This is a genomic window from Hoeflea sp. IMCC20628 (genome assembly GCF_001011155.1).
Classification (GTDB): domain Bacteria; phylum Pseudomonadota; class Alphaproteobacteria; order Rhizobiales; family Rhizobiaceae; genus Hoeflea.
Window position 1 is genome coordinate 3,169,746 of sequence record NZ_CP011479.1, and the last position, 115,343, is coordinate 3,285,088.

The 115,343-nt window shown below is 58.3% G+C and carries 91 protein-coding genes, 1 tRNA gene and 4 pseudogenes (1 of these 96 only partly in view); 39 read left to right on the plus strand and 57 right to left on the minus strand.

Translation table 11 applies throughout. The features are described from left to right. The 4 genes from hisG to IMCC20628_RS15015 form a co-directional block, all read right to left on the minus strand. Window positions 1-627: the 5' portion of an ATP phosphoribosyltransferase gene (gene hisG / locus IMCC20628_RS15000; RefSeq protein ID WP_047030892.1), read on the minus strand. Its footprint begins 72 nt before the window's first position; 627 of the gene's 699 nt are visible here — the first part of the coding sequence; the start codon lies at window positions 625-627; its stop codon lies beyond the left edge, outside the window. Then, entirely contained in the window at window positions 624-1,745 is a 1,122-nt protein-coding gene (locus IMCC20628_RS15005; protein ID WP_047030893.1) for an ATP phosphoribosyltransferase regulatory subunit, read from the minus strand. The genes hisG and IMCC20628_RS15005 overlap by 4 nt, the downstream gene beginning before the upstream one ends. Before the next feature lie 5 nt (window positions 1,746-1,750). Continuing rightward, window positions 1,751-3,445: a histidine--tRNA ligase gene (gene hisS, locus IMCC20628_RS15010; RefSeq protein WP_047030894.1), complete on the minus strand. Its 1,695-nt coding sequence runs from the start codon at window positions 3,443-3,445 to the stop codon at window positions 1,751-1,753. Between the two features lie 125 nt (window positions 3,446-3,570). Next, complete coding sequence (locus tag IMCC20628_RS15015) at window positions 3,571-4,044, minus strand: BA14K family protein (RefSeq protein ID WP_047030895.1); 474 nt, start codon at window positions 4,042-4,044, stop codon at window positions 3,571-3,573. 269 nt (window positions 4,045-4,313) lie between these two features. Between IMCC20628_RS15015 and IMCC20628_RS15020 the strand changes: the two genes are divergently transcribed. Beyond that, entirely contained in the window at window positions 4,314-5,117 is an 804-nt protein-coding gene (locus IMCC20628_RS15020; RefSeq protein ID WP_245307787.1) for a DMT family transporter, read from the plus strand. A 2-nt stretch (window positions 5,118-5,119) separates the two neighbouring features. Here the strand turns inward: IMCC20628_RS15020 and IMCC20628_RS15025 are convergent, their stop codons facing one another. Continuing rightward, window positions 5,120-5,473, minus strand: a complete 354-nt coding sequence (locus tag IMCC20628_RS15025; protein WP_047030897.1) for a DUF1801 domain-containing protein — start codon at window positions 5,471-5,473, stop codon at window positions 5,120-5,122. Continuing rightward, window positions 5,470-6,105 carry a DNA-3-methyladenine glycosylase I gene (locus tag IMCC20628_RS15030; RefSeq protein WP_047030898.1) on the minus strand — a complete coding sequence of 212 codons (636 nt, stop codon included), beginning with the start codon at window positions 6,103-6,105 and terminating at the stop codon, window positions 5,470-5,472. The genes IMCC20628_RS15025 and IMCC20628_RS15030 overlap by 4 nt, the downstream gene beginning before the upstream one ends. Before the next feature lie 238 nt (window positions 6,106-6,343). On the opposite strand from IMCC20628_RS15030, the gene IMCC20628_RS15035 reads away from it, so the two are divergent. Together IMCC20628_RS15035 and IMCC20628_RS15040 are read left to right on the plus strand one after the other, a co-directional pair. Next, on the plus strand, window positions 6,344-7,111 hold the full coding sequence (locus IMCC20628_RS15035; RefSeq protein ID WP_047030899.1) for a L,D-transpeptidase: 768 nt from the start codon (window positions 6,344-6,346) through the stop codon (window positions 7,109-7,111). A 255-nt stretch (window positions 7,112-7,366) separates the two neighbouring features. Further along, a complete protein-coding gene (locus tag IMCC20628_RS15040; RefSeq protein ID WP_245307950.1) occupies window positions 7,367-7,984 on the plus strand; it encodes a L,D-transpeptidase in 618 nt (205 codons plus the stop codon). A gap of 103 nt (window positions 7,985-8,087) precedes the next feature. Here the strand turns inward: IMCC20628_RS15040 and glcF are convergent, their stop codons facing one another. From glcF to IMCC20628_RS15070, 6 genes are read right to left on the minus strand one after another with little or no spacing between them, the layout of a single operon-like run. After that, window positions 8,088-9,425, minus strand: a complete 1,338-nt coding sequence (gene glcF / locus IMCC20628_RS15045) for a glycolate oxidase subunit GlcF (protein ID WP_047030901.1) — start codon at window positions 9,423-9,425, stop codon at window positions 8,088-8,090. Then, window positions 9,425-9,853, minus strand: a complete 429-nt coding sequence (locus tag IMCC20628_RS24295; RefSeq protein ID WP_052766445.1) for a response regulator — start codon at window positions 9,851-9,853, stop codon at window positions 9,425-9,427. The genes glcF and IMCC20628_RS24295 overlap by 1 nt, the downstream gene beginning before the upstream one ends. 3 nt (window positions 9,854-9,856) lie before the next feature. Further along, the gene (locus IMCC20628_RS15055) at window positions 9,857-10,075 is read right to left on the minus strand and encodes a hypothetical protein (protein ID WP_047030902.1); all 219 of its coding nucleotides are present in this window, start codon (window positions 10,073-10,075) and stop codon (window positions 9,857-9,859) included. Window position 10,076: 1 nt separating this feature from the next. Beyond that, complete coding sequence (locus IMCC20628_RS15060; protein ID WP_047030903.1) at window positions 10,077-10,454, minus strand: membrane protein; 378 nt, start codon at window positions 10,452-10,454, stop codon at window positions 10,077-10,079. A 46-nt stretch (window positions 10,455-10,500) separates the two neighbouring features. Continuing rightward, window positions 10,501-11,709, minus strand: coding sequence for a glycolate oxidase subunit GlcE (gene glcE / locus IMCC20628_RS15065; RefSeq protein WP_156174685.1), 1,209 nt, complete (start codon window positions 11,707-11,709; stop codon window positions 10,501-10,503). 5 nt (window positions 11,710-11,714) lie between these two features. Next, on the minus strand, window positions 11,715-13,199 hold the full coding sequence (locus IMCC20628_RS15070) for an FAD-linked oxidase C-terminal domain-containing protein (RefSeq protein WP_047030905.1): 1,485 nt from the start codon (window positions 13,197-13,199) through the stop codon (window positions 11,715-11,717). Between the two features lie 352 nt (window positions 13,200-13,551). Between IMCC20628_RS15070 and IMCC20628_RS15075 the strand changes: the two genes are divergently transcribed. The 4 genes from IMCC20628_RS15075 to IMCC20628_RS15090 are packed head-to-tail and all read left to right on the plus strand — an operon-like array spanning window position 13,552 to window position 17,286. Next, a complete protein-coding gene (locus IMCC20628_RS15075; RefSeq protein ID WP_047030906.1) occupies window positions 13,552-14,379 on the plus strand; it encodes an FCD domain-containing protein in 828 nt (275 codons plus the stop codon). Beyond that, window positions 14,376-15,161, plus strand: coding sequence for a (Fe-S)-binding protein (locus tag IMCC20628_RS15080; protein WP_047030907.1), 786 nt, complete (start codon window positions 14,376-14,378; stop codon window positions 15,159-15,161). The genes IMCC20628_RS15075 and IMCC20628_RS15080 overlap by 4 nt, the downstream gene beginning before the upstream one ends. 20 nt (window positions 15,162-15,181) lie before the next feature. After that, window positions 15,182-16,618, plus strand: a complete 1,437-nt coding sequence (locus tag IMCC20628_RS15085) for a LutB/LldF family L-lactate oxidation iron-sulfur protein (protein WP_047030908.1) — start codon at window positions 15,182-15,184, stop codon at window positions 16,616-16,618. After that, complete coding sequence (locus IMCC20628_RS15090; protein ID WP_047030909.1) at window positions 16,615-17,286, plus strand: lactate utilization protein; 672 nt, start codon at window positions 16,615-16,617, stop codon at window positions 17,284-17,286. The genes IMCC20628_RS15085 and IMCC20628_RS15090 overlap by 4 nt, the downstream gene beginning before the upstream one ends. Here the strand turns inward: IMCC20628_RS15090 and IMCC20628_RS15095 are convergent. After that, the gene (locus IMCC20628_RS15095; RefSeq protein WP_047030910.1) at window positions 17,283-17,990 is read right to left on the minus strand and encodes an MOSC domain-containing protein; all 708 of its coding nucleotides are present in this window, start codon (window positions 17,988-17,990) and stop codon (window positions 17,283-17,285) included. The genes IMCC20628_RS15090 and IMCC20628_RS15095 overlap by 4 nt on opposite strands. Before the next feature lie 260 nt (window positions 17,991-18,250). Here IMCC20628_RS15095 and IMCC20628_RS15100 point away from each other — a divergent pair, with 260 nt between their 5' ends. From IMCC20628_RS15100 to IMCC20628_RS15120, 5 genes are all read left to right on the plus strand, one after another. After that, window positions 18,251-18,892 (plus strand): LysE family translocator, encoded by a 642-nt coding sequence (locus IMCC20628_RS15100; protein ID WP_047030911.1) that lies wholly within the window; start codon window positions 18,251-18,253, stop codon window positions 18,890-18,892. A gap of 1 nt (window position 18,893) precedes the next feature. Continuing rightward, entirely contained in the window at window positions 18,894-19,532 is a 639-nt protein-coding gene (locus IMCC20628_RS15105; RefSeq protein WP_047030912.1) for a hypothetical protein, read from the plus strand. Window positions 19,533-19,563: 31 nt separating this feature from the next. After that, window positions 19,564-20,298 carry a 16S rRNA (uracil(1498)-N(3))-methyltransferase gene (locus tag IMCC20628_RS15110; RefSeq protein WP_047032618.1) on the plus strand — a complete coding sequence of 245 codons (735 nt, stop codon included), beginning with the start codon at window positions 19,564-19,566 and terminating at the stop codon, window positions 20,296-20,298. A 143-nt stretch (window positions 20,299-20,441) separates the two neighbouring features. Next, entirely contained in the window at window positions 20,442-21,815 is a 1,374-nt protein-coding gene (locus IMCC20628_RS15115) for a glutamate--cysteine ligase (protein ID WP_047030913.1), read from the plus strand. A 128-nt stretch (window positions 21,816-21,943) separates the two neighbouring features. After that, window positions 21,944-22,804, plus strand: a complete 861-nt coding sequence (locus IMCC20628_RS15120) for a DUF937 domain-containing protein (protein ID WP_047030914.1) — start codon at window positions 21,944-21,946, stop codon at window positions 22,802-22,804. A gap of 121 nt (window positions 22,805-22,925) precedes the next feature. Here the strand turns inward: IMCC20628_RS15120 and IMCC20628_RS25665 are convergent, their stop codons facing one another. Next, window positions 22,926-23,207 (minus strand): DUF1127 domain-containing protein, encoded by a 282-nt coding sequence (locus IMCC20628_RS25665; RefSeq protein WP_047030915.1) that lies wholly within the window; start codon window positions 23,205-23,207, stop codon window positions 22,926-22,928. Between the two features lie 145 nt (window positions 23,208-23,352). Between IMCC20628_RS25665 and IMCC20628_RS15130 the strand changes: the two genes are divergently transcribed. Together IMCC20628_RS15130 and IMCC20628_RS15135 are read left to right on the plus strand one after the other, a co-directional pair. Next, complete coding sequence (locus IMCC20628_RS15130) at window positions 23,353-24,312, plus strand: LysR substrate-binding domain-containing protein (protein WP_047030916.1); 960 nt, start codon at window positions 23,353-23,355, stop codon at window positions 24,310-24,312. An 87-nt stretch (window positions 24,313-24,399) separates the two neighbouring features. Further along, the gene (locus IMCC20628_RS15135) at window positions 24,400-25,506 is read left to right on the plus strand and encodes an endonuclease/exonuclease/phosphatase family protein (RefSeq protein ID WP_047030917.1); all 1,107 of its coding nucleotides are present in this window, start codon (window positions 24,400-24,402) and stop codon (window positions 25,504-25,506) included. A 9-nt stretch (window positions 25,507-25,515) separates the two neighbouring features. Here the strand turns inward: IMCC20628_RS15135 and IMCC20628_RS15140 are convergent, their stop codons facing one another. The 3 genes from IMCC20628_RS15140 to guaB form a co-directional block, all read right to left on the minus strand. Beyond that, window positions 25,516-25,929, minus strand: coding sequence for an MAPEG family protein (locus tag IMCC20628_RS15140; RefSeq protein ID WP_047030918.1), 414 nt, complete (start codon window positions 25,927-25,929; stop codon window positions 25,516-25,518). Between the two features lie 290 nt (window positions 25,930-26,219). Continuing rightward, a complete protein-coding gene (locus IMCC20628_RS15145) occupies window positions 26,220-26,819 on the minus strand; it encodes a hypothetical protein (protein WP_047030919.1) in 600 nt (199 codons plus the stop codon). After that, window positions 26,819-28,318, minus strand: coding sequence for an IMP dehydrogenase (gene guaB / locus IMCC20628_RS15150; RefSeq protein WP_047030920.1), 1,500 nt, complete (start codon window positions 28,316-28,318; stop codon window positions 26,819-26,821). The genes IMCC20628_RS15145 and guaB overlap by 1 nt, the downstream gene beginning before the upstream one ends. 336 nt (window positions 28,319-28,654) lie before the next feature. Here guaB and IMCC20628_RS15155 point away from each other — a divergent pair, with 336 nt between their 5' ends. Beyond that, the gene (locus IMCC20628_RS15155) at window positions 28,655-30,070 is read left to right on the plus strand and encodes an MFS transporter (protein ID WP_047030921.1); all 1,416 of its coding nucleotides are present in this window, start codon (window positions 28,655-28,657) and stop codon (window positions 30,068-30,070) included. On the opposite strand, the gene IMCC20628_RS15160 is transcribed toward IMCC20628_RS15155, so the two are convergent. Continuing rightward, window positions 30,053-30,769, minus strand: coding sequence for an RlmE family RNA methyltransferase (locus IMCC20628_RS15160; RefSeq protein ID WP_047030922.1), 717 nt, complete (start codon window positions 30,767-30,769; stop codon window positions 30,053-30,055). The genes IMCC20628_RS15155 and IMCC20628_RS15160 overlap by 18 nt on opposite strands. Next, window positions 30,766-32,331 carry a Ppx/GppA phosphatase family protein gene (locus IMCC20628_RS15165; protein ID WP_047030923.1) on the minus strand — a complete coding sequence of 522 codons (1,566 nt, stop codon included), beginning with the start codon at window positions 32,329-32,331 and terminating at the stop codon, window positions 30,766-30,768. The genes IMCC20628_RS15160 and IMCC20628_RS15165 overlap by 4 nt, the downstream gene beginning before the upstream one ends. Window positions 32,332-32,579: 248 nt before the next feature. Here IMCC20628_RS15165 and IMCC20628_RS15170 point away from each other — a divergent pair. The 12 genes from IMCC20628_RS15170 (at window position 32,580) to IMCC20628_RS25670 (ending at window position 54,926) form a co-directional block, all read left to right on the plus strand. Then, window positions 32,580-32,653, plus strand: a tRNA-Gln gene (locus IMCC20628_RS15170). 185 nt (window positions 32,654-32,838) lie between these two features. Beyond that, complete coding sequence (locus tag IMCC20628_RS15175) at window positions 32,839-34,872, plus strand: site-specific integrase (protein ID WP_156174528.1); 2,034 nt, start codon at window positions 32,839-32,841, stop codon at window positions 34,870-34,872. Window positions 34,873-35,513: 641 nt separating this feature from the next. Further along, on the plus strand, window positions 35,514-37,559 hold the full coding sequence (gene zorA / locus IMCC20628_RS15180) for an anti-phage ZorAB system protein ZorA (RefSeq protein WP_197078308.1): 2,046 nt from the start codon (window positions 35,514-35,516) through the stop codon (window positions 37,557-37,559). Between the two features lie 7 nt (window positions 37,560-37,566). Further along, window positions 37,567-38,475, plus strand: a complete 909-nt coding sequence (locus IMCC20628_RS15185; RefSeq protein WP_047030926.1) for an OmpA family protein — start codon at window positions 37,567-37,569, stop codon at window positions 38,473-38,475. After that, window positions 38,472-39,893, plus strand: coding sequence for an EH signature domain-containing protein (locus IMCC20628_RS15190; protein ID WP_047030927.1), 1,422 nt, complete (start codon window positions 38,472-38,474; stop codon window positions 39,891-39,893). The genes IMCC20628_RS15185 and IMCC20628_RS15190 overlap by 4 nt, the downstream gene beginning before the upstream one ends. An 8-nt stretch (window positions 39,894-39,901) precedes the next feature. Then, complete coding sequence (locus tag IMCC20628_RS15195; protein WP_082128153.1) at window positions 39,902-42,871, plus strand: DEAD/DEAH box helicase; 2,970 nt, start codon at window positions 39,902-39,904, stop codon at window positions 42,869-42,871. A gap of 264 nt (window positions 42,872-43,135) precedes the next feature. Beyond that, window positions 43,136-45,682, plus strand: coding sequence for a PD-(D/E)XK nuclease family protein (locus tag IMCC20628_RS15200; protein WP_047030928.1), 2,547 nt, complete (start codon window positions 43,136-43,138; stop codon window positions 45,680-45,682). Then, window positions 45,679-48,879, plus strand: a complete 3,201-nt coding sequence (locus IMCC20628_RS15205; protein WP_047030929.1) for a UvrD-helicase domain-containing protein — start codon at window positions 45,679-45,681, stop codon at window positions 48,877-48,879. The genes IMCC20628_RS15200 and IMCC20628_RS15205 overlap by 4 nt, the downstream gene beginning before the upstream one ends. Further along, on the plus strand, window positions 48,879-50,084 hold the full coding sequence (locus IMCC20628_RS15210; RefSeq protein ID WP_047030930.1) for a hypothetical protein: 1,206 nt from the start codon (window positions 48,879-48,881) through the stop codon (window positions 50,082-50,084). Before IMCC20628_RS15205 ends, IMCC20628_RS15210 begins: the two co-directional genes overlap by 1 nt. After that, on the plus strand, window positions 50,081-51,883 hold the full coding sequence (locus IMCC20628_RS15215) for a hypothetical protein (RefSeq protein WP_047030931.1): 1,803 nt from the start codon (window positions 50,081-50,083) through the stop codon (window positions 51,881-51,883). Before IMCC20628_RS15210 ends, IMCC20628_RS15215 begins: the two co-directional genes overlap by 4 nt. 1 nt (window position 51,884) lies before the next feature. Further along, window positions 51,885-54,452 carry a DEAD/DEAH box helicase family protein gene (locus IMCC20628_RS15220; RefSeq protein ID WP_047030932.1) on the plus strand — a complete coding sequence of 856 codons (2,568 nt, stop codon included), beginning with the start codon at window positions 51,885-51,887 and terminating at the stop codon, window positions 54,450-54,452. A gap of 249 nt (window positions 54,453-54,701) precedes the next feature. After that, complete coding sequence (locus IMCC20628_RS25670; RefSeq protein WP_245307951.1) at window positions 54,702-54,926, plus strand: transposase; 225 nt, start codon at window positions 54,702-54,704, stop codon at window positions 54,924-54,926. Here the strand turns inward: IMCC20628_RS25670 and IMCC20628_RS25675 are convergent. The 4 genes and pseudogenes from IMCC20628_RS25675 to IMCC20628_RS15240 form a co-directional block, all read right to left on the minus strand. Further along, window positions 54,899-55,114: pseudogene (locus IMCC20628_RS25675) on the minus strand (phage integrase N-terminal SAM-like domain-containing protein); the annotation flags it as partial. The gene IMCC20628_RS25670 and the pseudogene IMCC20628_RS25675 overlap by 28 nt on opposite strands. 663 nt (window positions 55,115-55,777) lie before the next feature. Then, complete coding sequence (locus IMCC20628_RS15230; protein ID WP_047030934.1) at window positions 55,778-56,305, minus strand: hypothetical protein; 528 nt, start codon at window positions 56,303-56,305, stop codon at window positions 55,778-55,780. 232 nt (window positions 56,306-56,537) lie between these two features. After that, on the minus strand, window positions 56,538-57,419 hold the full coding sequence (locus IMCC20628_RS15235) for a hypothetical protein (RefSeq protein ID WP_156174529.1): 882 nt from the start codon (window positions 57,417-57,419) through the stop codon (window positions 56,538-56,540). After that, entirely contained in the window at window positions 57,409-57,705 is a 297-nt protein-coding gene (locus IMCC20628_RS15240) for a hypothetical protein (RefSeq protein WP_047030936.1), read from the minus strand. Before IMCC20628_RS15240 ends, IMCC20628_RS15235 begins: the two co-directional genes overlap by 11 nt. Window positions 57,706-58,050: 345 nt before the next feature. Between IMCC20628_RS15240 and IMCC20628_RS15245 the strand changes: the two genes are divergently transcribed. Further along, the gene (locus tag IMCC20628_RS15245) at window positions 58,051-58,683 is read left to right on the plus strand and encodes a tyrosine-type recombinase/integrase (RefSeq protein ID WP_047030937.1); all 633 of its coding nucleotides are present in this window, start codon (window positions 58,051-58,053) and stop codon (window positions 58,681-58,683) included. A 572-nt stretch (window positions 58,684-59,255) separates the two neighbouring features. Continuing rightward, window positions 59,256-64,418 (plus strand): ATP-binding protein, encoded by a 5,163-nt coding sequence (locus IMCC20628_RS15250; RefSeq protein ID WP_047030938.1) that lies wholly within the window; start codon window positions 59,256-59,258, stop codon window positions 64,416-64,418. Window positions 64,419-64,743: 325 nt separating this feature from the next. Here IMCC20628_RS15250 and IMCC20628_RS15255 read toward each other — a convergent pair whose 3' ends face one another. From IMCC20628_RS15255 to IMCC20628_RS24300, 7 genes are all read right to left on the minus strand, one after another. Then, complete coding sequence (locus IMCC20628_RS15255; RefSeq protein ID WP_047030939.1) at window positions 64,744-65,361, minus strand: hypothetical protein; 618 nt, start codon at window positions 65,359-65,361, stop codon at window positions 64,744-64,746. Window positions 65,362-65,840: 479 nt separating this feature from the next. Then, the gene (locus IMCC20628_RS15260) at window positions 65,841-66,182 is read right to left on the minus strand and encodes a hypothetical protein (RefSeq protein WP_047030940.1); all 342 of its coding nucleotides are present in this window, start codon (window positions 66,180-66,182) and stop codon (window positions 65,841-65,843) included. 181 nt (window positions 66,183-66,363) lie between these two features. After that, window positions 66,364-66,699, minus strand: coding sequence for a hypothetical protein (locus IMCC20628_RS15265; RefSeq protein WP_156174530.1), 336 nt, complete (start codon window positions 66,697-66,699; stop codon window positions 66,364-66,366). Next, window positions 66,668-67,432 (minus strand): hypothetical protein, encoded by a 765-nt coding sequence (locus tag IMCC20628_RS15270; protein ID WP_047030942.1) that lies wholly within the window; start codon window positions 67,430-67,432, stop codon window positions 66,668-66,670. The genes IMCC20628_RS15265 and IMCC20628_RS15270 overlap by 32 nt, the downstream gene beginning before the upstream one ends. Then, the gene (locus IMCC20628_RS15275) at window positions 67,425-69,401 is read right to left on the minus strand and encodes an ATP-binding protein (RefSeq protein WP_197078309.1); all 1,977 of its coding nucleotides are present in this window, start codon (window positions 69,399-69,401) and stop codon (window positions 67,425-67,427) included. Before IMCC20628_RS15275 ends, IMCC20628_RS15270 begins: the two co-directional genes overlap by 8 nt. 59 nt (window positions 69,402-69,460) lie before the next feature. Then, a complete protein-coding gene (locus tag IMCC20628_RS15280) occupies window positions 69,461-69,892 on the minus strand; it encodes a hypothetical protein (RefSeq protein WP_047030943.1) in 432 nt (143 codons plus the stop codon). Window positions 69,893-69,982: 90 nt separating this feature from the next. Further along, a complete protein-coding gene (locus IMCC20628_RS24300) occupies window positions 69,983-70,903 on the minus strand; it encodes a hypothetical protein (protein ID WP_052766448.1) in 921 nt (306 codons plus the stop codon). Between the two features lie 223 nt (window positions 70,904-71,126). On the opposite strand from IMCC20628_RS24300, the gene IMCC20628_RS15295 reads away from it, so the two are divergent. Further along, window positions 71,127-72,478, plus strand: a protein-coding gene (locus tag IMCC20628_RS15295; protein WP_156174385.1) for an IS3 family transposase whose coding sequence is annotated in 2 segments (ribosomal slippage) — window positions 71,127-71,463 and window positions 71,463-72,478 — 1,353 coding nt in all. Because the reading frame shifts where the segments join, the coding sequence is not laid out codon by codon here. Window positions 72,479-72,988: 510 nt separating this feature from the next. Here the strand turns inward: IMCC20628_RS15295 and IMCC20628_RS15300 are convergent. From IMCC20628_RS15300 to IMCC20628_RS15315, 4 genes are all read right to left on the minus strand, one after another. Then, complete coding sequence (locus IMCC20628_RS15300) at window positions 72,989-74,140, minus strand: hypothetical protein (RefSeq protein WP_156174531.1); 1,152 nt, start codon at window positions 74,138-74,140, stop codon at window positions 72,989-72,991. A 360-nt stretch (window positions 74,141-74,500) separates the two neighbouring features. After that, a complete protein-coding gene (locus IMCC20628_RS15305; RefSeq protein ID WP_047030945.1) occupies window positions 74,501-75,745 on the minus strand; it encodes a type II toxin-antitoxin system HipA family toxin in 1,245 nt (414 codons plus the stop codon). Between the two features lie 12 nt (window positions 75,746-75,757). Beyond that, on the minus strand, window positions 75,758-76,024 hold the full coding sequence (locus IMCC20628_RS15310; RefSeq protein WP_047030946.1) for a helix-turn-helix transcriptional regulator: 267 nt from the start codon (window positions 76,022-76,024) through the stop codon (window positions 75,758-75,760). A 1,112-nt stretch (window positions 76,025-77,136) separates the two neighbouring features. After that, on the minus strand, window positions 77,137-78,081 hold the full coding sequence (locus tag IMCC20628_RS15315; RefSeq protein ID WP_047030947.1) for a dihydrodipicolinate synthase family protein: 945 nt from the start codon (window positions 78,079-78,081) through the stop codon (window positions 77,137-77,139). Window positions 78,082-78,184: 103 nt separating this feature from the next. Between IMCC20628_RS15315 and IMCC20628_RS15320 the strand changes: the two genes are divergently transcribed. Together IMCC20628_RS15320 and IMCC20628_RS15325 are read left to right on the plus strand one after the other, a co-directional pair. After that, window positions 78,185-80,170, plus strand: coding sequence for a VCBS repeat-containing protein (locus tag IMCC20628_RS15320; RefSeq protein WP_197078310.1), 1,986 nt, complete (start codon window positions 78,185-78,187; stop codon window positions 80,168-80,170). After that, on the plus strand, window positions 80,163-80,978 hold the full coding sequence (locus tag IMCC20628_RS15325) for a shikimate dehydrogenase (RefSeq protein WP_245307788.1): 816 nt from the start codon (window positions 80,163-80,165) through the stop codon (window positions 80,976-80,978). The genes IMCC20628_RS15320 and IMCC20628_RS15325 overlap by 8 nt, the downstream gene beginning before the upstream one ends. Here IMCC20628_RS15325 and IMCC20628_RS15330 read toward each other — a convergent pair whose 3' ends face one another. From IMCC20628_RS15330 to IMCC20628_RS15365, 8 genes are all read right to left on the minus strand, one after another. Beyond that, window positions 80,979-81,755: an IclR family transcriptional regulator gene (locus tag IMCC20628_RS15330; RefSeq protein ID WP_047030949.1), complete on the minus strand. Its 777-nt coding sequence runs from the start codon at window positions 81,753-81,755 to the stop codon at window positions 80,979-80,981. An 84-nt stretch (window positions 81,756-81,839) separates the two neighbouring features. Beyond that, window positions 81,840-82,661 (minus strand): hypothetical protein, encoded by an 822-nt coding sequence (locus IMCC20628_RS15335; protein WP_047030950.1) that lies wholly within the window; start codon window positions 82,659-82,661, stop codon window positions 81,840-81,842. Beyond that, window positions 82,658-83,500, minus strand: a complete 843-nt coding sequence (locus IMCC20628_RS15340) for a sugar phosphate isomerase/epimerase family protein (protein ID WP_047030951.1) — start codon at window positions 83,498-83,500, stop codon at window positions 82,658-82,660. The genes IMCC20628_RS15335 and IMCC20628_RS15340 overlap by 4 nt, the downstream gene beginning before the upstream one ends. A 48-nt stretch (window positions 83,501-83,548) precedes the next feature. Next, a complete protein-coding gene (locus IMCC20628_RS15345; RefSeq protein WP_245307789.1) occupies window positions 83,549-84,412 on the minus strand; it encodes an ABC transporter ATP-binding protein in 864 nt (287 codons plus the stop codon). Next, entirely contained in the window at window positions 84,409-85,209 is an 801-nt protein-coding gene (locus IMCC20628_RS15350; protein ID WP_047032624.1) for an ABC transporter permease, read from the minus strand. Before IMCC20628_RS15350 ends, IMCC20628_RS15345 begins: the two co-directional genes overlap by 4 nt. Window positions 85,210-85,302: 93 nt before the next feature. Beyond that, window positions 85,303-86,298 (minus strand): ABC transporter substrate-binding protein, encoded by a 996-nt coding sequence (locus IMCC20628_RS15355; protein WP_047030952.1) that lies wholly within the window; start codon window positions 86,296-86,298, stop codon window positions 85,303-85,305. Between the two features lie 80 nt (window positions 86,299-86,378). Beyond that, window positions 86,379-87,137: an ABC transporter permease gene (locus IMCC20628_RS15360; protein ID WP_047030953.1), complete on the minus strand. Its 759-nt coding sequence runs from the start codon at window positions 87,135-87,137 to the stop codon at window positions 86,379-86,381. Window positions 87,138-87,176: 39 nt separating this feature from the next. Further along, complete coding sequence (locus tag IMCC20628_RS15365) at window positions 87,177-88,001, minus strand: IclR family transcriptional regulator (protein ID WP_047030954.1); 825 nt, start codon at window positions 87,999-88,001, stop codon at window positions 87,177-87,179. A 195-nt stretch (window positions 88,002-88,196) separates the two neighbouring features. Here IMCC20628_RS15365 and istA point away from each other — a divergent pair, with 195 nt between their 5' ends. Further along, window positions 88,197-89,684: an IS21 family transposase gene (gene istA / locus IMCC20628_RS15370; RefSeq protein ID WP_047030955.1), complete on the plus strand. Its 1,488-nt coding sequence runs from the start codon at window positions 88,197-88,199 to the stop codon at window positions 89,682-89,684. Next, complete coding sequence (gene istB / locus IMCC20628_RS15375) at window positions 89,681-90,547, plus strand: IS21-like element helper ATPase IstB (protein WP_082128158.1); 867 nt, start codon at window positions 89,681-89,683, stop codon at window positions 90,545-90,547. The genes istA and istB overlap by 4 nt, the downstream gene beginning before the upstream one ends. A 502-nt stretch (window positions 90,548-91,049) precedes the next feature. Here the strand turns inward: istB and IMCC20628_RS24305 are convergent. Together IMCC20628_RS24305 and IMCC20628_RS15385 are read right to left on the minus strand one after the other, a co-directional pair. Continuing rightward, window positions 91,050-93,332 (minus strand): VWA domain-containing protein, encoded by a 2,283-nt coding sequence (locus IMCC20628_RS24305; protein ID WP_052766450.1) that lies wholly within the window; start codon window positions 93,330-93,332, stop codon window positions 91,050-91,052. 100 nt (window positions 93,333-93,432) lie between these two features. Continuing rightward, window positions 93,433-94,416, minus strand: a complete 984-nt coding sequence (locus IMCC20628_RS15385; protein ID WP_047030956.1) for a hypothetical protein — start codon at window positions 94,414-94,416, stop codon at window positions 93,433-93,435. Window positions 94,417-95,025: 609 nt separating this feature from the next. Between IMCC20628_RS15385 and IMCC20628_RS15390 the strand changes: the two genes are divergently transcribed. Genes IMCC20628_RS15390 through IMCC20628_RS15400 form a run of 3 tightly spaced genes read left to right on the plus strand, consistent with a single transcriptional unit; the run spans window position 95,026 to window position 98,299 of the window. Next, window positions 95,026-95,481: a molybdopterin-dependent oxidoreductase gene (locus tag IMCC20628_RS15390; RefSeq protein WP_047030957.1), complete on the plus strand. Its 456-nt coding sequence runs from the start codon at window positions 95,026-95,028 to the stop codon at window positions 95,479-95,481. After that, entirely contained in the window at window positions 95,478-97,250 is a 1,773-nt protein-coding gene (locus tag IMCC20628_RS15395) for a PAS domain-containing sensor histidine kinase (protein WP_047030958.1), read from the plus strand. The genes IMCC20628_RS15390 and IMCC20628_RS15395 overlap by 4 nt, the downstream gene beginning before the upstream one ends. After that, window positions 97,247-98,299 (plus strand): response regulator, encoded by a 1,053-nt coding sequence (locus tag IMCC20628_RS15400; RefSeq protein WP_047030959.1) that lies wholly within the window; start codon window positions 97,247-97,249, stop codon window positions 98,297-98,299. The genes IMCC20628_RS15395 and IMCC20628_RS15400 overlap by 4 nt, the downstream gene beginning before the upstream one ends. Window positions 98,300-98,817: 518 nt before the next feature. Here IMCC20628_RS15400 and IMCC20628_RS15405 read toward each other — a convergent pair. Next, window positions 98,818-99,971 (minus strand): IS3 family transposase gene (locus IMCC20628_RS15405; RefSeq protein WP_245307790.1). Its coding sequence is split into 2 segments (ribosomal slippage): window positions 98,818-99,690 and window positions 99,693-99,971, totalling 1,152 coding nucleotides; the frame shifts between segments, so codons are not numbered across the junction. A 1,380-nt stretch (window positions 99,972-101,351) separates the two neighbouring features. Here IMCC20628_RS15405 and IMCC20628_RS15415 point away from each other — a divergent pair. Together IMCC20628_RS15415 and IMCC20628_RS15420 are read left to right on the plus strand one after the other, a co-directional pair. Continuing rightward, a complete protein-coding gene (locus tag IMCC20628_RS15415) occupies window positions 101,352-102,032 on the plus strand; it encodes a hypothetical protein (RefSeq protein ID WP_156174533.1) in 681 nt (226 codons plus the stop codon). Window positions 102,033-102,084: 52 nt separating this feature from the next. Then, a pseudogene (locus IMCC20628_RS15420) lies at window positions 102,085-102,494 on the plus strand (transposase); the annotation flags it as partial. A gap of 104 nt (window positions 102,495-102,598) precedes the next feature. On the opposite strand, the pseudogene IMCC20628_RS15425 reads toward IMCC20628_RS15420, so the two are convergent. The 12 genes and pseudogenes from IMCC20628_RS15425 to IMCC20628_RS15480 all read right to left on the minus strand — a co-directional run. Next, a pseudogene (locus tag IMCC20628_RS15425) lies at window positions 102,599-103,099 on the minus strand (nucleotidyltransferase family protein); the annotation flags it as partial. 84 nt (window positions 103,100-103,183) lie between these two features. Then, window positions 103,184-103,687 (minus strand): annotated as a pseudogene (locus tag IMCC20628_RS15430) (carbon monoxide dehydrogenase subunit G); the annotation flags it as partial. Window positions 103,688-103,702: 15 nt separating this feature from the next. Next, window positions 103,703-104,521: an XdhC/CoxI family protein gene (locus IMCC20628_RS15435; protein WP_047032629.1), complete on the minus strand. Its 819-nt coding sequence runs from the start codon at window positions 104,519-104,521 to the stop codon at window positions 103,703-103,705. A gap of 2 nt (window positions 104,522-104,523) precedes the next feature. Further along, window positions 104,524-105,711 carry a VWA domain-containing protein gene (locus tag IMCC20628_RS15440; protein WP_047030963.1) on the minus strand — a complete coding sequence of 396 codons (1,188 nt, stop codon included), beginning with the start codon at window positions 105,709-105,711 and terminating at the stop codon, window positions 104,524-104,526. Between the two features lies 1 nt (window position 105,712). Continuing rightward, the gene (locus IMCC20628_RS15445) at window positions 105,713-106,588 is read right to left on the minus strand and encodes a MoxR family ATPase (RefSeq protein ID WP_245307791.1); all 876 of its coding nucleotides are present in this window, start codon (window positions 106,586-106,588) and stop codon (window positions 105,713-105,715) included. 16 nt (window positions 106,589-106,604) lie between these two features. Next, window positions 106,605-109,034, minus strand: coding sequence for an aerobic carbon-monoxide dehydrogenase large subunit (locus IMCC20628_RS15450; RefSeq protein ID WP_047030964.1), 2,430 nt, complete (start codon window positions 109,032-109,034; stop codon window positions 106,605-106,607). Continuing rightward, window positions 109,031-109,531: a (2Fe-2S)-binding protein gene (locus IMCC20628_RS15455; RefSeq protein WP_047030965.1), complete on the minus strand. Its 501-nt coding sequence runs from the start codon at window positions 109,529-109,531 to the stop codon at window positions 109,031-109,033. The genes IMCC20628_RS15450 and IMCC20628_RS15455 overlap by 4 nt, the downstream gene beginning before the upstream one ends. 12 nt (window positions 109,532-109,543) lie before the next feature. After that, complete coding sequence (locus tag IMCC20628_RS15460) at window positions 109,544-110,410, minus strand: xanthine dehydrogenase family protein subunit M (RefSeq protein WP_047030966.1); 867 nt, start codon at window positions 110,408-110,410, stop codon at window positions 109,544-109,546. Between the two features lie 200 nt (window positions 110,411-110,610). After that, the gene (locus tag IMCC20628_RS15465; RefSeq protein ID WP_047030967.1) at window positions 110,611-111,804 is read right to left on the minus strand and encodes an MHYT domain-containing protein; all 1,194 of its coding nucleotides are present in this window, start codon (window positions 111,802-111,804) and stop codon (window positions 110,611-110,613) included. A 374-nt stretch (window positions 111,805-112,178) separates the two neighbouring features. After that, window positions 112,179-113,411, minus strand: a complete 1,233-nt coding sequence (locus IMCC20628_RS15470; protein ID WP_245307792.1) for a serine hydrolase — start codon at window positions 113,409-113,411, stop codon at window positions 112,179-112,181. 63 nt (window positions 113,412-113,474) lie between these two features. Further along, window positions 113,475-114,506 carry an extracellular solute-binding protein gene (locus IMCC20628_RS15475; RefSeq protein ID WP_047030968.1) on the minus strand — a complete coding sequence of 344 codons (1,032 nt, stop codon included), beginning with the start codon at window positions 114,504-114,506 and terminating at the stop codon, window positions 113,475-113,477. Window positions 114,507-114,529: 23 nt separating this feature from the next. After that, the gene (locus IMCC20628_RS15480) at window positions 114,530-115,327 is read right to left on the minus strand and encodes an ABC transporter permease (RefSeq protein ID WP_082128344.1); all 798 of its coding nucleotides are present in this window, start codon (window positions 115,325-115,327) and stop codon (window positions 114,530-114,532) included. Window positions 115,328-115,343: the final 16 nt, after the last annotated feature.

The window sequence follows — 115,343 nt, forward strand, 5'->3', positions numbered from 1 at the left end:
GGCGCGAACCAGGCAGGCCTCGGATCTCAGGATCACGCCGTCAGACAGAACCCGCAAGTGATTGGCGGTCAGTGTCGATCCGGTCGAGGTGATGTCAACGATGATGTCGGCAGCACCTGATGCCGGCGCACCTTCGGTGGCGCCCAGGCTTTCCACGATGCGGTAGAGCTGGATGCCGTGACGGGTGGAGAAGAAACTCTGCGTCAGCCGCCAGTATTTGGTGGCAATTGCAAGCCTGCGGCCATGGCGGGCGCGGAAATCAGCCGCGACATCGCCAAGATCGGCCATGGTGTCGACATCCTTCCAGATGTCAGGCACTGCAACCACCACATCAGCATTGCCGAAGCCGAGGCGGGCGGCAATTTCCACGCGCTCATCGGCGCGAGCGAGGCTTTCGCGCACCAGATCTTCGCCGGTGACGCCAAAATCAACAGCGCCGGCGCCCAATTCCCGGGCGATCTCGGAAGCCGACAGGAATGCTACTTCGACGCCGTCCAACCCTTCGACCCGGCCACGATAGCTGCGATCATTGCCGATGGCCGAGATGGCGAGCCCGGCGCGGTCAAACACCGCGATGGCGTCGTCCTTCATCCGGCCCTTGGATGGCAGCGCGATGGTCAGGGTCATGGCTGCGCCCTCACGGTTTCAATGCGATCAAGCCAGAGCGAGAAACCCACGGCGGGAATTGGTTGTTGCGCGCCGAGCAGCGTCATCAAACGGTCGTAACGGCCACCGCCGGCCAGCGCCGCGTCGCCCTCGCCTGCAGAGATCTCGAAGACCAGACCGGTGTAATAATCCAGCGGTCGGCCAAAGGCTGCGCGCCAGCGCATGGCTGACAGATCCTCGCCGCGATCCGAGAGCGCTGCGAGACGGGCCTCGAATTGTTTGCGGGCCGCGCGGATATCGAGCCCGGCATGATCGGCGAAGTCAGCCAGCGCCTGACCGGCACAATCAAGCGGCACATCCAGTGCGAGGAAGGTCTTCAGCGCGTCCAGCGATGCCGACGGCAGCCGGGTGGCGTCGAGCGATTGCTTGTCCATCAGCCGGGCGGTGATTTCGGCGGGCGTGCGGCTGGCATTGGTGGAGTAGCCGGTGGCCTGCATGACGCTTTCGATGTGAGCTTCAAGCCCGCCAGCGTCGCCCTTGGCAAGAAAGTCCGCAACCGAAGGATCGGGCGTTGCAGAGGCGTCCGGACTGGCCAGCCGCGCAATCATGGTGGTGAGGGCGGCTTCATTGCCGAAGGCGTGGATCAGTCGTTTTTGCCAACCGGCGGGAAGTCCGAGACCGGCGACGACCGCTTCAAACACCGACTGGTCGCCAAGGACAATCGACAGGCTTGCAGCGGGCGCAAATTCTGCGATCAGAGCGCGGGCTTCGGACAGGGCGCGGGCATCGGCGCTGGCTTCGTCAGTCTCGCCGAGATCCTCGACGCCGGCCTGATAGAACTCGTTGCCGCCCTCGCGGCGCTGGCGGAACACCTCACCGAGATAGGAATAGCGGCGCGGGGTGGCGACATTTTCGGCAATATGGGCGCGGCACACCGGAATGGTGAATTCGGGCCTGAGGCAGAGGCTCTCGCCGGTCTCGGATTCGGTCAGAAAAATGCGGCGGCGCAGATCCTCTCCGGCCATGTCGAGAAACGGCTCAGCCGGCTGGATCACCGGGATGTCGACGCGTGGCGCCTGCAGCGCCTCAAGCGCGCGGGCAAGGTCAGCGGCGAAAACGGGAGCTCCGGCCTGAGGCATGTGGTTCAGCCCTGCCCTTTGGCTGCATAGGCAGCCTGCGCTTCAAGAATACTTTTCACTGTCGACACCAGTTCAGCCTCAGCGACCAGATGTTCGCCGGCCTTGGCTTCGCGCCATTCGGCATTGTCGGTGATGGTCTCGGCGATGCGCTTGCCCTCGATCAGGTCCTTGACGATGATCTGACCCAATTCCTTCTCGTTGCCGCCCTGAATGATGGCAATCGGTGCGCCGCGCCGGTCGGCATAACGCAGCTGTTTCGGGAAATCCTTGGGATTGCCCTGAAACAGTTCGACCGGAATGGTCGGTCCAAGCGGCTGGCCGTCATCATCGAGCGGGTTGAGGGCGGTGCGCAGTTCCTGCGCCATTTTCGCGTAATCGCCGATGCGGTCGCGGTCCATGATGGTGATCAGGATCGGGCCGCTGGCTGCGTCGCCGGATAGCTTGCCGAGGTTTTTCAGTGCCGTCATCAACCGCGAGACGCCGATGGAGAAACCTGTTGCCGGTACCGGCTGGCCCATGAAGCGCGACACCAGCCCATCGTAACGGCCCCCGCCGCCGACGGAACCGAACTGGACCTTCTGGCCCTTCTCGTTGGTGACATCGAACAGAAGCTCGGCTTCGTATACCGGCCCGGTGTAATATTCGAGGCCTCGGACGACAGAGGGGTCGATCTTGATGCGGTCTTCAGAATAACCTGCACCTGTTATCATATTATAGATCGACAACAATTCACCGATTCCGGCGGTCCCTGCCGAAGCATCGCCGATTGGGTCTGCCAGCGCTAAAACAATTGGAAGCGTCCAAAAAGCCTCTGAGCTTTTTGCATCAGCTTCATCGAAAATGGGCTTCCCATCGACTTTGAAACTACTGAGATACTCTGCCCAAGTCTGGGAAAACGAGACGATCTCCTCCCCAAACCCAACTCGCATGTTTTCTTCTAATCCACTGAGCAAAACCGGCGTTTCAAACAATCGTGCAAGTTTGTTTGCAGAATCCGATGAGAGGCCAGCACCGGCAGTGAAGTCGCCACTGTCATCTTTCCGTCCGGTGGTCAAAAGCTCGATAACCCCTGAACGCCCGAATTTATCAAATTTATCAAGACTTCTAAGGACAGTAAGCTTTTGAGCCTCGGTTACGCCCCGCGCTTCCATCACGCCATCGAGCACTTTGCGGTTATTGACGCGGATCACATAGTCGCCGCGCGGGATGCCGAGCGCTTCCATGGTGTCGGCCATCATCATGCACATTTCGGCATCGGCCTGGACGCCGGGCGCGCCGACGATGTCGGCGTCGAACTGCATGAACTGGCGGAAGCGGCCGGGGCCGGGCTTTTCGTTGCGGAACACCCAGCCTGAGCGATAGCTGCGGTAGGGCAGTTGAATGTCGTTGAAATTTTCGGCCACATGACGCGCCAGCGGCGCTGTCAGATCATAGCGCAGGCTCAGCCACTGATCGTCGTCATCCTGAAACGAGAACACGCCCTCATTGGGACGGTCCTGATCCGGCAGGAATTTACCCAGCGCATCGGTGTATTCGACAAAAGGCGTTTCCACCGGCTCGAAACCGAAGCGTTCATAGACGGTTCTGATCTTGGCCATCATCTGATCGGTGGCGCGGATATCAGAGGCCGAGCGATCAGGAAAACCGCGCACCAGACGGGCTTTGAGTTTCTGGGGCTTCTTTTGCTTCTTGTCGGACATGAAAACGGCCTGGGAAAGGAGAAACGCTATGCTCGCGCTTCTCCTAACCGACACGCCGTTTTGCTGCAAGGCTTGGGCAACGATCAAACCTGACCATCACCCGGGATCAGAGGTATTTGCCCGGCTCAGTAATAGGGCGATCGGCATTCGCGACGGCCGCCTTGATAGGGCTGGAACGAATTGTCCCGCTCCCGGTAGGACCGGTATTTGTTGTAACACCAACCAACATGCTGCGGGTTGGAATAGCCCGGCCGCACATAGCCATTGTTACCGTTGTTGTTGAGCGCGCCGCCGATTATTGCGCCAAGTGCAAAAGCAGCAGGCGGGAACCAGTAGCCGTTGTGTTGACGGTAACCCCGGCGCTGGTGACGGTAGCCGCGGTGACCGTTGTAATAACCGCGATTGTTCTGGCGGTAGAAGCCACGGTTGCGGTTGTTGCGGTACATTTTACCATGTTTGCCGCTTTCCACCGGAACCACCAAACTGGATGGGGCTTCTATCTGAGCGGCCGGCTTTTGCAGCGGCACTGCGGATGCAGGCATAATCATGGTCAGGCAGAAAGATACAGAGATAAGGGCTCTAACGGTAGTTTTCAGCATGTCTCACTCCTCGAGTTTGATGGCGGAATTCCCTTCAGGACATAAACGCTCTGCTCGGTTGATGGTTCCAACCATACCACTCCCGTTGTACGTGTAAAGTCAGCAAACACCCTCTGCTACAGTCGACAAGCGATGCAAAACGGCGGATAGATCTGGCGGTTCAAACCTCGCATTTCCATTCTGCCCACGAAAGCTGGCCGCCCTTGCGACTTATCCTTTTGACAACCCTGACATTGATAGCTTTTGCGGCCAATTCCGTGCTCGGACGGATGGCTATAGGAGCGGGCGAAGCGCCGTTGATCGATCCGGCGAGCTATTCCGCCGTCAGACTGGCGAGCGGCGCGGTGATGCTGGCGGTGCTGGTTGCACTGACCGGCTCGGGGCAGAACCGGTCGATGCGCCTCCGTTCAGGCTCGTGGATCTCTGCATTCGCGCTGTTTGTCTACGCGGTGGCGTTTTCCTATGCCTATGTTGCACTCGATACCGGCATTGGCGCGTTGATCCTGTTTGCTTGTGTGCAAGCCACCATGATCGGCTGGAGTCACAAGGAGGGCGACCGGCCGTCCAAGCTTGAATGGCTGGGACTGATAACCGCCTTCGGCGCCTTTGTCTGGCTGGTCTCGCCGGGCCTGTCGGCACCTGACCCACTGGCCGCAAGCGCCATGGCTCTGTCGGGCGTGGCCTGGGGTGTCTATTCGCTGCGTGGCAGAGGCCTGCCTGACCCGCTCAAGGCAACGGCGGACAACTTCGTTCGCTCGGTGGCGTTTTTATTGCCACTCGGCCTGATCGTTCAGATTGCACAACTGCCAGTACACGTCAGCTCCCGGGGCCTGTTGCTGGCCACGCTGTCCGGCGCGATCACCTCGGGGCTTGGCTACGCGCTGTGGTACCAGGTGCTCAGGCAAATCGGTGCAACCCAGGGCGCAATTCTGCAACTGATCGTGCCGGTGATGGCCGCGGTCGGCGGAACACTGTTTCTGGCCGAGGGCTGGACCTTGCGGCTGGTCGTTTCATCGCTGCTCATTCTCGGCGGTGTCGGGCTTGCCATTGTCGCCAAACAGAGGCGGGTTTGACGCTAGCCTGTTTTGGCCCGCTTGCGCAGCTTGTAGGTCAGCGCCAGAGCGATGCAATGCGACAGTGCCTCCCGGTCAAGCTCGCTGTCTTTTTCCAGCACGATGGCGCGGTTGCCTTCGTAAGTCAGCGCCTCCGGATAGAGCGCCCGGAATTCCTCGACCAGATTTGTGTGGCAGATGAACATCAACGCTGCATTGCCATCCTCGCGAGGTTGAATTCTCACCGAACTGCCAATATTGCGCTTTGCCGGGGTAAAGCTCTGCTCGCCCCATTTGAGGCTTTCTTCCAGCCGGCCGATTTCCGGCATATCAGCCGCGACCTGCTGTATCAGAGCCTTGATTTCGTCGGGCGTCATGCCGGGCGCACCAATGCAGTGCGCAAAGCCTCGACCTCGGCCCGGCAGCAGCAGCCTTCGAGGTGGTCATTGACCAGCCCCATGGCCTGCATGAAGGCATAGACTGTCGTTGGACCAACAAAGCTCCAGCCGCGTTTCTTCAGATCCTTGGAGATGCGGGTCGATACCGCGGTTGTCGGATTGGCGGTCAGCGTGAAGTAGTCCACCGTCGCAGGCCGCTCGTCGGGACCCGGCTCATGGCTCCAGAAATAGGCGGCAAGCGAACCGAACTCATCGACCACCTCGATGGCGCGATGGGCATTGTTGATGGTCGAAACGATCTTGCCGCGATGCCGGACAATGCCCTTGTCTGCAACCAGCCGTTCGATATCGGCATCGTCAAACAGCGCTACCTTGCGGAAATCAAAACCGGCGAAACCGGCACGAAAACTCTCGCGCTTGCGCAGGATGGTCAGCCAGGAAAGGCCTGCCTGGAACCCCTCCAGGCAGATCTTTTCAAACAGGCGGATATCATTGGTAACCGGCCTGCCCCACTCGTCGTCATGATAGGCGAGATAGTCTGGCAGGTTGCTGGGCCAGAAGCAGCGGGTGCGGCCATCATCTCCGGTGATCAGGCCGTTTTCATGCGCCATGGGGTCGCTCTTGTCATGGTTAATCGGGAATCGACGGCAATTAAGCGGTCGTTCACTGCGTTTGGCAAGGCAGCGATAACCCTAAGCAGAGCTTTCTACCCAAACGGGCATTTTAGGCGTTTGGATTCACCAATTGATTCCACTCTAGCCTCACCATGAGCCTTGCACACAGGGCCATTGCCGCAAAACCGGCGATGGCGTCCTGTTCAAATCAGACGAAAGGTATTGGGTCCGTCCGATGAAAAAACTTGCAATCCTAGTCCTGTCAGGCGCGGCGCTAAGCCTCGCCTCCATCACTGCCCCGGCAATCGCGGGCGAACGCTATGGCCAGCGCCCGCCGGTTGTATTGAGCCCGGATCTGACTGCTCCCTGGGTGCTGCAGCTTGGTGGCCACGCGGCACCGCGTGGCGGCGTGGTCTACCGGACCCAGCCGAAGGTTGCCCGGGCGCCGGTCTATCAGAGCCGCTCACTCAAGGTTGAACCGCGGCGGGTTACCAATGTGGCGCTGGCCGCACCACGCGTCAAAGCCGCGCCTACCCGCCAGATCGGCTCGCAATTCCTGCCGCAGATGGTGTCTTACGACGGCAACCAGAAGCCCGGCACGATCATTATCAACACCAGCGAACGTTATCTCTATTTCGTCACCGGCAATGGCCAGGCGCGACGCTACGGTGTTGGCGTAGGCAAGGAAGGCCATGCCTGGAGCGGCACCGAGAAAATCACCCGCAAAGCAGAGTGGCCGGGCTGGACGCCGCCCGCCGAAATGATCAAGCGAGTGCGCGAAAAGGAAGGTCGAATTCTGCCGGCCCATATGAAAGGCGGCCCGGAAAACCCCCTCGGCGCCCGGGCGCTCTACCTCGGCTCGACGCTTTACCGGATACACGGCACCAACCAGCCCTGGACCATCGGCAAGGCGGTCTCATCGGGCTGTATCCGGATGCGAAATGAAGATGTCACCGACCTCTATGAGCAGGTAAAAGTGGGCGCCAAAGTTATCGTCATATGATCAGCCAAAAATATACCGAGATATCAAACCCGGTCCGGCGCCAGCGCCGCGGCCGGGTTTTTCATGTCCGGGTGCAATTGTTTTGCCCGCCGTAACGGTTGATCCCCTGAAAAACGGTGGTACCTTTGCCTTCAGGGGCCGAAGCACGAACAAGGGGACACCATGATCTTTCCACGACTCTCAACCCGATTTGCCATTATCGCAGCGAGCGCCTTGACGTTTCTGATCGCGCCTGCGCTGCCGGATGCGTCGGCCATGCCGCGGAGCGCGGCACCTGCAGCAACCGAAACGGCGTTGCCGATCGTGCAGATCGCGCAATCGAAAAAGCCGAAGTCGAAATTCTGGCGCAAGAAGGTCAGGCTGCAGACGGACCAGAAACCCGGCACCATCATCATCGATACCAACACCAAATATCTCTATTATGTCGAAGGTAAGAACCGAGCCACTCGCTATGGCGTCGGCGTCGGTCGCGAGGGATTTGGTTGGTCAGGAACCGTGAAAGTTGGCCGCAAGGCCGAATGGCCGGGCTGGACTCCACCCGCCACCATGATTGCGCGTGAACGCAAGAAGGGGCGCCATTTGCCGGCTCATATGAAAGGCGGGCCCAACAATCCGCTCGGCGCGCGCGCGCTGTACCTCTACAAGGGTGGACGCGACACCATCTTCCGCATTCACGGCACCAATCAGCCCTGGACGATAGGCCTGAACATGTCGTCAGGCTGCATCCGGATGATGAACGAGGATGTCGAGCATCTCTACAGCCGCGCTGGTATCGGCTCCAAGGTCATCGTGATCGGCCCCAAAGGCAAAGGCTCGGAGAAACTCTACACCGACCGCGGGATGGATTTCTTCGGCTCGCTGTTCGGCGGTTGAGCCTGCGGTTTCATCGCATCTGCTGTAAGCGGCATTGACAGACAAGGCGGCGTTTTGGGACGCCGCCTTTTTCGTTAGAGCATCAGAAATCCGCTTCGGAGCCCTATTCGGCGGCTTCCAGCCGCACCGTCTTGACTGCGATTGGCAATCCGACGGGTTTTTCGCCGCCATAGACCCAGTCGAGCAATTCCACCGTGTGGATGATCGGGATATCGGTGCCGCCGGCGATCTGGGTCATGCAGCCGATGTTGCCGGTGGCGATCAGGTCCGGCTTGGTGCTTTCGATGTTTTTCACCTTGCGGTCACGCAGCGTGCGGGCAATCTCGGGCTGCATGATGTTGTAGGTGCCAGCCGATCCACAGCACAGATGGCCCTCGGGCGGGTCCTTGACGGTAAAGCCCGCAGCCTTGAGCAGCGCCTTGGGCTGCACCGTGATCTTCTGGCCATGCTGCATCGAACAGGCCGAATGATAGGCCACGACCATGTTTGCGCCATTGACTGGAGCTGGCATCCCGATGGTGGCAAGGTATTCGGTGATGTCCTTGGCGAGCGCGGACACGACGGCGGCCTTTTGCGCATAGGCCGGGTCCTCACGCAACATGAAGCCATAATCCTTGATCGTCGTGCCACAGCCCGATGCAGTGATGATGATGGCATCCAGACCGCCATTGTCGATTGCCCGCGTCCAGACGTCGACATTGTTGCGCGCGGCGTCGAGCGCATCGTGCTCGCGGCCCATGTGATGCACCAGCGCGCCGCAACAGCCCTCGCCTTCCGGCACCACCACTTCGACACCAATGCGGTTGAGCAACCGGATTGTCGCCTCGTTGATGCCGGGCTTGAGCACCGGCTGCGCGCAACCGGTGAGGATGGCGACACGGCCACGGCGTACAGCGGAAGCGGCATGGGTTCCCGGTTTGGCGAATTTCGACGGCTCGGGTACGGAAGCCGGCGCAAGTTCCAGCATCGCGGCCACCGGTTTCATGCCGGGCAGCACCTTGAACAGCGGCGCGAATGGACGGCCGATGCGGGCGGCGTAAAGCGAAGCGCGGAAGCGTCCTGGATAAGGCAAAACAAGCGCCAGCAATCCACGGATCAACCGGTCGGTGAGCGGCCGCTTGTAGGTCTTTTCGATATGGGCGCGGGCATGGTCCACCAGATGCATGTAATTGACGCCCGACGGGCATGTGGTCATGCAAGCCAGGCAGGACAGGCAGCGGTCGATATGGGTGACCACCTGCTTGTCGGCGGGCCGGTCATTTTCCAGCATGTCCTTGATCAGATAGATCCGGCCACGCGGGCTGTCGAGTTCATTGCCGAGCGTCACATAGGTTGGGCAGGTGGCGGTACAGAAACCGCAATGGACGCATTTTCTGAGGATCTTTTCGGATTCGGCGACACCGGGGTCTTGGAGTTGCTCGACGGTGAAATTGGTCTGCATCAACTTTTCCCCGCGTATTTTTCAACAAACTTCACAACGGAAACACTTGAACTGACGACATCTTCTGCTCCAGCCTCCATTAGTTTCGCTCGGCTACCTAAACCTCTCGCGCCAGCGAATATCAGAACCGGCATTTTTTCATCAATTTTTCGAATCAGTTTAAGCAACTCCAATCCGGCAAATTTGTTATCGAATCCGTTCTCCATTCTTCCTAAATCTGAAATTACTGCTGAATAATCTAAACTTGAAATTTTGCTTAATGCGTCTTCCGTACTAATGGACAGATCAATGTCTACCCCCTTCTCCTTGAATGACTCAATCAAGTGGGCATTGTTTATCGGGAAATCATCTACCCACAAAACTCTCCGGGAGCTCCCTATAGCAGCAGAAAATTCTTTTTCCTCTATAAACGCTTCGCCATTTTCCATCTTCTATACTCTTTCCTGAATATCAAAAATATCTTTCCTAAAATTTTCGGCCATCTCTTGCGCTGTGATCTCAAAACCAGCGAATTTTATAGTCATATTACTCTTCTTGAATATTGATTTTATAAATGGTTGAAGTCGAAAAAAGACGACCATAAAAGCTATTGGCCAAGCTAGCGAAGCAACTGCAGACCAGAATTCAGCTTCTATAAATAAATCAGCCATGTCAGAGCAGCCAGCTTTGCGGATTGGCGATGGATTCGTTGCGGCCAAGTTTCTGGAGACCCACAACGGTGCGGACGATGACCCAGATTGCGACCAGGATCATTGTCAGCATGCCGATCATGACGATCATCAGCAGCCCGCTGATAAACACACCCAGAAGGCCGAGCCAGAAGGTTCTGATTGCCCAGGTGTAATGGCTCTCGAGCCAGGGCTCCGATTTGCCGCGATTGAGGTGGGCCAGCACAATGCCGACGATGCCGGTGATTCCGATGACGAAACTCGCCAGATACAGGATGTAGATGACCTGCAGATTGGCCTTGCCGGGTTCGAGCCAGCGATCTGTCTGGCGCGGTTCAGGGGCGTGGTCCGGATTGCTCATTGCGTGCTCCTTCGTTTGAAACTGGATCTTAAACCGCGATAATCTATCACATGGTGTCGGTCATGCGACCCGGATTGAGAATGCCGCCGGGATCGAACTGGTCCTTGATGCGCCGTGCCAGGGCCTCCAGCGGTTTGGGCTGTGGTTCGAACACCGGCACCGTTGTCCGGATGGCTGCATCGGCGCGCACCAGCGTAGCGTGACCGCCGCCAAGCGCCTTGATGTATTGGCGGATCAAATCGGCCTCGGGATCGGCTTCCATGCACAGCCAGACCAGACCTCCCTGCCAATCGTAAAACGCATTGACGCCGGTCTTGAGCCGCAGCGCCGCGACCAGTTGGTGGCCGGCGCTTGGGGCGACAGACACCCGCCAGACCGGCTTCATGCTGCCATCGGCAAAGGGTTTCACATCGCGGATGTCGCGCCAGAGATCGCGGGATCCTTCAGTCGCAAGCACTGTGACCTCGCCGCGACGGCTCATTTCCGCAACCAGCCGTTCGGTACGCACCGTGACAGACGGGATCAGGCCTTCGAGCCGCAGAACGGTCGCCGGGCCGCCGGGGAGACCACTGCCTGCGAACTTATGAATCACGCTTTCAGGCAGATGCGCCGCCCCCGACACTTCCACTGACATGGTCATGGCTGCGGCCATAGCTTCGGCGGCTTGTGCATCATTGAGACCGGACACAACAATCGAGACGGAGGTTTCAGGCTTCGGCAGTACCTTGAAAATGACTTCACAGAGAACTCCGAGTGTGCCCCAGGAGCCCGCCAGCAGCTTGACCAGATCGAGACCGGTGACATTTTTCATCACCCGGCCACCGCTTTTGACTAATTCGCCGGAGCCGTTGACGAAGCGGACGCCAAGCAGACTGTCACGTGCTGCACCTGCAAGGATACGCCGCGGGCCCGCGATGTTTGCGGCAAACACGCCGCCAATGGTTGGCTCGCCAGTTGAGCCGAGCAGTGGCCGGTAATCCATCGGCTCAAAGGTGAGCATCTGGTTGTTGGCATCGAGCGCCGCCTCGATTTCGGCAAGCGGCGTGCCGGCGCGGGCTGCCATCACCAATTCCGATGGATCGTAATTGGTGATGCCGCTGAGCCTTGCCAGCGACAGCGTCGCGGCGGATTGCACCGGCCGGCCAAAGCTCAGCTTGGTGCCGCTGCCCCTGATCTCGATCGGCTGCTTGGCGGCGTTTGCCTCGGTGACGATACGCGCCACATCGTCTTCGGTTTCGGGATACTGGATGTCCACCGCACTCATGCTGCTGTCCTGCCTTTATCGGCAGCGCTTTGATTGCCCGGCTGGCTGCCATTGCGACGGTCCAGGGGAAACACCTTGGACGGATTGAGGATCCATTTGGGATCGAAGGCGGCGCGCACGCGCATCTGCTGGGCCAGATCTATATCGGAATATTGGTGCCGCATGAGATCCCGCTTTTCGATGCCGACGCCATGTTCACCGGTCAGGCAGCCGCCGGCGTCGACGCACAGTTTGAGAATGTCGTTGCCCGCCATTTCGGCTTTCAGGCTTTCCTCGGGATCATTGGCATCAAACAGAATCAGCGGATGCATGTTGCCGTCGCCGGCATGAAACACATTGGCGACGCGCAGTCCGTAACGGTCGATGATCTCGCTGGTCTTGGCCAGCACATGGGACAGTTGCCCGAGCGGCACGGTGCCGTCCATGCAGATATAGTCGGCGATGCGGCCGGTGGCGCCGAAAGCCGATTTCCGGCCCTTCCAGATCAGCGCCGCTTCCGTCGCTGACTGGCTTTCCCGGATTGTCTTGACGCCATGCTTGCCGGCAATCGCAATGATGCGCTCCAGCATGGCGTCCATTTCTGCGTCCGAACCCTCGACCTCGACGATCAGCAACGCCTCGACATCCATCGGGTAACCGGCATGAGCAAAGGCTTCGCAAATTTCGATGGCCGGCTTGTCCATGAATTCGATGGCAACAGGAATGATGCCCGAGCCGATGATGTCGGTAACACATGCCCCGGCGGCCACGGAGGTTTCAAAACCGAACAGCACCGGACGCGCTCCTTCGGGCTTGGCAATCAGCCTGACGGTTGCTTCAGTGACAATACCGAGTTGGCCTTCCGAGCCGCAGATCAGCCCCAGCAGATCGTATCCTGCCGAATCCAGCGCCTTGCCGCCAATGTCGACGACAGAGCCATCGAACATCACCATCTTGACGCCCATCAGATTGTTGGTGGTGACGCCATATTTGAGGCAGTGGGCGCCACCGGAGTTCATCCCGATATTTCCGCCGATGGTGCAGGCCAGCTGCGAACTGGGGTCCGGGGCATAGAAGAAGCCATCGGCACTTACCGCTTCACTGATCGAAATATTGGTGACACCGGCCTGAACGATTGCCGCGCGGTTGGGGAAATCGACATCGAGGATCTGGTTCATCTTGGAGACACCAATGACAATGGCATCTTCCTGCGGGATCGCCCCGCCCGATAGCGACGTGCCGGCCCCGCGCGGAATCACCGGAATGGCATTGTCATTGCAATATTTCAGCACAGCCGAAACCTGGGCGGTGGTTTCAGGCAGCACAACCGCCAGAGGCATCCGGCGGTAGGACACGAAAGCATCGGTGTCGAACGGCATAAGTTCGCGCGCATCGGTGATCAGACAGGCTTCCGGCAGAAGCCCGGCAAGATCGGCAATGATGGCCGGACGGCGATCCATGACCGCTTTGTCAGGTTCCAAAAAGGCGATCAGTTCCGACATGGCTTGCTCCTCCGATTTCACGCGACGTCAACTTAGCCCCATGGCGTCACTGCAAGTGGTACTATTTATTTACCACTCATTTCCATGACGGGCAATACGATTTCCGTGCCTATTTTGCGCGACGAGCCGGACAACTGTGAAAATTACGCAATCTTCTGAGACAAATCGACAGGTATTGGATCAAGTCGGCAGCGCATCAGCGCAGCAAATGAATCGGGACCACCGGACGGGCGGAGGGCAAACCGCCAGTTTTCGGCTTGGTCGAAGGAAATTTCCATTAAATTGGATAAAAATATTGACCACCTTTCCCCACGCTTGATACGGTTCAGACAAGCGACCTTGGGAAACGGCGATGACCACCGACATTTTTGCACGCATTGCGCACAGCCGCACATCTGATGACGTTGTTCATCAGATAGAGGTTCTTGTGCTTGAGGGCATCTTGCGGGTCGGCGACCGGCTTCCCGGCGAGCGTGAACTGGCCAAGCAGTTCGATGTCTCGCGGCCGATCCTCCGTGAAGCACTCAAAGTTCTTGAAGGCCGCGGTCTGCTCTTGACCCAACATGGTGGCGGCACATTTGTCGCAGATGTCATTGGTCAGGTGTTCACCCGGCCGGTGATGGAACTGATCACCCGGCATCAAAAAGCAACGCTCGACTACCTGGAATACCGCCGCGAGATGGAAGGCATTAGCGCCGAATTCGCAGCCAGGCGAGCGACCAAGGCCGACAAGGCGCTTCTGACCCGCATTGTGACCGCAATGAAGGCCGCCCATCAGAAAGACGATTTCGAGGAAGAAGCCGCGATTGACGTCGAGTTCCACAGCGCCATCGGCGAATGCGCGCACAATATCATCCTGCTTCATACCCTGCGCTCCTGCTACAGGCTTCTGGCCGAAGGTGTGTTTTACAACCGTGCTCTGGTTTACAATTTGCCGGGTGCACGGGAACAACTGCTTGCGCAGCATCTGGCCATCTATGAGGCGGTGATGGCCGGCGACCCGGAAGCCGGCCGCCGCGCGGCTCAGGCTCATATTGATTTCGTTGCACGGGCAATGACGGACGCAGAACGCTCGGGTGACTGGGAGCGGGTTTCGAAACTTCGCCTGCAACAACGCGCTCCGGACCTTTCGGGTACCGACAAAACCACCAAGCAAAAACAATCGGAGGCGGCACAGTGACGTCGAGTGAAACGAAGGTTGCTGAGCAGCCGCGTGTAGGACTTTTTGCGACCTGTCTGGTCGATCTTTTCAGGCCCTCGGTCGGCTTTGCCAGTGTCAAGCTGCTGCAGGATGCCGGGTGCGAAGTGCATGTGCCGATAGCCCAGACCTGTTGTGGTCAACCCGCCTACAACACAGGCGACAGGGCAGATACGCGGGAGATCGCCGAACAGGTGATCGAGGCCTTTGAAGGCTTTGACTTTGTCGTCGCGCCGTCAGGTTCCTGCGCTTCGATGCTGAAAAAACACTATCCCGGACTTTTCAAGGGTGATGCCGCTTGGGAAGAGCGGGCGACGGCTTTCTCCGCAAAGTGCTATGAGCTGATCTCGTTCCTCACCGACGTGATGATGGTACGCGATACCGGCGCGGCGCTCGAAGCCAAGATCACCTATCACGATTCCTGCTCGGGATTGCGCGAGCTCAACATCAAGGACCAGCCGCGCAAGCTGCTCGGCAATGTCAGCGGTGTCGAAGTTCGTGAAATGGCGGACTCAGACGTTTGCTGCGGTTTTGGCGGAACCTTCTGTGTCAAATATTCCGACATATCCAACGCCATCGTCACCAAGAAAGTCGGTAACATAGATGCATCCGGCGCCGATATGCTTCTGGCCGGAGATCTTGGCTGCCTGATGAATATGGCCGGCAAACTCAAGCGCCAGGGATCTGACGTCGAGGTTCGCCATGTCGCCGAAGTGCTCGCGGGCATGACCAGCCAGCCGCCGATCGCCGGCTCTGGCAAATAGGCGGAACAGGGAGACACGCAATGGAACTCACCGCCAATAAATTCAAGGCCAACGCCTCCAAGGCACTTGTCGATGCGCAATTGCAAAAGGCGCTCGGCAATGTCGAGAAGGGCTTTATCGGCAAGCGGCAAAAATCCGTCGATGCGCTGCCGGAATTCGATGCGTTGCGCGACAATGCCCGCGACATCAAGAACCACGTGCTGGCGCATCTCGACCTTTACCTGGAAGAATACGAACAAAAGGTGACGGCCGCAGGCGGGCATGTTCATTGGGCGGAAACAGCGGAAGACGCGCGCCGCATCGTGCTCGACATCTGCAAGAAGGCCAATGCCCGCACGGTCACCAAGGGCAAGTCGATGATCACCGAGGAGATCGCGCTCAACGATCATCTCGAGGCCAACGGCATCGAGCCGGTGGAAACCGATCTGGGCGAATACATCATCCAGCTGCGCGGCGAACACCCGAGCCACATCATTGCGCCGGCGGTGCATCTCAACAAGGAACAGGTCGAGAGCGATTTCCGCCGTGTGCACACGCATCTGCCGGAAGGCCGCGACCTTTCCGAGCCGGTCTCACTGCTCAGCGAGGCGCGCGAAGTGCTGCGGCAGCGCTATTTTGCCGCCGATGTCGGCATCACCGGCGCAAATTTTCTCATTGCCGAAACCGGCACTTCGGTGATCGTCACCAATGAGGGCAATGGCGACCTGACCCAGACGCTGGGCAAGGTGCATGTCGTCGTTGCCTCGGTCGAGAAAATCGTGCCGACGCTAGAGGATACCTCGCAGATTCTCAGAGTGCTGGCACGCTCGGCCACCGGACAGGACATGAGCGTTTACACGACGTTTTCCACCGGGCCGAAGCGCGAAGAGGATCCGGATGGTCCGGATGAGTATCATGTGGTGCTCCTGGACAATGGCCGCTCGGCGATGCTCGGCACCGAATATCAGGACATGCTGCGCTGCATCCGCTGCGGCGCCTGCATGAACCATTGTCCGGTCTATCACGCGGTCGGCGGCCACGCCTACGGCTCGGTTTATCCCGGCCCTATGGGCGCGGTACTGACGCCATCGCTCAACGGCATTGACGAGACTGGACAATTGCCCAACGCCTCGACTTTCTGCGGCCGCTGCGAGGCGGTGTGTCCGATGCGGATTCCGCTGCCGAAGATGATGCGGCATTGGCGCGAGCGCGAGTTCGAGCGCAATCTGACGCCGCTGACTGCCCGCTATGGGCTGAAGGCCTGGGCGTTTTTTGCCAAGCGGCCAAAACTCTACCGCTTTGCCGCTTCGTTCGGCATGCCGCTGCTGTCGCTGCTGGGCGGCTCCTCACGGCGCTTCCGCTCGATGCCATTCGCTGGCGGCTGGACACGCTACCGCGATCTTCCAGCGCCGGAGGGCCGCACCTTCCAGCAGGCCTGGGCGCAACGTGAAGCACGCAAGCAGGAGACGGAACAATGAGCGCGCGGGACACAGTGATGGGCAAGATCCGCGCGTCGATGCGGGTTCAGACTTCAGATGATGAACGCCGGAATACCGTGGCTGCACGGCTGGCAGACGCGCCGACGGGCGTCATTCCGGCACGCGCGAAACTGCCTGCGGCGGAACAGGTCGAGCTGTTTTGCGCCATGGCCGAGCAGTTCGGCTCAACACTGGCTCGGGTGAGCGACTATGGCGATGTGGCTGCCGAGGTTTCGAGCTATTTGCGCGCCCGCAACCTGCCGGCGGCGATCCGGATCGGCACCGACCAGCGGCTGACACATGCCGGATGGGAATCCGAGAAAAACCTCGAACTGCGTCACGGGCCATCAGATGGCGGCGACCTTGCGGGCGTCAGCCATGCCACTGCTGGCATTGCCGAAACCGGTACGCTGGCGCTGATGTCGGGCCAGGACAATCCGACAACCATCAATTTCCTGCCCGAACACCACATCGTCGTGATCAGGGCTGCCGACATCAGAGGCGATCTGGAAAGCGTCTGGACCATGGTGCGCAAGCTCAAAGGCAAGGGTGAAATGCCCCGGGCGCTCAATCTGATCACCGGACCGTCACGCTCCGGCGACATCGAACAGACCATCCTGCTCGGTGCGCATGGCCCAAGGGCGGTGCACATCATTGTGGTCGATTAGCCCGGTCCGTCCAGACGGGCGGTGACGTCTTCGCTGTACTCCCGCTCGGCCTTGTGGCGGAACGCATCAGCCCATCCCGGTGCAAGCCGTGGCAGCTCAGCCATTGCAGCCGCAACATCCGGTGCAAGACGCGGGGTGAGCCTGGCGCGGGTGACGCGCTCCACGGTCCAACCCGGATTCGGACAGTCCAGACGCTGGATTTCATCCCCAATGCTGACAACGCCGGGCTCAAGCACACGGTAGTACCAGCCGGTGCGGGCCGTTTCCTGGAACAGCTTGGCCATGGTGCTCACGCCGGTGTGGGAATTGAGCTTCCAGCACGGCTGGCGTCCTTGTGAGATTTCGACGATCGCTGAGCCAAGCGTCAGCACATCGCCGATACAGAGATCCGACTCGGTCAGACCAAGGGTGGCAATGTTTTCCCCGAACCGGCCCGGCCCGAAACCCTGCGCAACCGTTCCAAGTTCAGACCGCCATTCAGGATAATGATCGGCGGCATAGTGGTGCACTGCCTTCTCCGTCCCGCCATGAACCGTCAGATCAGCCTGTTCGTCGTTGCCAAACCCGGTCAAATCCAGGTGCTGTGCTGTTTCGACCAACTGCTTGCCGATTGCCGAAGTCGGTTTGCCGGGCCAGCGCTGACGTGACCTGCCAACATACAGGCCAATTATTGTGGCGCGAAGTTCAGGTAGTGCGTTCACCATGCCGGCTCCTGATAACAAAAAATCTGGTCTTCATACCGCGGGCTCAAGTTCGACAGCCAGCACCAGGCTGTCACCGCTACTGGCCCAAATGAGTCGCGATGCTCCCCGCAATAAATCTCGGCTCGCTCGTGTTTGTCAAAACTGTCTTGGTCGAACTCGGGATCACCAGGAACTTCGAGTGAGTTGGTGGCCTTTGCAACATTGACGCGCGTTGGATTTTGCGGCTTTGTCGAGTCCTGATCGTTCTTGGATTTAACCTGATGCCCGTTTCACCCGAACATTTCGCAGCCTTCGTTGTGGCCAGCATCATCCTGCTGATCATTCCCGGTCCGACCATCATCATGGTGATCACTCAGGCCTTGGCGCATGGCCGCAAGGTGGCGTTCGCCAGTGTGCTGGGCGTCGGGCTTGGCGACTTGCTGGCAACATCGCTGTCGATTGCCGGTGCAGGCGCGCTGCTGGCGGCTTCGGCCACTTTGTTTCAGGCTTTGAAATTCGTTGGCGCGGCCTATCTGATCTGGATCGGCTACAAGATGTGGCGGACGCCGGTGAAAATTCCCGACATGTCAGAAGCGGATGTCGGGACTGATTCAGGCCGGCCAAGCGTCATTTTCCGCGATTCCTTCCTGATCACTGCGCTGAACCCCAAGGGTATCCTGTTCTTCGTCGCCTTCGTGCCGCAATTTATCGATCCCGCCCTGCCCTATGGACCGCAGGCAGCGACTTATGTGCTGGTTTTTACCATGCTTGCCATAATGAACGCAGCTTTGTTTGCATTTGCTGCGAGTGAAGCACGGCAAACCATACGCCGCCCGCGGGTGATGAAAGCAGCCATGCGTACCGGAGGATCGCTGTTGATGATGGCCGGTGTCGCGGCAGCATTGACCAGGCGCGCAAGCTGACATGCCGCTACAGAACAGGGTCAATCCAGCAGGCCATATCTGTTCGATTTCGGCGCGCGGGGAATTCATGGGCAATCGCGGCGGCGCATTGCACAATGTCGATCGCCGGGTTGTCCGGCCCCGGAAGAGCAGATCCTGGATCATCTGCCTGACGGAATTCAAGGGACGCCGCAGAAAGCTGATGCAGCCCGGCCGTTACACCGAATTGTTCTTTCTCGATGAAGTCACCGCCCTTGCTGCCGGACACCGGCCCTGCTTCGAATGCCGGCGCAAAGACGCGATTGCCTTCGCCGAAGCGCTGGGCCAGAGCCGTGGCGAAAAGCGTCCCTGCGCGCCCGCGATCGACCTGTTGCTCGCTGCCGAGCGCAAACTGAGCCCAAATGCCGCTGACCGGATCATTGCCCGGAGCACAGTCGCCTCCCTCTCTGATGGCGCGATGGTTCGGCAAGGTGAAACCCATTATGCCGTCCGCGCCGGAATGTTGCTGCCTTGGTCATTCAACGGCTACGATATCCCGGTGGAAGCCGAAACGCTGACCGCAGCCCCGATTTATCTGGCCACACCGCCCTCGACGGTTGATGCGCTCCGGCACGGCTATATTCCGGTCTTTCATTCCCACGCGTGGAGGCCCGAGTCTTGATCTTCGGATCGGCTTGGGCAAGAAGATCAGAATGCGTGCAAATTACAAACTTCAACGGCTTTATCTCGAATCCCCGCTGGCTCCTGGTGAGTCTGTGCCGCTTGGCAAGGAACAGGCCCATTATCTGCTGACAGTTCTGCGGCTTGATGATGGCGCACGAGTTCTGGTCTTCAACGGGCGTGACGGCGAATACGGCGCAACGCTGCGGCCGCAAGGCAAGAAGTCGGCAAATCTCGAAATCGGGAAGCAGACCCGCGCGCAGCCTGAACCGTCTCGGCTGGATTTCCTGTTTGCGCCGATCAAAGTCGGCCGGCTGGACTACCTCGTGCAAAAAGCCACGGAAATGGGCGTTCGCAAAATCACGCCGGTGTTCACGGATCATACCCAGCTTCACAAGGTCAATGACGGCAAACTGGCTGCCAATATTCTCGAAGCTGCGGAGCAATGCGGCAACCTCGCCATCCCGGAGCTGGGTGAAGCGGTGAAACTCGAGGCAATGTTGGCAAACTGGGATCCGGAGCGCCGGATCATTTTCTGCAATGAAAGCCAAGCCGGCAACAATCCAGCCGGCATTTTGTCTGCCATCATCGAACGGGATCTGGCGCTTCTGGTCGGTCCGGAGGGCGGATTTTCCGAACGGGAACGGGAGATGCTGACCACCTTGCCGTTTGTCACACCGATTCCGCTGGGACCGCGCATCCTGCGTGCTGACACCGCCGCCGTGGCGGCATTAACCGCTGTTCAGATGACAATCGGCGACTGGTAAAACTGCCCGCTGGACCCATGATCAATCTTCTTTGATCCTGCAATCAGGGATTTTCGCTTGCAAGCCGGGCCATTTCCGGTCCAAGCAGCATGAGCATGCGTGGTTTCAGATCGCGCCGATGACATAGAGAAAAAGGGCCAGCCATGGCACGCGATACCACGGATGACACCCCGATCAGTTCAGTCAACGATCTGGCCGACTGGATGGCTGCCGGCTGCAAACCGCAGGAAAACTGGCGGATCGGCACCGAGCACGAAAAATTCGTGTTTTACACCAAAACCCACGAACCGGTGCCCTACGAAGGTGAACGCTCAATCCGGGCGCTGCTTGAAGGCATGGCGATGATGCTCGGCTGGGAGCCGATCATCGATGCGGGCAAGATCATCGGACTGGTCGAGCCGACCGGTGCTGGCGCCATCAGCCTGGAACCGGGCGGGCAATTCGAGCTGTCGGGCGCACCGCTTGAAACCATTCACCAGACCTGCCGCGAATCAAATGCGCATCTGGCGCAGTTGCAGGAAATCGCCGAGCCTCTGGGAATCGGCTTTCTGGGCATCGGCGGCAGCCCGACCTGGTCGCTGGCCGAAACTCCGAAAATGCCCAAATCGCGCTATGACATCATGACCCGCTACATGCCGAAGGTCGGTAGTCAGGGACTCGACATGATGTACCGGACCTGCACGATCCAGGTGAACCTCGATTTCTCGTCGGAAGCCGACATGCGGCGCAAGATGCAACTCGGCATGAAGCTGCAGCCACTTGCGACTGCGCTGTTTGCCGCCTCCCCTTTCACCGAAGGCAAGCCCAATGGGCTGGTCTCCTGGCGCGGCGATATCTGGCGCGACACCGACAACCAGCGGTCGGGTCAGTTGCCGTTTGTCTATTCCGATGATTTCAGCTTTATCGACTATGTTGAATGGGCGCTCGACGTGCCGATGTATTTCGTGCTCCGCGATGGCCATTACCACGAGGCGACACATGTCACGTTCCGCCAGTTCATGAACGGCGCGCTGAAGGGCGAACTCGCCCAGCCAATGCCGACCATCGGCGACTGGACCAACCATCTCGGAACACTGTTTCCCGATGCCCGGCTGAAGCGCTTCATCGAAATGCGCGGCGCTGATGGTGGTCCATGGCGGCGGATCTGTGCCTTGCCGGCATTCTGGGTTGGTCTGCTCTATGATGAAAACGCGCTTGGCGAGGCACTGGAACTTGTCCGCGACTGGAAGCTGGATGAGGTCAACCACATTCGCGACACCACGCCACGCGATGGACTGAACGCCAGGATCAATGGTCACTCGCTGCGCGACATTGGCCGCGAAGTTCTGGGTATCTCCCGGCGCGGACTGGTCAACCGGGCATGCCTGAATTCCGAAGGCAATGACGAAAGCCATTTCCTCGCCCCGCTGGAAGAAACCATCGCCCGCGGCACCACGCTGGCCGAAGAGATGCTGGCGCTTTATCACGGGCGCTGGAATGGCAAGGTTGATCCGGTATTTGACGACTACGCCTACTAGATCAAGCATAACCTGCCATCCACGCGACGCTGGCGCCGAATCAGAATTACCGCCCTAGGCACACTGCTTTGGGCGGTATAGTCTTTGCTCAAGCCTATGATCAGGCGATTGAGGAGAGACACAGTCCAATGATGCCGCTTTTTGACATGATGATGAATGCCCAGAACGGTGAAGCCATGCAGAATATGGCAAAACAGTTCGGCCTCGACGAGAACCAGATGCAGCAAGCGGTGGCAGCACTGATGCCGGCTTTCTCCACCGGTTTGAAGCGCAATGCCTCCAATCCGATGGATATGTCCAATTTCCTTTCCGCTCTCGCAGGCGGCAATCATGCGCAGTATTTTGAGGACATGCAGAATGCCTTCAGCCCGCAAGGCAAGCAGGAAGGCAACGGCATATTGGGCCATCTCTTCGGATCAAAGGAGGTCAGTCGCGCAGTGGCAGCCCAGGCGGAAGCGGCTACCGGCATCGGTCAGGAAATTTTCAAGCAGATGCTGCCGGTTCTGGCAACTTCGATCATGGGCGGATTGTTCAAGCAATCGACCGGTCAGATGCAGGCCAATGCGATGGGCGGGTCCAATCCGATTGGCGATCTGATCACCGACATGATGCGCCAGGGCATGGGCGGAGCGAAGGCAAAACCAACACCGCAGGCGTCACCAATGGACAATCCATTGGGGCAAATTCTCGAAGGCATGTTTGGTGGTGCTCAGAAGAGCCCGCAGAAACAAACCGGGGGAAATCCCTTTTCCGACAATCCTCTCGGCCAGATTTTTCAGGACATGCTTGGCGGCGCCATGGGCGGCGGACAGTCGCAGCAGGCACCTGAACCGGATCAACAACCTGACCGGACGGCACCAGCAGCTAATCGCAATCCTTATGACGATCTGTTCGGCAAGATGTTCGATTCTGGCAAAGAAGTGCAGCAAGGCTATCAGAAAAACATGGAATCGATTTTCGACCAGTACCTTCAGGGCATGAAACGCTAGAACGGTGGTCTAGAATATTTACCGCAAAAAACCCGGCCGCGCTGACTCCGGAAGAGTTTGCGGCGGCCGGGTGAAAAGCGGGATACAGGGAAGTATCCCGCGGGGGACCTGCAAGAACGGTTCAGAGGCAGCTGTTGCGCCGCGCGCAAAACGACAATTCAGCTGTTGGATCAGCGGTGAATGGGACGGCAATTGCGCTGCGCAAATCATCACGGGTCAAACCGATATCGGCCAATTGATGATCCGAAAGCTGCTGCAGTTTTCCGGCTGTACGTCGATTGAGCAGGACGCGCACCAAAGCCATACCCTTGCCGGAGACGGCGTAGGTGGCATTGACGAAAAACTGACCTGCATTGATGGAGCGGGCAACAGTCCGATTGGCAGCGAAACTGCGGGCGTTCATGGTAACATTCCTTAGTCAAATGGCGCCGATTGAACTTTGGGCCAGCGCAAAACCCAACGTGCACCATCTATGTCTCAAATATCCATTGATCAGACCAGCGAATGTTTCTAATCTCTATCATCAAATAGATTGATAGGAAGCTGCCATGCCCGCGCCACTCGACATCGACCAGTTGCAGACCTTCGTGGCCATTGTCGACACCGGCAGTTTCACGCGCGCAGCGGACAAGGTGTTCAAGACCCAGAGTGCGGTATCGATGCAGATGCGGCGACTCGAGGAGCGGGTCGGCAAGACACTGTTCGTCCGCGATGGCCGGCTCAACCGTCTGAGCGAAGACGGCGAACGGATGCTGGGCTATGCCCGCCGTATCATCCGGCTCAACAATGAAACCATTGCCGCCTTTGATGATCATCAACTGGAGGGCCTGATCCGGATCGGCACGCCGGACGACTATGCCGACCGCTACATGCCCGGCATCATCGCCCGTTTTGCCAAGACCAATCCGAATGTCGAGCTGTATATCGAATGCGAACCTTCCAGCGAACTTGCGGCCAGGCTGGCGCGCGGCGAGCTTGATGTGGCGCTGGTCACCCATAATCCGCGTGAGCGGACGTCAGAGGTAGTGCGCACCGAGCCACTGTACTGGGTCACCTCGATGAACCATGCGGTGCATGAAGATGCAGTGGTTCCGCTCGCCGTCGGCCGGCGCTCCTGCCTATGGCGCAATCTGGCCTGCTCGGCACTTGATTCAGCCGGACGTGACTATCAGGTGCTGTTTACCAGCTGGTCGGCAACTGTTGTCGCCTCGGCAGTGTTGTCGGGGCTTGCGGTCTCGTTGCTGCCGGAGTGTGCGGTTCGTCCGGGCATGCGCATCCTGTCATCCGCAGATGGTTTCCCGGCATTGCAGCCGGCCCAGATCGGTCTGATGAAGCGCCCTGGTGCACCGGCAGCCCTGGTCAACGCAATTTGCGGACACATCGCAGCCAGCCTCGACAACATCACGCCGGTGGGCGCAGAAGACAAGCCGATGTCAGGAGCTTCAGGAACCTCTACCCGCAGGGATCTCAGAGGACGCCCGGATATTGCTGCAGTGCCTGCCTGGTAAGGGCCAGAGGCTGCTCGCCAGTGCAGCCTGACATTGTGGTGGGTTTCGGCTATACTCTTTGAGCTGAAAGCTGAGAGAGGAAATGGCATGTCGTTCATTTCATCCATTCGCTATATCAAGCCCGATGAACACCGGGCTTTTGTTGCTGAGCGGCTCAAGGCGCTCAAGAAGCAGCTTGATGACGAAATCCGCGATCAGACCAGTGACAACTCGTTGCGATTGGCAACGTGGAACATCATGCACTTTTCCGATGGCGGCGCTTACGACCGGACGACGGAATCCCTGCTCTACATTGCGGAAATCATCGACCATTTCGATCTTGTGGCGATCCAGGAAGTCAATCATGACCTGAAGAGATTCGAGCTCTTGATGCAGCGCTATCTCGGCGGCGACTGGGACTACATTCTCACAGACGCCAGCGGAAACCGTGAGCGTCTGGCCTTTGTTTACCGCAAGGCAAAGGTGCGCTTCCTGCGCGAAGCCGGTGAAATTGTTCTGCCGGAAGGCCAGGAAATCGTTGCCCCGGATCAGGAAGACGCCACACGCAAATTGCAGTTCGCACGAACACCCTTCGCGGTCACATTCCAGGCCGGATGGTTTCGTTTCAAGCTTTGTACAGTGCATATCTATTATGGAAAATCCGGGGACAATTCGCCGGAAATGGAACAGCGACGCAGCGAGATCGAGAAAATCGCAGTCTTTCTTGCCAATGTACAGAAAACAGAAAAACGAAGCTCGGGAACAGATGCCAACATGATTTTGCTGGGTGATTTCAACATCATCAGTCCCAAGCACAAGACCATGCAAGCACTGCTTGATGCCGGGTTCAAGACCACCGGGGGCATTGAAAATGCAGCGACAAGCCTGTCAGGCAAACACCATTACGACCAGATAGTCTTCAAGCTCGCCGAACGCAGGGTAAAACTCGGAGCTTCGGGCGTTCTCGACATTTTCAAGAGTGTATATCGCAGCGAAGATGCAAAGCATTATGCGACCAAGTCAGGCATCAAGAAGGTGTCCCATGGCAGGGACGACAATCCCCGCACGGAAGAAAAGGCCATCGACTATTTCCGCCAATATTACCGCAAGCACCAGCTGTCAGACCACAATCTGCTTTGGTGCGAGGTCAAGACGGATTTTTCAGGCCATTATCTCGATGCCGTGGCAGCCGGACAGGATCCGCGCAGCATGTAGACGCCAAAATCAAGCGATGTGGATCGCGAGCAGCAGCCACTGCACAAGATTGATGGCCAGGCTGACGATGAACAGCGAGCGGCGGATCCTGATCCGGTTGCTTGTCATGTGCACATAGGAGTGCGCCACGCGTGCCAGCACAAATCCCCAGGCCACCACCACCGCGGCCACTCCTGCACCGCCCGTCACATATAGAGACAGGCAGGCCGCGAAGAACAGCACCGGCAGCTCGAACTGATTGGACAGGTTGCGGGCAGCGGTGGCGCTGGGTTCCGGCTCGATCGAGGGAACCTTGAAGTCCGAAGGCTTGGCTACACCGGCCTTGACCGCGCCGATCCGCCGCGAGGAGACGGTGATGTAAATCACATAGATCAGAAGCACCTGGGCCAGAACCGGCCAGAAAATTGCAGTGGATGTGGTCATGAGTGAGACGGCCCTACCGTTGAGAATGCCGTTTGAGCGTAGATGGGTTCAGTAGCGTTCACAAGATTGGGCATCCGATGTGGTTGATTGGGGTGTGCAGTGTTTCACCGCTGCTCAACCAGGCACCTCGAGCAGAACGCCATTATTGCCTCCGTACAAGACGGCACATAATCTCGTGCTCTGGATGCTGACCGGCAAGACAGGCAGATGGGGCTATCGAGATCGCGAAGCGCACCCGCCATCTCGAACCGCGCCGCTCTATTTGTAAGCAAACACTGACAGAGTGCGGTTCATGTATCCGCTTTTGTGGAGCGCATGCGTTTGCGCCGGGCGATCCAGAGCGCGACAATCAGGACAATTGCGACGATGAGGCTCAGATATTTGCCGCGGGTGAGCACCTGCAGCACAAACACCATTTGCTCGTTGAAGGCGAGCATGATCGCCTTCGGGCCGTAGATCGTATCTGCCACAGCATTTTCGAAAAAATCAAAGCCCAGATAGGCAAATGCCAATGCCAGCGCCAGGCCAAGCCCGACCTTGGCCAGCCGCGGCGTCTCCGCCTGATCCTGGCGGCTGTATGTCGCCGCAAAAGCGCAAAACGCGATGCTCATGGCCAGCAAGGGCGGAAACAACAGGTCGAACCCCGCGTGCAGAGCCAGATAGGCTTCTGACGCGCTTTGCCGGCCTTCCACTTGCGCTGCCGAAAAATCAGCAACAAACACGTCGAACAAAGCACGCGCGGCGTCTGCGTCATAGCCCAGCGGCACTCCGTCGGGCAGTTGCCAGCCACCAAGCAAAGCGCTGATCGCAGCCGATTCAACCAGCGCCATATAGGCAAACAGCCCGGCCGTGACCAGGCACAACAGCCAGCCGGGCCACAGCCGTTTCATTACATCGCGCCGGGATAGTTGGGGCTTTCACGGGTGATGGTGACATCATGGGTGTGGCTTTCACGCAAGCCCGCCCCGGAGATGCGCACAAATGTCGCCCGTTCATGGAAGCTTGGGAGATCAGCCGCGCCGACATAGCCCATGGCGGCCTTGAGACCACCGGCAAGCTGATGCAGCACGCCCGACACAGGGCCCTTGTAAGGAACCTGGCCTTCGATGCCTTCGGGAACCAGCTTCAGCGTGTCGCGCACCTCGGCCTGGAAATAACGATCCGCCGAGCCGCGCGCCATGGCGCCAACCGAGCCCATGCCGCGATAGGCCTTAAACGACCGTCCCTGATGCAGATAGACCTCACCGGGGCTTTCGTCGGTGCCTGCGAGCAAGGATCCGATCATCACCGCCGAGGCGCCGGCGGCAATCGCCTTGGCCAGGTCGCCGGAATATTTTATGCCGCCATCGGCAATCACCGGAATACCATGTTTCTGGGCTTCGTCGACGGCGCTCATGATCGCCGAAAGCTGCGGAACGCCGACGCCTGCGACGATGCGGGTGGTGCAGATCGAGCCTGGTCCGATGCCGACCTTGACCGCATCGGCTCCGGCGTCGATGAGAGCCCGTGTGCCTTCTGCGGTTGCGACGTTACCGGCCAGGATGCGCACCGAGTTGGACAGCTTCTTGGCGCGGGTGACCGCGTCGAGAACGCGCTGCGAATGGCCGTGGGCGGTGTCAATCACCAGCAGATCAACGCCGGCGGCAATCAGACGCTCGGCGCGTTCAAACCCGTCTTCACCGACTGAAGTTGCGGCGGCGGCGCGCAGCCGTCCCTGCTCGTCCTTGGAGGCATGCGGGTTGAGCTGCGATTTCTCGATATCCTTGACAGTGATCAATCCGACGCAGCGGCCTTCTCCGTCAATCACCACCAACTTTTCAATGCGGTGGCTGTGCAGCAGCCGCTTGGCTTCTGTCTGATCAACGCTTTCCTTGACCGTGACCAGGTTTTCGTGGGTCATCAACTCGCGGATCTTCTGATCCGGATTGGAGGCGAAGCGCACATCCCGGTTGGTCAGGATGCCGACCAGAAAACCCGGTCCGCCGGCGCCGTCGCGATGCTCGACCACCGGAATACCGGAAATGCCGTGCGCCTTCATCAGACCCAGCGCCTCCGACAGCGGCGCTTCAGGGCTGATCGTCACCGGATTGACCACCATTCCGCTTTCGAACTTCTTGACCTGACGGACCTGTTCAGCCTGCTCTTCCGGAGTCAGGTTGCGGTGAATGACGCCGATGCCGCCGGCTTGCGCCATGGCAATGGCCAGTCGCGATTCGGTCACCGTGTCCATCGCGGACGAAATGATAGGAAGATTGAGCTCGATATCGCGGGCAATGCGGGTCGCGATATTGGCCTGTCCGGGCATGACTTCGGAATGACCCGGCTGCAGCAGCACATCGTCAAAAGTCAGCGCTTCAATGCCTGTTATGGTTTGGATAATCTTTGCCATCGCCTGTCGGTTCCGTTCGTTCGGGGCCGGCCCGAACCGGACCGCCCGGTGCTATTTCGGGTCTTTGCGTTGGCAGCGGCAAGTACCATGCTTCCGCCAGTTGTGAAAGAGCGCGGATGCGTTTGATCACCGAAATTTGCCGCAGTGCACCCATTGTGGGCTGCGGGCAACACAATGCCCTGCCAATTCGTAGTCAACTCCCAATTGAGAACAGCAATTGTGATTGACTTTGCATCAACCAAGCCGTGACTATGAATTTCCCCAACCGCAGCCAAACCCTTGCCCGGCGGGACAAAAACGCCACAATATCTACACCCGCCGCAACGGATACCCATAGTGAACCGATCAATTCCGCTTGTCCTGGCGATCGCGCTATTCATGGAGCAGATGGACTCCACCGTCATCGCCACCGCGCTGCCGGCGATCGCCACCGATATCGGAACCAATCCGATTGCACTGAAACTGGCCCTGACCGCCTACCTGGTATCACTTGCCGTGTTCATTCCGATCTCCGGATGGATGGCCGACCGGTTCGGCGCGCGGCGAATTTTCGCAATTGCCATCGCCGTATTCATGGCTGGATCCATTGCCTGTGCGGCTTCAACGAGCCTGACGGAATTTGTCATCTCACGGTTCCTGCAGGGCATGGGCGGCGCGATGATGACCCCGGTCGGGCGGCTGGTGCTGGTGCGGTCGACCCAAAAATCGCAACTGGTCAACGCCATGGCATGGCTGACCATTCCTGCACTTGTCGGCCCTCTCGTTGGTCCACCGGTTGGCGGCTTTCTAACCACATTCCTGACCTGGCACTGGATCTTCCTGATCAACATACCGATCGGCATCGCCGGAATTGTGTTTGCGCTGACGGTGCTGCCAAAAGACACCAGACGCAGCTACGACAGGGTCGACTGGGTCGGCTTCCTGCTTTCGGGCGCCGCCGCCTCGGGCATCGTCTTTGGTCTTTCGGTGATCAGCCTTCCGGCCCTGCCCGCAGTGTGGGGCATCGCGGCAACGATCGGCGGCGTCGTGTGTTTCTTCGGTTATCTGGCGCATGCGCGCGCTCACCCCAAGCCGCTGCTTGATCCAAGGATGTTCCGCAACAGGACTTTCTCGCTGTCGCTGATGGGCGGCAATCTGTTTCGCATTGGAGCTGGCGCGGTGCCGTTTCTGCTGCCGCTGATGCTGCAACTGGGTTTTGGAATGACGCCGTTCAAGTCCGGCATGATCACGTGCGTCTCTGCTGCCGGGGCGATCATGATGAAGTTCATCATTCAACGTGTTTTAAGATATGGCGGCTTCCGTCATGTTCTTCTGCTTGCCGCGGCCGGAGCTTCCCTGTCGATCGCGGTCAACGGGCTTTTCACCCCGGCGACACCGGTAGCGCTGATCATGGGCGTGCTGTTTTTCGGCGGGCTGGTCCGTTCGATGTTCTTTACTTCGGCCAATGCGCTGATTTTTGCCGAAGTTACCCAGGATACGGCGGCCCAGGCGACCTCGATCGCCTCGGCCTTGCAACAGGTCTCGATCGCGATTGGCGTGGCGCTGGCCGGCGGCATTCTCGATATTGTCAGCACAGTCAATGGCGGCGAATTGACACTCAATGCGTTTCACATCGCATTCTTTGCCATTGCCGCAATCACCGCATTCGCCATCCTGCCGTTTCTGGCGCTGCCGCCCAATGCCGGTGAAGCGGTGTCCGGACATGGCCTGAAACGTGCCGGTGCGCGTGCGGCATCACCCGTCCGCCAGTGATTCTCCGATGTGGCGGCCCTTGAAGCCCTTGGCCAGCACAAACATTTCTACCGATTCCGCCCGCGACGACGGCGGCTTGATGTGCACCACCGACTTGAAATTCCGCTTGAGCAGGTTGAGCAGATCGGTTTCGGTGCCGCCCTGAAAGGTCTTGGCGAGAAAATGCCCGCCCGGGGTCAGCACCTCGATGGCGAAATGTGCTGCCACTTCGCACAGGTACATGGTCCTGAGGTGATCAGTACGTTGGTGCCCGGTGGTCGGCGCCGCCATATCGGACAACACGACGTCCGGGGACCCACCCAGCGCATCCTTGAGCGCCTGCGGTGCTGCTTCGTCGAGGAAATCCATCTGCAGGAACTTGACGCCCGCCAGGCCGTCCATCTCGAGAAAGTCGATGGCGACCACCTTCGGATCTTCATCGGTGGAATCGGTGACCTGGGCGGAAATCTGCGACCAGCCGCCGGGTGCTGCACCCAGATCGATGATCCGCTTGGCCTTGTCGAGAATGTTGTGCTTGGCGTCGATTTCCAGAAGCTTGTAGACCGCGCGCGAGCGATAGCCTTCCTGTCTGGCCTGCTGCACATAAGGGTCGTTGAGATGCCGCTCGACCCAGCGCCGCGACGACGCCTTGAGTTTGCTCTTGCGTTTTACCTTCTGTCCGAGCTTGCGCCCGGTGGGTCCTGATGGAGGACGGGTCATGGCTTTTCCCCCTGGTTCGAGCGCTGGTTACGATAACGGAAATTGCGGCCGCTGCGGCGCCAGGCACCGTCCGATGCCATCATTTCATTGAGCAGTCCTTCACGCAGTCCGCGGTCGGCGACGCGCATGCGCTGTGAAGGCCAGCGTTTGCGGATCGACTGCAGAATCGCGCAGCCGGCGAGAACCAGGTCCGCCCGGTCCGCACCGATGCAGGGATTGGCGGCGCGGGCGTCAAAATCCCACGACAACAGCCGGTCGAGCATGCGGTCGACATCATCATTGGAGAGCCATAACCCATCGACCTTGCGGCGATCATAACGCGGCAATTCCAGATGCAGACCAGCCAGTGTGGTCACGGTTCCAGACGTGCCGAGCAAATGAATCCGTCCGTCGGCAAGGCCTGAAAAAGCCGGCAGCGGCGGCGGGGTGAATTCGGCCAGCATCGCATCGACCTCCGCCACCATGGCCGCAAACACGTCCGGCGTCACCAGACAGCCGCCATGGCGCTCGGACAGGGTGACGACACCAACCGGCAGCGAGGTCCAGGCCTTGATGTGATCGGCCAGACGGTTCGAGCGATTTTCGGTCAGGTCGATCATGGCGATTTCGGAAGAGCCGCCGCCAATATCGAACAGCACCAGCCCGTCGGTGTCGCGCCCGACCAGCGAGGAGCAACCGGCCACCGCCAGGCGGGCCTCGGTTTCGCGGGTGACGACTTCAAGTTCAAGTCCGGTTTCGGCCTGAACCCGAGCCAGAAATTCAGCGCCGTTGCGGGCAGAACGGCAGGCTTCGGTGGCAATCAGGCGATGGCGTCGGACCGGGCGGTTTTTCAGCTTTCCGGCGCAGACCTTGAGCGCTTCGACGGCGCGGTCCATGGCGTCGTCAGACAATTTTCCGGTGGCGTCGAGACCCTCGCCCAGCCTGACGATACGCGAAAACGCATCCACGACACGAAATTGGCCGGGACGGGTCGGCTGAGCGATCAACAGTCTGCAGTTGTTCGTGCCCAGATCCAGTGCCGCATAGAGGTCATCCACTGGCCGCCGCACCGATGGCGCCACCATTCCGGCCGGGCCACCGGCGCCGTGGGCGCTTGGTGCATGGGTGTGGGCTGGACCGTTTAGGTGGGATTTCTGCTGGCCTTGACCCGGTGCCTTTTGTGGCGCCAGCGGCCGTCCCTGAATTTCACGTCCGGATTTGCGCCGGCGGCGACGGCCTTTTTTTTCGCCTGGCGCCGGCACGGGTGCAGCAGCATCTGCATTGGAAGCTGGCTGGCCGGTGTCGGGTGCGTTTTCACTTTTGTGCGCAGATTTGCGACGCCGCCGCCTGCGGCGTCCGGCCGGCTCGGCGCCGGCTTCCTTGTTGGCGGATACGCTGGCGGGAGCACGTTCCGATGGCGCGCCATCAGCAACGGAGCCCGAGGCCACGGTTGTCCCGCGTCCCTGTTCCACGCCATCCGTCGCTGCCTTGATGGCGCGCTCTGATGGCCTATCACCTGCCAGTGATACCCCCGCGTTTGGCGTTTCGCCGTCCCGAAGGTCTTTCACGGTCTGTCCTGTCATGCGCGGCGAGCAAATGGCCTCGAGTCGCGCTTCACGGTTTGCTGTTGGGACAAGATTAGCAAAGCAGCGAACCAAACGCAAAATTCTTTTTGAACCAGAGCTGGAAGCACGGCGACACCCTGATTTCGACTGGTTTGCGGACCGCGGCGAATTTTGCCTTAAAAATTGCGCAGACTGGGTTTGCATCCTCGAAGTTTATTGGCTATAAGCCGCCGCGTTGGCCCTAAAAGTTTCCGGTCCGCGCCCGTTGGGGAATAGGTTAACGGTAGACCCGCAGACTCTGACTCTGTTAGTCCTGGTTCGAATCCAGGTTCCCCAGCCAATCGACCTCTTCAAGCTCTGAACAAGATTGATTTTCCAGCGTTTTTTCGTTAGCTGGGGATAGATTTTGCCGTCTGGTGGACAGTACTGTCTTACACGGGTGTCCCCCACGCGTGTCTTACATTGGTGTTCAACGGACGGAAAAGTTGGAGAATCCGTCACCTCCAAACGGAGGTTGGCATGAGTGTGCAATATGTGTTTCGGCGCGGAGCGGTCTATTGGTGGAGGCGGCGATTGCCCGTTCAACTTCAGGCCGATTGCCGTACGAGGATTGAAGTCAGCCTGCGGACAACGTCGCTGAACATTGCCCGTTCGATCGCCGCCGAGGTCACGAGGGCCAGCGAGCATTTACTACACGGAATGAGCCAATGCATGATCTCTGCTGATGACGCCCGCCGCATCCTGACCAAAGTGGCCATCACCCATAGCGCCAAGCTTGACCGTGTCGCTGCGGCTGAACTGTCCTTCGGCGACAGTGCCAAGAGCGCGCGGACCGCGGACATCGCGACCGGCTGGGCATACCGCCTCTTCGCGGCTCAAGGTGTCGATGCAACTGTTGGGCAGATAGAGCAAAAGGAAATGTCGGCCGCAGGACTTGAAGCACAGACGATCACGCTGGTCGGCCAGACGATTGAGACCTTGCGGCAACAGGGGGCCATGCCGCCGAATCGCAAGCGGATTGCGGGACTGATGGCCGAGTTCAATATTCCCGAAACACGGGTGAACGTTCAGCAGGCCGAACAGCTCTACCTTCGTGGAATGGCTGCAGCACTTCTCGATGCCGATCGTCGCTGGACCGGCCTGCGTCATGACGACGACCTTCTTCTCCAGTCGGGCCTGCTGGAAGAAGCACGAAGGCCGATCGCTCCATCCGTTCCTTTTGATATACCCAACGGATCGGCCTCCCCTGCTCCTGCTCATGCCCCTGCCGAACCCATCAGCGTTCCAGTGTCCGCCACAGAAAGTCCGCAGACGCCTCCCCCACCCGTGATATCACCCGCTGCACCGGCCGCCGCCGAGGTGCCAATCAGCGACGACGCCGACGATCTCGACAGCCTCACTGACATCGAAGATGAAAGCTATCGCAGCCTGATCGATATCGTCACGGCGGCCGGCGAAGCAAAGGTTACTCTCAAGGAGTGGGACAGCAAGACACTCAAGCAACATGTCCAGCTCGCCAAGCTCTTCAAGCGCTTCCTCGGGCACGACAACCCGACCCGTGTCGGTCAACAACACCTCGCCCAGTTTCGCGATGTCCTGCTCAAATTCCCCAAGAATTACGGCAAATCGCCGCGGGACCATGTCATCTCCGTCAGCGACATTCTCGCCCGAACGGAGAAGCTTCCCAAAGCCGAGGTCGGCCTGACAAAGGCAACGATCAATCGCCACATGAACAACATGGCCAATATCGCAGGCATGTGCCAAGCCTATGGCTATTCGTGGGAGAGCTACGACGGCATCTCCAAGCTTCGTGCAAAGAAGAGTGGAGACTCGGAGAACGAACGTCCGTCCTTCACCACCGGCGATCTTGAGGCCCTGTTCAGTCTTCCGATCTGGACCGGTGCAGCCACCGGCACCCATGATGGCAGTGCGGCTAACGAGATTTTCCATGATGCACGCTACTGGGTGCCTCTCATCGGAGCATATCAGGGTGCAAGGCGGGAGAAAATTTGCGGGTTTCGGCTCGATGAGATCATCGACCTCGAAGGCATCTGGGGGTTCAAGTTTATCCCATCGGAGGGTCGCAGGTTTAAGTCCAAAGCGGCGAAACGACACATTCCCATTCACCCTGAACTCATCCGGCTTGGTTTCCTCGATTATGCTGACGCACTGCACAAGGCAGGCCATTTGCTGCTGTTTCCGGAACTCCGAGCGGTGGCGGAAGCGACGCCGATGGGGGATGTCTTCAACGACGATTGGCAGAAGATGAAAGATCTGGCGCTGCCGAAGGCGAAGGCAGAGGGGAAAGTTTTTCACTCGTTCCGCCACTGGTGCAACAACGAGATGAAGCAGGAGGGTGTCGGGTCGGAAATCCGCAAGGACATTCTCGGTCACGTCAACAAGGACGTGAACGAGGGCACCTATTCACAGGTTGCCCGACTGCGCCTGATGAAGAAGTCTCTCATGAAGCTTCCCAGGCCGAGTGCCGCAGTCGAACCGGCAAAAGTGCGACTGCTGCCACAGGTTCTTGCGCATACGCCACGGCAGACGCGGAAATAGGCCAGAGAGTAGGCGTCGCCTATGTACCGGGGAGTTTGGTCACCGACCATCTCGCTTCCGCGGAGCCAATCAAGTTCTCGGACGGCTGGCCCCATGATTTCTAGGGCTATCATCTCTAGTTCCCAAGCCGCAGGCAACATCCGCCAGTCGTCTCCATTGTATTCGAACCCTTGCGGAAATCGCGGCAGTGGCAGGTAGTTCAATCAGCTGACGACAAGAAGGCCGATACCGGCACTTCCACGTCGAGCTGGTGAACGCGCTTAGGTCTCATCTTTATGAATTCGGTCACATAGGCGCTATCCCTGGGCTTCCACAACCTGAAACCACAAATCACTGGACAATCGTAAAATTAGAAACAAGGATGAATACAACCTAACAATTGGAAGTATTGCGCCGAGCTCGGATGGCCGAAGAATTTCAAGCCAAGCGGTCAGTGTTTGTGGGGAGATAATTGTGACGAAAACCACCGTGATGGCCATGAGCCCTGCGGTGGTAAGCAAGCGGTGGGGGCCGGAATAACCGATATGAAAGTGCTGAGTTGGGTATTTGGGCACCCGTGGATTCGGGTGATTCTTTTCTGGACACTGTTTGCTCTGACTATGGTTGGGCTGGATTTAGTTTCGACGCGGTTGGACCTTGGGTTGATCTTCGAACGGTTTGGACTGGGTGGTGACCTGCTTGGCGGGCAATTCACTGACGATGCAGCAGCAAAAGAAGCGCTGAACCAACTCAGCCAGTTGGATTTCATTTTTTCGTTGGCTTATGCCATCGGTGCCGTCGCGTTGTCCTTCGCGATCTGTTTCCTGCTCCTGCATGTATTGCCAATATTTTTCGCGCTCCGACATCACCGGCGCAAGATCGACCAGCTTGCCGGGCTGGAAGCCTTCGCTGCCGAGTATGATCAATCCATCTATGAGAACTTCAAGCAGAGCCGTCTCATCGGCCACGCTTGGCGCGAGTTTGACGAGACCCTGGTCAAGCCGGTTGCCGGTGAACGCCCGGTTATCCGCAACACTGTCCGCCCACAGAGTTTTCTCAACACCGGCATGGCGCGGGAAAAGTTTATCGGCCTGAAAATGATTGCCGGAATTCCCGGATATTTCGTTGCGCTGGGGCTGCTGCTGACCTTCACCGGTATCGTGCTGGCCCTCTACAAAGCCGGGGAAGCATCAGCCGGGGAAGATGTCAAAGCGATGCAAGACGCCATGACGGAACTCCTGCAGATCGCCTCTTTCAAATTCGCTACATCGATCGCAGGCCTTGGCGCCTCCCTGGTTCTCTCCATCGTTTTCAAGACCTACATCATCTGCATTGAGGCCAGCTTCAGCAGCTTTTGTGAAGCTCTGGAGCTGAGGCTCAAATATGTTCCGCCGCAATCGCTCGCCATCGAGATGAACGAAGCCGCGAAGGAGCAGCGCGATCAACTCAAGGAAATCAACAGCGACAAGTTCTTTGCGCAGATGGGCGCCCAGCTCGAACCCCAGATACAGTCGGCGTTCACATCGGCTATGACACCGATCAACACCAGCATTTCAGCAGCGCTCGATCGCATATCCGAGACCAGCCAGACCGGCGTCACCGATATGCTCAGCCAATTCACCAACACGGTCCAGGGCAGCGCCGGAACCGAGTTGCGCGAACTCGCCGAAACGCTCAAAGCGATGCAGGTCACGCTTGCCGAGACGCAAAGCGGCGTCAAAGGCAGCGGCGAGGATTTTGCGCGCCGCATGAGCGAATCCGCGGAAAACCTGAACCGACTTGTGAGTGACGCTGCCCGCACGCTCGATACCGGCGCCAGTCAGAACCGGGACGACCTGGCCGAGATCATGTCCTCCATGAAAGCCACGTTCGAAAATGCAAATGCGCAGATCGAAACGCAGTTGGGCAATGCCGCCGGCGGAGCCTCAAGCCGCATGGAAGAGGCAATGGGGCGCGTGCTCGAAAAGCTCGAGGGTCAGGTCAACAACGTTTCGAGCAACCTCACTTCCTTTGATGAAGGCCTTCGGAAGGGTTTGGCTCAGACCCAGGAAGAAATCCAGAATGCGCAAAAGAGCGCTGCCGAGACAGTCGCGAGCATGGCGCAATCGAGCGCCGAAGCGATCCGTGATGGCCTTGCTGACGCCATCTCGACGATCCGTGTGGAAGTCGATCGCTTTGAAAGTGCGTTAAGTAATTCGGGTTCAGCGCTGACGGCACAGGCAAGCGCCATCGGCGACGCCACGTCACAAACCCGCCTCGTCTCTGACAGTTTCGCAAAAACCGCCAATGACGTACGTGTGGCCTCAGCGCCGCTTATCCAGTCAGGCGAAAAAATTGCCGCTGCAACGTCAAGTTTTGAACAGTCGTTGAGCGCCGCGGTGCAAGCATTGTCCGCGGGCCAGGATGCATCGGGCGAGCTCGCTACGTCGATTAAGCAGCAGGGCGAAAACCTGGTCGAAACCTGGCGCGAATACGAACAGCGGTTTGTCCGGATCGACGAGGCTTTGGCAAAGGCAGTCAACGATTTGGCTGGGGCTACCGAAAGACAGGGCGAGACGCTGGGCCGCTACACTTCGGATGTCGACAAGGGACTCGCTCAGGCGGTCACCCAGCTTTCATCGTCCTTGACCGATATCCAGGAATCCGTCGAGGAATTCGGGGAGTCTGTCACCGAATTGAAAGCTGCGCTCCGAACGTCAGGGCAATAGGTGATTCATGCTGGCGTTTGACGACGACACGAACCATAAAATCGAAGAAGAGGAAGAGAATTATTTTGTCTCGATGACCGACATGATGGTCGGCATCCTCTTCATTTTCATCATCATGCTAATGGTGTTCGCGCTGCAATTCCAGCAGCAGACTGATACATCCGAATCGCAGATCGAAGAGGTGTTGAAGCGAGTCGAGGAGGTTGCCAGTCAGCTGAAGGTCTTGCGCGATCAAATTGACAGCGAGCTCGCATCTCTCAATCAATCGCAAAAAGAACGCACGGCACTCCTCAATGACCTCAAGGACGAGTTGAAGGCAGTCGGCCTTGAAGTGCAGATTGATCCCGAGAACGGTGTATTGCGGCTGACGGACAACGCCATCCGATTTGACTCGGATAAATCCGGGTTGAATTCTGCTGCGTCAGAAAACGTCTCGAAACTGGCACAAGTTCTACTGCATGTCCTGCCAAAATATGTGCGCTCCTGCGATGACGCTGACTTGGTTGACTGCAATAGCGCTAACAAACCTAGCTCAACAATCGATACTGTTTTCATCGAAGGCCACACCGACAAGACCGGGGCAGACGAACGCAACTGGGTTCTTTCGACCGAGCGGGCCGTATCAACTTACCGTGCCATAACAACTCTTCAGCCCGGTCTCCGACATCTGAAAAATCGTGGAGAAAAGGAAATCCTCTCTGTATCTGGCTATTCATCGACCCGCCCAATTCCGGAATCCACTGATGGTATTGAAAGCGATGAAGCCCGTCGAAACCGGCTGGCAAGCAATCGCCGCATCGACATGCGCTTCGTCATGGAAGTCGACAATTCCGTGCGTTTGAACGAGGTCCTCGAATTGACGGGCGCTATGGAAAAACAGATCGAAATTCTTCGCCGCGAAGTGATTGCAAAATGACCGGCGCCCTAAGAGAGGCTTGCGAAGGGTGGAGTTCTAGCGTTGCCGGCACACGCAGCACAGTCGTGCTTCCTGCTGAGTCGTTTACCACCAAGGCGGCAGCCAGGATCGGCGCTGCTGAGATGAACATCATTGCTCGCACAGACACCAAATCCATGAATGAAATTTCGATGGACCTGCTCAAATTGCTACATTCCGGCGGGTCGCTTTCCTCCAAGCAGCTTCGAGATGCGATTTGGTGTCTGTGGGGAACGACACCTGCGCTGGCTGATTATCCGGAAGTCTTCAGCGGGATCATGAAGATGGTCGAAGCAAGCCCAAAACGGAAACCGTTTCGCAATCTCGCAACTGTCTACCTGGTTCAGTTCTCGCCGAAGCGGCAAAGTTTTATAGAGGCGAGCTCTGCCCTACAGCGCCTTGCAATTCAATGGGGAAAGCCTTGGGCCGATCATCAGCAATTACACAGTCTGTATGATTGTGTTGCAGGCCCGAGAATGATTGCCAAGTCTGCGTTGCAACAGAATCAATCTGCGACCCAGGCACTTCAGGCGATGGGGCTGGGAGCGCTTAATGCGCAATCAGGTTTCGCTGAGGCAATCACCCGTGAGTTGCTCGTCAATCTCGCCAACGGCGCAGAATCAGATCACGAAACGAGACTCGCCCGGGTTCAGGCCTATGCCATGGATTCGGTTGGTGTGCCGTTGTTCAACACCCTAGATCTGGAGCTGGCCGAAGCGTTGATGAAGCCGTTCGAGGCGAGAGCTCCGGAAAAGCGCATCAAGGACATCTTTCTGAATTTCATACTTTCGATTTTTGGGGACCCGCGAATTCATCCTGGGCGCTGGGAACGCTTCCCTCACATCAAGACGATGGTGATAGCGTGGTTGACCGAGCAATCACTCCGCCAGTTCCTGGATATTGTCAGCAGATCCATGAACAGCGAATCCGATGAAAGAATGTGGAAATACCGCCGGGCTTTCTGGGAAGCTGCTCATCAAAAGGGCCTCATCCGGGGGGCCTGGGTCGTGTTTGCCGAGGAAGGAGCGGCCTTAGCGCGGCGGTCTTTTGGTAAGAATGTCGCCTTTGCAAGGTTTAGCAGCCGAGGTGGAAAGCAGGTTCACAGGACGCACGCGGTCTTATTGTTGGAAGTTGGCAATGGGATAGTTGCGGACTGGAGTCATAGCGGCAAGGTGAATATCTGGAGCAATGCGCAAGACCGCAGCGCACCGCAAATGTACAACCATTCTTACAGCTCGGATGACGTTCAGATACGAAGCCGCGGCGGGGATATGGAAAACAACGAGTATCTGGTGAAGTCCCATGTCTCACCAAGCACTTATAGCTGGCAGCGCGCGGTTGCCCAACGGCTCTATCTATTGACGAAGACGAAGTTGCAGCAATCCGATTACCAGGCTTAAATGATACCATGAACTTCTTCTGTACCCCCTTACCAAGCGGTGCCCTGATCGAACTCGAACAGCGAGGCCTCCTGGGAAAGAAGTCTATTCCGTTCTCTCAATGGAAAGAGAAAGCTGGTCAGTTATCATCCAAGGTTCGTTTCATCGAGCATGCATTGGCCGATGGTCTGATCACTCAGGAAGGAAGCGGCATAAACGCTCCTTCCGAGTGGGTACTTTCTCTTCCTGCCTCCCAGATCGAGGCGCTAAACATTCCTCCGCTTGCCGGAATATCCGTCGGTGTGTCGATGCGCGGCCGAATCGACAGTGATGACAGTGTGCTGCAGTTGGTTTGGCAGGACCAAAACCTGCGCGTGATCTCGCCTGAGATCATGGGGCCATTCATCAAGGTTAGCGGCGAATGGTGTCGATTGTCACTCGCCTTGCACTCGATCAATGACGCAGCCAGAGCTTTCAACCAAAGCGCCGGCACCGACTTTGAATCCCGGTTGCCTCACTGGCAGGCCGTGCAGGACATCCTGCAAACGACGATAGGTCATGAAATTGCTGCTGATCGATTTGTTGGCACTCTAACAATTTATCAAGCGGGCGCATTTGCACTTGATGTTCGAGAGACATCAAATGGGCCAGACTTCGTTCCGATACTTATGGCCAGAGGCTTGCCGCCAGAGCTTGGTGAAATCGACGATACGGTCGATGCACCGGAGACTGACGGAAAAATTGCAGCTGAGTGGGCAGAAGATGACGAAAAGAAGAGCAACGAGGATGACGCGCTGCTCACGCCATTGCTTCAATCACGGTTCAGCGACGAAGTCTCAAACCGTCCGGGAAATGCCAAGCCGGCTTATGTCCTCGATCGAAATACCTACCTCTTGGTCGATCCGGCTCTTCGTACCGCGCTCGATGTTGTAAAGCGGATCCGGAGCTCGCCCGATACTGAGCGGAAGGCATTTCTCAGAAATCCGCGCTCACTCATCGCTGAAACCCTGGGAGAAGGCGGCGATGCGATCGTCAGCTCGTTGTTTGTCGAGACGCAGCAGTATTCGGATCGTATCGAGGGCCTTGGTCTCTGGGAGAAGCCAAAACTTCCATGGATCACGCGAAAATCCAGTCAGTGGCTTCCTGAAAAATTTACCGTCCAGGTCGGGGCCAAAAAGCTCGAAGCGACACCGGAAAAAATCGAGGAATTGTATGTTCTCTGTGAGAAAGCAGAGTTGGAACACGCCGATGATATCGCATTTGAACACGACCTTCTCCCAACCCCCGACGTGCGCAACATGTTGGATAGGTTGGAGGCGAGTGGCCCTCCGGTCAAACTTGACCAACCCTCAGATGAGCATTCCGAGCGCCCAGAGCGAGACCAAGACGTCCTTCAGATAAAGCAGAATCTGGAGGAAATTGACTACGCATCGAAGCTGGTCAAACGCGGAAATCTTGTGCCTTTCGGCTTTCCGAGCAACCACATCAAACACACAGTACCCAAAGAGCATCAGTTGCAGGGTTTTGATTGGTTGTGCAAATGCTGGAAGCAAGGTTGGCCTGGAGTCCTGCTCGCGGATGACATGGGTTTGGGTAAGACATTTCAGGCGCTTGCATTTCTCGCTTGGATCAAGGGCAACCAAATGGCCCGGAAGGGGCATTACCGGCCTTTGCAGGGCCCATTCCTAATTGTTGCGCCAACTGCTCTCTTAGACAATTGGAAGAAAGAGGCTGACATTCATCTCAAACCCAACACCTTGGGTTCACGTGTTGATGCCTTCGGCAATGATCTCAAATACATCAAGACGGCAAAACGAGCAGGCTGGACTGAAGAAGACGCTCTTGATGTCGAGCAGCTGCGGCATGCCGATTGGGTTCTCACCACGTATGAAACGCTGGCTCTCTATCATCGGAGTTTTGCCAGAGTTGCCTATTCGGTGGCTATTTTTGACGAGATGCAGAAGGTCAAATCCCCAGATTCAATTAACAGCCATGCTGCCAAAACGATGAACATCGATTTTGTTTTAGGAATGACGGGCACGCCGATTGAAAACCGCCTTGAGGATTTGTGGTGTTTGATGGACCGGATCGCGCCCGGTTACCTCGGAGATATGAAAACTTTCTCTAAGACCTACGGAGAGGAAGATCCGGCAGCGCTCACAGAACTCAAACATAAAATGGATCATCAACAAGGCGATGCCCCTGCGATTATGCTACGGCGAATGAAAGACGACGTAGCAAAGGATCTGCCACGAAAAGACATCCGCACCTATCAGATTGAGATGCCTACGGTTCAAGCTGCTGCATACGACGAAGCCGTTGCCGTGGCTAAAGCGGCCAAGGCTTCCCCCAAATCGATGTTAGAAACACTCCACTTACTTCGCGGTATATCGCTTCACCCGCTGCGATCATCAGATACAAATGCCTATGATCCGGAATGGCGCCAGAATTGGATAAATGGTTCGGCGCGTCTCCAAAAGACATTTGCAATATTGGAAGATATTCAAAGCCGCTCCGAAAAGGCGCTTGTCTTTTTGGAAGACCGGTCGATGCAGAAGGTATTTGCCTCGTCTGTTGCCGAACATTTCCGATTGCACGCCAAGCCGCCAATCATCAATGGCGAGATGTCAGGGCGCCAGCGGTTGCAGGCTGTCGATGATTTCCAAGGAAGGCCGACGGGATTTGACCTGCTCGTCCTATCACCAAAAGCGGCCGGCATCGGCCTCACCATTACCGCGGCTAACCATGTCGTGCATTTGAGTCGCTGGTGGAACCCGGCGGTAGAAGACCAATGCAATGACCGAGCTTTCCGGATTGGACAAACCAAAGACGTCACAATTCACCTGCCTATGGCAATTCACCCCACCTATGGTGAGGCGTCGTTCGACAACAAACTGCACGGATTGCTTGAACGAAAGCGGACGCTGTCCCGAGACATGCTGGCTCCACCAACATCGGAACGGGATATCGACAACCTGTTTGCCGGGGTTGTCACATAGGATTTTTCGATACTGGCTGCTGAGAAGGCAGCATAATCACGGCCGTCGCTCATGCGCTCGGAAAGCCAACCTCACGGGTTACACTAAGAACATCTACCCACAAAAAGACCTCGACAAAATCGCCGACAGCCTCAACCATCGTCCCCTAAGAGGGCTTGGTTTCAGGACGCCTCTTCAAGCCTACCAAACTGAAATCTCAAATTAGTCTGTTGCACTTCATAATTGAGACCGCCCTACGTTATTCGCTCTATTTATAGGCAAACCATGTTCTACCCTTTTCTCGTCGCCGACCTCCGTTCCGGGCTGCATTATCGCCTGACTGATACCGGCCTCGCAGAACTTTCGCTTGCGCCTGTAGCGCCGGAATGGGCCCCGGGGCGGGCGATTATCGACGCCCCCGATCCAGTCTGGAGAGAAAGTGTTGCCAACGCACCAGTCGAGACGATCTCGGCAGTCAGCGTGGCGTTGGAGGATCTTGTGCTGGCTACCGGCGATTTGCACGTGCCTGCGGCTGGTACTTTGCAAGACGGCCGTGCGAGGCGGCATCTGGATGCACTGATCGGGCTTTGGCATAGGCTGGGCGATACGTTGCCTGAGGGGCTAGCTCAGGTGCGCCATGTCCTGGAGCTTCCGCATGGTAAGTTCCTTGATCCGTTGCCCGTGGTCGAGGGATCGCTCGACCCGCTTGCACCTGCCGCGATGCAGGCTCTGTATAATCGCCTGGAACAAGAGTTTGGCACATTCCCGGCACCCGCCAGAGGTCTCGCAGCCCCTGTTGGAAGTAGACTTCACGCCTTGCAGGGCGGTATTTCGGCGCCGGAAATTGCTATTGGAAAGATTGACAACAGCCTTGCCTTCTTTGGCTTGCGTGATCCGGCTGCCTGTGCGGATTTCGCGGCGGCGCGGGCCCGCAAAATGATTGAGGCCGGGGTAGCTGCCCGCGAGATCGCGGTCATGACAGGCAATAATCCGAGCCAGATCGCCCGTGCCTTTGCCGAGCAGGGCGTGCCTCTTTCCGGCCTTGCTGGCAACTTCCCGGAGCGCGACGTCATCGGTGAGACAGCCCTTCATCTTGCACTGGCCAAGCGTACCCCGACCCCCGCAATGGTGCTTGCAAGTCTAGCGCTATCACCCCTGATGCCTTGGTCCTCGCAATCCGGACGTGATCTTGCCGAAGGTCTAATTGGCGGCGATTTCCGGGGTGAGATACTGTCACCTACCCCTGCGCATACGGAATTGTGGAAAGACATTCGTTCGTCGGCGGGTAGCTTGGCGCAGTTGCGTTTCCTGATCGACCGTATCTGTGAAAGGATTAAACAAGGTCATGAAGTCCGCGCTCGCTTGCCCATCCCGCCTGGTGAAGGTAGCCCGGATTGGGAGACGATCCTGCGTGGCATCCAGATTGCGCCGCCTTTGGGTGCTGATCCAGATCGTAATCTTGAGGGCGTCAGTCTGTGGTCCGCGCAGGAAAGTCCTTGGCGCCCATGCCGACATCTGATCGTGACGGATTTCACCGACGGTATTTACCCGACGCGAGCGCGAGGCAATCCGATGTTTCTCGAAAGCGAGGTCGCCGCTGTCCGCGCAGCCGTTGGATTGCAGCTACGAGGCCGGGCTGAAGGGCTGGCTCACGGGCTCTCGCTATTTGATCGACAGCTTCAGGCGGTCTCTGAGACGGTGACGTTCCTGACCCCCTGGCGTGATTTGTCCGGTGCACGTCTGCAACCATCGGCGGGGCTTTCGCTGGTTGCGCGGGCCGTCGGGGGTATCGAGGATGCTGCCGATTTGATCCTGGACCTGTCGCTCTTGCCGCCCGCAGATTGGCCCATCACGCACCATCACCTGCCAGCGTTGCCGGAACCGCCCGATCTGCCCGAGGCTCTAGCTTTTGCGGGGGTCGACTTGTTGGCGTTACGCCGAAAAGATGACGGAACGACGAAACCTCAATCGCCCTCGCGGCTGGAAACGCTTCTGGTTAGCCCTCTGGCCTGGCTTCTGGACGAAGTCGCAGCCAGTGACATGTCTTGGTCGGCAGAAGAGCTGGATGTAATGGCCAAAGGAAACATCGCCCATGATGTGTTCGAGCACGTATTCCTCAAGGACCAGCCCATTCCTGATCCAGCGGCCCTAACCGATGCAGTCTCGGACGCCTATGATCGCGCGGTGACCCGACATGCCGGGTTCCTGCGCAGCGCGTCATGGGAAATGGAACGCAGCGGGCTGGAACGCGAGATCCTTTACGCCGCACTTCGCTGGCGCGAACACCTGTTGGCGCTCGGCGCTAAAATCATTGGCAACGAGATCTGGCTGGCTGGCGAAGCGCATGGCATCAACCTTCACGGTAAAGCGGATGCGATCCTTGAATTGCCAGACGGAGCGTTGCTGGTTGTTGACCACAAGAAGAGTGGCACATCGGCCAGACGCAAGCGGATGGAGTCAGGCTGGGATCTGCAGGCGGGGCTCTATCGCGACATGATCGCTCGCCCTATCCGACGCGAAGGAGACGGAATGGGCCGTCTAATCGGCCGCAGGGTCGGGATCGCCTATCATCTGATGAATGATGGCGGACTTCTGACCTCAGGCCTGCCCTTGGCCGAAGGTTCGCCTGCCCGCGACATGGGCGATGCCGTCAACACGGCTGCGGTTGCAAAGCTCGCTGAGCGGTTGGCCGAGCTTGATGCCGGGCGAGTCGTGCTCAACACATCGGTAGACGAGGTTTTCTTCAAGAAAGAGGCAGGGTTCACGCCCTATGCGCTGACCGATGGCTCGGCCCTCGTAACCGCATTCATCCGCCAGATTGAGGAGGAATGACCATGGGAGAATTCGGTTCAGATCGGGGACTGGTCATAGTTCCCGCCGGCGCAGGCGCGGGAAAAACCCATCGCATCAAGACGCAGCTGTCCGACTGGGTCAAACGCAAGGTCGTGCGCCCCGAGCGCATACTTGCCGTGACCTTCACCGAATCGGCAGCAGGCGAATTGCGTGAACGCATCCGAGCCGGACTTCTGGCGGACGGGCTGGTGGCTGAGGCCATGGCGGTCGAGCGTGCCTACGTCTCGACCATTCATGGGCTTGGTCTGCGACTATTGACCGAACATGCGCTGGCCGCGGGAGCATCGTTGCAACCGCGCCATCTTGGCGATGCCGAACGCGACCTGCTGATCCGACAGGCACTGGCGCATGCCAGATCACTCGACCCGATCAAGGCTGAACCCGAGCGGTTCGGCTACCAGGCCAACTGGCAGAAGGGCGAAACGGTCGAGGACTCATTACGCGCCCGGGTGCTGTCCATGATCGACCTGTTGCGCGGGCTGGGTGACAAGGGCCGCGATCCCGGCCTTATCGCACCAGCATTGACGCGACTCGATAGGATTTATGGCGAGGTGCTCGCCGATCCCGCCGCTTCCCGTGACGCGCTGGTGGTCGCGGTTCGGGCTATGCTCTCGTCCTTTGCCCAAGGCGGCATGGCAACCGTTACTGCCAAAGGCCCACGCGAGACACTAGATAAGAACGCTGCCCTCTTCCGTAGCGTTGAACGGGAACCGGCGCTGCTGGATCGGGACTGGGGCATTTGGCAATCCCTGCGCAGCCTATTTATCTCAAACAGCCGCACGAAGACTCCAGAAGGCTATGATGAGCTTGCCAGCGCAATCATGCAGGCCGCCGATGCGCTGCCCGCCCATCCTGGGCCTTTAACGGATGGGAAGTTACATCTCCGCTGTTTGATTGCTTGCGCACAGGAAGTGATGGAGGCCTATGAGGCGCGCAAGAAGGCGCTTGGCTTAATCGATTTCGCCGACATGATCGCAGGGGCCGAACGTCTGTTGCGCACCGATCCGGCGGTGAGGCAAGCCGTGCTCGACGAAATCGACTGCGTCATCATCGACGAATTCCAGGATACGAACCCAGTGCAGTTTGCGCTGCTGTGGCAGCTCGGAGCAAAGGCACCGCGCACGTTGCTTGTGGGTGATGTGAAACAGTCAATCATGGGCTTTCAGGGTGCCGATTCGCGTCTGTCGCAAGCCCTTGCGGCGGCGAATCCAGAAGCGACGCAGCCCCTAGACCGCAACTGGCGTTCGACGCCAGCAGTAATGGAATTCATCAATGCCATGGGAACGGGGCTCTTCGGCGTGGGCTACAATACACTGGCCCCGACCCGTGACCCGGTGGCTGGACCAGCATTGGAGGTACTGAATGTCGTGAAGGGACGCGGGACGAAGAACTTCTCGAAACCCCAGGAACATATCGCCGAGCGCATCGCCCGCATCTTGAAGACAGGCGAATGGATCACCGATCGGCATACCAAGGCCACCAGGTGCGCGCGCCCCTCGGACGTAGCGCTTCTGGTCTGCCGCCACGCCACCGCCGCTCGCTACGCGGAGGAGCTGCGCGCGCGTGGTGTGCCTGTCCGCATAGCCGAGGATGGCTGGGCAGCAAGCCCTGTGGTGCAGGCCGCTCGCGCCGCGTTGAGTTATGCCGCCAATCCAGCCGATATTCATTCTGGTCTTTTCCTGCGCACGCTTGGCCCAAATCCGCTGAGCCTCCAAGCTGCGATGGCAGCGCAGATCGACGGGCAGCTAGCAGATGATCCGGTTCTAATGCGCTTGGCGGCCCTGTCTGATCGGCTTGCTCGCTTGCCGGTATCGACCGCGCTGGATGTGGTGCTCGACGCCGCCAGTCTACGCCTCTGGGCCGCCCGCCTGCCCGACGCTGCGGAGGCGCGTGCAGACCTTCTGCGGCTTGAGGCCGAGGCGGGCGAATTCGAAGCCGCGCACCGCGACCTCAAAGCCGCCTCCGGCTTCCACGGTGAAACAGCCAAAGTCTTTCTCGGCTGGCTCGATGCGCGTGCGGCTGACCGCGATTTTGATCGCCGTCCCGATCCCTCGGGCAATAGCGCAGAGGCCGTGGAGATAGTCACATGGCACGCCTCCAAGGGTCGTGAGTGGCCGATCACCGTGGTCGCCGAATTTGACCATGGTATTGAGGAATGGCCCGGCAGCACCGCGACCCGGTTTGACGCGCTGGACAAGATTGACGACATGGCAGCGGTGCTGGCTTCTTCCGCCCTTATCCACACGCCTGGATTTGCCGCGCCCGAGGCCGGCCGACGCTTCATCGAGGATCGCCGCGAGGCATTCGAGACCAATGCGAAAAACCTGCTCTATGTAGCCCTAACCCGCGCCCGCGATCGGCTGTTGCTGGAATGGCCGGAATTCCTCAAGGAGCGCGACGAGGATGCGCCCGAAGCGAAGTGCCTGTTTCACGTGTTTACAGATGCGTGCGCACCGCAAATTGGAGACGGCATGCTGCGGATCGGCGGGCTGAATTGCCCGGCGGTGATCACACAATTGCCGGAACAGGTGAGTTTCACTGAATATCTGGCGGAGCCGGGGAGAGATGCACCTCGGTTCGGTAGCGCCGTGCCCTTGCTCAGTACGCCGACTTCGCCGTGGCGCTTGCAGCCTTCGCAGGCCATAACCGCCAAGCCGACACCAGAAACTCGCGGAATCAGTCTTGGTGCACCTTGGCCCAGCACCATCAGCACAGCTGCCCGAGGCACCGCGCTGCATCTTGCAATACGCACTTACCTAACACGATCCGACCTGATCGAAGCCTTGCCTGCGGCCACAGGGCTGGATGAGGCTACCCTGGCGCTGGTGGCAGAGCGGGCGAACGCGCTGAAGACCTGGCTGTCAGACGACGGATACACCGGTCTGCAATGTGAGATTCCTGTGCTGGGACACACCTCAGAGGGTGCTGAAATTCCCGGCATGATCGACCTGCTGGCAATCGGGCCGAAGGGATGCCTGTTGATCGACCACAAATCTGGCGGCGCGGGTTTGGGTCTTGGCCCCTATTGGCAACAACTTTCGGCCTATGCCGGATTGGTACGCGACGTGTTCCCATCGTATGAATTGAATGGTTTGGCTGTGCTTTGGGTCGATCATGGGCGGCTGGACCTTGTGGACATGGCCTCTGCCCGCGCACCTAAAGGCGATGCTCTTTGATGTATTGGGGAATACTAGCGCCTGACACCATCATCTCGCAGCGCAGGCAGCAAAACCTAGGACTTGCCAGCGCCGTACGACATTTCAACGACCGTTCGGTTCCGGGTTTGGGCGGCATGTGGTTTCCGATGCCGATCCTTTGGTCCGTTTTGGCGGTCTCCATCGCAGAGGAATTACGTGTACCGGCTTTGCCAGTCGGCAACGCTATCGAAGCGTTGATGATGCGACAAGCAAAGGAGGGTCCGGCGGACCGTCGGGTGCGCGGTGCGCGCAAGATGCAAGGTCTGGAAGACTGGAGTTTCAAGAACCTGAAACGACGCGGCACCTATGTAGTTCAACCAATCCGCATGGCTATGGTTCAACCGCTTGTCGCGCTTAGCTTTGTGCGGGGCAGCCGCTATGGTGCCTTCGCCATCCACACCGCTGGCGCGCAGATGCTGAATCTACCGGTGATGGCAAACAACCGCCGTGTGTTGGGCGCCTGGGCGCATGGGGGGGGCACTCGTGGTTTGAACGAGGTTGTTGCAGGCCTGTCACCCAATGCTGCCGTGCCAAACGAAGTGCGCAAACTGATCTTGGCCCGCCTCATCGGAAGTGACGACTTCTCGGCGTCGCGTCGCCGGGCCCTTGTGGAACTTGGGACCGGGCCCAGTGCAGGTCAGCTTGATGCGACGGAACCCCTCAGCGGGATAACCCCTGACCACTGGACGGACCTGCGCGCGGGGGCGGCTTTCATGGATTTGCGTAATGCCGCGCTCGCGGTGTTGTATCGCTTGGAACACCTTCTGCTTCAGCTTCGCGATGCAAATGAACTCGCTGTGCTGTCCGTCGACGAGGCCAGCAAAGTGGTAGGCGAACCCCTCGCGGCGCTTCGCCAATGCGCCCGCCAGAAGGGCGACAGAATTGACGCCGGAGCAGAGGCAACCAGCCAAAAATTCCTATCTGAGGTCAGGAACTTGCCCGTCCCGCAGCTTGTTCAGAAGCTGGCCGACCGCGAGGGGACGGTGATCAGGTGGCGGGACGGTCGTATCGGTCTGGGGCCAGCAGCCGGTGAGGTGTTTACCAGCGATGAAAGCGAACCCTTTCAAGATGAGGAATTCGCGCCTCAGTTGTTCCGGCTATACAACCTTCATTGCGTTGCGACCGAACTTAACGGCGGCGTGAACCCAGGATGTCGGGATGCAGCAGATGAAGAACCAACATGATGAACACGACGCTTATCACCCTCTTCATGCCGCCTGAGAATTGTTTCGGAGATTTCGGTTTCGTCTGCGGATTTACGGCAACACCTAAGGTGATGGGGCAGATCCGGCGCAGCTTTGCCGGTGAAATGGCGCGCCCGGCACTTGCCGCATTCATCCATCCTACAATCAATGCGATTTCGGATATAACGGGCCTTGCCTGGATGTGGATGCGGCTTCAGGATCGGGGCTACAACCTGCTGCATGCCAAGGTTGCCCTGCTGGGATTTCGCAAACGCGACGATGATGGATATGTCATCCGGCTTGCGATCAGCACCGGAAACTGGACATTAGACCCCCTGACAGACAGCATCGACTTGTTCTGGTCGATTGACCTCCAGACTGACAAGCCCGTCGATCAAGACATTGCAGATATTCAGGCCGCGTGGGATATGTTCAACTGGCTTCGCAATCGCGGGGATTGCACGCTGATTGAACGCGAATATGACGGCGCACTGCCCTATGCGCGGCTTGAGGCCGAGATTAGGTCCCTTCCGGCCTCCACCTTGCAACCCCGCTTCATTGACAGCCGATCTCAGGCGTTGCTCCCGCAGGTCGTCGAGCGGCTGGGAATGCGAAAAAGGGCCGATCGCCTGATCCTCGGGTCCGGCTATTTCGAAGCAGAAGGCGATGGTGGCGCGGGACTACCTGAAAGGCTCCGCAAGTCGCTGGTCGCGGAAAAACTCTTGAAAAAAGCTGCCAACTTAGACCTATTTCTCAACCCGCTGTCCTGTCAAGGTCTGGCCGTGCGGGCCCCCGCGCTGACCGACGCGGGGTGGAACCTGCGGCGCCCAACCTCTGCCTTGCACGGCGAGGACGGGCGGCTTCATGCCAAGTTTGTTCTGCTGGGCTCGGGTCAGGATGAAGCCGTAGGGCGCGTTTACATAGGGTCGGGCAATCTCAGCCGCAACGGATTTGAAACGGCCGCAAACGCGGGTGGAAATCTTGAGGCGGGTGTTGTCGTCGATCTTCCCAAGGGCTTAAAATGGCGCAGCCGAAAGAACAGTAAGGGTGGCCTTGCGGCCCTGTTGCCAATCCAGTTCAACGACACCGTAACACTGTCGGCGCTACAGTCCGGCAGTGGGTTTGTGCCCCCTGAAGTGCCTGCATCCCTTCCGCCGGTGTCATGGTTGATCTGGCAGGACGGCGCGCTTTCTGCGCCCGGGGGGATTATTCTTGATGTTGCAGGCCCGGACGGGACATCTGTCCCGACCCCTTGCGCATGGCCTGCGCCTGCCCCCGCAATTGTTACCCTGTCACACGGTGAATGGCGCCTTCCGGTCATCGCAGAGGGCGTGCTTGTCGTGCCACGGCCAACCGAAATGACCGTGGAAGATGTCCTGGCCGGGCTTGGGTCTTTCCCCGAACCCATGGACGCGGATCAATCCGATGACGGGCCCGAAGGCGGCGAGCCGTTGGTTGAGGCCTCTGACTCACCGGAATTTCCGCCCGCCACATATGCCATTCGCCGGATGATGGGCCTGCTGGTCCGGCTTGGCGAAACTCAGGCAAAAATCCAACCCAGAGATTGGCCGCGATGGTGTCGCGAGCTGCGCCAAAACCTATGCGCGATCTGCGCGCAGGAACAGCAGATGATCGGGTTTTTTCGCGATGCAATGGCAAATCCTTTGCCGGCATTGGAAGACCCGCGCATGTGCCCCGTAGGGGCCGACCTGAAACTGCTGGAACAATCGTTGAAGGCCGTCGCGCAAGAATGGGAACTGGATAACACTCCGTCGCTTTGGGCCGAAGAGGTCATGTGAAATGGATTGGGTAAAAACAGCTGACTTTCTGGACCAACTTACATCTCATCGAACGGACGATCTGCTCGATGCTGGCCAGCGCGCGTCAGTTGCAGAACTAGCACGGCGGATCAGATCTGGTCAGCGCGCCGCCTTGTTGGCGGATGAAGTCGGTATGGGCAAAACCCGCATTGCGGTTGCGCTGATTGCGGCGGTGCGCCACGCGGGCGGTAGAACCGCCATTGTGCTCCCCGCTGGGTTGGGCGTGCAGTGGCAGAAGGAACTGAAGCTATTCCAACCTGATGACCAGACGCTGCTGCCATTGCGCAGTTATGACGGATTTATCGCGGGCTTCCTCACCGATGAAGATGCCGAAGGCAACGAAAAGCGTAGACGCAAACACATCGACCGGCTTACGGATCGCAGACAACAGCGGGAATTGCCCAAAAAAGGGTGGGCCGCTGAAGAGGTTCTGATGATCTCGCACACATTTGCAGCCATGCGTTTCCCGAATGCAGGCGATGGTCCAGCGGGGGGATGGCGGCGTGAGTTGCTTCCGAATGTTGTGCGATTGCTGGTTGGGCGACGGCGCAATTTCATGCGCGACAGCTTTCAACGTACTGAGGTTAGCCATGTTTATGCCAGCCGTCGTGCCGCCCACACCATTGCCGACACAATCACTGAACACAATTTGCAGGACGATCCGGGTTTAATCGGTGATCTGGCCGGCGACTACAAATGGCTTGGGGCCGATGAGTACAAGCACAAGATCCTGCGGCTGATCGGGTATGGGCTGGGTCAGTTCGACCTGATCGTGGTCGATGAGGCCCACAAGGCCCGTGGGGCCGATTCCAGCCTTTCGCGCATTCTCGGACCGGTCAGCTGGGAGGCCGAGGATCCATTCCGTCTGGGGATGACTGCAACGCCTGTTGAACTGGACTCAGGGCAATGGATTGACACACTGGGCCGGATCAGCGGGCGAGACGATGATGAGGATGTTACTGCGCTTGCCGATCTTGCCGAATGGATAAATGGCTATGTCGACACAGTCAAAAGAATCCAGATCGAAGAACTCGATAACCCATTGACTGAAGGTTTCGAGAGCGCCGCCTCGGGATTTCAAGACGCCCTGCGTCCGTATGTCCTGCGACGTGACAAGCGCAACGACCCACAGGTCCGCGCGTTTCAGGAAGTTTACGGTGATTATCGTGTCGTGAAGGACTTGAAGGTATCTCCCGGAACGGAGGGATTCACGCGCGACTGGCTGCGTCGGTTCTGTGCCGCTGAAGCCCTGTCGATCCTGCCTCAGGAGGATCCCCGTGTGAAACGTGCAAGACTGTCGGTCGCTCAGGGGTACGGGTTTGGGTTCACGCCTGACGCTGACCTTGCCGAACCGTTGCAGGTGGAAGATGAATTTGAAGGTCCACAATCGTTTTGGATCGATGCCTTCTGTGGTCAGCCTGCGGATATCTACACCCATCCAGCGATTCTGGCCGCCGCTCAACGGATCGAATCTTATACTGCACAAAACGAGAAGGTTCTGGTTTTCGGGCGATTCATAGCTCCGATGAATGCGCTGACCAGGGTGCTGGATGCGCGGGAAATGCTGCGGCGGCTCAGAGACGGACAGCACTGGCCGGCCGCGAAAGTACGGGACGAAAACGAACCCGCCGTTCTTGCCGTGATGAAAGACCCTGACCTCTGCGCGCCCTCGGACGGGATCGCAGCGATCAACCAGATGCTGACCGCGCGTTACAAAAAATGGTCCACTGCGCGCCGGGCCGAGCTTGCAAGGCTTCATCGTGAAATCAACGCCCTCGCGCCAAAGGATGATATCGCCGCTCTGCTGGTTAGCTTCTTGCGCCAGGATGACGATGGCGAAGAGTTGCAAGGCGATATCGGACCCCTGCTGGGAGCGCTTGGCGACAGGCGCGAGCGCGCAGATGCACCTTGGACCGGCGTCGAAATACTAGATCTGTTCAGAGGACTGCTGTCGGATCTCTCGACCGATGAAGAGCAAGAAAACAACGACACGCTGCGGTCCAGACTGGTTGTGTACCTTCAGGATTATTCCGGGCGAGAGGGAAGTTTCGCCCGCATGATGTATGGCGAAACTCTACCTCAAACGCGCAGCTTGTTGCAGTCTGCCTTCAATCGCGCCTCCAGCTGGCCAATGGTGCTGCTTGCTCAATCTCGCGTCGGGCGCGAGGGGCTGAATTTGCATGAAGCCTGTCGCACCGTGGTCATTCTGCACGCAGAGTGGAACCCCGGCATCGTCGAACAACAGATCGGCCGCGTGGACCGTAAGGGCAGCTGTTGGCTGCATGATCTGAAATCATGGCACGAGCATGCCGAGGGCGATCCACCGCGTATCCGCATTCATCCCGTTGTCGTCAGCGGAACCTACGATGATCACAATTGGCAGGTGCTAAAGGCACGCTGGATGGAGTTGCGCGCTCAGTTGCATGGAGAAGTGTTGCCGAAGCACGCAAAGCACTCCGCGACATTGCCTGAAATTGAGGCACTTCGGCACCGCATTGTAGCAGCCACACCTAGCTTCGCGCCAAGGGATATTGACAACGAACTATGATCTGTAAGGTGCGGCTATTTGTGGGACATCCAGTTTGTTGATTATAGCTTTTCTCTGAGTGTCTGCCCAATAACGGTTGAAATTGCCTTTAGGGTTGAGTGAAGGGCGGCAATCAAATTCTTCGTATTTTGCGACAAATATGGAGATCGAATGGCCTGGACACCCTTCACTCGACGGAACCATGACAGGAGTAGCCTGCGCTACGCGAGCAATTTGACGGATCGGGAATGGGGCGTGATCGAGCCCTTCATGCCCTCGCAGCCGCTGCGTGGCCGCCGCCGCAAGACGTCACTGCGCGCCGTGATGGACGCCATCTTCTACCTGCTGCAATCGGGCTCCCTCAGCTTGCGCGGATTGCGGGTTATCACCAGCGCGCGCGCCATAGCCCGCCGCTTCAGCGTCACTGTGAACAGAAAGCGCAACGCCGAAACCGTGCTGTTGATCGTCGCCGGCCCCAAACCGTTCTCATGCTGATACAACTGGAAGCGTCGTATGTCCTCGACCGTTGCGGTGTCAGGCGTGCGCCCAAGAAAAGTGGCGAAGCGCCGGACATGGCGAATGTAATCCTGTTGCGTATGGGATCCCAAACCCCGCATCACCATGTCTTCTTGCATGCGCTGGCGAAGCGGAGTGATCGGGGCATCGTGTGAGAAGCTGGCCATGGAAAGTTCCTCTTGTTGAAAGGAGCTCCATGGTTAGGCAACGGCCTCTACTTGCCTAGAACCTCAGATAATCACACCAGCCCCACCGCGAGCCCCCTCCCGCGAAGCGGGTTCGTGCATGAGGGCGCGAAGCAGTCGTTGATCGACACGCTATACGATGGCAGCTAAGGGCCGGAAGTGACACCGCTCATGTTGAGGCCGAATGTCTGCTTCACCAGCTTGCGTTCCCGCAAGCCGCCTGACAATTTACGGCCCCAATCGAGCCGGGCGGGAATGCGCCCTCCATCCGGTCGTTCAGCTTCTTGGGCGACCTTCCCAAAAGCAGACCGCAATCGCGGCAATTCTTTAGGCCCCCAGACGTTGCTTGGGCCGGCTTGCGGATCAGCGTGCGATTGTTGATGTTGTGGCCGAACGAGGCTCCGACACATGACGATTACAGGGTTACGCATAGCACCAGTGTGGACGTGCCGGTGCAACGGTTTGAGGTTTTAACTGGATCAGGCCTTCTTCTACGCGAAGGGCGATGTAGTGCGCCCCGGCAAAAATCTTCATCGCGATCCCGACACGGATCGGAGGGAGAAGGTGAGGGTGCGTACACCTTCGAGCAAGCCTGCGGCTTAGCTCACCGGTTTTAGTCAGTCGATGGCAGATGAGCTGCGGCGCTCACTTCTTCGGGAAAAGTTTGGCCAGCGCCGCCTCATGGTCCTGATCAATCTTCAGGTCGATGGACCGCCGGACTTCGGCGGCGAGTGCCAGTGCCCGTTCGCCGCTGTCGCGCGCTCCAGATGCCACCTGAAAAGGGTTGTTTTCAAAGTCCCGGGCAAAGTTCGCATATCTGTCCTCGGCCTCGATCTCATTCAGGAACGTAAGCACCTTGTAGGCCAATCCGACCTTGATGCACCGCCAGTCCGCGTCTGCGGGAAACTGTGGCGGACGCGGCAGAGACGATGACGAGACCTCCTGGTACCGATCGTATTCACTGCTCACGTCGCCCCACAGCGACGAGCATTGTGCCGCGTAGTTCTCGAGTGCGGCGGCGACACGGCTTGCCAGATAGGAACGCTCCTGCCTTGTCCTGCGCCACGACGAAAATGCACTGCCGATCCAACCCATTGCCGTCGTGAAAATTGCCGACACCAAGCCGGTGGCAATGATACTGCCGACAATTTCCTTCGTTGTCCAATCTTCCATGACGCTCCCCCGATGCCGGTCTCTTCCTAGACAGGCGCGTCGAAGTCAGCAAGCGTCATGACAAGCAGTTCTTCGGGAATAACGAAAACGTAAGGATCACTACGACTTCCTCCGATCGTGAGTGTCGATCCGCGTCGACTGATCGGCGCTTTCGCACATTACAACCTGCCACTCCAAAGAAATCAGACATCGCCGAACCCATTCGAATTGGAAGGGTGACACTAGGCGTAGCTCATTGCCCGGTCAGCCTAACGTAGTCCGCAGAATACTTCTTTCGGATGTCGTCGAAGAATAGGTCATCGAGCGCGACAGACATTCCCTTGACCTGTTGCCTAAGGCTTTGAAAATCTGACCACTGAACTCCGTCGGGGGCATGCACATAACTGTACCCCGCCCAGACCCTGCAATCCGCTAGCGCAGATCGGATGCGATCTTCCTCTCGCGGCAACTCAGATGTGAGAATGGCCTTGCACTCGGACGCGGTGCGCGCCGCTTTCAGTCCCAGTGCCCTGAAGCATGTCCGGAGTTCCTTCATCGACAACTCGTCGATCAGTTCAGCAATCGGAGCTTCACTCCAGTCGACCACGATCTTTGCGGCTTTCAACTCCGACCAGGTGCGGGGCTCGTACGCCTCGGCGAAATCCGTGAACCTGAGAGAATAAAAGGTCTTCAGGAAATACTGCGCAAGTGCCTCGTCGGAAAGACCACGGGAGATGGCGAACTTCCTCAATATCGAGGGGGTTGTCACGTCGCCTTCGGCGAGGTCGGGCAACGGCACTTCCTCAGGCACATAGTGCCGGGTTTGCATCGATTGTATCAGCTCGACACGCTCCCACATTGCGGCCTTGCGCTCGGCTTCGGTCGACCATTGGCCATGCCGGAGCTCCGGCCGCCCCGCCAATGCCGAGACGTACGAGGATCGGAGGTTCGAATGATAGGCGTTCCATCCGACCCAGTCGATGCCACTCCGAACTATGTGTATTGCAGTATTCCAAACGCTCCCAACGATACGACCGCTTTCCACCAGTTCATCACGGAATCGAGCGATTCCGTCGGGGAACGGCGAAGCGACATAAATGCTTCCATTATCAAGTGGGATGCGCTCAGACGTCATCTGGATCGGGACCAACTACTTGGCTCGCGTGAATTATATCCCGGCTGTATTCGGACACGTCCCTTCCAATGAGGTCGTCGAGCTCACCGTATTCATCGGTTTTCAGAGGGATCATCTGCTTTCCCGGGGGAGCTGACAGGTGTTCAGGCATCACCGTCCTCACCATCGCAAAGCAAACAACCGGCTCTAGGTCTGCCAATCGCTTGTCATTGTCCATGATTGAATCACCGAAGTGCCAGTCCGAAGCCGCCACCACCGACACGACTTCACTTATTATGAATGCCATAGCCCAACTTCCTACTGAAACCACCCAAGCGGTTGTAGGCTAGAAACGTTAATAACGTGCCGCGCGGCTTTGCGTCGGGGCGCAACTGCAGAATCCCAAGATGGACCGCCCCGCACAGAAGATGTGCTCCCGCGAGAACGTTCGGTTGCAGGAAGACTTCTTCAAATGCGAGTGGCCAGGATTAGGGCATGAGCCGATTAGGCAGACTTTGCCTGAGGCTGTGAGGCGAGACCGGCGGCTCAACGCCGCGCGCTTCCCAAAGCAGACTGTCTGAATGCGGCCCCAGTTGGCTCAACATGCTGGCCTAATCTTCCGATGGCCAATAGTGGCCGAAGGAGTATGGAAATGGGTATAGCACAATACGATCCTGCCGCGGTCGGCAGGCCTGCATGGAACGCGGGACGGATGGTCGGCGTCAAGAAACCCCTGAAACAGCGCCAGATCTGGGCGATCCGCTTCTTTCTTGATCGCGAGGAGAGAATGCGTGATCGCGCGCTATTTGACCTCACCATCGATAGCAAGCTTCGCGGCTGCGATCTCGTCAAGATCAAGATCGGCACGCTTGTTTCGGGACAGTCGATCCGGACCCGCGCAATGGTGGTCCAGCGGAAAACCGGTCGCCCAGTTCAGTTCGAGATCACGGCTGACGTGAGAGCGAGTTTGCTCGCCTGGCTGGAGCGAAGAGGTGGTACGATTGATGACTACGCTTTCCCCAGCCGCGTCGATCCCGCCAGCCACCTGAGCACTCGGCAATATGCACGATTGGTCGATGAATGGGTGACCGCAATCGGTCTGCGACGAGAAGACTATGGCACTCATTCGCTACGTCGGACCAAGGCTGCGATGATCTACAAGGCGACGGGTAATCTCAGAGCGGTCCAGATTCTGCTTGGCCACAGCAAAATCGAAAACACGGTCCGATACCTTGGCGTGGACATCGAAGATGCCCTTGAGTTGGCAGAGCATATCGAAATTTGATTTTGTGCGGTTCCGTTTCGACGGGGCCGTGCTCTATTCGACTGCCGCTATGTTCGGATTGCTGTAGTACGGCTATGCGCCCCCACATGCCGGGCATTCCAGGCCGTTCCGGCCGATCCCAAAAGCCGCCATTCGTTCGAACGCACCGGAACGACTTTTTGGAGCGCCGCCTTTGGTGCAAAAAACATCGAAGGTGACGACGCTTGGTCGCGGCGGACTGTGATAGCTGCAATATGCGAATCTTTTGATTGGCCTGCGCTTCAACCGCTTCGCCGTATCGATTGAGAAATCTCACCGCCAAATGAAGCGCTGTGTCGGCCGCTTCGAACGTCTAACGCGCGAGAGCTTGCCTTGCGGCATCCCCTCCCAGAAGTGCAGTTCCAGGTCTTTTCCTGCTTCTGCGGCGCGCTCGGCGTGGCTTATTGCATAGTCGGGTAGCGCCCTTTTTGGGTGCCGACATGAATTGAGATAGCAGGTGGACAAGTTCACGATCGGTCCGCGTCAGTTCAATCACGTCCCCGCGAACGCCCGTTTCGCTTGACCACGCGGGCGATCGTTTGCAAATAAGAGGGATGGCAGAAGCAGAAACCAGCACCCACACTGAGCGTGGCTCGAGCCCGGCATCGCGCGGCGCGGCAGGTGCCTATAAAGAGGGCGAGCTCGGGGCGCTCTATCTGCTCGCGCTCTTGACCGGCAACCGGGCGCCGGGGCTGCCGGCCGCGCGCGTCACGAGCGTGCGCTTCCAGGGCGTTGAGCAAGGGTTCAAGCTCGACGACCTCATCATCAAGGGCGTCGGCGCCAGCGGCGATGCGCTACTCGAAATCCAGTCGAAGCGCGATATCCTGTTCTCGCCGAAGGACGCGGTCTACAAGGATGTCGCGCTGCAGATCGCCAGCTGCACGATCGGCGACGTGCCGGCGGAGCGCCATCTGTTTGGGATTGCCACGCAGCGGACCAGCCGCAAGATCTCGGGTGCCTATCAGGACGTGCTGGGCTGGGCGCGCAGCGCGGCCACAGCGGGCGAGTTCTTCACCCGTCTGGCGGCCAAGGGCGTGGCGAACGATGACATGCGCGCGTTCGTCGCGACGACGCGCGCGCATCTTGCCGCAGGCGGCATCGCCGATACGGATGAGACGATCTGGCGGCTGCTGCGCCGGATACTGATTCTCGAATTCGATTTCGAGGCCAGCGCGCCGATCGGTCGCACCTATGGCCTGGCGCTCGCGCGGATGGCGCTGGCGGACGAGCAGGTCGCGCGCGCCGAGGCACTGTGGAGCCGCCTCGTCGATCTCTCAATCCAGACCGGCACGCGGGGCGGCGAGATCGATACCGCTGGACTCAAGGCCAACCTCGCCGAGGCCGATTTCAAGCTTGCCGGCGAACGCGAATACGGCCCGGCCCGCGCGCGGCTCGCCGAGCTCGCGCAGAACACGCTCTCGCCTATCGGGACGAGCGTCGCGGGCGTGACGCTGCCGCGGCTGGCGGCGGTTGCCGCGCTCGACGATGCGGCCGAGACGCAGCGCTTCATCGTCGTGCGCGGCGATACCGGCGTCGGTAAATCCTGGGTGCTGCGCCACTATGCCGAGCGCGTCGCCGCGCGTGCCCCGATCATCGTCCTCGACCGTGAGGCGACGCCGCCGGGTGGCTGGCTGTACTTGGCGAACGCGCTCGGCATTCCCGGATCGGCGGACGCCTTCCTGACCGATCTGGCGGCGAGCGGCGGCGCGTACCTCTTCATCGACGGCATCGACATGGTTGACGATGCAGGGCGCCAGCGCACGATCAGCGAGCTGCTGCGGGCCGCCTGCGCCATTCCCGGCTTCACGGTGATCGCGACCGCGCGGCGGACCGGCGCCAGCGACGCTATTCCATGGCTCGACGACCGGATCTCGACCGCGCTGGGCGGGATGCACGCGGTCGAGGTCGGGGCGCTGTCGGACGAGGAAGTCGCGATCCTGACCGATCAGGCGCCCGAGCTGCGGATGCTGCTCGATCCCAGCCATCCCGCAGCGCAGCTCGTGCGCAACCTCTACCGTTTGTCGCGACTGCTCCGCGAACCGAGCGCCGCGTCGGTGCGGACTGAGGCCGGGCTTGCGCAGCTTTGGTGGATCAGTGCCGATGGCGCGCCCGCGGCCGAAGTGCGGGCAGCGCAGCGAATACTCGAGGCGCTGGCGACCGCTGCGCTCAAGGGCGACGCCGGAATCGATCTCGCCGAGGATTCGCCCGCGCGAAACCATCTGCTCGGTGCCCAGTCGCTCCGCGAGGTCCGGCGCGACCGGCTCGATTTTTATCACGACGTGCTGCGCGACTGGGCGATCGGGAATTACCTCGCCGAAGACCCGTCCCGCCTGGGAGGGTTCGACCTGGGCGGACCCGTGTCGCCGCGCGTCGCCCGCGGTATCGAGATCGCCGCGCGGCTCTTGCTCGAGAAGGGCAAGGATGCGACCGCCTGGCTCGACCTGCTCGCGCACCTGTCGCCTCCATGCGCGCACGGTTCGTGGCGCCGACAAGCGATCCTCGCGCTGGTAAGGTCTGAAGTCGCGATCGTTCTGCTCGAAAAGTCGAGCGCCTCGCTCCTCGCCGAGGGCGGCGCACTCTTGACCGAACTGTCAACGACGATCGTCGCGGTCGAGACGCAGGCGGCAGCCGACATCATCACCTTGCCTGATGGATCGAAGGTCGACCTGCCGCGCTCGTACCGGACCGACGTGACGGGATCGTCGGTCCTGGTGCTGCGCTGGGTGCTTGACCACGACGCCGAGGTTCCAGTGTCGGCAATCGACGCCGTGGTCGAGCTGATCGAGATTCAGATTTTCTTCCTCAAGATGCTCTCCTCGCTCGCCGAGCGAACGGCCCGGCTGCTGTTCGACTGGCTGTGCCAGCTCGATCTGCGCGACATGCCGATCACGATACCCGGGATAGAGGGTCGCGCGCGCTGGGCGAGCGACGCGCGGCGGCAGACGATCGAAAAGCTCCGGCTGATGGCGATGCTGCTCGGGTCGTTCGCGCCCGATGCGCTCAAGGCCTATCTCACCGCGATCACGGGCGACGGCGACCATCACAAGATGAAGGACCTGCGCCAGTTCTCGAGCGTGATCGCTCCCGTCGCGCCGGCCGAACTGGCGGCGATGGTCCAAGCGAGCCTGATCGAGAAGAAGCAAGGGCGGCGCCGGCGGGAGCGGGTGATGGAGCGCGCGTTCAGCTTTGCTGATAGCGATTATCTGCCGCCATCGCCCGCGCAGCCGCCGTTTCTCGACCTGCTGAACGCGGCGCCGACCGAAGGACTGGCGCTGATCCGGGGGCTGGTCGACGAGGCAATCGCCTTTCACACCGACGGGCGCGAGCCTGGCGAAGACGGCATCACGGTCGACTTTGGCGAGGGGCCGCGCTTCTTCCCTTGGGGCTGGACCTATGGCTGGTCGCGGGGCCACGGCGATGAATATGCGGCTGCTTCCGGGCTGCTCGCGCTTGAGGCGTGGAGCCAGAAGCGGCTCGATGGCGGCGATCCGGTCGAGGCGGTGCTCGCCGACATATTGGGCCCTGAGGGCGGCGCCGCTGCCTATCTTCTCATCGCGATCGACGTGCTGCTGTCGCACGGCACTGTCGCGCGCGTACCGCTCGCGCCGTTTCTCGCGAGCCCGCAGCTCCTTGCCGACGATCGCACCCGGCAGATCCATGACCAGATGGGGTCGGGGCTGGACACGCTGGGACTGAAGGAAGAGCCGAAGGGTCTGGTGCGCATGGCCGATCTGAGAGCACGACCCTCGCGCGGCTATTCGCTGATCGACACCCTGCAGAACTTTCTGGCCGACGAGCCGGTCGGCAATGCATTGCGGACAGCGCTCGCGGCCGCGGTCGAGACGCTCGAACCTTATGCCGCGCACGCGACGTTGAGCGACGCTGAGTTCGCCGGCCGCTATGCGCTCAACGTCCTCACCCTGGCGAACTGGTACGAGCGGGAGGACGGCAATCTCGAATACCGGTCGCCGCCGGACGAGGCCGCGCATATCGCGGCGCTCGAAGCCAAGCGCGATGTGTCGGTCCAGGCGAGCGGAATGGAAGCACGCATTTCGATGGCGGTCGACGGTGGCGAGTATGCGACGGCCGACACCGCGCGCGACGCGGTCGCCTATGCCGAGGGCAGCGTGCCCGATGGTAGCGATACCGACGCGCTCCAATCACGCGCGACGCGGCTGATCACGACGGCGCTGCTCGTCGCGCGCGACGGCGACGACGCGCTGCTGGCAGCACACGAAGCCTGGGTGCGGGAAGTGATCGGGATCGCGCTCGAGGAGAAATCCGATCGCGGCGGCGGCTCGCGCGATATGCTGCGCTACAACCGCCCGGCGATCGCGATCCTCGCGCTGATCCATCTCTGGGCGCGGCTGGGGAAAACCGCCGATCGGGATGCGCTGGTCGCGCTCGCGACACGCCAGGATCGGGCGGCAGCCCCCGCGATAGCGGCGGCTGTCCCACGCATCCTGGAGATCGAGCCGCGTCTCTTCAAGGCGATGATGCGGGCGGCATTTGCCGGCATGACGTGGCGCTGGAAGAGCCACGAACCGGTAGACGAGGCGCCGCAGGCAGCGTTCGAAGCGGAGCGCGCGGCCCTGACCGACGCGGCGGTGACGGCCGAACTGGCCTGGCTTGATGGCGGCGCGGAACCGAACTGGCCCGCTTGGCCCGAGGAGCAACCGAATCTGCGCCGGGCCAGCCGGATGCGGGTGCCGGGATCAGTCACGCCCGAAGAGTTCGATGCCAACGACGCGCTGGAGACGGCAGTCGACGCTTCGCCCGCGATCCTTCACGCCGATCATCGGGCGGCGGCCCAATGGCTGGCGATAATCCAGTCGGCGCCTGCGGGAACGATCGGTTGGCGGCAGGAGATCGTCTCGGCCTATGCTGACTGGACGGGGCGAATGAACGGGTTGGGCTATGCGGCCGATGCCGAGATCAGCCGCGAGCCGAACGACTGGAATTTGCATTATTACGCGTTCTATGCCGAGCGGCTGCTCGACGGAGACGATGAGGCGTTCGCGGCCGATCTGCCGTTCGTGACCGACCTACCGAACGCGCCGTTCGGCGAGGTCGCGCAGACAGTGCAGCATGCCGCTGACGTGCTCTATTTCAACCATACCAGTCGTGCGCCGGCGCGGCCGGTGGCGCTGCGCGAAAAGCTTGTCGCGCGCCTGATGACGCTCAACCGGTGGCAGAGCGCTCGCGACCCGGCCGAAGCTCGGATCGATCTGGAGAGCGGTGGCCTCATCGCGAAGATGCTGTTCAACACCTATGGGATGATCAACGGGACGCACAGCTATCTGCCGCCGGCCTTGTTCGACCGGGTCGATCCGTTCCTGCCGGTACTCCGCCCGATGTTGCCCGGGGGTCAAACGGTGTTCGTGGCGCGCTGCACGATGAACCTGCTGCTGGTCGCGCCGCGCTCGCGCCATGTCGGTTTCCTGCTGGACGCGGTCGAGGCCTGGTTCGGCCGCACGACGTCACCGGAGCTGTGGATCGCGGCGGGCGTCGGCCGCCAGGTCGTGCAATGGTTTGAGGCGTGTGTTGTCGAAGACCCGGGATTGCTCGCGCCAGCGCATCCGGCGCGCGCGCGGATCGATCGGGCGCTGGGCCAATTGGTGGCGGTTGGTGTCGCCGAGGCGCATGATCTGGAGCGGCGCGTCACAGCGGCGGCCGAAGCCCCGCCCGTCGCGTTCGTCCGTCGCACGCCGGACTGAGGCTTAGTGCGGGGCGCTCCCCGCTGTAGGGGGAGCGCAAGACCGTCGGGCTCGCCTCAGGGACGCTTGTCCCTCTCTTCCCGGATCGACTTGGGCGCAAAGCAGCCTGTGGTTTGACTGCCGCGTGCTGACACCGAGTGAGAGTCGGATGACTAAGTCCGCTTTGGTCGATTGGACAACGAAAGCTGCCAGTCTCCTCTCGGCCCCATTTCAGTCATTCGTTCACGACGCAACGAAAGTCCGCTTACTGCCAACTCAATTGAAAAACTCTGATTCTCACCGAAGCTGGACTTACCTCAAATGCACCCTGCTCCATCGGCAAGTATCATGCACACATCAGTTCCATTTGTTCGTTGGCATGTTCCATTACTAGATACGGAAGCCTAGACCCCGCCGGCGGATACCATATTGCGCCTGTAGAGAGCCCTAAAGTCTTTGGCAAATCTGGGGACAGGCTACAGTAGTCGGTGAGCCGGGCAGTTACAGCCATGATTGTTCGGCAGGCAGTCCAGCCGTCGGTTTTGGAATTAAACTCCAAATTATGCCCTTCCCCGCCATAGCCAAAAAACTCGTAGTCATATTTGTCGGTGTACCCGCGGCCCTCGTCATCCGTTTTGCGTGTGAGATAAGGCTCGAATTCCTGCATATCCGTTCCGTGATTATGCCATCGACCGGCCATGACTATTTCCTGATAAAACCCAAGGTCTGCTGCCGCCACCTCCCGGATCTCGCACTCGTGTTCCTCAACGAAGGCGTTCATCGAATGATCTAGCGACACCGGCACATCATTGATTTCTGCTATAATATTTTGCCGGGTCACAATGACGGCGGCGTCTTCGCCCGGCAGCAAAAGCCTTGCTTCGTACAGAATGCTGGGAGCCGCACTAGACCCAATTGCCGCATCGAACGCCAGAATGAATTGTTCATAATTTTTACTTAACAAAAGAATCTACTTATAGAAATATATATTACAGAATAAATAAAAGATTACGTCAATACACTAATATTAACACTATACATTTATTATATTTATAGAATTTTATAAGTATACAAACATTTTTATTCTTATAATTATATAGCCATACCAATCCCAACTTTTCAACAGACATCATTTGAAAGTTATGACTATGCTTGTTTGATGGATAGCATTCTCCCAAAAATTCAACTTACGAACGCCAAAAACGTCGATTCCTTTTCAAACGCCGATACATGAAGTAACGGGGGGAATACAGGATTTAGAACAGCAACGGAGTTTGCAATAGCCTGAAAATTTAGAGCCCGAAGCAAGGCCTTTAGCCATCGATTCAGGATTTGGCTGGCAGCGCGCATGAGAGCAACAATTTTGGGATGCGACAAACAGCGCCGATAGATTGATGTCCTCAACCGACAGCCCAGGCCACCCAGCCTTAAATGCAGGCAAGCCTAGTTGGCATCCAAGTCGCCACTGTCTTTAGAAAGATGACGCTTCGGGCGGAACGGAAACAGCCCATTGGCATAGCGATCAGCCAGGCCTTCGAAGACCTCCTCGCTTTCGCGAACACTGAATCCCTGGAGTTCCAAGCCATCAACGATCTCATCGCACAGCCTATCCAGCGCCTGCTGCCGTCCCAGACGATGGTTCTCGGCGCTCATGATCATCTTCCAGAGCAGCATGCGCGCAATGTCGTCTCTGGATGGCCGACGACGGTTACGGGCCTTATCTCTCACTCCCTGCTGCCGGACCAGTTGCTCAGCATTGCGCTGTTTCTTTGATTTCTTCCCCATTTTGCTCTCCCTTGTTGTGGAGACCCAGCCTGTCGGCCGGCGATGCAAGGGACAAACGATGTTTGCCAATGTTGAAAATCCAAAGGGAGATTGCAGGCAAGGACTTCGATCGAAGACTGCAAACGCTGCTGCGCACAAACGAGGTTTGCATCCGAATCGCGACAGTGAAAACGGGAAACACTTATCTGGAGATCGGAATCGCGGAAGGGTAAATTGAGGTGATTTGCATTAAATTGTCGGCAACCTGATCCGAAGCGAAATCAATTGCGCCAATTTGGATCGCCTTGCAGACAAGGTGTTGCCAATCAGATGGCATCAGCGGCAGCGTGCATGACATCGTCATCCACCACCGCCTGCCAGGATAGATGAGACCGACAAGGTAGTCACCGGCCGCAACCGCCGTTCGCGTATGAATCGCCGTTTCGGCTTTCAGAATCGAAACTCCGCACATCGGAATCGGTGTGGCGCCATGAAGAATCGCCGTTTCAGAGTCGGATTTCGCCACCCTCATCATCACGGCCGATATCCATGCCCAATAACTGCCGCACCTCGTCCCCTGACATCACGCCAGCTTGATTGAGATGGCTGGCAAGCTTCATCAGCTTTGACCCTTGCTCCTCAAGCAAACCGCGCGCCATGGTCTCGGCATTCAGCAGCCTTGCATTCACCCGGTTAGCAAGGTCACGATCCAATGTCAGCATATCGAAGCCGCGACTCGACAGGCGATAGAGGAGTGGTTGATGCTCTGCCATGCCGAGACTTGTCTCTGCATCAAGCGCGATTCCTGTAGCTTTGGCCAGATCGCTGCCTTCGCCACCACCCGAGCCCACCATTGGTTCCCCGACAACAAGCAGTTCCGCGACGCGCCCGGCCAGAATGGCCGCCATGGTTTTTGTAAGCCAATCTTCTGTCTGCGAAAGATGTGTAAACCGTTGGACCGTTACCTGGCCCATATCCCGCATGCCAAGGGTAACGGACTCGACCTCACCAATCCCTAGCAGTGACCAGACGATCGCATGGCCCGCTTCATGAACAGAAACACGCCAGCGTAGATCATCCGACATAACCTTCCGATCTGCACCGAGCGCCTGCTCAACATCAGCCCATGTCAGTCCACGCTTGTCCCGTCGGGCCTTTTGGCGCACTTCGCGAACCAACCGCTCGATATCGGCACCGGTCCGTCCAGTGGCCAACAGCGCTAGGGATTGAAGTGCGGTCGAGGGTGAAGGAGTTGTATGGATGTCAGACATGGGCATGTCCTTTCTTCAAGGCTGCATCTGCCTTTGGTGACTTCGGATGGGTGGAGACACACGACGGCATGTCCTGTGCGGAGCTTTCAGAATGCGAGTCAGCGCGTCGGGGAGCCGACGCCAGTACCGCAGCGAGATCGGAGCCGAGATGATGTACGAGAATCCCCGCAAGAGCCTCGGAATCTGGCGGTGGGATGAGGACGTGTTTTTCGAGCCTGCCCGAGCGAAGCAGCGCAGGGTCGATGCGTTCGGGAAGATTTGTCGCGGCGACAACAATGACGCCTTCGGTTTTCAGTGCCCCGTCGAGCAGTTCCAGCAAGCGCGTGATCAAAGTCGTCCAGTAATGTCCGTGACGGTCATCTCCGCCTCCACCACCACCACGACTTCCAATCGCGTCCAGCTCATCGATGAAGACGATGCACGGCGCATTTTCCCGCGCGGTCTCGAAAATTTTTGACATTTGTTGAAGAACATCGCCGAGATACCCAGGTTCGAGCCAGGCCGCGACCGAGCTCACAATCAGCGGCACTTCAAGTGTATTGCAAAGTGCCCGCGCAAAAGTCGTCTTGCCAGTGCCGGGCGGCCCGGAGAGCAGCATTTTAGAACTCATCTCATCCCAGCCGAGTGCGCCTTCGCGCCAGAGCGCAAGGTCGTCCTTCAGGTCGAGTGCCCAAGGTCGCGCTTCGCCATAGCCGGCCAGATTTCCGACGCGCAGTGACCGCACATGATGTGTTGATGATGCGGCCTCAACTGCCGTTCCAGAGATCACGGTGTTCGTATTGTCGGTGGCTGCATCGGTCGAAGACTCGACCTCCGGCAGGATCATATCGATCGAAGAAGCCTTCGGCTTGTCTCGTAACGCTGACAATGGATGTGATGAGCGCCCCCTGCGAGACCTGTTGTCATCATCTTCAACCTTATCCTCGCCAGCCGCGTCCGCAAGGGTCGCCAGCAGGCTCAGCACTGTCTTTGCCGTGCGCCCAGGCCGCACGGCAAGCGCCAGATCATCGACACTCAGACTGCCTGGATCGAACATCATTTCTTCCATGACTGAGACAGACTCGCTTGCCAGAATGCCGAGACAGACCTGAAGCAGGTCGGAGATCAATGCTTGGTCAATTCCCGCACACTGAAGCATAATGTCAGCCGCAACTGTGATCTCGGGCCTCGCATTTGCTGATGTCTCGTCGGCAATTACAAGGGGTACCGCGTCGCCAAGGATGGCTTTGCCCAAGGATCGCGTCAGATTTCGTCGGGTTAAGTCCGCAACGTTGCGGCCCGAGCCGGTAACAACCTTCCGCTTTCGCATCTCTGGCCGGGCGTCTCTCAAACGCTCCGAGAGCGGGCGGTCGCTTCGGATGTCGGTCAGTTCAGCATAAAAGGGCGCGATCAAGGCTTCCTCCAGCATTTTACCGATTTGCCGTTCAAAACCTATGACCGGGATTTTAAGCAGGATCACGGGGTTCCGTCGTGTCAGGACTTCGAAAAACTGGTCCAGGTCAGTGACGCTCTCGCCCACCGCACGGGCGATCAGAAGGGCCATAGCTACATGCGTCGGATTGGGTGGCGGCAGGAACTCGCGTAGCAGCGCAAACATGGTTGGAGAATTCAGCAGACTTGGACTGTTGGGAAAGAGTAAACTTGATTGGCCCTTGTTGCGCCGTGTCGGTTTCACGCCAACATCGGTGCGTTTTGTCGGGACTTGGGACGCTGGTTGATTGTCAGACGCACCAATCGCAATCCGACTAATGAGCTCGCTGCCATCATGGTCGACAAAGCCGTCATGCATTGTAGTCGGTGCGCGGTTCAACGCACGACTGACAAGACGGCGGGCACGGTCCGTGTCGCCGGCAAGCCCCGATGCCGCAGGCCCGGAGACTTGCCATGCCACGCCAAGTTTCTTTTCGCCGAACGGAAAGTTGATGGCGAGCAGTCCTACGTCTGACGCCCGCTGATAGAGATCAAGCACGGCAAGTCTGCGGATGCGCTTGAGAAGATGTCGGGAAATACGGTCAGTGATCGTGTTCATCAGGCATCTCCCCATTTTCCGCTTGTCCAGCCGGTTGCGGCGTCTTCCAGGTCTTTCGGAAGATGTTTTTGGTTTCCCAGGAGCCAGTCGCGCATGATGAGGCAGGTCGGGTCACCCTCGTCACAGAGATCAAGGAGCCATTTGCGCGGGATAGAGAGCATGCTCTCAAGACGAACCCCTCTGCGTTTGGCCGAGCGAATGGCAATCCGAACCACGCTGGCAACATGTCTGGCGTGCTGCTCCGAGGTCATCGGTTGCGGCCCTGCAACAATGAGCTTCGTCGGTCCCTGGGAAACGCCCCTGAACTGAAGGGAGGGCGGCGTGTCGGTTTGCAGCAACAGGCGGCTTGGAGACTGACTGCGATCTTGTTTCACTTCAGTTAGTGAAGTGACGGTGGGGAAGGTGAGGAGTGTGGCTGTGTCTGATGTCATGGCATGGGTCTCCCTTGGCTGAGCCCTCAGGCTCAGCACTAATGGATTTCAATCTTGGATTTGGTTGGCGATGCTCTCGAACGAGAGATGCTAATGCGGACGGGGCGCTGGAACCTGGGCAAAGCCGACGATGACAGGCGGCCGGTCATCGTTGACGATTGCCTCTTCGCCTCCATCGGTCAGCAGTGTGGCTGATCCATCCTCATCCCCTGCATCGTGGGCATGGTCATCGAGAGCGATCATCGAAGTTGAACCATCAATGTCCGATACAGAATTCGGACTGCGGGCCGCCATCCAGTTGGCATCGATCCTCTCACGGAACATCTTGCGCAGCGACAACAGGGCTTCACCGGCGCCGGTTACCTCCAGAAGATGATCAAGGTGCGACAGCGGCCAGATTCCTCCTTTGATATCCGTGCGGCTGCCTTCTGCGTTGAGAATGACGACACGCACCTCTTGCACCGAGAGCCGGTGATGTTCTTTGTAGAGATAATCAGGGGCGAAGAGAGCTGAGGCCAGCATGCGATTCTTGAGATCGGCGAGGCGGGATGCCTCGTAAGACGTCAGACTGCGCTTGACATCGACCATATGTGCGATCCCCGTTTGGGTGTTGATGATCAAATGATCTGGGGTGTACGACTTGCGACCACCTGTATCTGCATCAAAGGTAAGACCACGATAAAGACGGGCGTCATTGTGTTCGACGAGTTGCATAGCCGCCTGGGTAAGTGGCAGTCGAATATTCTGCGACAGAACAGTCAAATCGGGATTGCAGGTAGCCAGCAAGTCAATGCCACGCTCGAGAAGACGGCCTTCGTGCACAGGCACCGACCGAAGCACAGAGGCAGCCTTATCCAGACTGCCTTTGAAGGATTTCCGCATCGCCTCCACCGACAATGTGGAGGCCGTGACCTCTGTGACGAGTGCCTGAAGCAGCGGCTGGAGTTTCTCGAAGTTGGCATGATGCTTGTAGGCGGAGGCCAGATCAGATGAAGAAAGTTGAGTGGTCATGGAGGGTCTCCTGAAGAAAATGTAGAAATGTGGGAACAGCACAATGGCGACGCACGGATGTGCTCACGCGGAAATTATTTCCGCGTCGGACCGATCGGTCAGATCAGTCACACTGCCTTTGGCTAGGATGTCCGTCGGTGTCTGACGTCAGCGCCCGTGGGACAGATTTGAGGATTTGAACAACGGAGGATTTCTGGTTCATCTTACCGATTGGGAGATCGAGATGAGACAGAAGCCTGAAACATCGAAGAACGCAGCTGACAAGCTGGTCAAGAACATCCGCCGCAAGACCCGCCAGACCTATTCAGCGGAGGAAAAAATCCGTATCGTTTTGGCGGGTTTGCGTGGAGAGGAAAGCATCTCGGTGCTGTGCCGCCGCGAAGGTATCGCCGAAAGCCTGTATTACAGCTGGTCGAAGGAGTTCCTGGAAGCAGGCAAGCGCCGGCTCTCGGGTGACACAGCACGGCAAGCGACGTCGCCGGAAGTAAAGGACCTTCGCTCTGAAGCCTTGGCGTTGAAGGAATGCGTCGCCGATCTGACCCTGGAGAACCGCCTGCTCAAAAAAAGCATGACAGGTGCTGGGGAGGACGAGGCATGAGATACCCTGCGACCGAGAAGCTTGAGATCATTCGCACGGTCGAAGGATCGCACCTGCCAACCAAGCAGACCCTCGATATGCTGGGCATACCGCGCACCACTTTTTACAGATGGTATGATCTTTACCTCGACGGTGGGGTTGTTGCCTTGGATGATCGGTCTCCACGGCCGAAGTCGGTCTGGAACCGTATCCCCCAAGACCGGCGTGATGACCTGATTGAGTTCGCGCTGGAACACGAGGCGCTGACGACCCGGGAGCTGGCAGTCAAATACACTGATGAGAAGCGGTATTTTGTCTCTGAATCATCGGCTTATCGTATCCTGAAGGAAGCCGATTTAATCACCGCACCGGCCTATGTGGTGATCAAGGCAGCCAATGAGTTCAAAGACAAAACTATCGCCATCAATGAGATGTGGCAGACCGACTTCACCTACTTCAAGATCATCGGGTGGGGCTGGTATTACCTCAGCACGATCCTGGACGATTACAGCCGCTACATCATCGCCTGGAAGCTTTGCACAAACATGCGGGCCGAGGACGTGACAGACACCATTGAACTGGCGCTTCAGGCATCGGGCTGCGACCAGGCCGTCGTGCGCCACAAACCGCGCCTGCTCAGCGATAACGGGTCATGTTACATCTCTGGCGATTTGGCTGAATGGCTGGAGGACAAGAAGATGGATCACGTTCGTGGAGCCCCGTTCCACCCGCAAACCCAGGGAAAGATCGAGCGATGGCATCAGACGATGAAGAACCGGGTCCTGCTGGAAAATTACTATCTGCCAGGCGATCTTGAACGCCAGATCGAGGCCTTCGTCGACTACTATAACAACAGGCGCTACCACGAGAGCTTGAAGAACGTCACACCCGCCGACGTCTACTTTGGGCGCGACAAAGCCATCTTGAGAGAAAGGAAAGAGATCAAGAAGCTGACAATCCGCCAACGTCGCTTGCACCATCAAAAACAAGCGGCATAATCAGTCACACAAACGAACCAGAGCCTCCAATACTCAAGCCGCTCTGATGTCCCATTTTATCTGACGACGGACAGTCCGTCGGGTTCGGTCAGTCAGCGCAAGGCCAAGATGGAACCTGTCGATCGCGGTTTCCTGGTCGGGTCGCCGGTGGCGATCCGTGGGAGTCGCGGAGCAACTGCCGCAGCATTTTCAACTGGAGAACTGGGAGAGAGTGCTTCCACACACGGGAAGACAGCGTTAAGGGTCAACATAGCCCTAATCCTTTCCAAAGAAGGTTGTGGGTCAGGCCCTCGTTGATGTTAGAGCATCTTCGGGGGCCGCTAAGTCACTGCAGATATTCAGTTTCTGCCGACACATGAGGGATAGACCGGGTTTCCTTGTCCGGCAAGCAAGAAGAACGCATCCGGAACAAAGAGCTCCGGCATGGTTAACAGGTGACGCGGGCATTTCTCGGGTCTAGACAAAAAAAAGCCCCGCCGAAGCGGAGCATGTCATTTAGGAAGTTGAGACTCAGGACGCAGCTGATCCTAACGACAGGTGTTTCGTGAGTTTGATGACGGACGGCGGCATTGGCTGTTGTTTTTGCTGTTCTCGCTTCGGCTTCCTAGCAGCCTTCACTTCTACCGGTGCCATATCGTCAGTTACCGGATCGGGCTTTGCCTCCACCGGCACAGCGGCTTTCATCGAAACCACCTCGGCAGCGTCATCGCTTTTAGCCATTACTGGGCCGCTCGTCATTGGTTCGCCGTGTATCACAAAGCGCAGAGCGGGAGTGACTTCTTGAGCCAGCCAGTCAACAAGCTCGGTAGCTGCTGGCCAACCATCGGCACCGCCGAGTTGGCGCAACAGCCGCTGAACCCTGCCCCATGAAGTTCCGTCTTCCACTATGCCGATTTCCCAATTGCCTTTTTCATTCCAGCTGTGCGGCCGAATTGGTGCAGCGATCACCTTGAACAGGTCGTGTGCATGACGGCTCTGGATTTCAATCTGGTCAGCGAGCTTGCTTTTGATGACCCGCTTGCCCAGGGCACTCGAATCAAGAGCTGCATCTACGTGAGTTAGGATGTGCTTCACGCGCTCCGCGAACTCGGTGATGTCGGTGCTCAGCTTGATTTCAGCCGCTTTGCGAAGCCCCACCAGTCCACCCACGTCGAGAGGAGGAATGTCGGACTTCGGTTTTCCCCCGACTGCTTCTTTGACATCCTTGACCTTCAGACGCTCGCCGGCCGCGATGCGGGCAACGAGGGTTTCGATTTGCGCCGGTTCACCCTTGGCCAACTCGAACAACACTGTCGGCAACACTGCCGATGCGATCAGTTGCTCGCGATGGTCCTGAAGGTGTTCGTGCACCGAGGTGTAGTTCCACGCAGAGCGGACTTTGTAGTCGGAGAATGTCTTCAGCCATTGTCCGAATGATTTCTCGGGGACAAGGCATTTCACCTCCGCGAATATCGCACCCTTCTCGAAAGCTTGTTCAGTAGAATCGCGATTGAGCGCGGTGATTTTTGCTGCCGCTCGTTTCAGTGTGCTTGTCACTTCAGGTGATACCGCACCTTCGGTCGAACCTGATTGTATGCTTTCAGCGCTCAGAAACGTATTTTCAGTATTCTTATTAGCATTCTTGTTTTCTTTATTTGACATTTTTATTTTCATCTTTCTCATCGATCCGGCTCGTTGCTGTATATCTATGATCATCTCAATTTTTTAGTAAGTCAAATTATTTTATATTGTCAACATATTGATGTTAAAAGTGTTTTGTTGATTTTATTGAGTTTTTCAATGGTCGAAATCCAGCGATTTAGGGAAAATCACAACATTCTGGTGCAGCCAGATTTGATTGATTTCGACCAACTCGAAAAGCAACAACACGAGCATTTATGACCAACCTGCGGTCATAACGGTGATGATTTCCTCTTGTGGAGAAATCGTTATCCCGCGGCGCTTGTTCGTTGAATTTTCAGGCGGAGAGGCCGTGTTTTACAGGTGCGCCAAAGCCATAATAAGGAATGCTCTGACCACGCCTCACTGGCGAAGCTGTCGATCTATCCGACGACACCGCTTGCTTATCAGGTGGCCGAGTTTGTCGGCCATCTCTGCACCCGCGCCTTGCCCACCAAAGAGGGGCTCAAGTCTGCCATCCAGCTGGCTCATGACCTGGTCCGTCATTTCGCGAACACGCCTGATAACCGAGACTGGGCTCAATCCGACAGCCTCTGCAAATTGTCGCCAATCGTTCCCGTGGAGTTCATTGGCGTTTCGCTTTGTCGCAAGTTGCTGAGGAAGTGACTGGTCCACCTGTTTGTAAACTGCTGCGCACATCAAATCATAGAGCGGTGCAAGTTTGGCAGTTCCCGCCGCACCGATGAGAACTGAATAGTTCTTGGCATGGGAGTCGGAATTGCAGATCAGGATGTTGAAAATCACGGCGTCAAGCAGCTTCAGCCTTTCGCCAGGAGAAACGTATCGCGCCAACGCGTCAAACATCTGCACCAGTGATGCGCCGCCGCGCTGTCCAAGTCCGGTACGCTCATACTTTTCGGGCGGAAACAGGCCGAGCAGCTGGCAAAAGTCTTCCTGATGAATACGGCGAATTGTTCCTTGATCGTCGGCGAGACGATCATAGCGTTCGACCAAAAGGTAGTCTCGCTTTCCCGCCTTACCAGTCGTCACCTCAGCCGTCTCCAAACCGCAGAGCTTGGCCAAGGTCATGCAGAAGGCTTCATTTTGAACGCTTCCGGCCAGGCGTTTGATGTCCGGTTTCAGAATATGCGTAGAGGGCGTGCCATCGACGGGAATAGCTATCTTGCCATCTTTACCAATGTAGACAGGCAGTTTGTCCTGCACACCCGCCAAAGACATGGAGACCCCCTGCTCTCCGATCAGGAAGGGGCGCTCTGGCAGTTCGTTCAATATGCGCTCAAGCGCCGCCTCATCGGGGACAATGCGGAAATTATTTCCGCTTCGGCGCGGCTCACCGATCGAAAAGGCTCCTGCGGTATCGCGGCCGAGGTTCATGAGAAGGCCGACAATGTCCTGAGGCGAAATTTTCAGCTGCTGACCAATCTCGGAGAGATGCGTTTCAGGCAGAAGATTGGCAAGCCAGGGCATGATCTGATTAGCCCCATAGGGGCCCGACCGCATCGGCATGGTCAGTGAGATTGGGAATGCCGAGGTGCGACTTTCCCAACTCGGCTCATAGGCAAGCGAAATCCCATCGTGGTCGATGAGCTGGGCGACGGGCCAGGTTTCGTAATAGATCGTTGTCACAAGAGCACCTGATCAGGAGAACCGGGGTAGATAGCCGAGATCGTCATCGGCTTCAGAGGTAGCAGGCGACGTCGCAGATTTCAGGTCACCGAGATCGATGCCCACTGTCCGTGCCGCGATGAGTGACTTTTCAAGATGGCAACTGGGCTTGCCGCTCTCCAAGTCAACGATAAAGCGCTCACCGGTGCCGCAACGTTCGGCAAGCTGGGCCTGCGTCCATCCCAATTTTTTCCTGTGGTCTCTAACAAGTGTGCCGAAATCTGCGGCTGAACGGATCATGAGGTGCTCTCCATATTTTGTCTTACCGTACAGGAAGAGTATTCAGCAATCCATAAAAACTTCCCGATAAGGAAGCTCGCGGAGAAAATGGAGAATTCTTCCCTCTCGGTAAGGCGATGGCGAAGTGCTTAATCACGGCTGATCTTTTGCTAAGCTGAAATCGGATGGAGGCAAGACAAATGGCTTGCCTGGAGTCGTAACAGACGATCTCGTCAGCGAAACGCCTGAAAGGCGCTCGTACCGTTCAAAGACTGCGGAGTGACGTATAAAGTATACGTCGTCTTGTGCGAGGATAATTCCTCCCAATTGAGGGGTGACCCATAGGGGTCATTGCACGTCCGCTTCAGCAATGGAGCAAAGGACGTGGACTCATGACTTCAGGAAACAGACTCAAGAAACTCAGACAACAGGCGGCCCAGCAACAAGGTGGTCGCTGTTTCTATTGCCAGTACCCGATGTGGGTTTCCAGGCCCGAGGAATTCATCGGGCGCTATGGGATTTCACCTGGGCTGGCAAAGCGGTTTCAATGCACTGCCGAGCATCTCAAGGCTCGATGCGATGGCGGCGAGGATATTGCGCCGAACATCGTGGCGGCTTGCCACTTCTGCAACACAAGACGGCACAGAACGAAGCATCCTGTGGATGCAGCCAAGCATGCTTCCGTCGTGCGTTTGAGGCTTGCGAAAGGCAGATGGCACCCGCCGCAAGTGAGAACGTCTTTCAGCGAACGAAGAGCTGTCCCTAACTGATCCTCACGGGCGCGGTGACAATCGGTCAGCCTGGCTCATCAGCCTGACGATCCGTTTGGGAATTGTCTTGCACGACTGTCCCCCGGGAGTGTATGACAATTTTGTCTTACAAGAACTGCGGTGATCGGATTTCACCAACCATTTCAGATGCTTGTGAGGGGGTCGAAAAACCTTAGCTGGGGATCCAGGTGATGGAGCCCAAGAAGGAATAGTGTCCGACCAGTGCGAAAGCGCAAAGGTCACAACCCATCTACAAGGGGCAGGAAGATCAACCTGCGCATCCGGCACCTTTGGCTCGTCAGGTGAGGACGGAAGCATCAACCTAAGGCAAAGAATCGACATTTGCGCTTCCAAAGACGTACATCAGGCGGACTGGCCACTTTCGGCAACAATCCTGGCACGGAATTGCGCAGTTCCCCTCTTGATATGGCCGAGAGTGTCCTCCAGCGCCCAAAATTTCTCGCGGACATCGAAAGTTTGCACCCGCGAAATCTCGGTCGAGAAGATCCCGAGGCTTTTCTGGTAGATCTTGGCAAGCGTCGGATAGCCAAGAGGCTCCGCATTCGCCGCCAAAGCGAGAAATGTCACCATCTCGCGCAACAGCGAGGTGTCGTCGTCCCTGTGCGCATACATCCAAGCATAGAGGTCGGGATGAAAATTGGTAAAGACGCCCGAGAATCCTCTGGATCCGGCCTGCATCGCCGCGTGCGCGATCGCAGCGTTGGCGTTGACGATCGCCAACGGCGAGCCTTCAACAATATTGACGCGCCTCGTTACGGTCTCGAGATCACAAGACACATCCTTCAGCACGACAAACCGGCCGGTGTCGCGGCATAACTTCAGCTCGTCGTCGCTAAGCAGCCGGCGATAGGGCGCAGGACATTCATAAAGGCCGAGCGCCACATCGGAGGGAATTTGCTTCAGGATCTCGTCGAGCGAATTGCGAAAGGTTTCCGTTCCCGCATTTTCCGGATCGAGCCTGTTGCTGACCAGGACCAGTGCATCCGCGCCGGTTTCCGCCATGGCGCAAAGCTCTGCCACCTGATCATCAAGGGTCTCCGAGACATGGCCCGATGCGACGACCGGCATCCGCCCGTTGACCTGACTACAAACCGCGCGCGACAAGGCGCAGCGTTCTTCTAGGCTCAGGAACTGCATCTCGCTCGACTGGCAGACGGCGAACAGCGCATCGGCATCGTGCTCGATGTACCAATCGACCAGGCGCTCCAGCGCCTCGAAATCGATCTGTCCGTCTTGCGCGAACGGTGTCAGCATGACGGGAATGATTCCGGAAACGTGATGGGGCATGCCTGTCTCCTGTGGATGTTTCAACTGCTATAGCCAATTCAGCATTGTTCCGCAAATCGAAATGGTGTTCTATATGGAACATGTTTTAAAGCGAGGAATTGCCGTGACTGTCAAGCGATGGGAAGATGACGCAGTTGTTTGGAGTGGGCCGTTTTATGGTGACCAGGCCATCAAGTACGACGCATCCGTGAAAACCGGCTTTGCTTCGGGGCGGATCATCACCTGCGTCGATGTCGTTGACTGGGACAATGACGGCGGCCGCGACCTCATCATCTCGAGCTGGGACCCATGCTACGACGGTCAGGTCTATGTGCGCCAGGAAATCGGCAGGAATGCCGACAATACGCCGCTGCTGGGTCCGGAGACGTTGGTCGAGGGTGTTCGCGGCTATGTCACGGCAGTGCCCGACGGCGACCGCTTCCATCTCGTTTCCGCCTCGCGCATGCGCTCGCAGATCTACCTCTATCCCAACATCGGTGAGCCGGGCGCGCCGCGCTTCGGTCCACCGGTCATCCTCGAACTCGACGCCGACTGGCAGCACAAGAGCGAGTATTTTCACATGGTCCGCTTTGCCGATATCGACGGCGACGGCGAACTCGAATTGCTCGTGGGCACTGATTCCTGGGACGACTACTGGCCCAATGGGCTCGAATGGAATGACGACGGCTACAAGGCCTATGACGCTGCCGGGCGTTGGCTCGGCGGTCCGTTGCGCGGTTATCTCTACGCCTTCAAAAACAAGGGGACACTTGCCAGGCCGGACCTCGGCAAGGGTCGCATGGTCATGGCCGGCGAAAACCCGCTGGAAGTCTATGGCCAGCTTGCGCCCGCCTTCGGGGATTTCGGCAAGCGCGGCAAACTTGATATCGTTGCCGGCGAATTCTGGAACATCCTGATGATCGCCCGCGGCCAGGGCGACGGCAATTTCGAGCGTCTCGATGTGGTTCGCGGCGCCGGTCAGACCATGCTGGAACTTGACCACTGTATTCACCTGCCCTGCGTCGTCGACTGGAATGGCGATGGAAATCTCGATATTCTGGTCGGAGCGGAAGACGGCTACATCACCTTCCTGCGCAACACGGGAGATGCGCCCGACGGCTTACCGCTGTTCGAAAAAGTCGGGCGGGTAACCACCCAGGCTCCGATCGTGCACGCCAGTGTGCTTCCGTCTCCTGCGGCGCATGATTTCAATGGCAATGGCCGCCCCGACCTGGTCGTCGGCAATTGCTCGGGCGAGCTGCTGTTCTATCCCAACATGGGACCTTCGGCAGAGCCGAAGCTTGGGCTTGAAACCAAGCTGACGGCAGACGGCGCCGAGATTCTTGTCAGCGCCGGTCTGCACGGCTCGATCCAGGGACCTTCGGAGAAAATGTTCGGCTACACCTGCCCGACCGTTGCCGATTGGGACGGCGACGGGCTGGCGGACGTGCTGATGAGCGACGTTCTGGGCCGGCACATGTTCTATCGCAATCTGGGCGCAGACTATCCGCCGCGTTTTGCCGCGCCGAAAGCACTTTGCCACGATGGCAAGCCGCTGAAGACAGTCTGGCGCGTGCGTCCGGCAGTTGTTGACTGGCTGGGCGATGGCGCCCTGCATTATGTTGCACTTGACGAGGAAGGGCGCCTGTCGGACTTCCTCCGAGCGGGCGACACCGAATTGACGGACAAGCGTTTTCTGACCTGGGAAAACGCGACCCCGATCACCTTCACGCAAGACGTTGGCGGCGGGCGTGGTCGCGTGAAGTTGTGCATCTGCGACTGGACCGGCACCGGCCGCTACGACCTGATTGCCGGCACCCATGCCCGCGCCAGCCTTCCGCCGGGACCGACCGGCGCGCCACGCAACACCACCGGGCAGGCCGGCATCTTCTACTTCAGAAACATCGGCAGCAATGACGCACCTGTCTTCGCCGATCCCGTCGCCATGAAATATCGCGGCGAGACCATCGCAATGGGCATGCATGTGGCCTCCCCCGAGGCGGTTGATTGGTTCGGCAGCGGCGAGCTAGGCCTGATCGTCGGCATCGAGGACGGCAGCATCGTGTGGCTCGACCGCAAGGATCTTGACTGGGGGACAGAGGGTGAGTGAGGCGTTCTCTATCGACGGCAACACCTTGATCATGGGCATGATCGGCAGCCCCGTCGCGCAGGTTCGGACGCCACAGGTGATCAACCCGATCTTCGCCTCGGCGAAGGCCAATATCGTCTGCATGCCAATGTATATCGATGACATCGAGGCAGCGATCAGCGGCCTGAAGGCGATGCGGAATCTCGTTGGCTTTGGCGTGACCCTGCCGCACAAGCAGCGCATTGCAGCACTTTGCGACAGCCTCGATCCCGCGGCGGAGCAAGTGGGCGCGGTCAATGTGGTGCGTCGTGAACGCGACGGCAGCTTCCGGGGATACCAGTTCGACGGGCGCGGCTTTGTCGGTGGACTGCTGGCGCAGGGGCATGATCCCAGTGGCCGGTCCGTCTTGGTCCTCGGCGCGGGTGGCGCCTCGGCAGCCATCATCACGGCGCTGGTCGCCGCAGGCGCATCGGAAGTGGGCATCAGCAACCGAACCCATTCCAAGGCCGAGGCTCTCGCGCAAAGTGTGAGCGCCGCAGTGGGCGGTCGCATTTACGCCTGCGAAGCAGTTCCGAAACCGGGACAGATCGTCATCAATGCAACGTCGCTTGGCATGGATGCGGCGGACGTATTGCCGCTCGACACGGCGCTTCTGGATGCATCGATGCTGGTTGCCGAAGTGGTCGCCAAACCAGCAGTCACAAAGTTGCTGCAACAGGCCATGCAACGGGGAGCCGCGGTCCACTCAGGTCAGCATATGATCGCCAGTCAGGTGCCGATGATCGCCGAGCATTTCCTGGAGCTCTACGGGCCGACGGACCGCGGCTGATCAGGGTGTAAGGTCGCGCAAGACATCAAGTCCGGTCAATTGCGATGCGCCGCGACGAAGATGCGGCAGACACTCCAGCAACCGCGCCTCGGTCAGCCTGGCGCTCGGCCCTGCCACTGACAGTGTGCCCACCACCGATGCTTCGTTTCCGGAGTGGATCGGTACCGCTATCGCGGAAATGCCGGGCTCCGCCTCTTCCTGGGCAAGGCCGTAGCCGCGCGACCGGGTTGCCGAAAGCTCGGCCTGCAAACCCTCGACGGTCGTCTTGACGTTAGGTCCATCGATCCCGGCGTTTCCAAACCCTTGCTCAAAGGCGATACGCATCGCGTTCTCGGCGCTCAAAGACGACAACCAGACCTTGCCGGTCGCCGTGGCGTGCAGAACGACCTGGCGTCCCATCACCGGATCGACCAGCAGACCCGAGCGTGCCCCCTGTGCCTTGCCGATCCAGACCAGCTTGTCCTGTTCCACCAGCGCCAGCCGCACAAGTTCGCCGATCTCCTGCGCCAAGGCATCGAGCACAGGCTGGCATTCCTTCAGAAGGTCGATATTCGACAGATATCGCAATCCCAGGCCCGGCAGCTTCAGGGTCAGTTTGTAGTCACGGTTGGGCAGTTGAACCGCATAGCCGCTGGCGGCCAGCGCTGCTAGCATCCGGTGAACCGCGCTCTTGGGCATTCCGGTGCGATCTGCGATCGAACCGAGGCTCTGGCCTTCGCGGCTCTCGGCCAGAGTCTCCACAATGGCAAAGCACCTATCGATAATCGATGAAGACATGCGGCGTTCCAGATGAAATGGTGTTCCAGGTCATGCGCTAGATTGCATGCCCCCGCCCTGAATGCAAAAGCTGTTTGTGCCTGCTCAGGCCAGAGGGCTTCCCGCCTCATGGCCGGCGGCAAATCCGGCGATCAGTGATATCTGGGCGTTGAGCATATCGTTGCCGTCGCTGGTGGTGCATCCCAGTTCGCGGGCACGGGCAAGCAGTTCCGTCTCCCGTGAAAGGCTTGCGATATCGGCGACAAGGGTGTCGGGCGTCAGAGCTGCGAGTTCGACCGGAAATTCGTCGCCGGGCTTCAGACCCACCGGCGTCGCATTGATCCAGACGGCGGCTCGTCCGGCGTCGCGGCCCGCTTTCCGGGCAATACCTTCACCGGCAACGCGGTTGATCAGGTCGACGGTAAAGGCGACTGATTCCGGATCTCGGTCCATCACCATCACACGAGCTGGCGCTTCGGCAGCCAGGGCATGGGCGATTGCACGACCTGCCCCACCTGCTCCCAGCAGCAGGATCTCGGCGCCCTTCAGGCGGAATCGTGCGCTCGCGAGCCCCTGCACAAAACCGATTCCGTCAAACTGCGCCCCGTGCATGCTGCCATCGGCATGACGTTGAATGGAATTGACTGCCCCGACCTGTCTGGCCGCATCCGTCAGGCTGTCGCAAAGTCTGGCGGCCGCAACCTTGTGCGGGACCGTCACGCCGATGCCGGCGATATTGGAGAGCTGGCGAAAGACCGCCCATGTCGCGGTCAGGGTGGATGGCGTCACATGAAAGGGAGCGGCGACAAGATTACACCCAGCCGCCGCGAAAATGGGATTGATGAGGCGCGGGGTCTGCACCTGCTTTACCGGATCCCCGAATACGGCATAGATCCGTGTCGAACCATCGATATCGACCGGGCTCATTGGCTACCGCCCTCCCGGCCAGCAAAGATGTCCCGGCACCGTCGCAGCGCTGTCTGAAGAACCATGTCGGGGTCTTGCGCCCACCAGTCTTCTGAGAAGATCTCGACTTCAACCGGCCCAAGATACCCGGCTTCGCAAACCCTGGCCCACAGATGGGCCAGGTCAATGATACCATCCCCCATCATGCCGCGGTCGGTCAGAAGATGACTGGTGGGAACAAGCCAATCGTTGACGTGAAAGCCGAGAATCCTGCCTCTGGCACCTGCCAGTTCGATCTGCTGCTCGACCGCAGGGTCCCACCAGACATGATAGGTATCGACCACAATGCCGATACCATTGCCCAATTCATCGCACAGCGCGTTCGCTTCAGCCAGGGTGCAAAGTGGGGACCGGTCACCGGCCAGCATCGGATGCAGCGGTTCCAGGGCCAGGCTCACGCCACACGACCTCGCATGCTCCAGCAGCGGAACTAGCGTATCGGCCAGCTGACGCCTTATGCCGCCGAGACCCTTTTGGTGGGGCGCAACACCACCCGGAAACACCAGGATATGGTCGGCTCCAAGCTCGGCGGCCTTCTCGATCTCCGCCCTGGTTGCCGTCAGCTTTTCGGCCCGTTCGTCCGGAGTGGCGGCCAGAAACGGCCCGGCTCGATTGTAGCCGAAGGCGGTGAGGCCGGCATCGCGCAAAGATTGCGCCGCGGCCTTTAGGCCGATGCGATCCACTTCATCGCCCCATATAGAAACGCGGGTCATGCCCGCAGCCGCGCAGGCCTCCGCAAAAGCCTCGAACCGCCAGGCCTTGCGGAAAGTTGCATGGTTCATGACCAGGTCAAGCGACAAGGGCGTATCCGTTCATCTCGTGAGACGCCCAAAAATGGGCTGGGTTGATCAAAACTTGTAGACACCCAGCTTCTCGAAAATCGTGTAGATCTTTTTCGCGTAGACCGCGAACTCCGGGTACTCGCCCAGATGCGCCGGCCGCGGCCGCGGCAGATCGATCTTGATTTCCTCGACAATCTGGCCTGGGGATTTCGACATCACCAGCACCCGGTCCGACAGCCCTACGGCCTCTTCGATCGAATGGGTGATGAACAGGACCGTCTTGCGCTTGGCCAGCCAGAGCATCTCGAGATCGTGACGGATCTGGGTACGACTGATGGCGTCGAGCGCGCCGAAAGGCTCATCCATGATCAGCATCGATGGATCGTGAACGAGCGCTCGCGCGATGGAAACACGCTGCCGCATGCCGCCGGACAGCTGCCAGGGATATTTGTCTTCCGCGCCGGAAAGATTGAGCTGGGCAAAAAGCGCGTCGGCACGCGCCCGCATCTCGGCCTTGTCGAGTTTCCGGATCTCCTGCTGCAGCATCACATTCTGGATGGCGGTCCTAAAATCCAGCAGCAGGTGATCCTGAAACACAATGCCGATCTCGGAAATCGGTTTGGTGAGCGGCTTGCCGTCAACCTCGACGCTGCCTTCCGACACCGGTTCAAGACCGGAAACAAGCAGCATCGTCGTGCTCTTGCCACAGCCGGAGGGGCCGATCAGAGAAACGAATTCGCCAGGCTTGATGTCCAGGTCAATCGGCCCGAGGGCATGGAATGCTCCCGCCCCCCTGCCGTAGATCTTCTTGATGCCCTTGGCGACAATCGACGCACCAGCTTGCTGTGTGTTCTGCGACTGCACGATCGGCGTCTCCAGTTCCATGTTGCTGTTCAATTCCATCTTCTCTTGAGCCAGTGTCTTGTTCATTCCGGCCTCCTCGTCCAGGGCATGAGGACGGACTGGGCTAAAGTCATTGCGCCATTGAACACGAGGGCCACGAGGGCCGCCATTATCAGGGCGCTGAACATCAGGGTCATGTCCATGAAGCCCGATGCCCGCATGATCAGGTATCCAAGACCGGCGCTTGAGGCGATGAATTCGGCGATGATCACGCCTTCAACCGCCTTGACTACACCGATCCTCATGCCGGCGAAAATGTGGTCCATTGATGCCGGCAGCCTGACGCGGAAAAAGGTTTGGGCCTGCGTCGCTCCCATTGACCGGGTTATATAATAGAGCCGCGGGTCAACGGCACGAAATCCCGACATGCTGTCGACGAGCACCGGAAAGAATGACATCAGAAAGACAATCAGGACCGCGACCAGCGGACCGATGCCAAACCAGACGATGAGGATCGGTCCGATCACTGTCTTTGGCATGATGTTGAGGAACACGATTACTGGAAACAGGCCACGTTCAAGCGCGCCAACAGAAACGATGGCCAGTGCGAGCGGCACTGCAATCAACACACCCAGGCCAAACCCCAGGATCAACGTCTTCGACGTTGCAAACGCATGGTGCAGCAGCAGCGGAAAATCCGAGACGAATCGGGCAAGAAAATCCGACGGTTTGGGCACAAGCCAGACGGGCACGTTGAATATGAACGCAGCAAACTGCCAGACACCCATCACGATGAAGACGGCCAGAACCGTCAGCAGTACGGATTTGAGCCAACCCGGCAGCAACGGGCGGTCGAAGCCGCCGCCCTGTTCAACTGTGGTCATTTCAGCCACACTTATGTCCTTTGTCTGACTGAAGCAGATGCTTCACACTAGCAGGTAGGGCAAGGCGCGAGACTGCGCCCTGCCCCGAAGCTGTTACGGGCAGGTGATCGGCTCTGCCGGCACGTAGTCGAGCGTGTAGTAGTCCGTGACGGGCTTGTCCTTAGTCAAACCCATCGCCGAGGTCATCACGCCGTATATATCGTCCCACTTGGCCGCATCGGTGACGCCGATGACATCACCCGAGCCTGCCGGGCAGACCGAGGAGAAGCTGTAGGTTGCGCCCTGCATCAGCGCATCGTCAGACTTGGCGACGTCCGGGAACACCTTGCGGAGTGCCGCAACCGCCGCTTCCGGATCAGCCATGGCCTGCTTCCAGCCCTCGGCCGTCGCCTTCAGAAACCGCTTGTAGGCGTCGGGATTGGCACTGAGCTTGTCTTCGCGCGCAACCAGAGAAAGGCTGACCAGCGGCACGCCGTGCTCGTAGAAATACATGTTTGACGCTTCGAAGCCTTCGCTCTTGAGCGGCACCACGACGTTCTCCGGCGTCTCGGCCACAGCATCCACCGCACCGCTCGTCAATAGGCCGAGAAAGGCATTCTGCGCCGACGAGACGATTTCAACATCAGCCTCGGTCATGCCGTTCTTTGCCAGCAGCACCGGCAGCAGGGTCGCCTGTGCCGAGCCGGGCGCCACGGCAATCTTCTTGCCCTTCAGGTCTGCAGGCGATTCGATATTCTCAGACTTCAGTGAGATAACGCCGAACTGGCCGGCCTTCCAGATCGTCGAAATGATCTTGATCGGCGCACCCTGCGAGGCGACATTGAGGATAGCGCCGGCATCGGCGAAACCGATGTCAGCCTGTCCGGTAGCGACCAGCTGGGCGGCGACAGAAGAGCCGCGACCCTCCTCCAGTTCGACATCCAGATCAGCATCCGTGTACAGGCCATTTACCTGCGCAACAGCAAAGCCGAGATGGGCCGAATCCGCGGTCCAGTTCATTATCATTTTCATGCTGTCGGCAGCAAAGACGCCGCTAGCAGGAAGCGTCATTGCAGACGCCAGAAGGATAGCTTTCAGATTGACGTTCATTGGGCATTCTCCTCATTCCCAGGTTTAAATCAAAGATGGCTGTGACTGCCGTGGCTGCTGCGATCTGTGCAGCCGCAACTCTAGTTTGGTCCCCTCGGAACCATGTGGCGCTCGATCGCCTGCATGAGGCCATTGAGAATAACGCCGATCATGGACCCGACCACGAGGACTGCGAAAATCATGGAGGTGTCATTGCTGTCCATTGCCCGCAAGACGAGATAGCCAAGACCGTCCTTCGAGTTCAACCATTCCACGACGATGACAACGGTTACAGCGACGACGATCGAAATGCGCAGACCGGAAAAGATGTTGGGTGCGGCCGATGGCAGCTCGATCTTCAAAAAAGTCTGCAGCCAAGACGCTCCGGTCGACTTGCTCAGGTAATATTTGCGTGGATCGATGGCCTGAAATCCGGCCACCGAGTCCACCATCACTGGAAAGAACGTGATCAGTCCGGTGAGCAGGATCTTCGGGAAATCGGCAAAGCCGAACCAGACCAGCATTAAGGGTGCCAGCGTGATCTTTGGAAGCCCTTGGATGAAGACGACGATGGGATAGAGCAGTTCCTTGCAGATCCGGAACCGGGCGATCAAATATCCCAACCCGATGCCGGGCACGGCGCCAGCCACGAAACCATATATGATGAGCTTGGTGGTGATCATGCCGTGATAAGCGAGCTGTGGCGCGCTCTCGACGATGCGAAGCAGGAAGACGGACGGCGCGGGCAGAATGAAGCTCGGGACGGCGAAGACCCTGACGGCTGCTTCCCACACAAGCAGCAACCCCAGAAACCAGAGCGCGGGTTCGCCGATCCTGCTAATTGATGTGTTGAAATTCATGTCCACTCCTCCAGCTCCCGGACAAGAGCATTTGCCGGCTCAGGGGGCTAGGCTCGCCTGCGGATCACGCGCTGTGAAATCACGTTGGCGGATACGCAGCGGCCAGATTGCCGTCATCTCCCGCGCAGCCACCTGTAACTCCCTGCTGATCTCCGCGTAGCGCGCGGGGCGCATGCGCAAGGTCGGCCCGGCGACGGAAATTGTGCCAGCCACCGCCGCGTCCGGCGCTTCGCTGCAGAAGAAGGGGACGGCGAGCGCGGTTGCTCCGGCCTCGCCCTCATCGACCGCAGTCGCATATCCGTTGAGCCGCGCACTGTTCAGATGCTGACGGAAGGAGTCTACATCGGTGATGTAATTAGGACCCATGCCCTTGAGTGTTCCCAGACCCTCGACAAATGCCATTTTGAGGGCCTCAGCTTCCGTCAGCGTCGAAAGCCAGGCCTTGCCGTTGGCGGTCGCGTGCAGCACAATTTCAGCGCCCATGTCAGGATCGTAGCGCAAACCCTGCCGCGCGCCCTGTGCGCGGGCGATCCAGGTGAGACCACCGTTATCCGCCATAGCCAGACGGCAGTATTCCTGCGTCTTAGCTGCGAGCTTGTGCAGCACTTCATTGGCTAGGTCCGGAATGTAGCGCGTGTCGAGATTGCGAAACGCCAGCAATCCCATCCGCAGTGACAGCGCATAGGTTTGGCTAGCCGGATCTTGGATCACCCAGCCGCGCGACATCAAGGTCGCTAGGGTTCGATGCGCGGCACTAGTCGGCAATCCGACCGTTGCCGCTATTTCCGACAACTCCATCGATTCAGGCACCGAAGCAAGCAGTTCGATCATGCTTATGGCGCGGTCTATGGCGGCAACCGTCATGGAAATTCCTCCTATTGAGATCATATTCCATTTTGGAATTGAATTTCAAGAAGAAATTTTGCCTGCCACAAAGAATGTGGCAAAGTGGGCAGGGCGGTGACAAAGTCTACCAGAGAACGCCGGCATTTTGCCTGGCGGGGCGGAGTAAAATCCAGCCAATGGTAGATTGCTTTCTTTTTGAGAGGGCGGCCGGGGATGTTTGTCGTGGAGAGTTATGCCGCCGTTCGCCGGTTTGTTTTTGTTGAAGGCCACAGCCGTCGGGAGGCCTCTCGGGTCTTCGGTTTAAGCCGTGAGACGGTTTCGAAGATGTGCCGCTTCTCTCTTCCACCGGGCTACACGTGCACGAAGCCTGTGGGCAAGCCGAAGCTTGGAGCCTTGCTGCCTGTCATCGATGAGATCCTGGCGTCGGACCAGTCCGGTCCGGTGAAGCAGCGACATACGGCCAAGCGGATCTTCGAACGGTTGCGTGCCGAACACGGTTTTGACGGCGGCTACACGGTTGTGAAGGACTACGTGCGTATCTGCCGGTCCAAGGGTCGAGAGACCTTCGTGCCACTGTCGCATCCGCCAGGACATGCGCAGGTCGATTTTGGTGAGGCGATCGCCATCATCGGCGGCGTGCGCCAAAAGGTCCATTTCTTCTGCATGGATATACCGCAGTCGGACGCCTGTTTCGTGAAGGCCTATCCGCGTGAGACCACGGAGGCATTCCTGGATGGACATGTTTCTGCCTTTGCTTTCTTCGGCGGCGTGCCGCTATCGATCCTCTACGACAACCTCAAAATCGCCGTGGCCAAGATCTGCGGCGACGGCAAACGCGAGCGAACCCGTGCGTTCACCGAGCTCGTCAGCCATTATCTGTTCCGTGATCGCTTTGGTCGACCGGCCAAAGGGAACGACAAGGGCAAGGTCGAGGGGCTGGTGAAGTTCTCCCGTGCCAACTTCATGGTGCCAATTCCGCAGATGGCGAGCTTCGAGGCGTTGAACATGATGCTCGAAGACCGTTGCCGTGGCCGCCAGGGCGAGTGCGCCGGTCGACACACCGAGACCATAGGTGAGCGCCTGGTGACCGACACCGTGGCCCTTCGTCCTCTCCCTGCAGTGCCGCTGGAGCCCTGCGAGAAGCGTGCCGGCCGCGTCTCTTCAATGGCGCTGGTACGCTATCGCACCAACGACTACTCAGTGCCGACGGCCTACGGCTTCCAGGATGTCGTGGTGAAGGGCTTTGTCGAGGAAGTCGTCATCCTGTGCGCGGGCCAGGAGATCGCTCGACACCCTCGCTCGTATGGCGAAGGCGTGTTCGTTTCCAATCCGCTGCATTATCTGGCGCTGATTGAGATGAAGCCCAATGCCCTAGACCAGGCAGCCGCCCTGCAAGGCTGGGACTTGCCGGAGGTGTTCCAGCATCTACGCCATCTGCTGGAGGCACGGATGGGCAATCGAGGAAAGCGTGAGTTCATCCAGGTCCTGCGGCTTCTGGAGGCAATGCCGAAGGACGTTGTCACCTTTGCGGTGACCGAGGCAATCCATCTGGGCGCTCCTGGCTTCGACGCGGTCAAGCTGATTGCACTGGCCCGTATTGAGCGTCGCCCAGCTCGCCTCGATCTTACCGCCTACCCGCATCTGCCGAAGATGGATGTGAAGATCACTTCGGCAGCAGACTATTCGGTGCTGGCAGCATGACCCGCACAGTCAGCGACGCGATGCCGTCCGGCACGACAGGCGGAACCCCGCAGATCCTTCTGGCCCATCACCTCAAGCAACTGAAGCTGCCTACCGTGCTGCGAGAGTATGAGAAGGTGGCTCGGGAATGCGCCGAAAGCGGCGTCGATCACCCCCGCTATCTGTTCCGCCTGATCGAACTCGAACTCATCGACCGGGAGCGACGCACGGTCGAACGACGCATCCGCGCTGCCCGCTTCCCGGCGGTCAAAAGCTTCGATACCTTCGACTTCAAGGCCATACCCGGCCTGAACAAGATGCTCGTCCTGGAGCTTGCTCGTTGCGAATACATCCTTCGGCACGATAACATTATCGCTCTTGGCAATAGTGGCACCGGCAAGACCCATGTCGCTCTGGCGCTGGGCCTGGCTGCCTGCCAGAAGGGCTTCACCGTGATGTTCACCACTGCAGCCGCACTGGTCAGCCAGCGTCTTGAGGCTCGTGACGAGCGACGCCTGCTCAAGCTGCAGCGCGACCTGGCATCGGCAAAACTATTGATCATAGATGAACTCGGCTACGTGCCCCTATCATCGACAGGAGCCGAGCTTTTGTTCGAAACCTTCTCGCAACGTTACGAGCGAGGCTCGACCATCGTGACGTCCAATCTACCGTTTGAAGACTGGACGTCTGTGCTCGGATCGGAGCGGCTGACCGGTGCGCTGCTTGACAGGTTGACCCACCACGTCAGCATCCTGACCATGAACGGCGACAGCTATCGGCTGAAACAGTCCGCTGCCCGCCGTCGCGTCATCCCGTCAGGGGCGGAGCAAAACCAGGCCACCCAGACCATCGATCCAGACACCGGCGAAATCCTCATACCCTGATTGAAAACGCCACTGCTGACATGGAAAGGGCCCCAATTGGGGCCCTTTCCATGTCAGCAGCAAAGCCCTGCCGCTGGCCTGCTTTTACACCCCCACACTGGCCTGGTTTTGCTCCGCCGTTGACATGAGCCTAAAGGCGGCAAGCATCCGGCAGCGATTGAAGGTTATCTATCAGAAGACAAACGTGAACAGCCAGGTCGAACTGGTCGCTCTTTACGGGCAATTGTAGTGACCTGGGTCCTGAACGTCCTCCAAAATTTGGCAGAGTCCGTTACTGGCGGCGGGCTTGGGCCGAAGTGATCCCGTTCTTCGCCATCGAAAGCCTGAACCGCGTGATCCGCAAATCAAGACGCGCGGATCATTCCCGACCGAAGAACCCGCCACGCAACTGATCTACCTGGCCATCCGCAACTCCCCATTAACACGACGCATCAGGAACGCCCGGTGCGAGTCGAGTTTGGAATAACGCCAGCCGCCGCTCCTATGGAGAAAAACAAGCGTATCATTTCACCTCCACAACAGACCGGCCGAGAAGCGCCCGATCGGCGATATCGAGGAACCGCACTTCATAGACCCCAATCTCATCAGGCATTGTCATATCCATGGTTTTCTCGGCGCCAACTTTCTGAACAACGATCCAGCTGAAATCGGGCTGGTCCTTTCGAGCAAGTGCAATCCGTTGATCGGTGCTATCGCTCTCACCCGTCCAGGTAATTGTGATCGTGGCCCCTGGGCTGGCGGTTGTTGGCACTGACAACCCGGCTCCACCGTCAAGTGGTGCGTCTGCTGGAACCACTTCCAACTGTGCCGTCGCAAGGGTCTTTTTGCCCTCTTCCAGAACATAGCGAATTTCATAAAGTCCTGGCTCGGTTGGCGCGGTCAGCCTTCCCTTGGTCTTATCCCCCGTGCGAAGATGGGTATCGCGTGCACCCTCATCGACACCGGCAGGAACGATGGTTACGTAGTCGTGCCGGTTGACCGTGCTGGACCAGGTGATATCGACATCCGTACCGGCCCGAACGATGCCAGGGCCGGAAATGCCGATTTCGGCTTCAACCAGTTCGATAGCAGCGGTGGCGAGCGTCTTCTTGCCCTCCTCCAGCACATAGCGCACCTCGTAGAGCCCTGGTTCGGCGGGCGCCGCCAGACTACCCTCGCGGTCGGAGCCGGCGCGGATGTGGTTGCCGCGGCTGCCTTGGTCAGCTCCTGCGGGGACAATGGTGATGTAGTCACTCTCATTGATGGTTTTGGACCATGCCACGTCAAAGACTGCACCAATCGTGGCCTGCTCGGGGGCAGTGATTTCGACCTGCGCTTCGACCAGTTCGACAGCAGCTATGGCGAGCGTCTTCTTGCCCTCTTCCAGCACATAGCGCACCTCGTACAGCCCCGGTTCGGAAGGCGCCCTCAGGTTGCCCTCGCGGTCGGAGCCGGCGCGGATGTGGTTGCCGCGGCTGCCTTGGTCAGCTCCTGCGGGGACAATGGTGATGTAGTCACTCTCATTGATGGTTTTGGACCATGCCACGTCAAAGACTGCACCAGTCGTGGCCTGCTCGGGGGCAGTGATTTCGACCTGCGCTTCGACCAGTTCGACAGCAGCTATGGCGAGCGTCTTCTTGCCCTCTTCCAGCACATAGCGCACCTCGTACAGCCCCGGTTCGGAAGGCGCCCTCAGGCTGCCCTCGCGGTCGGAGCCGGCGCGGATGTGGTTGCCGCGGCTGCCTTGGTCAGCTCCTGCGGGGACAATGGTGATGTAGTCACTCTCATTGATGGTTTTGGACCATGCCACGTCAAAGACTGCACCAGTCGTGGCCTGCTCGGGGGCAGTGATTTCGACCTGCGCTTCGACCAGTTCGACAGCAGCTATGGCGAGCGTCTTCTTGCCCTCTTCCAGCACATAGCGCACCTCGTACAGCCCCGGTTCGGAAGGCGCCCTCAGGCTGCCCTCGCGGTCGGAGCCGGCGCGGATGTGGTTGCCGCGACTGCCTTCGTCGGCTCCCGCCGGGACGATGGTGATGTAGTCACTTCCATTGATGGTTTTCGACCATGCCACGTCAAAGGCTGCACCGGTTGTGGCTTGCTCAGGGGCTGTGATTTCGACTTCTGGAACCACTGGCTGTTCGGGTTTCGCCTCTGGTATGACAGACGGCTCAGCCATGGCGCTTTGAACCTGTGCCAACGCGTCGTGCAATTCGGCCGCGTTGTTGGCTGTGACAAAAACGCCTCCAGTATTTTCAGCGATGCAGGACAGGCTGGCGTTCTCCTCATCCTTCAAATCAAATCCCACCACATGCGCGGTGAACTTCACCCCTTTCTTGGTGAGTTGCGCAGACAGTGCGCAAGGATCTGCATTGCAGGTTTCCACTCCGTCAGAAATCAACACGACGGTGGCAGGGTTGTCGCGGAACGACAACAGGTCTGCAGCGTGCTGCACCGCAGCCGAGATTGGCGTCTTGCCTACCGGCCTAATTGAATTGACCGTGTCGATGAATTTGCTTTTATCCAGCGGTCCGGGCGCGATCAGCGTTTGAATGTCGCGGCAATCGCCCTGACTACGGTGGCCATAGGCTACAAGGCCCAAATTAGTACCAGTGTCCCATTCACTGACCAGATCGGCCATGACATCACGGGCGATCTCGATTTTGCTGGTGCCGTCGATCTGACCCCACATTGACCCAGAAGCGTCATAGACAATCACGACATCTTCAGCCGCGTTTGCAGATGTGGCACAGGCAATGCTACCCGCAATTATCATTGCCGCCAGTCTTGGTGCGATAAGTGTCATGCTTCGTTCCTCCATGCACGGCTCTATCGAGAGCCCTTAATGCGGCCGCGCAAGCAAGCAGTTGCCGCGTAGCTGTTTAGACATTTGGATGACTGCGTCTTCATGCCGAGTGTGGGGTGTCGACATCTGCTGGCGTATCGCTGCCATGTCCGAATGCGCGTTCTTTCAGCTTGCGGAATTTGCCCGACATCTGTTCCAGCTTGGCCTCCCACTCAGGATTGGGCTGCTGACCTTCGATCGTTTTGAAATAGACCTGCATCATGCATGTGATCGCGAAGGGCTCCAGCAGGGCGGCCTTTACGCTCCACGCGAACAAAAGCGCAAAGACAACGCCACCTGCGGCCCACGCCCCCGGCATCAGATAAACCACCAACGCAGCCGGAGCGAGCATGACAACGAACACCACGATTCCCAATCCGTAGACAATGATCGCCAGCCACGCAGCGTTTTTCAGCATTGTCTTGTAATTCTGACCGTAGAGTACAAGCGCCTCCTTGGCCGACATCCACGCGTTGTCAGATTTCGTGCGGATCGCATATGCGAGGATCACCTCATCCACAAACCCCACCGCGACGCGCAGGAAGGCTGACAAGATGCTGCTCAACTGCTGAGCGCCGGGGATCGGCAGTATAGTAAGGACGCCACGCACCAAGCCCGAAATCGCGCGCACAACACCCTTGATCAGCTGGTCGACCGCGAACAGCACACTGGCCTGCGGAAACCGTTCTTTGACCACGGCCGTCGCATGGCTGATCTGGCTGCGGCCTTGCGGCATCGGTTTGCCGTCAATCAATTCAATCAGGACCGCGATATGTCCCGCCTTGACAATATAGAGGATATACTCACGCGCCCAGTACATGACGACGCCGAACATGCCGAAGCCTGCGAAGCCACCCCATGCAGTGGTTGTGGCGCGAAACTCCTCGTCACCGAAACCGCCGATGCCATAACCAACACCGGCACCGACGCCTGTAACCAGGATATAGCCAAGCGTGATCCCGAAATACACGGCGATGCGAAGGAAAATGAATGGCATGGTTCGGCCCATAATGCCGAGCGCGCTGCCGATGCTGAAATCCCACATTTCAATCTCCTTAGGTCTGAAATACTGTTGCTCGTTTGGAAAATTCCGTGCTGCGCCACGTCATGTTTCGCAGGCGCTATTGGCGTGTCTATCGGTGCGTGCGCGCGCGGCGCAGGAAGCTGTTTGCGGATAGCGCTACGACTTTCCAATGCCGGCTCTCTCCCCCACAGCATAAGGAACAGAGACCGATTTGATCACTGGCCTGCCGTTCGTGATCATCTCCATTGTCTCGCCTGTCGGACATATCTCGCTGTGAAATCTGATCCCACCCCATCCCTGCAGACTGGCGGAGCCGGCAATTTCCATTCGATCTCGCAATGGCTTTTCTCGACCCGGTTTTCAGGCACCTCGCAACCGGCAAGCACAATCCGTTCACCGGCTCAAACGGTGCTGGAGAAATTTGGCGGCGACTGGCACCTGTATGGTCCGGATAGCTGCCACGTGTGCTTGATTGGCACGCTTAAAAGCAGATGATTACACAACCGGCATCCCCTACGCCCCGTCCGTTTGAACGGGGTGCAGCTATTGCTTGTAAAATATAATGTTTGCAGAACGATACAGAGCCTGATGAACTGCACGGTAAAGAGGACATCGAGTATGTGGAGACTGATGGTCACGGGCCTTGTGTTGCTGGGGGCCGCCGGCGTTGCGCAAGCCGAAGCAACTATCCTGGAGGTCACGGGGCGGATCGCCGGAGGGGGCGTCAAACTGGATCGCGCGGCACTCGAAGCGTTGCCGCCCGCGGCGCTGGTCACCTCTACCGTTGTGACCGATGGACAGCATCATTTCACCGGCTTTTTGATGCGCGACCTGCTCAATCATCTGGATGCGAAAGGCGATAGTGTCACCGCTGTTGCGTTGAACGACTACGCGGTGGAGATCCCAATCTCCGACTTTTACGAATATGATGTGATTGTTGCCTTCGACATGGACGGCCAGCCCCTGACACGCGACGACAAGGGGCCGCTCTGGATTGTCTATCCGCGCGACGATCATCAGGCTTTGCAGGACATTCGGTTTGATTACCGATGGGTGTGGCAATTGCAACTACTCGACGTGCAATGACGCGCAGCCGTCATGCTATTCTTGGACTGGCCCTGCCATTAGCTGCCGTCCTTGTCTTTGCCGTGCTGCTTACATTTTCGATGCTGCGCATGTTCGAAATGCAGAACGCAATGCGCGTGGGTGCGGAGCAGAACATGCTCTGGGTGCTGCACCAAAGCGAGGTAGCGGCCCTGCGGATGATCGAGACGGCAGCACTGGCTGAACTTGGTGAAGCAGACCAGGATGACCTTGCCCTGCGCCTCGACATTCTTGCCAGCCGGGTGACGCTTTTGAACGACGGGCCGCAGCGCCGCTTTGTCGAAAGGATCGGCATGGGGGGCGATCTGGATCGGCTCCAAGCGATACTGACAAGCCTCAAGACAATTATAGATGAGTTCACGCAGGACGACGGCCCGCGCCTACGCAACGCGCTCGCCCCATTCTCGGGTATTTTCGGGCGGGCTGCGAACAAGGCCATGATTGCGGAATGGGATGATATGGGCGGGCGGCTGGAAGCGTCGCGCGGACAGTTGCACCAGATCATTGCATCCCTGATTGGGATCATGATTGCGGGCGGTATACTCGCCGTCATGCTCGTTATGACGTTGCGCGAGTCACGTCAACGCAATCGCATGCTACTTCGTGAGCGGGATTTTTCCGGTCTGCTGATTTCGTCGAGCGGGGAAGGCATCCTGGCTGTAAACCGCGACATAAAATGCACCGTGTGGAACGACGCCATAGCCGGGATGATCGGCAAACCCGCCGAACAGGTGGTCGGCCGCACCTTGTCCCAGGTCGCCGGATTTTTCGAAACCGCGCCGGTTCGGATTGGCATAGAACAAGCCCTTGCCGGGATCACGTCCAAAATGGCCTACCAGCCGCTGTTCGCTCCAGATCGCGAAAGGCCTTTATATGTTGATCTGAGGTTCTACCCAATGTGGAATGATGTCGGGATCGTGGGGGCGATCCTGTTCATGCACGACGCCTCTGATCGTCATGCGGCCAAACAGAGGGAGGCCCAGATTCGCGATCGTTTGGAGGAACTGGTGACAGAACGCACCCGCGACCTTGACAGCGCCTTGCAACGCGAACGGTCGGCGGCCGATCTCTACCGCAACTTCGCCGCGATGGTATCGCATCAATTCCGCACGCCATTGGCGGTTGCAGATTCGGCTCTTCAGCGTTTGCTGCGGCGCGGTCCGCGCGCCGACCCCGGCGAGGTGGCCGAGCGTGCCGGCCGGGCCCGCAGCGCTATTGCAGGCCTGACACGCTTGGTGGAAAGCACGCTGGACGCCGCACGACTGGATGCAGGCCAGATTGGCGCGCGGCGCGTAAACTGCGATATGAGCAAAATCGTCAGAACTGTCTGCGACCGCCTGGGTGATGCGGCCCCTGACCGTCATATCGAGGTATCGTATCCCTTACTCGGTCAGCCCATCGCCTATTGCGATCCGGCCCTCGCCGAACAGGTGCTGGAAAACTTGCTGTCCAACGCCAACAAATACGCCCCACCAAACACGTTGGTGTCAGTGGTCCTGCGCATTGACGGCGAATGGCTTTATTGCGATGTCAGCAACAGTGGCCCCTCCCTTTCCGAAGAGGACCGTGAACAAATATTTGAGCGTAACCATCGCGGCGCGAACAGCGTTGGCGTCGCCGGCACTGGTATTGGGCTGTTCATGGCACGCACATTGGCGCGGATGCAGGGCGGCGACGTCACTTTGCAGGCAGGCAATGAAGGTACGACCTTTCGCATATCCTTGCCCCGGTTCGAGGAGAAAACGACATGACACCTGCGACCAAGCCCGCCCAGATCCTTGTCATTGAAGACGAAGAACATTTACGACGCGACATCGTTGAAGAACTCCAGGAAGCCGGATATCGCACTCTCGACGCGCAGAATGGAGAAGCGGCGCTGGAGCTGCTGAAAGAAACGACACCCGATCTTTTGCTTTGTGACATTACGATGCCAGGCCTCGACGGTTATGAAGTGCTTGAACAAGTGCGCCGCCAGCGTCCTGACCTCTCCTCAGCGCCCTTTGTTTTCCTGACAGCCTTGTCCGAGCCCTATGAGGTGGTCGAAGGCAAGCTGAAAGGTGCAGACGACTATTTGGTCAAGCCGATAGATTATGACCTGATGCTGGCCACGATCGCTGCCAGGCTCCGCCAGGTCGAGCGAATACACAACCGACACGACGGCGAATTGGCAACCATACGCAATGCGCTGGCCGCATTGTCCGGCAGTGGCGCCGAAGCTGCGCTGAACCTTATCGCTCTGGGGACCATTCTACTCGATGAAAAGGCTGTACCAGTTCTTGTCAACCGGGCTGCCGATCAAATGGCCGCCAATGGCGACTTCATCGCTATTGGCAAAAAAGGCATATGCTCGCCGGATCCGGCATCAAACCGGGCGTTGCAAAGTGCCATTGGCGGGGCGCTGGAGGCAGCATCACACCACTGCGACAAAGTGCTCGGGGTCACGTTACAAAGAACCCACGATACCAGCGCTATTTCGGTCGTGATTTGCCCGCTTGTGCAGGCGGACAATGACCGTAAGGGGCGCGCTTGCGTGGCTCTGTTTATTTCTCCACCAGGTCAAAGCCAGCGCATTCCAGAATCCCTGCTGATGGACTTGTTTTCGCTTACCCCGACCGAGGCGCGGGTCGCGAGCGCATTGGCCCGCTGCAGGCGTCCGAGCGATGTGGCGGAGGAACTTGGCGTATCGCAAACCACCATCTCGTTCCACATGCGCAACCTGTTTCAGAAAACCGGCACCAATCGACAGGCCGACTTGATTGCACTGATCCTTGCATGCCCGATGATGATGGAATTTAAATAGATGGACTCTCGCGAACTCGCGACTGTCTGACATCAGCACCCCTGAGACAGCTGCGGCCTAATTGAGAAGTGGGCGTTGTCACGTTAATTGCCACCCAATTGCCGGTACTGCGAGGCGGCGTGGTTTGGGTCATGACATCGCCACTCATCAGCTACAAGCACCACCGCTTCCATCCCGGATTATCATCGAAAGCTGGAGGAAACAGTACAACACCAAACGACCGCATATAGCTCTGGCTTGCCTCCCTGCGCCAGAAGCCATCGTCCCGATGGCCCAAACGTCGGCCATGCACTATCTTTCAAGTCGGACCACTCAAGTGGGGCTGCTCAAATGCATGACGCTCTGCTGTCGCCTGATGCGGAAATTATTTCCGCATCACTGAGTGGTATGCAACACAAAAACCGCCAGGGCAGCTTAACCCAATTCCGCTCGGTCCAACCCCACATGGACTGTTTCGACATGGCAGTGCCGCACTCTACTGAGCTACTCCCCATTTGTTGGACAGGCTCTGGCGTAAATTAAGCTACTTTTTGCATCTGCTGATCGGGTTTGTTTTCTTCATTTCCTTGCCAGTAGACCACGGTAGGTGGTTTACCGCCAAGGGCGGAATGGGGGCGTTTGTGATTGTAGAACTCCATCCATTTTTTGATCCCAGATTTGGCCTCTGATCCGGTCTCCCAAGCATGCAGGTAAACGCACTCATATTTCAGGGACCGCCAGAGCCGCTCGATGAAGATGTTGTCGAGGAACCGGCCCTTTCCGTCCATTGAGATGCGGACGCCGGATCGGCGGAGGCGGTCTGTCCAGGCAAAAGACGTGAACTGGCTGCCCTGATCCGTATTCATGATTTCGGGCGAGCCGAACTTGTGGATAGCTTCGTTCAGCGCTTCAACGCAGAAGTCTGCCTCCAGCGTGTTCGAGATGCGCCAGGCCAGAACCTTGCGGGTGTGCCAGTCCATGATCGCCACCAGATACAGGAACCCACGCCGCATCGGCAGGTAGGTGATGTCTGCACACCACACCTGATTGGGCCGATCAACGCGCAACCCGCGCAACAGATAGGGGTAAATCTTGTGACCCTTCGCCGCTTTGCTGGTGTTGGGCTTCTGATAGATCGGCATCAATCCCATCAGTCGCATGAGACGACGGATGCGTTTCTTGTTCACCAGATGATCATCGTTGCGCAGGTGCCATGTCATTTGTCGAACCCCATAGAACCGGGTCTCCAGGAATTGCTTATCGATCTGGCGCATCAGATCGAGGTTCAGATCGGTCTCGCCTTTCGGCTCATAGTAAAATGACGACCGCGAGATCGACAGCAATGCGCACTGCTTGCCGACGGACAGACCTGGCAGGTTTGGCTCAATCATCTTCCGCCTCACTTGCCGGTCCACGGTTTGAGCTTTCTGGCCAAAAAATCATTGGCGACGGCCAACTCCCCGATTTTAGCGTGCAGGTCTTTCACCTGCTCCTCATCAACCTCCGGCGTCTTTCCAGCGCCGCGCTCGAACACACCAGGCGCGCCCACGAGCAAGGCGCGCTTCCACTGGTGGATCATAGTCGGATGAACCCCAAAACGACTGGCCAACTCGCTGACCGTTTCCTCGCCCTTCAGCGCTTCCAACGCGACCTTGGCCTTGAATTCTGGGTGATGTTGCTTCCGTTTCGACATCGTCGATCTCCTTCGTGTTGAAGATCAACAGACAACAAATCGCAGCTTGCGTCAGTGTCCGATTTTGGGGGGGGCAGCTCAACGTTCGGCAAGTTGGGTCTGGGTCCAACCCAATTTTTTCCTGTGGTCTCGAACAAGTGCGCCGAAATCTGCGGCTGAACGGATCATGAGGTGTTCTCCATACTTCATCTTACCGTACAGGAAGAATATTGAATAATCCATAGAAACTTCCCGATAAGGAAGATCGTGGAGAAAACGGAGAACTCTTCCCTCTCGGTAAGGTTACGGCGAGGTACTTGATCACGGCTGATCTTTTGCTAAGCTGAAATCGGATGGAGGCAAGACAAATGGCTTGCTTGGAGTCGTAACAGACGATCTCGTCAGCGAAACGCCTGAAAGGCGCTCGTACCGTTCAAAGACTGCGGAGTGGCGTATAAAATATACGTCGTCTTGTGCGAGGATAATTCCTCCCAATTGAGGGGTGACCCATAGGGGTCATTGCACGTCCGCTTCAGAAATGAAGCAAAGGACGTGGACTCATGACTTCAGGAAACAGACTCAAGAAACTCAGAAAACAGGCGGCCCAGCGACAAGGCGGTTACTGTTTCTATTGCCGGTACCCGATGTGGGATTCCAGGCCCGAGGAATTCATCGGGCGCTATGGGATTTCGTCTGGGCTGGCACAACGGTTCCAATGTACCGCCGAGCATGTCCAAGCTCGATGCGATGGTGGCAAGGACGTTGCGCCGAACATTGTGGCTGCCTGCCGTTTCTGCAACTCGACGCGGCACAAGGCGAAGCATGCTGCGGATGCCCAGACCTATGTGTCGTTCGTGCGTTCGAGGCTGGCAAAGGGCAAGTGGCACCCGCCACAATTGAGGGCGTCTTTCAGCGAACGGAAAAATGCCTCCGACCGATCCTCACGGGCGCGGTGACGATCAGTCAGCGCTGGCTCATTAGCCTGACGCTCTGTTTGGGAATTGTCTTGCACGACTGTCCCCCGGGCGTGTATGACAATTTTGTCTTACAAGAACTGCGGTGATCGGATTTCACCAACCATTTCAGATGCTTGTGAGGGGGTCGAAAAACCTTAGCTGGGGATCCAGGTTCCCCAGCCAAATTAGTCTAAATAGTTCAACAGGTTAGCACATCTCGTCAGTGTGCGGAATCACCCCACATTGTACCCCCACAATGGGCAATGCGATGTCGAACTATCTCAGGCGTGAATCAGATTCATTTGTCTTCCGCAGACGGGTCCCCTCCTCGCTTCAAAATCGCCTCGGTCAAAAGGAAATATACCGATCCTTAAAAACGACTGTGCGAAGGATAGCCAAAGCGCGTGCCGCGTATCTATTCATAGCATCTGACAGGCTGTTTCATATGATTGAAGAGTATGATGAGGAAAGGCTTTCCGACGAGGATATAAAAGCCGCTGTTCGGCATTGGCTCAGTTCGATCACATGGACAAAACGAATAGACGCAGGCCTGAATGAACTCTCGCCTGGCACATTGAGATCGCTTCAGGACAGACTTCCCGACATACTGCTGGATGCTGGAAAAGATGAAACTGTATCATCCGAACACAACCTGATCGAGGAAGCTTGGTCAGCTCTTGAGTATTCTGACTACTCTGGTTGGGGCAAAGGCGAAACACTGACCAGAACGGTTACCGTGATGCAGCGGACACTCAAGGAATATGTAGACAAGCGCGTGCAAGAGGTCTTCGAGCCAGACACTCAGGTGGCGGTGTCCATTCACGATACTCCGCCCCATTCAGCACCTGCCAATATGTCGAAAATCTCGACATTCATCCAAAAATGGCAGAACGACATAAAGGTCGGCTTCCGAGGTGGTAAAGGTCTCGAACCCGAAACGACTGACCAGTATCACCAGACCGTTGAGTTATTCATCGGATTGATGGGCAACCTACCCGTAGGCAAAATATCTTATGACCTCGCTGCCGATTTCCGTGAGAAGCTGCTCGGCCTTCCAGCCACACATGGGAAGGGGCGCACTGGTTCCATCAAATGTCTGACGTCAGCGCCCGTGGGACAGATTTGAGGATTTGAACAACGGAGGATTTCTGGTTCATCTTACCGATTGGGAGATCGAGATGAGACAGAAGCCTGAAACATCGAAGAACGCAGCTGACAAGCTGGTCAAGAACATCCGCCGCAAGACCCGCCAGACCTATTCAGCGGAGGAAAAAATCCGTATCGTTTTGGCGGGTTTGCGTGGAGAGGAAAGCATCTCGGTGCTGTGCCGCCGCGAAGGTATCGCCGAAAGCCTGTATTACAGCTGGTCGAAGGAGTTCCTGGAAGCAGGCAAGCGCCGGCTCTCGGGTGACACAGCACGGCAAGCGACGTCGCCGGAAGTAAAGGACCTTCGCTCTGAAGCCTTGGCGTTGAAGGAATGCGTCGCCGATCTGACCCTGGAGAACCGCCTGCTCAAAAAAAGCATGACAGGTGCTGGGGAGGACGAGGCATGAGATACCCTGCGACCGAGAAGCTTGAGATCATTCGTGCCTGCTCAATCCTAAAAGATTTCAGATCATCCAGCGTGTCGAGGTCTGTGAAATAGGCAGGATCCCGGAATGGAACCAGATTGACCATTTCCGGATGATCCCGTGTGAATTTCCGACATCCGGGATTTGCCTTGTCGGCCATCAGGGACTGTTTCAACGCCAGAGGGATGACCAGCGGGTTGCCACGAACAGCACCGTCGTTCATCGGAATTGTAATGCGTGCTTGATCACTGGCCCGGTGCGCCTCCAGAAGCCTCTCCAGCGCGGCGCCATCGAGAAGCGGTTGATCGCCCAGAACGACAAGGGTCGTCTTTGCCTCAGGCGCGGCGTTCAATCCGGCAGCCACGGAACCTTGCTGCCCGTCGGCAAAATCCGGATTGTGAATGAAGCTGACGTCTAGCCCATCAAGCGCCTGTTCAATGTCTGAAACCTGATAGCCGGTCACAACTGCTACCGGAGCATCGCAGACCGCAACGCAGGCAGACACGGTTGCCCGGATCATCGGCGAGCCGTTGATCTCGATTAGCAGCTTGTTCACGCCTCCCATCCGGCGTGACAGGCCTGCTGCGAGAACGATTGCTGCCGTGTCATACACCGAACACATCCTTGCCGGCCTGTTTGCGTCCGCTTCTCAGGGAAAGGTGCCCTGGCCTAGTGACTGCCGCATCCTGCATCACAGGGAATCGCGCAAGCGGCCCACCCATCCTTTCTTTTCTTCTACTTCTTCGCTCAGCGTGTCTTCCGCAACCGGTTGAGGACCGACAATCTCGCTAAATTTCGTGAAGAAATCGCCGGCCAACTTCTTCGCCGTTCCATCAATCAGACGGCTGCCAAGCTGGGCGATCTTGCCGCCAATTTCAGCCTTGACGGTGTAATTGAGCATGGTCGCGTCGCCGTCGGGAACAAGGTCCACCTTGGCCCCGCCCTTGGCAAAGCCGGCCATGCCGCCCGATCCTTCACCACTGATTGTGTAGCCGCTTGGCGGATTGAGGTCCGACAGCGTCACCTTGCCGGTAAAGCTCGCCTTGACCGGGCCGACGCGCAAGGTCACCTTGGCGTTCATCTCGGTATCGGAGGTTTTCTCGATCGATTCACAACCGGGGATGCACTGGCGCAGGATGTCGACGTCATTCAAAGCCGCGTAGACTTCTTCGCGGGACGCTTCGATGCGTTGTGATCCGTTCATTTCCATATTGGTATATCCTTGTCAGAGTGTGCGTTGGCCACGACGGCGGATTTCAATCATTTCAGCAACAATCGAGAACGCGATTTCGTCGGGCGTGATTGCGCCAAGATTGAGCCCCGCCGGAGCGTGAATATTTTCAAGTTGTGCCGATGATACACCGGATTCCGTCAAATCGGCTTTCAGAACTGCAGCTTTTTTGCGCGAACCGACAAAAGCGAGATATTTGGAGGGCACCTGCACGGCGGCCTTGAGTGCCACGCTGTCGCCGCGGCCCTGGGTGGCAATGACCAGATAATCCCGTTCGCTCCCGTCCGTCGGAATAGTGTACCCGTCGATCAGGCGATCGGTTTCGCCAAAGTTGGCGTGATCATCCACCGGGGCACAAATGGTGACGAAGAACCCCATGCGCCGGGCAAGATCGGCGAGCGCAACGGCGACGGGTGACGCGCCACAAATCGTCAGATGCGGCCTTGGCAGCACCGGTTCGACAAACACATCCATGGTTCCCTGGCTGGGACACATGTTCTTGGCGTAGACCACGCCTTCGCGGGTTTCGCCGGGCTTTACCTGGTGCTCCGAGAGTTGCTCGTCGGGCTGGATGCTGACAAGCCGCGACTGACCGTCGGCAAGCGCTTCACGTGCAGCCTTGAGCACCGCGCCGCGGGCGCATCCGCCGCCAATCCATCCTTCGGTGATCGTCCCATCGCTACTGATCACAGCCTTGGCGCCCGCCTTGGCGGCGGTGACCGAAACCGTGCGCACGACGGTTGCCAGCGCAAAAGGCTCGCCCTTGGATTTGTAATCATTCATCAGATCCAGAATGTCGGACTGCCGTGACATGATCATATCCTCCCCAGGTAGGGTTCAAGGGCTTCAAGGCTTTCCAGATTGTGGGCCGGCGCGAACAGATCGATGTGGGGAAGGGCGGCCTTCATGCCGGCAGCCTCCGGGGCATAACCCTGCCAGCCGATCATCGGGTTGAGCCAGGCGATGCGGCGGCAGCGGCGGCGTAACGCCTGCATCTCGACACCCAAGTTGTCCGCCGGGCCGGTGTCGTAGCCATCCGAAACGATCATCACGCAAGTGCGCGAATGAATGCAGCGCTTGGCGTGCCAGCGATTGAAGGTGGCGAGGCTTTCGCCAATCCGGGTTCCGCCGCCGGTGCCTTGGGCCAGCAACGACATGCGCTCCATGGCGCGTTGTGGATTGCGTTCTTTCAGCGCCGGCGAGATATGGATCAGGCGGGTGTGAAAGACGAAGGCCTCGGCTTCGCGAAAGCTGTCGAGCACACCGTGCATGAAGCGCAAAAAAACAGCGGAATAAAGGTTCATCGAGCCCGAAGCATCCAGCAGCACGACAAGGCGCAACGGCTTGCCCTTGCGCTTGCGGCGGATCAGTTCCAGCGGCGTGCCCCCATAGGCAATGCTCTTGTGAATGGTTCGCCGCAGATCCAGCCGTTGACCGGAGCGCCGCGCATGCATCCGGCGCGTCAGGCGCGCGCGCATGCTCTTTGCAAGGCGCTCGGCTAGGTCGTGCGCAGCAGCCAGATCTTCGGGTTGTGCCAGGTGGCGAAAGTCTGTTCTCGACAGGAGCTCGGTCCGTGATGCGCCTTCGCGCTTGGACTGACCGGTCTCGGAGACTTCGCTTCCCTCACCGCGTTCGACATGGTCGGCCTTGTCGCTTTCACCAAAACCGCGCTGGCCCGCTGCCTGAGTTTGCAGACCTGTCGGGGATTTCTGCGGCGCACCTGAGATCCGCGTCGCCGATTTCATCCCGCGTTGCAGCCAATAGGCATCGAACAGTTCGTCAAATTTCTGCCAGTCGGATTGCCTGCTGCAGAACAGGGTTTTCAAACTTGGGCGCAGGCGCGTTGGGCGCGTGGCGTTGCCGCCGCTCAGGATCGCCAGGGCATCACGGGTTTCAGCCAAGCCAACAACGAAACCGTTGTCGCGCAGAACATGAACGAAGCCATTGAGCTTCGTCCTGGCGCCTGCGCCGAGCGGGTTTTCCATTTGCAGCGCGGCGCTCATCTCAGGCCACCTTGCCGAGCAGCCGGTCGGTGACTTCACGGGTCATGCTCGACTTGTCCTCGGCGGTCTTGATCAGGCACATCAGCGTCTCAAAAACCGCCTCCGGTTCATCGCGCAGATGCCGAATTTCCAGCCCGGCGAGTGTTGCGGCCCAGTCGAGCGTTTCGGCGACGCCCGGCGACTTGCGCAGGTCTTCCTTGCGGATCAGGCTGACCATGTTGGCGATCTGCAGCGCCAGATCGGTGTCGATACCGGGCAGGCGCGACAGGATGATCCGGGCTTCGCGATCGACATCGGGATAATCGACATAGTGATACAAACAGCGACGACGCAGCGCATCGCTGAGTTCGCGGGTGCCGTTCGATGTCAGTATCACACGGGGAATGGTGGTCGCGGTGATGGTCCCCAGCTCCGGAATCGAAACCTGGAAGTCCGACAGCAGTTCGAGCAGGAACGCCTCGAATTCCTCGTCCGCCCGATCGACCTCGTCGATCAGCAGAACCGGCGACTTCTCCTGCCGGATCGCGGCAAGCAGTGGCCGTTCCAGCAGATAAGCCTCGCTGAAAATATGCTCTTCGACCGCGGAAGCATCGGTGCCTTCGCGTGCCTTGATGGCCAGCAATTGCCGTTGATAGTTCCACTCATAGAGAGCCGCGCTCTGGTCGAGCCCCTCGTAGCATTGCAGGCGGATCAGTTTTGTATCGTGAGCAAGGGCCAAGGCCCGTGCCACTTCGGTCTTGCCGACGCCGGCCTCGCCCTCGAGCAGCAACGGCCGCTTGAGGCTCTCCATCAACCATAACGCGGTGGCCAGATCGCGGTCGGGAATATACCCGACCGCGGCCAATTGCGTGGCGACCTTTTCCTGTGGAATTTTCACCGGAGCTTCCCCGACCCTAAGTGTGCAGACCCAGCTTCTCACCGACGGTCCAGAGACGCCATGCATCATGCGGCATCTGGATGTGTCCGGCGCCGAGGAATGCATAGGCGTCGTTTACGGCGTTGGAGAAGCACGGCACACCGCCGACATGGGGGCTTTCGCCCACGCCCTTGGCACCGATCGGATGGTGCGGAGACGGGGTCACCGTGTGATCGGTTTCCCAGTGCGGCGTTTCGACGGCGGTGGGCAGGAAGAAGTCCATGAAGGACGCGCCCATGACATTGCCTTGCTCGTCGTAGCGGATTTCCTGACCCATGGCGCAGGCAAAGGCTTCGGTCAGACCGCCGTGAACCTGACCCTCGATGATCATCGGGTTGATGCGTGTGCCGCAATCATCCAGCGCGTAGAAGCGCCGTGTCTTGGCAACACCGGTATCAACGTCGATATCCATGACGCAGAAATAAGCGCCAAACGGATAGGTCATGTTCGGCGGCTCATAGTAGTTGACCGCCTCCAGGCCCGGCTCCATGTTCGGGGGCGGGCTGTTGTAGGCAGCCCAGGCGATTTCCTTCATGGTCTTGAACTTTTCCGGCAATCCCTTGACCCGGAAACGGTCGACGTCCCATTCCAGATCGCCTTCATGCACTTCCATCATGTGGGCGGCGATCATCTGGGCTTTCGCCTTGATCTTGCGCGCCGCCACGGCCGTTGCCGCACCTGCCACTGGCGTGGAGCGGGAACCGTAGGTGCCCAGCCCATAGGGCGCGGTGTCGGTGTTGCCTTCTTCGATCATGATGTCGTCGGCAGGAATGCCGATTTCGGTGGCGATGATCTGGGCGTAGGTCGTTTCGTGGCCCTGTCCCTGGCTCTTGGTACCCATGCGGGCGATCACAGAACCAGTCGGATGGATGCGGATTTCGGCCGAGTCAAACATGGCGATGCCGAGAATGTCGCAATTCTTGGCAGGCCCGGCACCGACAATCTCGGTGAAGAACGAGATGCCGATCCCCATGACTTCGCGGGTTTCACCGCGATTGAAAGCCTCGCGTTTCTTCGCCTGCTCCTCGCGCAGTTCCTTGTAGCCGATGGTGTCCATCGCCTTCTTCATGGCGGTGTGATAGTCGCCGCTGTCATATTCCCAGCCCAGTGCCGACTGGTAGGGGAACTGCTCGGCCTTGATGAAGTTCTTAATGCGCAGTTCGGCCGCATCCATTCCAAGCTTCTGGGCCAGCAGTTCCACCGCGCGTTCGATGGCAAACACGGCTTCGGTGACGCGGAACGAGCAGCGATAGGCGACGCCGCCAGAGGCCTTGTTGGTGTAGACACCGTCGACGGCCAGATGCGCCGTCGGGATGTCATAGGAGCCGGTACAGATGTTCATGAAACCGGCAGGCCATTTCGACGGATCGGCGCAAGCGTCGAAAGCGCCATGGTCGGCGAGCACATGCACGCGCATGGCCTGGATCTTGCCGTCCTTGGTGGCAGCAAGCTCAGTGGTCATGTGGTAGTCGCGGGCGAACGACGTGGTGGAAAGGTTTTCCATCCGGTCTTCGACCCATTTGACCGGCACGCCCAGCACAATGGAGCCGACAACCGAGCAGACATAGCCGGCGTAAGCGCCGACCTTGTTGCCGAAGCCGCCGCCGATATCGGGTGCGATGACATGGATCTTGTGCTCGGGAAGTCCCGAAATCAGCGAGACGACGGTGCGGATGACGTGCGGCGCCTGGAAGGTGCCCCACAGTGTGAGTTCACCCTTGACCTTGTCGAAGGAGGCCACCGACTGGCAGGTTTCCAGCGGTGAGGGATGGGTGCGGTGATCGACCAGCATCTCCTTGATGGTCACATCGGCATTGGCGAAGACCGCGTCAGTTGCCTCCTTGTCGCCGATCTTCCATTCGAAAATGTGATTGGGATGTTTGCGCGGACCGTGTGCGCCCTCCATCTTGTCCTGAATGTCTTCGCGCAGGATCGGCGCGTCGGGCAGCATCGACTTGAACGGGTCGACGATGCACGGCAGGGCTTCATATTCCACGTCGACCAGTTCGGTGGCGTCGGAGGCGATGTAGCGATCCTCGGCAATGACGAAGGCCACTTCCTGGTTCTGGAACAGAACTTTTTCTTCGGCCAGGACCGCCTGCACATCACCCGCCAGTGTCGGCATGTAATGCAGACCCAGCGGCTTGAGGTCGGCTGCAGTCAGCACGGCAACGACGCCCGGCAGGGCCTTGGCGCGGCTGGTGTCGATGCTCTTGATCCGTGCATGGGCGTGGGGCGAACGGACAAAATCGCCAAACAACATTCCTGGCAGTTTCAGGTCATCGACATAGCTGCCCTTGCCTTGGGTGAAGCGGACATCTTCGACCCGCTTGCGCTTGCAGCCCATGCCCTGGAGTTTTTCGGTGCGCTCAGCGCGGTCCTGATCAATTTTGGTCTGGTCGTTCATTCTGCAGCCTCCTGAAACGGGGTGCCGTTGATCTTCGCGGCGGCATACTGGATCGACTTGACGATGTTGACGTAGCCGGTGCAGCGGCAAAGGTTGCCGGAAATGCCATGGCGGATTTCGTCTTCGGTCGGTGCCGGATTTTCCTGCAACAGGCGGTGCGCCCGCAGGATCATGCCGGGTGTGCAGAAACCGCACTGCAGACCGTGCATCATGCGGAAGCCTTCCTGCAGCGCACTCAACGTACCGTCGGCATTGGCAACGCCTTCGATGGTGGTGATTTCAGTGCCGTTGGCCTGCACCGCGAAAGTCATGCAGCTCTTGACCGACATGTCGTCCATGTCAACGGTGCACGCACCGCAATGGCCCGTGTCGCAACCAATATGGGCTCCGGTCAGGCTCTGTTGTTCGCGCAGGAAATGGATCAGCAATGTGCGCGGCTCAACCAGAGCCTCGACCTTCTTGCCGTTGATCGTCAGTTCGATATGCGATTTTGTCATTGGAATTCCCCCTCAACCTTTGGCACGGGACTGAGCCCGCTCAAGTGCGCGCCGCACCATGACACCTGCCATTTTGGTGCGATATTCCGCAGGCCCGCGCATGTCGGAGGCCGGGTTGGTGATTGCTTCGGCTGCAGCCACGGCGGCATTGACTGTCGCCTTGTCGAGACCGGAGCCGACCAGTAGCGCAGCCGCATCGGACGCCCAGAGCGGGGTTTCCGACACATTGGTCAGGCCGATGGATGCATTGGTGCATTTGCCTCCCGCCATGGTGATAACGACGGCGGCGGCCGCAGTGGCATAGTCGCCGACCTTGCGCTTGAGCTTCTCATAGGCATAGCCATGGTCTGCGGCTGGGATCGGGATGCGGACTGCCGTCAGGATCTCGCCATGCTCCAGCGAGGTGTAATAGGCACCCTGATAGAAATCGCGCGCCGCGATTTCGCGGCTGCCATTCGGGCCGGAGACGGAATAGGTCGCGCCCAGGCACATCATCAGCGCCGGCATGTCATTGCCGGGGTCGCCATTGGCGACATTGCCACCGAATGTTCCCTTGTAGCGGATTTGCGGATCGGCGATCAGCCGCGAGGTTTCGGCGATGATTGGAATGTGGCGCTCAAGCTCATTGGAGGTGATCAGTTCGAACTGCGTGGTCATGGCGCCGATGACAATGTCGCCGCCCTCGACCGTGATGCCCTTGAGATTGCCGATGCCGGAAAGATCGATGAGATGCTCCGGCGAAGCCAACCGGGTCTTCATCAAGGGTATCAGGCTGTGGCCGCCCGCAAGGATGCTGGCTTCCTCGCCCAGCTTGGCAAGCAGCCCCACTGCATCTTCAACGGTTGCGGGTCGATGATAGTCGAATGCGCCAGGTATCATTCTCGCTCCTCCCAAAGCTTGGCAGATGAAGAAACGACCTTTCAATGAGCCGGAGGGCTGATATCTCGATCAAACTTCAACAGTGCTCAGAAGAGAGGCCATTGCTGCCATTCCAGACAACCGCTGGCACACGAACACCACATATTTTCACGAAATGCCGCCTGCTCGCACGAACTGCGTCAACAACGTTGACATAAATATCAGGCGATGCCCGAGTGCTTGCGGGCTTGGTGAGTGGCCAATTCCTGGCGGAGATCGGCCACGCGGGCCCGGCTGATCGGCACTGTACGGCGCACAGGTGAATCGAGTTCGGCAACCGCGGCATCGCCGGATTTCTTGACCTGACCCACATGCGCAAGATTGACGATATAGCTCCGATGGGTCCGGTAGAATGTCGGTTTCGGCAGGCGCTCGAAAATTTCAGTGATCGAGAGCGTGCAGAAAAGATCATCACGCCCGTTGAAGACATAGGTGTAATGGGCATTGGCGTGCACCGATATGACTTCGCTGGCCGCAATGTGAAACCGGTTTCCATTTTTCTCGATCGGCAGCAGATTGGCCGATACGCCATCCATCAATGCATTGGTTGTTGCATCTACCGGTCTTGCTGCAACTGTGTCATCAAACCCGATGTCATTGAAATCGTCAGCGTTGTCGTCTCCCGCCTTCAAGCCAGCGGAGTTCCTGTTTCCCTCCGGTCGCTTCGGCACCAGCGTCAGCATGAAGATCCCGGAAATCGCGAATGCAACAACACTGACGATCACGGCCAGCGTGTCACTGGAAATGAACGAGGTGGACGCACTCTGGGCGGCAAGCGAAAAATCGAAAGTCGTGCCTTCCATCGCTGTGTAGTGCATTCCGGATACTGCGCATCCCAAGAACGTGGCGCAGAGAAAAAGCGGCGGGCGCCGATCAGCCGAAAATGCCAGCCAAAGCGCCAGACCCGAGGCCGTTACGGCGATGACGAAGCTGACAACGACATAGGCCGGATCATAAGTCATCCGGGCGCTGGAGTTCAGCGCGATCATGCCAACATAATGCATGATGGTGATGCCCAGTCCCATCACACCCGCCGCAATCGCCAGCAAGTGCGGAGAACGCAGGCTCGCAAGGAAAATGGCGATCCCCGTTACCAGCACGCAAAGCAGGAATGACAGCAGTGTCGGCAAGACCAGGTAGTCGACCTCTGTGGCCATGCCCATGGACAGCATGCCGATGAAATGCATGCCCCAAATGCCGACGGCGAGAGTGATCGCCGACGCCGCGATCAGGAGGCGGCGATTAAGCGCGAATGCGCTTGAGATGCGGAGCGCGAGGTACAGACCGACATAACTGGCCTGAATGGCGACAATCACGGAAAGCGCGACGAGGTAGAGATTGTGATGCATTGCCATTACGGGTTGGCCCAATCAGCTTGGCACGGTTTTGGTTCCCGGATCATGATGTCAAGCTAGCATAAATCGTCGACCAATTTCCACCAGGTCCAGATGCCTGTTGCGGTGCGTTGACATTCATCCCTGTTATGAACTGCTTCCTGGGCCTCAAGCGACTTGTTTGCGTTTCCAGTCGGGCGGTTTGCCTTCGGTAACCTGATCAGTCCGTGGATTGCTGGACGTCCACAGACGGCCGCCCTGCCCCGCTCAAGAATTTTGTGCTGATAATGCTCGCAGGTCCATTTTAATGACCCTGCCCTTGGTGATGATCAGATCTGCCGTAACCACTTTCCGCCCGCTCTTGCCGGATTGCCAGCTGATGGGAATTGAACTCGTCACATTTCATTTAAGGCATTGCGGATGACATCGATGGCGCGAAACGTGTCACGCGTGAGCGAGGGAATGATGTAGTCAGGCCAGGTAGATAGCTTGACTGCCAGGAACTCGCTCTCCGGGTCGGCATAGATCAGCTGACCGAACACTCCGCGCGCACAGATCTGACCTTTGTCCGCATCCCGGATCCACCAGAATCGACGATAAGCACCATTCGGCAGGACATCAGAATAGGGTGGTCCGAAAACATCACGGTTACCGGTCCGTATGCCATCAATCCAGGCCGCCGGCACAACCTGCCTGCCACCGGCCTTGCCACCGTTGAGCATCAGCAATCCCAAGCGGGCATAATCGCGCAGGGTCGCATTGAAGCCGCCGTCAGCAAGCGCCGTCCCGGCCTCGTCGACGGTAAAATATGCATCCCGGTCCGCGCCAATGGGCTGCCAGAGATACTGACTCACGAGATCAGCAAGAGACTTGCCGGCAGCGCGCTCCAATGCCCATGCCACCACGTCCGTTTCTATCGAGCGGTACTCGAACACGCCACCATGCGGCCGGATCTTCGGCAAACTGAGAATGACCTCGCGGATTGTTGGTCGTGGTGCGCCGCCAATCTTGGGGCGCCATCCTGATGCGATGTCGATCCGGGTCATGTCACTGCCGGGCATATTGTAATCTTCGGTGAACCGGACGCCCGAGCGCATATCCAGCACCTGATCAAGGGTGGCGTAGGCATAGCCGCATTGCGCAAGTTCAGGAACGATGCCGGCCAGCGGCGCATGGATATCGACCACGCCCTCCGATGCGAGGATGCCGGCAAGCAGGCCAACCACGGATTTCGCCACCGACTGTGACAGATGCAGCGTTTCAGGCGCCATGCCGTTGAGATAGCGTTCGAAGACGATGCGGTTCTTGTGCATCACCAGGAATGCATCGCCATAACTCTCGTTCAGGAAACGGTCGATCGTCACGCTGGTGCCGTTCTCACGGTCGAACTGGACGCCGGCCAGATCTTGCGGCGCTTCATCGAGCGTGCTTGCCGGCCCGAAACCGCGAAACACATCCACTGTCGGAATCAGGCTGCGCACATTCTGGAAGGTCCAGCGGTTGAACGGCGGAAGGTCCCAGTTCTCGAGCGTCGGCCGTTTTTCCGGCGGCGGAGGAAACCCTTGCATGATTCCCAGTTGCCGGGCGGTTTTAGGCACAGCCGCTTCAACCTTGCCGGTGTTGGACATGGAAAATCTTTCTCTGATGGGAGGCCGGCGCGCTGGTCAAGACCAGCGCGCCGGGGCTCGAACCTACTGCTTCAGCTGGGTCCAGATCTTGTTGTACAGGTCGACGACTTCCTGCGGACATGGCGTCACGAAATCCGGAGCCGGCGCACTTGCCGGCATCACGATCTCGGGTGCGGAAAGCATCTCTGGCTCCATGAACTTGTCACTGCCCATGATGCCATTGGCATAACGCGCGAAATTCGAGGTCAATCCGGCGTTCTCCGGATCCATCATGAAGTTCACGAAGAGTTTGGCATTGTCGAGATTTGGAGCGCCCTTGAGGACAGCGACATTGTCCATCCAGCCGGTAAAGCCTTCTTTCGGATAGGCATATTTCAGCGTTGGCCGCTGCACACGCGCACGCATTGCCGCACCATTCCAGCTCTGGCTGATGTCAACGTCTTTGGAGGTGAGTTTCTCGATGACCGCGTAGTCCATCGTCCGCCAATGCGGCTTGGCCTTGGCCAGCAGGGCGAGCACTTCGCGCAACTGATCCTGATTGCCATTGCAACGCCCATAGCCGAGATAGCGCAGGCCGGCATTGATCACATCGTTCATGTCATTGAGCATGTTGATCCGGCCCTTGAGCGCTTCAGGTGGATCAAACAACAATGCCAGCGTATCGATGTCGCCGTCATAAATCGCGGTGTCGACAGTGAATGACGTCGTGCCCCACTGATATGGAATCGAGTAATCGCGACCCGGATCCCACCACACATCCACCCATTTGGGATCGATGTTCTTGAAATTCTCCATGGAGTTCGGCTTGACCTCTTCAAGCAGTCCCTCACCGATCATGACCTTGATCATGTAGTCGCCCGGCACGACAATGTCATAGCCGGTATCGCCGGCTTTGACTTTGGCAAGCATGGCTTCGTTCGAATCGTATCCGTCAAGATTGACCTTGATGTCATACGCCTCTTCGAACTTCTTGATCATGTCGGGGGATGTGTAATTGCCCCAGTTGTAGATGTTCAGTTCACCGGCGGCCATGGCTGCCGATGATGCCAACGCCATGACTGACGCGGTGGCCAGAAGCCTCAATACAGGTTTCATAGTTCCTCTCCTTTATTCCGTCTTTACCGCTGCATTCGCCGCTGCACGAAGAAAAGCAGCACGACCAGCAATACCGAGACCGCAACCAGAATGGTCGAGACGGCGTTGATCTCGGGCGTAATCCCGCGCCGGATGGCGCCGAGGATGTAGATGGGAAGCGTGGTCTCGCCCGGGCCCGCAACCATGAGCGTGATGATCACATCATCCAGCGAAACGACGAAGGCGAGCATCGCCCCGGAGACAATTCCCGGGCCAAGCAGCGGCAAGGTGACCAGAGTGAAGACTTTCAGCGGCGGCGCGTAGAGATCCGCTGCGGCCTGCTCGAGTGTTAGCGTCATGTTTTCGAGCCGCGCGCGGATCGGCATGTAGGCGAATGGAATGCAGAAGGCCGCGTGGGCCAGCATCAGATAGCCGATACCGGTCAGGCCGGTCATTCTCTTGACAAGCGCGAACAGCGAAAGCGTTGCGATCGCGGTTACGATCTCGGGGATCATCAGAGGCTGATTGATGATCCCGTAAACCATCCCTTGCCCCGCGAACCTCTTTGTCCGCGTCGTCGCCAGCGCCGCCATGGTTGCGGCCACCGTTGAAATGACTGTGGCAAACAGCGCAATCTTGACCGACACCCAGGCCGCGTTGCGGATCCCGTCATTGTCCATCGCCTTGACGTACCAGTCTAAAGAAAATTCCGTCCACAGGACGACGGAACGGTTTGCATTGAATGAAAACGCGATCAGCACAAGGATCGGAAGGTAAAGCGTGACAATGCATATCCAGGCGGTGGCGTTAAACCCAAGCATGGCCTTGAGGTCCCTGACCATGCTGCCGCGACGCCGC

Coding starts and splice junctions, on each gene's coding strand:
- IMCC20628_RS15005 (WP_047030893.1), bottom strand. CDS start 1,745: ATGCCTCAGGCCGGAGCTCCCGTTTTCGCCGCTGACCTTGCCCGCGCG.
- hisS (WP_047030894.1), bottom strand. CDS start 3,445: ATGTCCGACAAGAAGCAAAAGAAGCCCCAGAAACTCAAAGCCCGTCTG.
- IMCC20628_RS15015 (WP_047030895.1), bottom strand. CDS start 4,044: ATGCTGAAAACTACCGTTAGAGCCCTTATCTCTGTATCTTTCTGCCTG.
- IMCC20628_RS15020 (WP_245307787.1), top strand. CDS start 4,314: ATGGCTATAGGAGCGGGCGAAGCGCCGTTGATCGATCCGGCGAGCTAT.
- IMCC20628_RS15025 (WP_047030897.1), bottom strand. CDS start 5,473: ATGACGCCCGACGAAATCAAGGCTCTGATACAGCAGGTCGCGGCTGAT.
- IMCC20628_RS15030 (WP_047030898.1), bottom strand. CDS start 6,105: ATGGCGCATGAAAACGGCCTGATCACCGGAGATGATGGCCGCACCCGC.
- IMCC20628_RS15035 (WP_047030899.1), top strand. CDS start 6,344: ATGAAAAAACTTGCAATCCTAGTCCTGTCAGGCGCGGCGCTAAGCCTC.
- IMCC20628_RS15040 (WP_245307950.1), top strand. CDS start 7,367: ATGCCGCGGAGCGCGGCACCTGCAGCAACCGAAACGGCGTTGCCGATC.
- glcF (WP_047030901.1), bottom strand. CDS start 9,425: ATGCAGACCAATTTCACCGTCGAGCAACTCCAAGACCCCGGTGTCGCC.
- IMCC20628_RS24295 (WP_052766445.1), bottom strand. CDS start 9,853: ATGGAAAATGGCGAAGCGTTTATAGAGGAAAAAGAATTTTCTGCTGCT.
- IMCC20628_RS15055 (WP_047030902.1), bottom strand. CDS start 10,075: ATGGCTGATTTATTTATAGAAGCTGAATTCTGGTCTGCAGTTGCTTCG.
- IMCC20628_RS15060 (WP_047030903.1), bottom strand. CDS start 10,454: ATGAGCAATCCGGACCACGCCCCTGAACCGCGCCAGACAGATCGCTGG.
- IMCC20628_RS15070 (WP_047030905.1), bottom strand. CDS start 13,199: ATGTCGGAACTGATCGCCTTTTTGGAACCTGACAAAGCGGTCATGGAT.
- IMCC20628_RS15075 (WP_047030906.1), top strand. CDS start 13,552: ATGACCACCGACATTTTTGCACGCATTGCGCACAGCCGCACATCTGAT.
- IMCC20628_RS15085 (WP_047030908.1), top strand. CDS start 15,182: ATGGAACTCACCGCCAATAAATTCAAGGCCAACGCCTCCAAGGCACTT.
- IMCC20628_RS15090 (WP_047030909.1), top strand. CDS start 16,615: ATGAGCGCGCGGGACACAGTGATGGGCAAGATCCGCGCGTCGATGCGG.
- IMCC20628_RS15095 (WP_047030910.1), bottom strand. CDS start 17,990: ATGGTGAACGCACTACCTGAACTTCGCGCCACAATAATTGGCCTGTAT.
- IMCC20628_RS15100 (WP_047030911.1), top strand. CDS start 18,251: ATGCCCGTTTCACCCGAACATTTCGCAGCCTTCGTTGTGGCCAGCATC.
- IMCC20628_RS15105 (WP_047030912.1), top strand. CDS start 18,894: ATGCCGCTACAGAACAGGGTCAATCCAGCAGGCCATATCTGTTCGATT.
- IMCC20628_RS15110 (WP_047032618.1), top strand. CDS start 19,564: ATGCGTGCAAATTACAAACTTCAACGGCTTTATCTCGAATCCCCGCTG.
- IMCC20628_RS15115 (WP_047030913.1), top strand. CDS start 20,442: ATGGCACGCGATACCACGGATGACACCCCGATCAGTTCAGTCAACGAT.
- IMCC20628_RS15120 (WP_047030914.1), top strand. CDS start 21,944: ATGATGCCGCTTTTTGACATGATGATGAATGCCCAGAACGGTGAAGCC.
- IMCC20628_RS25665 (WP_047030915.1), bottom strand. CDS start 23,207: ATGAACGCCCGCAGTTTCGCTGCCAATCGGACTGTTGCCCGCTCCATC.
- IMCC20628_RS15130 (WP_047030916.1), top strand. CDS start 23,353: ATGCCCGCGCCACTCGACATCGACCAGTTGCAGACCTTCGTGGCCATT.
- IMCC20628_RS15135 (WP_047030917.1), top strand. CDS start 24,400: ATGTCGTTCATTTCATCCATTCGCTATATCAAGCCCGATGAACACCGG.
- IMCC20628_RS15140 (WP_047030918.1), bottom strand. CDS start 25,929: ATGACCACATCCACTGCAATTTTCTGGCCGGTTCTGGCCCAGGTGCTT.
- IMCC20628_RS15145 (WP_047030919.1), bottom strand. CDS start 26,819: ATGAAACGGCTGTGGCCCGGCTGGCTGTTGTGCCTGGTCACGGCCGGG.
- guaB (WP_047030920.1), bottom strand. CDS start 28,318: ATGGCAAAGATTATCCAAACCATAACAGGCATTGAAGCGCTGACTTTT.
- IMCC20628_RS15160 (WP_047030922.1), bottom strand. CDS start 30,769: ATGACCCGTCCTCCATCAGGACCCACCGGGCGCAAGCTCGGACAGAAG.
- IMCC20628_RS15165 (WP_047030923.1), bottom strand. CDS start 32,331: ATGACAGGACAGACCGTGAAAGACCTTCGGGACGGCGAAACGCCAAAC.
- IMCC20628_RS15185 (WP_047030926.1), top strand. CDS start 37,567: ATGCTGGCGTTTGACGACGACACGAACCATAAAATCGAAGAAGAGGAA.
- IMCC20628_RS15190 (WP_047030927.1), top strand. CDS start 38,472: ATGACCGGCGCCCTAAGAGAGGCTTGCGAAGGGTGGAGTTCTAGCGTT.
- IMCC20628_RS15195 (WP_082128153.1), top strand. CDS start 39,902: ATGAACTTCTTCTGTACCCCCTTACCAAGCGGTGCCCTGATCGAACTC.
- IMCC20628_RS15200 (WP_047030928.1), top strand. CDS start 43,136: ATGTTCTACCCTTTTCTCGTCGCCGACCTCCGTTCCGGGCTGCATTAT.
- IMCC20628_RS15205 (WP_047030929.1), top strand. CDS start 45,679: ATGACCATGGGAGAATTCGGTTCAGATCGGGGACTGGTCATAGTTCCC.
- IMCC20628_RS15210 (WP_047030930.1), top strand. CDS start 48,879: ATGTATTGGGGAATACTAGCGCCTGACACCATCATCTCGCAGCGCAGG.
- IMCC20628_RS15215 (WP_047030931.1), top strand. CDS start 50,081: ATGATGAACACGACGCTTATCACCCTCTTCATGCCGCCTGAGAATTGT.
- IMCC20628_RS15220 (WP_047030932.1), top strand. CDS start 51,885: ATGGATTGGGTAAAAACAGCTGACTTTCTGGACCAACTTACATCTCAT.
- IMCC20628_RS25670 (WP_245307951.1), top strand. CDS start 54,702: ATGCCCTCGCAGCCGCTGCGTGGCCGCCGCCGCAAGACGTCACTGCGC.
- IMCC20628_RS15230 (WP_047030934.1), bottom strand. CDS start 56,305: ATGGAAGATTGGACAACGAAGGAAATTGTCGGCAGTATCATTGCCACC.
- IMCC20628_RS15235 (WP_156174529.1), bottom strand. CDS start 57,419: ATGACGTCTGAGCGCATCCCACTTGATAATGGAAGCATTTATGTCGCT.
- IMCC20628_RS15240 (WP_047030936.1), bottom strand. CDS start 57,705: ATGGCATTCATAATAAGTGAAGTCGTGTCGGTGGTGGCGGCTTCGGAC.
- IMCC20628_RS15245 (WP_047030937.1), top strand. CDS start 58,051: ATGGGTATAGCACAATACGATCCTGCCGCGGTCGGCAGGCCTGCATGG.
- IMCC20628_RS15250 (WP_047030938.1), top strand. CDS start 59,256: ATGGCAGAAGCAGAAACCAGCACCCACACTGAGCGTGGCTCGAGCCCG.
- IMCC20628_RS15260 (WP_047030940.1), bottom strand. CDS start 66,182: ATGGGGAAGAAATCAAAGAAACAGCGCAATGCTGAGCAACTGGTCCGG.
- IMCC20628_RS15270 (WP_047030942.1), bottom strand. CDS start 67,432: ATGTCTGACATCCATACAACTCCTTCACCCTCGACCGCACTTCAATCC.
- IMCC20628_RS15280 (WP_047030943.1), bottom strand. CDS start 69,892: ATGACATCAGACACAGCCACACTCCTCACCTTCCCCACCGTCACTTCA.
- IMCC20628_RS24300 (WP_052766448.1), bottom strand. CDS start 70,903: ATGACCACTCAACTTTCTTCATCTGATCTGGCCTCCGCCTACAAGCAT.
- IMCC20628_RS15300 (WP_156174531.1), bottom strand. CDS start 74,140: ATGAGAAAGATGAAAATAAAAATGTCAAATAAAGAAAACAAGAATGCT.
- IMCC20628_RS15310 (WP_047030946.1), bottom strand. CDS start 76,024: ATGATCCGTTCAGCCGCAGATTTCGGCACACTTGTTAGAGACCACAGG.
- IMCC20628_RS15315 (WP_047030947.1), bottom strand. CDS start 78,081: ATGCCCCATCACGTTTCCGGAATCATTCCCGTCATGCTGACACCGTTC.
- IMCC20628_RS15330 (WP_047030949.1), bottom strand. CDS start 81,755: ATGTCTTCATCGATTATCGATAGGTGCTTTGCCATTGTGGAGACTCTG.
- IMCC20628_RS15335 (WP_047030950.1), bottom strand. CDS start 82,661: ATGAGCCCGGTCGATATCGATGGTTCGACACGGATCTATGCCGTATTC.
- IMCC20628_RS15345 (WP_245307789.1), bottom strand. CDS start 84,412: ATGAACAAGACACTGGCTCAAGAGAAGATGGAATTGAACAGCAACATG.
- IMCC20628_RS15350 (WP_047032624.1), bottom strand. CDS start 85,209: ATGACCACAGTTGAACAGGGCGGCGGCTTCGACCGCCCGTTGCTGCCG.
- IMCC20628_RS15355 (WP_047030952.1), bottom strand. CDS start 86,298: ATGAACGTCAATCTGAAAGCTATCCTTCTGGCGTCTGCAATGACGCTT.
- IMCC20628_RS15360 (WP_047030953.1), bottom strand. CDS start 87,137: ATGAATTTCAACACATCAATTAGCAGGATCGGCGAACCCGCGCTCTGG.
- IMCC20628_RS15365 (WP_047030954.1), bottom strand. CDS start 88,001: ATGACGGTTGCCGCCATAGACCGCGCCATAAGCATGATCGAACTGCTT.
- istA (WP_047030955.1), top strand. CDS start 88,197: ATGTTTGTCGTGGAGAGTTATGCCGCCGTTCGCCGGTTTGTTTTTGTT.
- istB (WP_082128158.1), top strand. CDS start 89,681: ATGACCCGCACAGTCAGCGACGCGATGCCGTCCGGCACGACAGGCGGA.
- IMCC20628_RS24305 (WP_052766450.1), bottom strand. CDS start 93,332: ATGACACTTATCGCACCAAGACTGGCGGCAATGATAATTGCGGGTAGC.
- IMCC20628_RS15385 (WP_047030956.1), bottom strand. CDS start 94,416: ATGTGGGATTTCAGCATCGGCAGCGCGCTCGGCATTATGGGCCGAACC.
- IMCC20628_RS15390 (WP_047030957.1), top strand. CDS start 95,026: ATGGTCACGGGCCTTGTGTTGCTGGGGGCCGCCGGCGTTGCGCAAGCC.
- IMCC20628_RS15395 (WP_047030958.1), top strand. CDS start 95,478: ATGACGCGCAGCCGTCATGCTATTCTTGGACTGGCCCTGCCATTAGCT.
- IMCC20628_RS15400 (WP_047030959.1), top strand. CDS start 97,247: ATGACACCTGCGACCAAGCCCGCCCAGATCCTTGTCATTGAAGACGAA.
- IMCC20628_RS15415 (WP_156174533.1), top strand. CDS start 101,352: ATGATTGAAGAGTATGATGAGGAAAGGCTTTCCGACGAGGATATAAAA.
- IMCC20628_RS15435 (WP_047032629.1), bottom strand. CDS start 104,521: ATGTCACGGCAGTCCGACATTCTGGATCTGATGAATGATTACAAATCC.
- IMCC20628_RS15440 (WP_047030963.1), bottom strand. CDS start 105,711: ATGAGCGCCGCGCTGCAAATGGAAAACCCGCTCGGCGCAGGCGCCAGG.
- IMCC20628_RS15450 (WP_047030964.1), bottom strand. CDS start 109,034: ATGAACGACCAGACCAAAATTGATCAGGACCGCGCTGAGCGCACCGAA.
- IMCC20628_RS15455 (WP_047030965.1), bottom strand. CDS start 109,531: ATGACAAAATCGCATATCGAACTGACGATCAACGGCAAGAAGGTCGAG.
- IMCC20628_RS15460 (WP_047030966.1), bottom strand. CDS start 110,410: ATGATACCTGGCGCATTCGACTATCATCGACCCGCAACCGTTGAAGAT.
- IMCC20628_RS15465 (WP_047030967.1), bottom strand. CDS start 111,804: ATGGCAATGCATCACAATCTCTACCTCGTCGCGCTTTCCGTGATTGTC.
- IMCC20628_RS15470 (WP_245307792.1), bottom strand. CDS start 113,411: ATGTCCAACACCGGCAAGGTTGAAGCGGCTGTGCCTAAAACCGCCCGG.
- IMCC20628_RS15475 (WP_047030968.1), bottom strand. CDS start 114,506: ATGAAACCTGTATTGAGGCTTCTGGCCACCGCGTCAGTCATGGCGTTG.
- IMCC20628_RS15480 (WP_082128344.1), bottom strand. CDS start 115,327: ATGGTCAGGGACCTCAAGGCCATGCTTGGGTTTAACGCCACCGCCTGG.